This window comes from Candidatus Oscillochloris fontis (genome assembly GCF_004138135.1).
Taxonomy (GTDB): Bacteria; Chloroflexota; Chloroflexia; order Chloroflexales; family Chloroflexaceae; genus Oscillochloris; species Oscillochloris fontis.
The window spans coordinates 115,344-230,686 of sequence record NZ_RYFD01000001.1 but is presented as its reverse complement, the minus strand read 5'-3'; the positions used below and the strand labels follow the sequence as shown (position 1 = coordinate 230,686).

The following is a 115,343-nucleotide window of genomic DNA, read 5'->3' as shown; positions in this document are numbered from 1 at the left end:
GACCAATGGATCAGGTCGCACGTCGTGCTATTGCCGTTGTGGGTGTGGGGGCTGTCTTGCCCGATGCACCCAGCGCCCAGGCTTTCTGGGCCAATGTTGTTGGGAAGCGCTACAGTATCAGCGAGACTCCTGCCGACCGCTGGAGTGTCGCTGATTATTATGACCCCGACCCTAGTGCGCCCGATAAGAGTTACACCAAAATTGGGGGTTGGGTTCGTGATTTTCGCTTTGATTGGCAGCGGTTTCGTATTCCTCCTAAAGTTGCTCAGGCGATGGATCAGGGGCAGCAGTGGGCCGCGACCTGTGCCGCTGAGGCGCTGGCTGATTATGGCTACCCCGACCGACCGCTGAATACGGAGAATACCGGGGTGATTCTGGGCACGGCGATGGGGGGTGAGTTGCATTACCACACCCACCAGCGGGTTGTCTTCCCCGAATTTGCCAATATGTTGCGTGCTACGCCGATGTTCCACAGTTTGGCTCCGGCGGTGCAGGCTGAGTTGGTAGCCCAGTTCCACGCACAGATGGATCGTACCTTGCCCTCGATCACTGAGGACTCGATGCCCGGTGAGTTGCCCAATATTGTGGCTGGGCGAGTGGCCAATCTGCTCAATCTGCGTGGCCCCAACTTTATTACCGATGCGGCATGCGCCTCGACCTTTGCGGCAGTGGATGCGGCGGTGGAGTTGCTCTCCGATGGGCGTGTGGATGCGGTACTCACCGGCGGGATTGACCGCAATATGGGGCCGTCTACCTTCGTCAAGTTCTGTAAGATTGGGGCGCTCAGTGCCACTGGCACGCGCCCGTTTGGCGATGGGGCCGATGGCTTTGTGATGGGTGAGGGCGGCGCAGTCTTCCTGCTCAAGCGGCTCGAAGATGCCGAGCGCGATGGCGACCGTATCTATGCGGTGATCCGGGGCGTGGGCGCTTCGTCCGATGGTAAGGGCAAGGGCATCACTGCTCCCAACCCGGTTGGGCAGATCTTTGCAATTGAGCGTGCTTGGCGCAATGCCGGGCTTGACCCAGCGACATGTAACCTTGTCGAGGCCCACGGCACGAGTACCCGCGTGGGTGATGTGGCTGAGTTGGAGAGCCTGACCAAGGTCTTTGCGCATGCCGAGCAGGGCAGCATTGGGCTGGGTTCGGCCAAGAGCAACATTGGCCACCTGAAGGCGGGTGCGGGCGCAGCCGGGTTGCTCAAGGCGGTGATGGCGCTGCACGCGAAGGTGTTGCCGCCGACGCTGAATGCCGAGCGCCCCAATCCGAAGGCCGATTTTGCGCATAGCCCCTTCCGCCTCCAACATAACCCAGAGGCGTGGGAACGCCGTGGCAATCTGCCCCGGCGGGCGGCGGTGAGTGCCTATGGCTTCGGGGGTACCAACTTCCATCTGGTGTTGGAGGAGTATGTGCCGGGGATGATCCGCACTGAGCCGCAGCGCTATAGTGGCGTGAGTCTGCCCCAGGGTGATGGAGCCGGATCGGGGGATGGCCGGGCGGCCACGCCAGCGCCGGTGCGCGGTATCTTGGCGCTGGGGGCGGCCACCGAGGCCGCGCTGCTGGCCGAGTTGCAGTCCGTGGTGGCACGGGTGGCTACGGGTTGGACGCCGCCGCTGGCGTTGCCCGACAAGGCGATCCTGGCCCAGCCGGAGCGCTTGGTGATTGATTTTGCCGATGCGGTTGATCTGGGCGAGAAGTTGGCCAAGGCGAGCAAGGCCGCTGCGATGCACAGCCCGGCGGCGTGGCGCGCCCTGCAAGGCCAGGGTGTCTTCCGTGGTAGTGGCAAGCCCGCTGGCAAAGTGGCCTTCCTCTTCCCCGGCCAGGGCAGCCAGTACCTCAACATGGGCCGCGAGTTGGCCACGATCTCGCCCGTGGTGGCGCAGGTCTTTGCCGAGGCTGATGCGGTGATGACGCCCATCCTGGGGCGTTCGCTCACCAGTTATCTCTTTGTCGAAGGGGATGACCCGGCAGTACTCAAGAAGGCCGAGCGCGAGTTGATGCAGACGGCGATCACCCAGCCCGCCATGCTCACGCTCGATATTGCGATGATGAAGCTGCTAGAGAGCTACGGCATCCGCCCGGATATGGTGATGGGCCACTCCTTGGGTGAATATGCCGCACTGGTGAGTGCCGGCATTATGCCCTTCGCCGAGTCTCTGGAGGCTGCCGCCGCCCGTGGCGCCGAGATGACCCGCGTGAGTGTGGATGATAACGGCTGGATGGCGGCGGTGATGGCACCGCTCGATGTGATCACCCAGACTCTCGCCGAGTGTGAGGGCTATGTGGTGGCGGCGAACATCAATAGCTACGGCCAAGCCGTCATCGGCGGGGAGAGCAAGGCAGTTGAGCAAGCCATTGGCCGCTTCGTCGCCAAGGGCTACCAAGCCCTGCGCATCCCGGTGAGCCACGCCTTCCACACCCGCATCGTCGCTCCGGCGGCGGCCCCGTTGCGTAAACTGCTCAACCGGCTGCATATTGCGCCCCCGCGCCTCCCGCTGGTGGCGAATGTCACTGGTGGCATCTACCCAACCGATGTTGAGGCGATCAAGGACATCCTCGAACAGCAGATCGCCTCGCCGGTGCAGTGGGTACGCGGCCTGGAGACGCTCTACGCCGAAGGCTGCCGCGTCTTTGTCGAGTGCGGGCCGAAGCGGGCGCTCAAGGGCTTTGTTGATGATGTGCTGGGCAGTAAGCCCGATCTGGTGTCGCTCTTTACCAACCATCCCAAGAATGGCGAGTTGGCGAGTTTCAACCAGGCGTTGTGCGGCCTCTATGCGGCGGGGTTGGTGCAATCTGAAGCACCCGTCGCCCACGTTGCGCCGCCCGCCGAACTTCCCCGCGCCATCCTAGAGGAGACAACTGTGACCTCACCCAATGGAAGTGGCCCCCAGCCAAGTGCGCCACTGGCTCCGGCGGGCCTCGAAGCGCTAGGGTCGCTGCTGGCTCAGGCATTGCAGGCCGCCCAGCCCCAGGCGCAGGCGCGTGGCCCGCAGGTCTATGATCGTGATGAGGTGCCGAGCGGTTCGGTGGTCATCTCCGGCACTGGCCTGGGTCTGCCCGGCCCGGCCAAGTCGCTGATGGACCCGGAGAATGCGCTGCGGATTCTGCGTGGCGAGCAGTTTATTGATCTCATCCCCGAACGCTTCCGGGCGATGATGCTGCGCAAGAATATCATTCGCTTGGTCAAGGGCGAAGATGGCGGCGGCCAGTTTGTGGCGATTGATAACCCCGATGATGTTGTGCGCCTCGCCGGACGCGCCGGTTCTTTCGATCTGCACGCGGAGTATGGGGTGCCCGACGCGCTGATCGAGGCGCTGGATCGCACCACCCAACTGGCCATGGCCGCTGGTCTGGATGCGCTGCGTGAGGCCGGGTTGCCGCTGGTGCAGACCTACCGCCTGACCAGCAGAGGTACGCATCTGCCGGATCGCTGGATGTTGCCCGAACCGCTGCGCGATGAGACCGGCGTGATCTTTGCGTCGGCCTTCCCCGGTATGGATCGCATGGCCGATGATTTGATGCGCTACTTCACCTACGAGAGCCGTCAAACCCAGGTCGAGCAGCTTGAGAAGTTGCGCAGTGCGGTGAGTGATCCGAGCGCCTTGGGCGAGATCAACCGTATGATCGCGGCGCTGCGTGAGGATCTGGCGCGCGAACCCTACACCTTCGACCGGCGCTTCATCTTCCGCGTGCTGGCCATGGGCCACAGCCAGTTTGCTGAATATATCGGCGCACGCGGCCCGAATACCTCGGTCAATGCCGCCTGTGCCAGTACCACCCAGGCCATCGCGCTGGCCGAAGACTGGATCCGCAACGGGCGCTGCCGCCGCGTGCTGGTGATCGCCAGCGATGATGTGACCAGCGACCGGCTGATGGAGTGGGTCGGGGCGGGCTTCTTGGCTACCGGCGCTGCCGCCACCGATGATGCGGTGGCTGAGGCCGCGCTGCCCTTCGATAAGCGCCGCCACGGCACGATCCTTGGGATGGGAGCCTGCGCCCTGGTCGTCGAGAGTGAAGATGCCGTGCGCGAGCGCGGTATGCGCGGGATTGTCGAGGTGCTGGCCAGCGAGACTGCCAACAGCGCCTTCCACGGTACGCGCCTGAATGTAGACCACATCTCCCAGGTGATGGATCGGCTGATCGTCAGTGCCGAGCGGCGCTTCGGCATCAACCGCCTCGCCATCGCCCCGCAGACGGTCTTTGTCTCCCACGAGACCTTCACCCCGGCGCGTGGAGGCAGTGCCGCCGCCGAAGTAGCCGCGCTGCGCCACAACTTCGGCCCCGCCGCCGACTCGATCATTATCGCTAACACCAAGGGCTTTACCGGCCACGCCATGGGTGTGGGGGTGGAAGATGTCATCGCGGTGAAGATCCTGGAGCACGGGGTGGTGCCGCCGGTACCCAACTTCCGTGAGATTGACCCCGAACTAGGGCTGCTCAACCTCAGCCGGGGTGGGCGTTACCCGGTGCAATACGCCATCCACCTTGCGGCTGGCTTCGGGTCGCAGTTGGCGTTGACCCTGCTGCGCCGCGTGCCGGGCGGCTTGGATCGCGTCGACTCGCCCGCGCATTACCGCTTCTGGCTCGATCAGATCACCGGCTATGACCGCGCTGAGACTGAGGTGGTGCAGCGTGTATTACGGGTGAAGAGCACGAGCGCCCCCGCCCGTACTCCCGCGCCTAGCCCGTGGCGCTACGGCACCGGCCCGATGGTGCGCGCCGCCACCCCCGGTAGCCCCCAGCAGGTTGCGGATCTCCCGCAGCCGACACAGCGCAGCTACGCCGCCCCGGTTGCGCCGCCGCCCGTCGCGGTGGCTTCGGCTCCCGCCCCGGTTGCGCCGCCACCCGTTGCCGTGGCTCCGGCTCCCGCCCCGGTTGCGCCGCCACCCGTTGCCGTGGCTCCGGCTCCCGCCCCGGTTGCGCCGCCGCCCGTCGCCGTAGCTCCGGCTCCTGCCCCGGTTGCGCCGCCGCCCGCCCCAACGGTCAATCCGGTGGAGGCGCAGGTGCTGACACTTGTGGCCGAAAAGACCGGCTACCCCTCGGATATGCTCGATCTCGACCTCGACCTTGAGGCTGATTTGGGCGTGGATACGGTCAAGCAGGCCGAGACCTTCGAGGCCGTCCGGGGTGCCTTCAACATCCCGCGCCCGGAGAACTTGGCGCTACGCGACTACCCGACGCTGCGGCGGGTGATCGAGTTTGTCTACGAGTCGCGGCCCGAACTCAAGCAGGTCAGTGCGCCCGCCCCGGTCGCGCCGCCGCCCGCCCCAGTCGCCCCAGCCGCCCCGACGGTCAATCCGGTGGAGGCGCAGGTGCTGGCGCTGGTGGCCGATAAGACCGGCTACCCCTCGGATATGCTCGATCTGGATCTGGACCTTGAGGCCGATTTGGGGGTGGACACGGTCAAACAGGCCGAGACCTTCGAGGCCGTGCGGGGTGCCTTCAACATCCCGCGCCCGGAGAATCTGGCGCTGCGTGACTACCCGACGCTGCGGCGGGTGATCGAGTTTGTCTACGAGTCGCGGCCTGAACTCAAGCAGGTCAGTGCGCCCGCGCCCGTTGCGCCGCCGCCCGCCCCAGTCGCTCCAGCCGCCCCGACGGTCAATCCGGTGGAGGCGCAGGTGCTGGCGCTCGTCGCCGATAAGACCGGCTACCCCTCGGATATGCTCGATCTCGACCTCGACCTTGAGGCCGACTTGGGGGTGGACACGGTCAAACAGGCCGAGACCTTCGAGGCCGTGCGGGGTGCCTTCAACATTCCCCGCCCGGAGAACCTGGCGCTGCGTGACTACCCGACGCTGCGGCGGGTGATCGAGTTTGTCTACGAGTCCCGCCCCGATCTGAAGGCTGCGCCCGCCCCAGTAGCCGCCCCGACCCCGGTGAGTGCGCCCGCACCCACTCCGGTCGCCGCGCCTGCCCCGGTGAGTAGCCCGGCTCCGGTCTACGATGCAGTCGCCGAGCAGGTGTTGGCGCTCGTCGCCGATAAGACCGGCTACCCCACCGAGATGCTCGATCTCGATCTGGATCTAGAGGCCGACCTGGGGGTGGACACGGTCAAGCAGGCTGAAACCTTCGAGGCCGTGCGGGGTGCCTTCAACATTCCCCGCCCGGAGAATCTGGCGCTACGCGACTACCCGACCCTACGGCGGGTGATCGAGTTTGTCTACCAGTTCCGCCCCGATCTGAAGCCGAGCAGTGCGCCCGCGCCGGTCAGTGCCGCGCCGGTGAGCGCGGCCCCGGTCAGCGTAGCCCCGATAAGCCTGCCGACCCCGGTCAGTGCCGCGCCGGTGAGTACCCCGGCCCCCACCAGCGACCCGGTCGCCGAGCAGGTGTTGGCGCTCGTCGCCGACAAGACCGGCTACCCCACCGAGATGCTCGATCTCGACCTGGATTTAGAGGCCGACTTGGGGGTGGACACGGTCAAGCAGGCCGAGACCTTCGAGGCCGTGCGCGGTGCCTTCAACATCCCCCGTCCCGAAAATCTGGCGCTGCGCGACTACCCGACGCTGCGGCGGGTGATCGAGTTTGTCTATGAGTACCGCCCCGATCTGAAGCCGAGCAGTGCGCCCGCGCCGGTGATGGCTCCGGCCCCCACCAGTGACGCAGCCCCCGCCAGCGACCCGGTCGCCGCCCAAGTGTTAGCGCTGGTCGCCGACAAGACCGGCTACCCCACCGAGATGCTCGATCTCGATCTGGATCTGGAGGCCGACCTGGGCGTGGATACGGTCAAGCAGGCCGAGACCTTCGAGGCCGTGCGCGGTGCCTTCAACATCCCACGTCCCGAAAATTTGGCGCTGCGCGACTACCCGACATTGCGGCGGGTGATCGAGTTTGTCTATGAGTACCGCCCCGAACTGCGGGCGGGTGGGGCCGCACCTGCGGCGGCCAGCGCTCCGGCCCCTAGCGCCGCGCCGCTGGTCAGCAGCGCCCCGACACCCAGCGTCAGTTACGATGTTGCCGAGGCCGACCGTGCGCCCCGGCGGGTGCCCACGCCTGTGTTGCGCCCCGCACTTGAGATGTGCCAACCCACCGGCGCGCTGCTCGACAGCGGTAGCCGGGTAATCGTGATGATGGATCGCAGCGGCGTTGGCAAGGCGTTGGTGGGTCGCCTCCAGAAGCGCGGCGTTGTCGCGCTCACCTTCGAGGAGCCACCTAGCACGACCGAACTCGAAGAGCGCCTGAGCGCATGGATGGCCGAAGGGCCGATCCAGGGCATCTACTGGCTGCCCGCGCTCGATGTTGAACCCGACCTGGACGAGATGGATCTCGCCACCTTCCGCGAGGCGACTCGCGGGCGAGTGAAGAACCTCTTCCTGACCCTGCGCACGCTCTACGCGCACTTCAGCGGCCCGCAACACTTCCTCGTCTCCGCAACGCGGCTGGGTGGTCTGCACGGCTACGAAGAGGCGGGCGCGAGTGCCCCGCTGGGTGGTGGTGTGACGGGTCTCACCAAGTCGTTCAAGCGCGAACGTATCGAGTTGACGGTTAAGGCGGTGGACTTTGAGTTGAACCGCAAGACCGCCGATCCGGCGGAGGCGCTGATCGCTGAGACGCTCTATGACCCTGGGGTGATCGAGGTGGGCTACCACGAAGGGCTGCGCTTCAGCATCAACTTCCAGGAACTCCCCGCCGCCGACGGCAACCCCGGCATGGTGCTGGGGCAGGAGAGCGTCTTCGTTGTCACCGGGGCGGCGGGGGGCATCACCAACGCCATCGTCGCCGACCTCGCCGGGGCCAGCGGTGGCATCTTCTACCTGCTCGACCTGACACCGACCCCAGAGGCGAACGATCCGCAGATCGCGCAGTTCCGCAGCGACCGTGAGGCGCTCAAGCTGAGTCTGATCGAGGAGCTGAAGGCCGCCGGTGAGCGCCCGACGCCGGTGCAGATCGAGCGTCGTCTAGCCCAGATCGAGCGCAGTGATGCGGCGCTGCGGGCGATTGAGGCGGTGCAGGCGGCGGGTGGCACGGCCCACTACCGCAGCCTCAACCTGCTCGATGGCCCGGCAGTCGCCGCAGTGGTGGCCGAAGTGGCCGAACGCCACGGGCGCATTGATGTGCTGCTCCACGCGGGTGGCATCGAGATCAGTAAGAGCATGCCCTCCAAGGAGCCGCGTGAGTTCGACATGGTCTTCGACATCAAGGCTGACGGCTTCTTCAGCCTGCTCAACGCGGCCAAGGCCATCCCCATCGGCGCGACCGTCGCCTTCAGTTCGGTGGCCGGACGCTTCGGCAACAGCGGCCAACCCGACTACAGCGCGGCCAACGATCTGCTCTGCAAGATCACCAGTTCGCTGCGCCGCACCCGCCCGCAGACACGCGGCATCGTGATTGACTGGACTGCGTGGGGCGGCATCGGGATGGCCACCCGTGGCTCCATTCCCAAGATCATGGAGGCGGCGGGTATCACCATGCTGCCGCCCGAAGTTGGTATTCCCACCATCCGCCGCGAACTGACCGCTGGTGGGACACGCGGCGAGATCCTGGTGGGGATGGATCTGGGCATCCTCACCGCTGAACTGGCTCCCCAGGGTGGCCTCGATCCTGAGCGGGTCAAGGCGCTACTCGCCACCCGCGAGCCGCCCCTAGCGATGATCGGCACCCTCACCTCGGCCTGTCTCTACGGCGGGATCGAGGCCGAGACGCTGGAGAACCCGCAGCAGCAACCCTTCCTCGATGATCACCGCATCGAGGGTACCGCCGTCCTCCCCGGCGTGATGGGTACCGAAGCCTTCGCCGAGATTGCCAGCCTGCTGGCACCGGGCTACCAGATCGCCGAGATTGACCACGACCGCTTCGCTAGTCCCTTCAAGTTCTACCGCGACCAGCCGCGCACACTCTACCTGCGTGCCAGTGTGCGCCCGCAGCCCAACGGCGACCTGATCGCGCATACGGAATTGCGCTCGGTGCTCAAGCCACCCAAGGAGGGGCTACCCGAACAGATCACGCTCCACTTCAGCGCCGACGTGCTACTCAGCCGCACCCCCGTCGAGCCACCCGAACCGGCCCCGCTCTGGCCGGTCTCGGACGAGGTGCGCGTCTATACCACCGCCGACATCTATGGTGTCTACTTCCACGGCCCGGCCTACCAGGTCTTGGATCGGGTGCTGATAGACGAGGGCCGAGCGATTGGCGTGATGTCCAATGATCGCCCCCCGGCGATTGAGCCGCCCGACGCGGCCACGCTGATAGACCCGCTGCTGATCGAGTTCTGCTTCCAGACCGCCGGGATCTGGCAGGCGTCGCACGATGGCGTGCTGGCCCTACCCGCCGAGATCGATTCGGTCTCGGTCTTCCGCGCCACGCCGCCCCCCGGCGATCCGCAACTCTACGCCATTGTCACCCCGGTATCCGAAGGTCTCTTCGATGCCCAGGTGCGCGATGAAGCGGGCAACGTCTATGTCGCGATGCGTGGCTACCACACCATCGCGCTGCCCGGAACGGTGGAGTTGTAAGTAAGGCAAGGTTCGGTTCGCTGCCGAATGGCCCTCACCCCCAGCCCCTCTCCCGTGGGCTTCGCCCACAGGAGAGGGGGGCACATGGCTGGGGTATTCCGGAGCGTATCCCCCCCTCGCCTGTTCGCGCAGCGAACGGGAGAGGGGGGCTAGGGGGGTGAGGGTCATGACGCAACGGTCAAGCAGATTTGCCCCCCACACCATGCAACCTATGTTCACCTGGCTCGTCACCCAACGCAGCGCCATGCCCGCCCCCGATCACTTCTTGGCCCCCGCCGAGCAGGCCGTCTACGCCCAGTTCACGCACGCCCGACGCCAAGCCGATTGGCTCCACGGGCGCTGGACGGCCAAGCGGCTGGTGCATGCCACATGCGGGGCCGATCTACCGCTCACGGCGATTATGGTGCTGAGTGATGCTGATGGTGCGCCCTACCTTACGTCAACTGACCCCACCATCCAGCGCACCCTGGACACTATGCAGATCAGCCTGAGCCATAGTGGTGAACATGCCGCCTGTGCCTTACATCTTGGTCACACCCGGCTGGGGATTGACCTCGAACAGATCGCGCCGCGTGGAGCCGCCTTCGCCCAGAGCTACTACACCCGCGCCGAGTTGGATCTGTTGACCAGCACTCCACCCGATCTGTATGACACCCTGGCCACGGCAATCTGGAGCGCCAAAGAGGCTACGCTCAAGGTGACCCGCCACGGCTTGCGCGTGGATACGCGCAGTGTGACGTGTCTGCCTAGTCGCCCAGCCCGTAAACGGGCGGGCTATCACGGCGAAGGCCGCCTACGCGGCCTAGCATCAGCCCGCGTAGGCGGGCTTTGCAAACCTCGCCCGCCCGTTTACGGGCTGGGTCAGGGGCTTTGCACATGCCCCATGTGGAGCAGCATCACCATCAGAACCGCGCTCAGCCCCGTTGCGCTACACGGTTGGTGGCGCACCAGCAACGGCATCGTAATCACCATCGTTACCGAAGCCTGAGACGATTACCGAGGAAGGTCTATGCAAGAATATATTGACAAACTGCGCGCCCTCAAAGCCGAGGCCGCTGGGTCGGCGAAGGATGTGGAGGCGCAACATAAGCGTGGCCGCCTGACGGCCCAGGAGCGGATCGATCTGCTCTTCGATCCTGGTACGTTCAATGAGATTGATACGCTGGTGACACCCCGCTACGAGAGCTATATGGGCGGCAAGTCCTCACGCCTGGGCGATGGCGTGATCACGGGGTTCGGCATGGTGCAGGGGCGGCAGGTCTTTGCCGCTGCCCAAGATGCGACGGTGATGGGCGGCTCGCTGGGCGAGATGCACGCCAACAAGATCGTCAAGGCCATGCGGATGGCGCTCAGTTATGGCTGCCCCTTTGTCGCACTGAACGATTCGGGTGGCGCACGCATTCAGGAGGGGGTGGATAGCCTGGGTGGCTATGCGCGCATCTTCGATGCCAACTGCGAAGCCTCCGGCGTCATCCCCCAGATCTCGGTCATCCTCGGCCCCTGCGCGGGTGGCGCGGTCTATTCGCCCGGCCTCACCGACTTCATCTTCATGACCGAGAATAGCTACATGTTCATCACCGGCCCGGAGGTGGTCAAGTCGGTGATGCAGGAGAACGTCAGCCAGGAGGATCTGGGCGGTGGCCGCATCCACGCCTCGGAGAGTGGCGTGGCCCACTTCCTCGCCAGCGACGACCGCGAGTGTCTGCTGAAGGTGCGCGAGTTGCTCAGTTACCTGCCCTCGAACAACCTGAGCGATCCACCCTACATCCCCCCGCGTGACGACCCGGAGCGACGTTGCCCCGAACTGGAACAGATCGTCCCGGTAGACCCGCACAAGCCCTACGATGTGCGCCAGGTGATCAGCAGCATCGTGGATGATGGGCGCTTCTTCGAGGTTCATGAACTCTGGGCTGAGAACATGGTGGTCGGGTTTGCGCGTCTGGATGGCTTTGTAGTCGGTCTGATCGCCAACCAGCCGATGGTTCTGGCTGGCACGATTGACATCAAGGCCAGCATCAAGGCCACCCACTTCATCCGCATCTGCGACGCCTACCACATCCCGGTGATCACGCTGCAAGATGTCCCCGGCTTCCTCCCCGGCACCAGCCAGGAGTATGGCGGCATCATCCGCAACGGAGCGCGCCTGATCTACGCCTACTCCGAGGCCACCGTGCCCAAGCTGATGCTCATCCTGCGCAAGAGCTACGGCGGTGCCTACTGCGTGATGAGCAGCAAGGGGCTGCGCGGCGACCTGCTCTATGCCTGGCCAAATGCCGAACTGGCAGTTATGGGGGCGGCGGGCGCGGTCAATATCCTCTTCCGCAACGAGGTGAAGTCCGCACCCGACCCGCAGGCACGCGGGGCCGAACTGGTCTCCGAATACCAGGAGAAGTTCAACAACCCCTACGTTGCCGCCGCACGCGGCCTGATTGATGATGTGATCGAACCCCGCGATAGCCGCCGCATCCTCATTCGCGCTCTGCATGTCACGCTCAGCAAGCGGGATCGCCATATTCCGCGTAAACACGGCATCTCACCGATGTAGGCGCAAAGGTAACTGTTTCCATTTGGAGTGAAGATATAACCGTTTTTTGGCGCAAAGGCGCGAAGACGCAAAGGTTTGTAGTTAGCCATGTTGAACGGCTCTGCTGAAAGATATAGTGCATGCTGAAACTTTGCGCCTTGGCGGCTTTGCGTCAAAATCGCAACCGCTACTGTTCTATCAGAAGCGTGAACAGTTACGTTCAAGAAGGAACGCAGTATGTTCAATAAAGTGTTAGTAGCCAACCGGGGCGAAATTGCCGTCCGCGTTGTGCGCGCCTGCCGCGACATGGGCATCCGCGCCGTGGCGGTCTACGAACCCGATGACATGGGCGCACTCCATGTGCGCCTCGCCGACGAGGCCCACCCACTGCCGCGCCAGGGCGATTACCGTAACCCCGACGCTATGCTGAGTATCGCGCGCCAGATCGGGGTGGACGCGGTACATCCGGGGTACGGTATCATCTCCGAGCACCCCGGTTTTGTGCGTGCCTGCGAGGAGATCGGCATCACCGTGATCGGGCCGGGTAGCGCTGCCTTGGAGCAGGTGCGTAACAAGATTGACACGCTCGAAAAGGTACGCGCAGCGGGCATTCCCACTACCCACCCCTCGTCACGCGCCTTTAGCCCCAACGAGAGCGAGGCCATGCTCGCCGAAGCCGAGGCCATCGGCTTTCCGCTGGTGGTCAAGGCCCACGCCGGAGGCCACGGGCGCGGCACGCATCTGGTCTACAACCGCGACATGCTCATGAATGTAGTCCAGCGCTCATCCGGGGCGGCCCAAGCCTTCTATGGTGACGCGCACGTCTACTTAGAAGCGGCTATGCCCGCCTCGCGCTATATCGAAGTCCCCGTGCTGGGCGACACCCACGGTACCATCGTTCACCTCGGCGAGCGCGACGGCTCGATCCAGCGCAACACCCGTAAGGTGATCGGCGAATCGCCCGCGCCGGGGCTGAGCCAGGAGCAGCGCGAGGCGATCTGGAACTGTGCGCTCAAGGTGGCACGGCTCTTCAGCATCCACGGTGTCGCCACGGTTGAGTTTGTGGTAGACCAGGCCGGGCAGCACTACTTCACCGAGATCAAGCCGCGCATTCAGGTTGAACACCTGGCCACCGAGATGGTCACCCGCATTGATACGGTGCGCGAACAGTTGCGCATCGCCGCTGGTGAACCGCTCGGCTACACCCAGGAGCAGGTACGCTTGAGTGGGGTGGCGATCTTCTGCCGCATCAACGCCGAAGATCCCTGGCACGGCTACATGCCCAGCCCCGGCCATATTAACAGCTTCCGCCTCCCCGGCGGCCCCAATGTGCGCGTGGACACCTACGCCTACGCCGGAACCGATGTCCCCGTTCACTACGACTCGCTGCTGGCCAAACTGGCCGTCTGGGGCGCGACACGGAGTGAGTGCCTCAACCGCGTTCACCGCGCTTTGCAAGAATTTCAGATCGAAGGCGTGCGTACCAACCTGGGGCTGCTGCGGCTGATCGTCAACGACCCGGAGTTTGTGGCCGGTACCTACACCACCGACTCAAGCCAGCACCATCTGATGGAAGCGCCGCCCGCCGATGATAACCTCGCCGATCTGGCCGCTATCGCCGCCCTTGCGTTCCTCGCCCTCAATCGCGAGGCCAGCCCAGTCACTCCACCCGCCTTTACCAGTGGCTGGTATCACGATAGCCGCCGGTTGGGGGGGTGAGGGCCAATACAGCCCATCGTAAAGCCATAAATTCCTTACACCGAGGTACCCTATGCGCAAACTCCTCGTCACCATTGATGGCACCGAGTTCCATGTCCAGGTTCCCGAAACACCCGATGCCGATGGCTTCTATACCATCGTCGTGAATGAGCAACCCATGCGTGCCGCGCTCTCATCCTTAGCCGATTCCGAGGTTCTCGAATGGGCGATGGTTGATACCCATCCCTACGAACTCCAGATCGATCATGAACTGCGCTGGATTCAGTCGCGCCATGGCCGCCACAACGTCCAAGTCCGCGACCAAGACTCGCGCATCTACCACCCGCGTAGCCACGATGGGCGCATCAAGGCCCCCATCCCTGGGATAGTCGTGCGCGTCCTGGTGGACGTGGGCCAAGAGGTAGAGCTTGATCAACCCTTGCTGGTGCTGGAAGCAATGAAGATGGAGAACGAGATCCGCGCCACACGTGCCGGACGCATCGCCAGCCTCAACGCCACCCCCGGACGTGCCGTACAATTAGGAACGCTATTGGCTGAGATCGTCTGAGGATGCCTATGTCCGATCCCGCAGAGTAGGGGCGAAGCATCGCCCTCCAAGTGGTCGGGGAAGCGTGACAATATTGGGGGCGATGCTTCGCCCCTACGTTTACATCATGTCCACCCCCAATAACCTCATCGAAACGATTCTTGATCATCACAGCGGCACGCTCTACCGTGCCGCCTTGATCCTTGGGCGCGAAGCACGCGGGGCCGAACGTCTCTTGCGCCTGCTGATGACCGAACTGGTGCGCGCCGATCCAGCTAACCCACCAAGTGAACCCGATCTGCTGCGCCTCCTCTTCACCGTCGCGCAGACCCAACCGCCCCCGCGCCACACCCATCCACCCCGGTCCCGCACCGACCAACCGACACTCCACCAGAGTTTGCTGCATTTGCCCAGCGAGCAGCGCTATGCTCTGGCCCTCTACCTGCTCTTCGGCTACGATCTGGCCCATCTGGCCACGATCCTGAACATGGATGCAGCGGCCAGCCGTGCCACCCTCTTCAGCGCCATGCGCAACCTGGCCCCCAGTGCGATGCTGAGCCTCACCGAGCAGAACAGTAGCGAGACATGCCAGGAGGTGCGCATAGCCCTAGTCGATCCGGGCGGGCGACTGCGCCACACCCCCGCCATTCGGGGTCACCTCGCCACCTGTGCCGAGTGCCGCAGCTTCGACCAGACATGGGGCGCGTTGAGCCAGACCATCGAAGCCGCCCTACGCACCATCCTGCGTGAACGCGACATGCCCGCCCGCCTCGAAGCCCAGCTTATCAGCCTCGGTGCGCCACGCCAACGCCCGCAGATCCCGATCATCTTCGCGGTTCCTCCACTGATCATCCTGGTCATCATCGCCAGCCTCGTGCTCCCCGGCATGAACCGCGAGCCAGTAACGGTGATCAACCGGAACACCCGCGAGGATGTGGATGTCGCCGCACTGATCGAGACGGCGTTAGCCAACCATGCCCGCATCCCTGCGACGAGCAGCACGATCTGGTACAGCCGCTACGAGACGCTCTGGTACTTTAACGATGCCACCTACGCCCCCATCCGCGCCGAACTCTGGCTGGATCGCAGCAACCCCGCCCGTCACCGGCTCCAAATCAGCCACACCTCCGGCGGCGCACCGTATGAGTTTCAGATCGCCAACGGTATAGATCAACTCGCCTACGCGGTTGATCCACTCTACCGCCCCAGCCTATATGCCAATCTCGCAGAACATGACAACGCAGAAAGCCCCAGCCTGATCAACCAGATCGCCGATCCGAGTGACCAAGCCCGCGCCTTAGCGCAGCGCCTCAGCTACGGCATCTGGAATATTCCGCGCTTCTACCTCCAACAAGCGCAGCAGGCCGCAGATCTGCGTCTTCTTGGTCGTCAACGCGATAGCACGCACAGTGTCTACATCCTCAGTTTCCGGGGGTTCAGCCCCATAGGCTACCCCAGCCAAACCCCTGGCCGCGCCAGCGAACCCATCACCATCCTGCTGAGCCTCGACACCGAAAGCGGGCAACTGCGCAGCGCCACCGAACTGAGTAGCACCAGCGACACCACCCAGAGTAGCCGAGTCACTTGGCGCATCATCGAAGAGCGTAGCTTCAACACCAGTGAGGAAGCCGGATCGCCCTTCAACCTCGTGTTGGCCTGGAACGGGCGCGGCAGCTTCCCGGCTGCCAGCGACAACCCGCGTGCCGACCCCGCCATGCTCCTCTTCAGCCGCCGTGACCTGAGAAATCCCAGCACGCTCCTCAATCTGCGCTGGCAGATCTACCTGCCCAGCCCACTGCCCACGGGCAGCGAACGTGCCCTCCTGATCTGGCCAAGCAGTACCGCAATGCCCCAGGCGATCATCTACCTCGGCCAAGACCGCCACATCATTATCCATTTCGATGCCCCACTCACCCTCAACCCGGATGAGACCATCACCACCGACTATGCCAACATCCAACTCCAGGCCAGCCGCCCGCGCAGGTATCAGATCAATCTGAATCCTACTCTCTACACCCATCCCCCCATGGCACTCGATGTCTACGGCTTCAGCTACCCGGAGGTGATCGCCATACTCAATTCGTTTCAGCCCCTCGATCCGACCTATCTATTGGAGCATAAAAAGTTCTTTGTAGAGTGAAGGTGAAGAGGCAATATGGTATACTAGCTTTGAGATGTACACCCGACCTAGCCCGACGAGGAACACACGCATATGTGGATGACCCTGCTCCTCGCCATTGTGCGCTCAATCTTGATCTGGATCTGGCTTGCATGCAAGCCGGTTCTCGGCTGGTTCCTGATCATCATCGGGCTGATCGGCATACCCATGCCCATCGTAAATGGCCTGATCTTTTTGATGCTCGGCATCGCCCTCGTTGGGCCACGCAACCGCATCATCCGCTGGAGCCGGGTGCATCTGAAACTCTTCCTCTATCGTTGGGCCGCACTTCCCACCCCACTGATTGGCACACTTGGCAGGATCGCCCTCAATGCAGCCCGCCAAGTCTCACGCCAACATCGCCGCCTACGCTGGTGGTGGATGAGTCGCCCACGTCATCGCGCTGCCGCATAGCAGCCAGCGAGGCATTCTATGTCGCACCGCAACCTCTTCTGGCCGATCAGCCTGATCACTATCGTCGGCATGACCTTCATGCTGCTCTTGATAACTGCCAATACCCAGTTCCAATCAACCCACGTCTCCGCAGCAACCCTCTGCCCCTCTGATCCCAACGATCCCTTCTACCCCTACTGTATCCAAACCCAAACCGCCGAGGCACCAACCGCGACCTTCGACCAAAGTAAGATCATAAGCGGCTGCCCAACCCTTGGCCCCAACAATATTCCACCCTACCCGCCCTATGAGCAGTGCCTCCTCACGCGCACCGCTCTACTGCAACAGACAACCCAGAAGGGTACGGTGACGCCATCCACCCCTACAAGTACGCTCACCAAGCCCACCGGGACGATCACCGTAACCCCGACGAGGACGACAACCGCGACCAGTACCACCAGCAGTGGCAGCCAACCTACAAGCACACCAATCCAGGCACCCGTCACCAGCGCCCCTACTGCCAGCCCCACCAACAGCCCTACGCCCACCCCAGAGGGGCCACCAACCCTACACTGTATCCCTGGTGAAACGATCACCATCGAGGGCACAACAAACCCACGCACCGCACTGATCGTCACCTTTGGGGCACGTCCTGTGGGTGGTGGGTTTAGCCGCGCTGATGGCGCGTATAGTATTGCCTTACGCATTGGCCATGAGCGCCCCGGTCGCTACCCGGTGGTGGTCGAGGATCGCGCTACCCGCAAGATCGTGCAGGAGTTGGTGTGTCAGGTACCAAACCCTAGCCCCACACCAACCCCATAACACACGTGTGGGGCGCATCGCGGTGAATCCCCTAGAAAACTGTGACTGTTCACTATATCTCCTAACATCCAGGTTTTGACGCAAAGACGCCAAGGCGCAAAGTCTTCAATAGAAGTTCCAATCAAAATCTTTGCGTCTTTGCGCCTTGGCGTCAACACAAGGCTTCGGTTTAACCCAAGTGTGAACAGTTGCACGAACCTACCCAATTACGATCTTCTCCACGGTCACATGCTCTAGGTACTCCATATCCACCTCGGCCCCACTCCCCGGTTCTGTCGGCACACTGAGGGTACTGTCCGGGCTGAGCCGGAACGGATTGGTGACAATATCGCGCTTGAAGTAGCGCTCGCTGGCACTAATGTCACCCGGCAGGCTAAAGTTGGGCAGGCTGGCCAGCGCGACATTCGCCGCTCGCCCAATCCCGGTCTCCAACATCCCACCACACCAGACCGGCACACCCGCTGCTTGGGCCATGTTGTGGATCTGGCGTGCGGCGGTCAGTCCACCCACCCGGCTAGGTTTGATGTTGATCACCCCACACGCGCCCATCTCCAACGCCCAGCGCGCATGCTCCGGTGAGACAATACTCTCATCCAGACAGATCGGCGTGCGCAGTTGCGGCTGGAGCTTGGCATGATCAAAAATATCATCGTGGGCTAGGGGCTGCTCAATCAGTAGCAAATTGAAGGCGTCGAGCTGCGCCAGATGCGCCGCATCGGCCAGGGTGTAGATACTATTCGCATCAACCTGAAGCCGCAGATCGGGCCAGCGCTCGCGGATCGCCCGCGTCGGCTCGATGTCCCAACCGGGCTTAATCTTCAACTTCACGCGCTGGTAGCCCGCCGCCACATACGCACCCACCACCTCTAGCAGCGCCTCGATACTGGACTGCACCCCCACACTCACGCCGACATCCACACTACTGCGCGTCCCGCCGAGCATACTCGTCAGGCTCTGGCCGCGCAGGTGCCCAAAGAGATCCCAGGCCGCAAACTCAATCCCCGAACGCGCCATACGGTTGGCGCGCACGCGCGCAAAGGCCGCCTCCACCCCCTCCGGCCCATCCAGATCCACCTGAAGAATGAGCGGGGCCAGAATTTCGCGCAGCATCACCCAGGCGGTGGCGCTCGTCTCCTCGTTGTACCACGGGCCAATCCCCACCGGAGCCTCGCCCCACCCCTCAGCCCCCTGGGCAAACAGACGCACCAATACCGAGTGGTTCGCCTCTTCGCGCCAACCACTCGTCTCAAACGGGGCCACAAACGGCAATTCGATCCGGCGCAGTTCAATCTGCTCGATACGCATAGCTCTCCTTATATCTGTTTACTACTCCGAAATCCAGAATTTAGACGCAAAGGCGCAGAGACGCAAAGGATTTGATTGGGGTGTATCTTGCAGGCTTTGCGCCTTTGCGTCTTTGCGTCAAAACCTGGAAGCTAGGAGAAATGTGAACAGTTACGAGCCACACTAATCCACATATTGGCTGAATTGCGAAGCCAGAGTGCGCGGAATACGCCCCTGAATATGTGTCCCCTCGCCAATATACTCCTCACGATCAATCACACCCCGCCGGTGCCACAACGAGACCAGATCGTTGCGCTGGTAGGGAATCAGCACCTTGAGTGCCACCATCCCCTCCGAGAGCGCCGCAACAATACGCTCACCAAGCAGATCGAGACCCCAGCCGCGCTGTGCCGAGACCGCGATCACATCGCTGGGCAGCCCCATCTCGCGCACCAGATCCTCCACCTCACCCGACGCAACCCCCTCCAGCTTATCCACCTTGTTCAGCACCGTCAGCGTCGCCTTGCGGCTCACGCCTAGCTCCTCCAAGGTCTTCTCAACCGTCTGGGCGTGTTCCTGGGCATTCGGGTGGGTCAGATCGACCACATGCAACAACAGATCCGCTTCATTGATCTCCTCAAGTGTGGCGCGGAACGCGGCCACCAGTTGGGTCGGCAGTTTCTGAATAAACCCGACCGTATCGGTCAAAAGCACATGATGATTACCGGGCAGCGTCACCTGGCGCGTCGTCGGATCGAGCGTCGCAAAGAGCTGATCCTGGGTCAACACATCCGCCCCAGAAAGCGCATTCAGCAAGGTACTCTTGCCCGCGTTGGTGTAACCCACCAGCGCCACCACCGGCACCCCACTATTCTTGCGGCGCTGCCGATAGAGTTCGCGATGACGATGCACATCGGTCAGTTGCTCCTTCAACAACGCGATGCGCTGATCAATCAAACGCCGGTCAATCTCCAACTGGGTCTCACCCGGCCCACGCAGACCAACCACCCCACCCGCCGATGTCCCACCACCCGTACCGGCTTGGCGTTCCAAGTGCGACCACTGGCGGCGCAGACGCGGCAACATGTAGTTATACTGGGCCAACTCAACCTGCAAACGGCCCTCGTGGGTACGCGCATGCTGGGCGAAGATGTCGAGGATGAGCGCGGTGCGATCCAGCACGCCGACCTGCAACGCCTCCTCCAGATTGCGCGTCTGCGCCGGACTTAGCTCGTCATCAAAAATGACCAACCCCGCCCCGCACTGCTCGCGCAACTCAGCCACCTCACGCACCTTACCGGGGCCGATGAAATACTTGGGGAAGGGCTGGTCAATCCGCTGATAGATGTTGCCAACCACCTCCAGGCCCGCAGTATCTGCCAACAACGCCAACTCACGCAGTGAATCCTCAGCACTCCAGGCACTGTTGAAACTCTCCACCTCCGCCCCGACCAACAGGGCGCGCGTGCGTGGCGGTGTGGTTGGATGTAACCGCTTGCCATCATGGGTATGAATATCGTTTATAACCGTGTCTCCTTTGACTTTGTGTGAAATAGGGTACAACTATTCTAGCACTTATAACAGGCAGATCTCAAGGGGCGCGAGAAGGAGCGGGATCAGCCTTGGGGCGGAGGTTGATCTATAAATCGAGCAGGATGCGTAGTATTTCATCCACACGCTGCATCGTTGCCAATGAAACTCGTCCCCACGCGCTCCCCTTCAAACGATCTTTTGAAATAGATCGCAAACCATCACACAAAATCAGACTCCGACTGCTCACTCCGCCTTCGGGCGGATCAATCGGAATATGCGCTGGAATATGTCTATCTGTTCGAGTTAAAGGTAAGACGAATATCAATCCAGCAGGCCCATGATTAAACATGTCCGTTGAGACAATAAGGACAGGTCGTGTTCCAGTTTGTTCGTGCCCACGAATAGGATTAAGATCAGCTAACCAGATCTCTCCCCGCGATGGCTCACGATTCATGCCACGTCTCCTGTGCATCTAAGCCATCCAGGAGAGTCGCATCCCATGCATCACGTTCCGCAGTCTCTACCTTCTGGGTTACTGAATCGCTTTGTGCAGCAAGATAGGCCGTATTGAGTGCAACCAAAAATTGGCGACGGCGATAGTGCGTGAGGGCATCTTCAAGCACCTGCTGCATAGATGTGCCCGTCTGACGAGCCAAATCATGTAACAGATCACGCATCTCTACAGAAACACGGATGGTTGTTGTCGTCATATACCACCTCCTCAGTGCTGTAGATAAAATATCTACACAAGTATAGCACATTCTATCTGTAGGAGGCGGGATCAGCCTTGCGCCGGAGAAGATGGGGGAACTTTGGCGTAAATATCCTCAAACAGCAGTGTACACTCAATTGATGGAAGCATGATCGGGGTTTGAGCATCGGCACATTCGGTAAACAGCCACTGATGCTCAGCATAGCGGACAAAATGTTCAACATGCTGGCCATCTTGGGCAACGAGGAGATATTCTTGCAGTGAAGGAATAGTCCGATAGATTTGAGCCTTCTTCCCCCGATCATAGATTTCGGTTGAAGGCGAGAGTACTTCGATAATAACCGTAGGATTTTCTAGCGTATCTTGCGCTTCGTGGGCATATTGAATATCGCCACAGACAACCATAATATCGGGGTAGGTGTAGGTGCGAGTCGTTTCTATTTTTAGCCGCATATCGCTTGGGAAGACAGTACAGTTGCGCTGCCGAACTTGAAAATGCAGGCTGGCAACAATATTGGCCGTAATAATATTGTGGGCCGCACTTGCGCCTGCCATAGCGACAATAACACCATCAAAAAAGGTATGTTTGACCTCACTGGTACGCTCAAAGGCCAGATACTCCTCTGATGACCAGATGCGTATGGGTTGCATGGTCATGGGCTGTCTCCTGTGCGTTGAGATACTGCCAGTATAGCACCTTAGCTACGCCAACAACGCCTGCAACCTGCGCTGCAACCGCAGCGCCTCCACGGGCGAAGGGGCTGGCTCGATCCAGCGCACCAACTCCCCCACTGGCACGCTACGCCCCGCCTGGATGACCCGCCGCTGCGCCAACAGACGCGGCATCTCGCGTAGCCCCGCCACTCGCCCGCGCACCATCGCCGCCTGCCCGCGCAGCAGCGCATACCCCACCGCGAGCAGATCATAGCGCAGGATGGCGGGCAACAGATCGCGCAAGATCGGGGTTGGCAAGACGCGCACCAACACCCGCACCCGGTTGCGCCCCAGCAGCGCCTGCTTGAACGGGCTACCCTGTCCACCTGTGGCCGAGTAGACATGGCGTGCGCGTGCCCCACCCGCCAACACCGCATCCCAGCCGCGTAGCCGCGCCCGCCACGCCAGATCCACATCTTCCAAATAACTAAAGAACTCTTCGGCAAACAGGCCCACATCATCCAGCATGCGCCGCCGCAGCAACGCCAACCCGCCACTCGCGCCGAAAATGGGCTGGGGTTCCTGTGGCAATTCCGCCACGGGGAGCCCGATATGCATGTCGGTGGCCACACCATCCGCCTGGAAGCGAATCCCCGCCGAGGCCACCCGATCCGGGCGGCGGCTGAAGACGAGCGCCCCGGCTGCCGCGCCCGCCGAGGGCGACTCGCGCAGCGCCGCCCATAGCGCCGCGACACACCCCGGCTCAGCCAGCGCATCGTCGTTGATCAGCAGCAGCAGTTCACCGCGTGCCGCCCGGATGCCCGCGTTGGTACCGCCCGCAAACCCCAGGTTCGTCGGCAACGCCACCACGCGCACATCCGGCGCATAGCGCCGCGCCCACGCCCCCGCCCCATCCCGCGAGGCGTTATCCACCAACACAATCTCATCCTGCGGCCCCAATTGGGCACGCAGAGCCATCAGGCATGCCGGAAGGTAGCGCAGCCCGTTCCATGTCGGGATCACCGCAGAGATGGGGGGGCGTGTCATGTCTTGATCCCAGAGAGTGAACATCTTATACTGGTAGGGGTTATAGGAATGCAATAAGGGTCACTAACTATGAATATCCGACCAATCAGAAACGATGTAGATTATCAGAATGCTCTTAATCTCGTAGATTATTTATTCAATGCACAACCAAACACTCTTGAAGGTGATATTCTTGATATGTTGGTAACTCTGATTGAGGTCTACGAGGCACATGCATACCCAATACTTCCACCTGATCTCATTTTAGCGGAGTCAAGCACAAGTCGTGTTGAGTAAACAGTTTGTGGTATAATACGACTAAGCGGGTGGTCGAAAGATCGGTGTCATTGGCATCTTCAGCGAGTACGTTGAACCCGTCATCACTATTTCACGGGAACCTCTTTATCCCCCAATTTGCATATCCCCCATCCTCTCGATAGTCTAACGTAGCTGTTCACACTGCCCCGAACATCAAGATTTTGACGCAAAGGCGCAAAGCCTTCAATAAAACCTTTGCGTCTTCGCGCCTTTGCGTCAAGCTGTCGTTTTGCGTAGGAATGATAATCCGTTTACCCCCATCGTGAACGGTTACATTATGTGGTATGACGCCGTGCCACCGCCTTGCGCACCTGGCGCAACGCCCACTCCACCGCCCGCGCCGGAGCCTCCGCCGGGGTTGCCGCCAGCACCTGCGGGGTCGGGCGATCCATCGCGTCCAGTACCCGCGCCGCTGCGGCAATCCCGGTGACACATGCCCGCTCCAGGAAGAGCGAGGGGTGCTGGTAGCCCACCCAATCGCCACAGCACGAGATCCCCGGCCACAAACTCGCCACCCCCAGATGCTTGGGGCCGCTCGCCGCCCCAAAGCGGGTGTGGCTGGGCGGGTTGCGGCGCATCGTCTGGTGGATCAGGTGGCCGCGCAACTCCGGGTAGATGCGCTGGATGTCGTTGGCGGCCTGGGCAATCAGCGCCGCATCGGGCTGGGCCAGCACGTCGGGCGGGCCGTAGATGTGCATCTCGACCACGGTTGCCCCGGTGGCCGCGTGCCACTCGGCCACCCCACGCTGGAAGCGGTGCAGCCAGAAGTAGTTATCAATCGTCATGTCGCCACTACACACCCCCGACTCCGCCGTGGTGTTGGGTGCCCGCGAGAACCAGAGCCGCACCACGCCGGTATCCAGACATGTCGGCCAGATGAGTTGCTCCGCTGCCGGTGCGGTGGCCGGGCTGCCGGTGAGTAGCCCCTTCGCCGCCGCTGCATCGAGCGCCACGATAATCTGGGATGCCTCGCTCTCGCCCTGTTCCTCCCCACACGTCCAGCGCACCCGCCAACCCGTGGGTGTGCGCTCCAACTTAGTGGCTGCGGTATTCAGGCGTATTTCGCCTCCACGTGTCTGAATCGCCGCCGCCAACGGATCGATCACCGCCGCCGCCGAATCATCGGGCAGATACTCGAACGCCCAGGCATCGCGCCGCAGCAGGGTGTAAAAACGTAGGAAGGCCAGAAAGCCCGCCAGCGGCACCTCTTCGGGCTGCGCCGCCAAACCACTGCGCATCAGCGCGGTGATGAAGGCGCGCAGACTCGGCGGCCAGCCGTCGAACAACCCCGCCACCGTGCGCGCGCCAAAATCAATCTCCTCGCACAGCGGATCATAGGCCAGCGCCAGATAGATGCTGCCGGTCACCCGTGGCAACCCGATCAGATCGGCCAGGGTCAGCATACGCAGGAAGGTCGGGCGAAAGAGCAGCCCAATATAGTGGAACGGAGCCGGGATAAAACTGCGCCGCACCGCGCTACCCGCCTCGGCGCGCAGCACCCGACTCCCCTTCGCGTGCGCCCACTCTTCGTAGCGCGCATACGTGCGTGCCGCCGCAATCCCGTGGCGATCCAACATGGCGCGCACATTGTGGTACTGCCCCCACAGCGCATGGATACCATGCTCAGCGGGGAACTCCCAACTGCGCCCGCCCATCTCCAGCGTCTCCGTCTCGGCCCCCGCCAGCCGTCCACCCACACGCACATCCGACTCGAGCAGCAGCGGGCGCACCCCCGCCTCTGCCAGATGCAATGCCGCCGTCAGCCCCGCCAACCCGCCGCCGATCACGATCACATCTGGTTGTGCCATACATTCCCTTCAAAACAACATGCAAGATGCGCGATGCAAAATGTTCAATTTTGCATCGCGCATCTTGCAAACTCCTGGTGGGCCGCCCGGGATTCGAACCCAGAACCCGTCGGTTATGAGCCGAGTGCTCTGCCGTTGAGCTAGCGGCCCCCACCCAGAATTATACCATACTGCTACTTCTCGCCAACAACCAGCAGCATAGATCGCGTCGGCGGAATCAGAGTCGTCAACACATAGAACGCCCCCTTCACCAGCACCCGCAGCGGATGCCGCCGCACGCGCCCCGCCTCCAAGCCCACCTTCTCCCAAGGTGCTTCGTACTGGTGGCGCACCACCCGAAAGCCTGCCTGCTCCACCAACCAGGTCAGTTCACCCATCGTATAGGTGCGGCTGTGGGTGGTGTAGCGCTGCTCACCCTCCAACAACATCTGGTGGCGGAACTCCTCGCGGGTGAGCAGGCTCTGCCAGAGCAGCATGCGCAGAATCCCGCGCATCCGGCTCTTGAAGTAGAGTTCATTCGGGGTGGTGATCAGCACGCGCCCACCCGGACGCAGCACGCGCCGAAACTCGCGCAGCACCGGCAGCGGCGAGTAGACCAGATGCTCGATCACCTCGGAGAAGACCACCTGATCAAAACTATTGTCGGGGAAGGGCAATGCCTCACGCTCCAAGTGTACCTGGCGCACCTCCACCCCCAAGCGATCCCAGAGCGCCTTGCGCGTAAAGGGATCAAGATCGGCACCACTCACCCGGTAACCCGACTGCACCAGCAACTCGGTGAAGTGGCCGGGAGTCACCCCCACCTCTAACACCTGCGCCCCCGGCGCAGCCTTGATCGCCTGCAACATCGCCGCAAAACGGTGGCGATGTAACCGAAAATATGCCGCCTTACCATCCGCTTCGGCGCTCCGCGCTACCTGGGCGAAGATGGTTTGCGTCTGTGTGGTCATCGGTGTATCCTATCCTACCCAATTGTATTGGGGACAAGCCCCAAAGTACTGAAATAGGGCACGGTGGCTTCGACAAGCTCAGCCACCGCGCCGCTCCCCACCCGCCGGAGGCAGACAAGTCATTGCCACATATAGTATCATAGAGACGGAGACACCTATGCAATACCCACCCATACCGCCAATCCCCCCAACCAACCCGCGCCCCCCATGGCAGCGCCTCACCCTGCGTTGGCTGATCAGCAGCCTCGCCATCTTCGCGGCGGTCTGGATTGTTCCCGGCATTGAGTTTAGTGGCCCCGGCTGGCAGATCGGCGTGGTGGCACTCGTCTTTGGGCTGCTCAATGCCCTACTGCGCCCGCTGATCTATATGCTCACCTGCCCGTTGGTCATCCTGACCCTGGGCATGTTCGGGCTGGTCATCAACGCGGTGATGCTCGGCATGACCTCGGCGCTCGCCGATCAGCTCAACATCGCCTTCCACGTTTATGGCTTCTGGCCCGCCTTTTTTGGTGGTCTCGTCATCTCCATCGTCACCACCACGCTCAGTATGCTCGCGGGCGACACCCAGATCCAAGTGGTGCATGTGAAGGAGTAGGGGCGTAGCTGCACTGTTCCTAGCATCTAAAGTTTGACGCCAAAACGCCAAGACGCAAAGCCTTCAATATAACCTTTGCGTCTTGGCGCCTTAGCGTCAATACGAGAACTTTGTGTACCCCAAGCGTGAACATTACGTAGGTGGCGCATTATAGCGCGCCCCGCCCCAATAAGCCTATTTCGCCTTCTGCTTGGCCTTCTCCTCATCCAGCAGAACCCGCCGCAACACCTTGCCCACCATCGTCTTGGGCAACTCGGCGCGGAATTCGATCTCGCGGGGCACCTTGTAGGGCGCCAAGTGCAACTTGCAGAACTCGCGGATCTCTTCCACCGTCGGGTTTTCGCCCGGCTTCACGACCACAAACGCCTTGACGGTATCGTCGCCACGGGCCGGATTCGGCACCCCCACGACTACCGCCTCCATCACCTTGGGATGCATGAAGAGTACCTCTTCCACATCACGCGGTAGCACCTTGAAACCACTGGCGATGATCATGTCCTTCTTGCGATCCACAACATAGAAGTAGCCGTCGCTGTCCGACTTACAGATGTCGCCAGTGTGCAACCAGCCATCAGCATCCACCGTCAGCGCCGTCTCATCGGGGCGATTCCAGTAGCCCTTCATCACCTGCGGGCCACGCACGCACAACTCGCCCTGTTCCTCGCTCCCCAGTGGGATCTCTACCCCCGTCTCCAAATTAATGATTTTGGCGTCAGTGTCTGGTGCCGGGATGCCAATACTGCCCGCCTTGCGCGTGCCATAGACCGGGTTGACCAGCGCCACCGGGCTACATTCGGTCATCCCAAAGCCCTCAACGAGTCGCCCACCCGTCACCTCACCAAAGCGCTCCTGCACCTCCATCGGCAAGGGTGCTGAGCCGGAGATACACGCCTTGATGCTACGCAGATCATACTCGGCGACCTTGGGGTGGTTGATGATGCCGATATACATGGCCGGCACACCCGGAAAGAGCGTAGCGCGCTCCTTCTGCATGATCGTCATCACATTATCAATCGGGCGCGGGTTGGGCACGATGATGATCTCGGCGGCCATATAGACACTGTAGAGCATGGCCACCGTCATGCCATAGACATGAAAGAAGGGAATCGCGGCCATCATCTTCTCATGGCCGCGATGCCCACTCACCAACCATGCACCAACCTGCTGCACATTCGCCATCAGGTTGTAATGGGTCAGCATCGCCGCCTTGGGTAAGCCCGTCGTCCCTCCCGTATACTGGAAAAGTGCCACATCATGGACATCAATATTCACCTTGGGAGGTGTCGGCCCATACTGGTTCAGCAGCGTCTCAAAGAAGAAGATGTCCTGCTCAGGGTTCACATCAACCCACTCAGGTGTCTTCTTCTGGGTAATCTTCACCAACAGTTTGGAAGGAAAACCAAGGGTATCGAAGACATGCGCGACAATGACTCGCTTGACTTTGGTCTCTGGGCGAATCTCACGCAAACGCGGCCAGAAGAGGTTGAGCAGAATAATCGTCTCCGCTCCACAATCTTCAAGTTGGTGTTGCAACTCACGACTGGTGTAGGTCGGATTGACATTCACCACAATCGCACCCAGACGCATCGCAGCAAAGAAGGAAATGATATAGTGCGGCGAATTTGGTAACATCACCGCTACCCGATCACCCTTGCGCACACCGAGTTGGTAGAGCGCAGTTGCCATGCGATCTACCTGCTCATTCAGCTTGCGATACGTCACCTTGCCACCAACCGTAAAACGCCCGCCCAGCATATAACGCAGGACGAAGTTGGTCGCGATGGTTTCCGGGAATGCACGGGCGGTCTCAGCTAACACATCACTGATTGTCACACTCTGATAGCTGATTGTTTGCGGTACGCCCTTCTCATAGAATGCGAACCAGGGTTTGTCCATCCGGCACCTCCTTGTGCTGCTAGGTTGCTTCAAAATGGCTGGAGGGTTCACCCCCAGCCATCTCACTTAGACGTCATCGCGCAGCCAACCGCGCTCACGGGCAATAAACTTGATCGTTGCGTCATCCGGTGGGTAGAGTCCCGCCATCTGATACGCATAGGCAAGCAACGCTGCACCACTGATCAGGCCCACAACCAGCCCGAAGAGGAACGTAATCGCACTCACGACCTGCTTCATATCAACCTCCCAAAATCGCACATGTCCAGATTGTAAAGAGGATTGTGTCTTGGTTCCCATTGTACCATGGCTTATGCAACGTCCACCTCCGGTGGGTTCGGGGCGGCATAGCCGCCCCCGAAGATCTTTATTTGGTGTTGTTTGGCGGCTGCGCCGCCAAACAACACCAAACATTGGGGTTTAGGGCTTCAACCCCAAGAACGTTGCACATGCCCTGTTCGGGGCGGCTGCGCCGCCAAACATTGGGGTTTGGAGCTTCAGCCCCAAGAACGTTGCACATGCCCTGTTCGGGGCGGCTGCGCCGCCAAACATTGGGGTTTGGAGCTTCAACCCCAAGAACTTTACCCATACCATCCCCCCACCAAAGGCGGGATCTGGTAGAATACCTCTACGCGATACACTTCACGAAGGGGATGCTTGCAATGGATGAGCGCCAACGAATCCAGCTCACCAAAATGGCCGCCTGCGCTGGCTGAGGATCAAAGACGGGGCCGGGTGCCCTATCCGCCATCCTGAGTAAGCTGCATCTGCCCAACCATCCCCAATTGTTGGTCGGGCTAGAAAGCAGCGATGACGCTGCGGTCTATCAGATCAATGCCACAACCGCTCTCGTCCAGACACTCGACTTCTTCCCGCCAATTGTTGATGACCCCTACACCTTCGGGGCTATCGCGGCGGCGAATGCACTCAGCGATGTCTATGCGATGGGTGGGCGTCCGATCACGGCCCTCTCCGTGGCGGCCTTCCCCGATGACCTCGATCCAGAGATCGCCGCCGCGATCATCCAGGGCGGCGCCGATAAGGTGGCCGAGGCCGGAGCGGTGCTGGCCGGAGGCCATACGATTAGCGACCGTGAACCCAAGTTTGGCCTGAGTGTCACCGGCCTCGTGCATCCCCAACGCATCACCACCAAGGGTGGCGCACGCCCCGGCGATCTGCTCCTGCTCACCAAGCCCCTCGGCGTGGGCCTGATCACCACCGCACTGAAGTGGGACGAGGGGCATCCTGATGATCTCACGTCCGCTGTTGCCAGTATGCTCAAACTTAACCGTACCGCCGCCGAGCTTGCCGCCCTCGTCAACATCCACGCCGCCACCGATATTACTGGCTTTGGCCTCCTTGGTCACGCCGCCGAAATGGCTCGCGCTAGTGGCGTGGCGATGCGCTTCCGCACCGGCGATCTGCCCCTGCTCCCCGGAGCCATCAACTATGCCCGCGCCGGGATCTTCCCCGGTGGCCTCGACCGCAACCGTGATTTCCTCGCCACCGATCAGTATGTGCGCTACGCCCCCGATGTCGAGGAGGCGTACCAACTCATCCTCTGCGATCCCCAAACATCCGGCGGGTTGCTCTTCGCCCTCACCCCAGCCTGCGCAACTCAGTTGCTGCGCCACTTCGCTGATGTTGGTCAGGGTGGGTGGGTTGTCGGTGAGGTGCGCTCCGGTGCGGGGATTGAGGTGGTGGCGTAGCTCATTATCAACAGGCAAAAAAGGAGTAAGAACTATGCAACTCAATGCTGTATACGTACAGGATGGAGAGTGGATTGTTGCTTGGCTGGTGGAAATGCCACGCGTTCATACCCAAGGGCATACGATTGAGGAGGCACGTGAAAACCTACGCGATGCGCTGGAACTGATGCTTGATGTACAACGCGAGGATAGTGAACGCGAACTAGCAGGCAAGATCGTCCTCAAACGGGAAGCGCTGGCCGCATGAAACGCACTGACCTGCTTCGCCACCTAGAGCGCTACGGCTGCCTGCTCCGACGTGAGGGCGGTCGCCATAGCATCTACATTAATCCCGACAATGGGTGGCAAACCCCGATTCCTCGCCACCGCGAGATACCAGATCTCTTGGCGAAGAAGATCTGCCGCGATCTTGAAATTCCAGAACCATAAGCCGCCCCCCACCTTGACGCCAGTGCTATACTGGGAACATCAAAATACCTGCCTGTGATCGTCCCACTTTAACGATCTTCCTCCCTCATAACAGCAGCAGGAGGTACCCCCTATGATGACCGAACTCGACCCAACCCAAATGGTTGCCCCCAAGCTTGATCTCGAACGCGCCTATATCGCCCAGTATCTGCGTGGTGTCGGCTGCGATCCCGATCATATCCACGAACTGCCAGAAGCCCAACGTCACGATCTGCTCTGCGCAGCCTCGATGTTCGCTTCGACCCGTCTGGCCGAAGTGGAGGCTAAATCGCACCTGATTGACGAAATGCACGGTGGTGAACATGCGATCTAACTGTGCGTTCGCCTCTAGCAAAAGACCTCTCAGCTTCTAGTGCTGAGAGGTCTTTTGCTAGAGGGCATGGGCAAAGTTCTTGGGGCTACGCCCCAAACCTCGTTTTTTGGTGTTGCTTGGCGGCTTCGCCGCCAAGCAACACCAAGCTACAACCCCGCCACCATCTGCACGCGATTGATGATGCCCAACACGAGGTTCGGGAAGATGCCGATCACCAGCACCCCCAGCACCGACACCCCAACGGCGGTCATCATACCCACCGGGGCATGCACTGGTTCCATACTCACCGGCGCTTCGATGAACATGGCCCGCAGTAGGCGCAGGTAGTAGTAGAGGCTGATGATTGTCGTTATCAAAGCGATGATCACGAGCCACCACGCGCCTGATTGCCAACCCACCATAAAGACGTAGAACTTGGCGAAGAAGCCCGCCAACGGCGGGATGCCTGCCAACGAGAGCACGCTCACCGCTAAGAGCACCGCCAATGGCAGGTTGCGCTGCGCCAACCCGTTCAGGTCGCGCACATCATCGCCGCCCACCGCCATACCCACAATCGCCAAGCCACCGAATGCGCCGATGTTGGTCAGTGTGTAGACCACGAGGTAGTAGACGAGTGCAATCGTGCCCTGGTCGCGGTCAAACTGCTGCGGTGAGGCCCAGGCCACCAAGCCGAGCAGTACGAAGCCCGCTTGGGCAATGCTGGAGTAGGCCAGCATACGCTTGGCGTTCTGCTGAGGGAGCGCAGCCAAGTTCCCGACGATCAGAGTCAACAGCGCCAGGAAGGCCATTATGCTCGTCCAGCCACCCAGATCCTCGCCAAAGACCGCCGAACCGCTCAGGCTGGGGAAGGCCACGGTGAGCAGGCGGAAGAGCACGAGAAAGCCCGCTGCCTTCGAGGCCGTCGAGATGAAGGCCGTCACCGGCGTCGGCGCACCCTCGTACACATCCGGCGACCAGCCGTGGAAGGGGACGACCGCGATCTTGTAGCCGATCCCGGCGATCAGCATGACCATGCTTAGCGTGAGCAGGCTGTTGCCCTCACCGGCCAGTTCGGCAATCTTGCTCAATTGGGTCAGGTCGTTGGCGGTGCTGTTGCCACCTAGCGCGTTGGCAGCGAAGCCATAGGCGAGGCTCATGCCATACAACATAACCGCCGAGGACATCGCGCCAAAGAGGAAGTACTTGATCCCCGCCTCCGAGGAGCGCTTATCGCCAAAATAGCCCGCCAGAATGTAGAGCGGAATCGAGGTCATCTCCACCGCCAGGAAGATCATCACCAACTCGGTGGCCCCGGCCAGCAGACACATGCCGATGGTCGAGAAGATGATCAGCGCATAGAACTCGGCGGGATTACTCGCCGGGTGATAATCCAGACACAGCATGCTGGTCAGGAAGGCCGCCCCAATCAGGGTCAAGCGGGCAATCATGGTCAGATCATCGGTCGCAAACGAGCCGGTGATCACGCCCTGCCCCGGCCCACCCGCCTGGAGGTTGCGTAGGATGTTGGTCAGGAAGTTGCTCGGTGCATCCACCGGCAAGGTGTAGAGGTAGCCACTCTGTACCAAGGTGATCAAGAAGATCAAGCCCAACCCAATCGTCGAGAGCTGCGCCGAAGCCCGCACCCGTTCCAAGCGCGAGGCAGCGGTGTACGACCAACGCTCGAAGATGTCCGAGCCGAGGACCAGCAGTGCCAGCACGAGCAGCAGGATCTCTGGCAGGATGCGTGGAATATCAGTAATTTGGAACACGCTTCACTCCGTAGTAGTAGCTATTCACACTTCTCCTAGAACCCAGATTCTGACGCAAAGACGCAAAGGCGCAAAGTTTTTAACATAATAACGAATCACTGCCTTTGCGTCTTCGCGCCTTTGCGTCAAAAAGAGGCTCCGCTCGTGAGAAGGCAACCCGTTTACCCCATCGTGAACAGTTTGCTCAACCGTCTTAGCGACCCGCAACAATCACATCGTTCAACTGCTGGGCAATCGGGGCTACCCCCATGTTGATGATGTCGGTCAGGAAGCCGGGGAAGATGCCAACCAGGATGAGAATGCTGGCCAGAATGAGCGCCCCACTATATTCCTGCCACGTCAACTTGGGTAGGGTGAGGAACTCAGGATTCTTCACCTCATCAAAGAAGACCGAGTAGACGGCGCGCAGGATGTAGGCTCCCGTGATCGGGATGGAGACCGCCGCAATCACCGCGATCAGCGGATAGCGCTCCCACACCCCAATGAAGATCGCAAATTCAGCCCAGAAACCGGCAAAACCGGGCATGCCCATGGATGAGAGACCACCCAGAATGAACATCACCGCCGCAAACGGCATCACCCGACCCAAGCCGCCCAGTTCGGGCAATTGGCGGGTGTGGGTGCGCTCGTAGATCATACGCCCAACCACCGAGAAGAAGAGCGCGGTCATGATGCCATGGGCAAACATCTGCAATACTGCCCCCACCAGACCGATCTGCGTCCCCGATGCCAGCGCCATCATCACCAGGCCCATGTGGCTCACCGAGGAGTAGCCGATGATGAACTTGGCGTCACGCTGCGCCATAGCGATGGTGGCCCCATACACTACGTTGAGGATGGTCAGCACCGCCATAAACGGCAGCCATTCGCGTGCCCCTTCGGGCATCAGCCACATCGCCGCCCGCAGACAACCATACGCACCGAGTTTCATCAGCACCCCGGCGTGGAGCATACTCACTGCGGTCGGGGCCGCTACGTGGCCAGTCGGGCTCCAGGTGTGGAAGGGGAACATACCCGACAGCACCGCAAAGCCCAGAAAGAGCAGTGGGAAGAAGATCCGCTGGTACTCCGCCGACATGGTGATGTTGCGGGCTAGTACCATCATGTCGAAGGTGCGCAGACCACTCTGGAAGTAGATGCCCAACATTGCGATAATCGCCATCGCACTGCCAGCCATCAAGAAGAGGGTCAACTTCATCGCTCCATACTCTTTGCGTGTGCTGCCCCAGATGCCGATCAAGAGGTACATCGGCAGCACAGCCAGTTCGTAGAAGACGAAGAAGAGGAAGAGATCGAGCGAAACAAAGACCCCATAGACACCGGTGGTGAGCAGGAGCAGCCAGATCCAATACTCTTTGGCGCGCTTCTCGATGTTCCAACTCATCAGCGATCCGGTGAAGATCACCACACCATTCAGCACCAGCATGGCGAGGCTGATCCCATCCACGCCGAGCAGATAGTTGATCCCGATCTGCGGAATCCAATCGAGCCGTTCCACAAACTGGAACCCCGCCACCTGCGGATCGTAGGCGAAGAAGATCAGCAACGAGAGCACCAGCGAGATGAAGGCAAAGCCAGTACCGACAAGACGCATCAACTGTTGCTGCGTCTCTGGAATAAAGGCGATCAGCACCGACGGCACGAGCAGGCTTAGCCAGATCAGACTCAGCCAGGGAATGTCAGTTGAGATGGTTATCAGACCCATAGGTTCTCTTTTGTTTCTTCATGCGTGATGCTTGCATAGCAAGCATCACGCAGCACTCATTATGACAATGCCTGCAAGAAGACCGCCACCAACTGCGTGGCTGCCGCATTGGCTAAGTTCATGATCGGGGCCGGATAGACGCCCAACACTACCAGAAGCGCCAGGAAGGGCACCGTGCTCCACAACTCCATCGGGCGCATATCGGCAAAGCCCTGCGCGACCTCGCCTGTGGGGCCAAGGAAGATGCGCTGGTACATAATCAGCAGCGCCAGCGCGGTGATGATCAGGCCGATCACCGCCAGCCCCGTGAAGAGCGGCAGGGTCGCCCATGCGCCCCGGAAGATGAAGAACTCGCCCACAAACCCGGCCATACCGGGCAGGCCGAGATTGGCAAACATGGCCATACCCATCACCCCGGCGAAGGTGGGGGCCACCGTGCGCAGCCCACCCAGCCCGTTGAGTTCCCAACTCCCCGTGCGCTGCTGGAGCACTCCAGCGAGGTAGAAGAGTGCCCCGGTGCTCAGCCCGTGGGCCACCATCTGCATCATGGCTCCGTTAATCGCAATCGCCCGCGAGTCCTGGCTGGCGCCACCCGGCAACGCCGCCGCTGCCGCAATCGCCAGCATCACGTAGCCCATGTGGTTGATACTGGTATACCCGATGAGCCGCTTCACATCGCCACTGATGTTGGCCAATGCCCCGAAGGCACCCGCCACAATCCCCACCAGCGCCAACCCGCCCATCACCGGGGCGAAGTATTGCGCCGCATCGGGCACCAGCGGCAGCATGATGCGCAGCATTCCGTAGGCACCCATCTTGCTCATCACCGCCGAGAGCAACACCGAACCCGCCACCGGCGCTTCGCTATAGGCGTCGGGCAACCAGGTGTGGAAGGGCCAAACTGCCAGCTTGATCGCGAAGGCGACGAAGATCGCCCAGAAGGCGATGCTGGTGTAGAGCAGCGGGTAACGGCCCAGGCTATCGGCCACCCCCAGATGCTGCATATAGTTGAAGATGATCTCGCGCAGCGTGCCAGTCACACCCTCGACCGGCAAACCCTGGCCGAGCCGCCCCAGCGTAATCAGATCAAACGTCGGCAGCCCTGCGTAGCGCGTAGCCAAGTAGAGTACCTGGAAGAGCAGCAACATGCCCACCGAACCCGCCATCGTATAGATGAAGAACTTGAAGGCGGCATAGCGGCGATTCTCGCGGCCCCAGATCTGGATGAGGAAGTAGGCCGGAACCAGACTGAACTCCCAGAAGATAAAGAAGAAGAAGAAGTTCAGCGCCACAAAGTAGCCCAGCATGGCCGCCTCAAGCAGCATCAGCATAGCAAAGTGGGTCTTCACCCGCGAGGTGACACCCCACGAGGAGATCACCGCCAGCGGGGTCATCACCACGGTGAGCAGCACCATGGGCAAACTCAGCCCATCCACCCCCATGAAGTAGTCCACGCGGATGGCATCAATCCAGGGGATCTTCTCGACAAACTGAAGTGCCGCCTGACCATCAGCAGTGGCAGTGGCATTGAAGCCTGCGGCGATCACCGCAGCCAGCGCAATCGGCAGGCCCGTCCAGGCGAGTACACCCAGCTTCACGATACGATCATCAAGGCGTAGCGCTCCCGCCAACCCTACCAGAGCCATACCCAGCAATGGGGTAAGGAGCAACAGGGTCAGCCAGGGCAAACCATCGGCAGAAGGAATCAGATACGCAGGCATTGTAGGGGCGCCCCCTCGTGGGCACCCCCGTAGGGGCGCCCCGACAATACATTATTTCCCAATCACATACAGATAGAACATGGCCAACGCGAGCGTACCGGCAAAGACGTAGGCCACATAGTCCTGCGCCCGTCCCGTCTGGATCTTGCGCGTCTGGCGACCAGCCGCGTTGGTGCCATCAGCAATTGCATCGGGGCCATCATTGAGCAGCGTGTCGTCTACGATGAAGTTGACCCGACTAATGAAGAGGGTCAGATGGCCAACGCCATTGACAATCCCATCCAGAACCACGCGGTCGAGGAACGACCAGAGCAGCGCCAAGAGAGCGGTCAGCCGCCCCACGGTGGCATTGTAGAACTCATCAACCCGGTACTTCTCGTTGAGCATCGCGAAGATGGTGGGAACACGCGCATCGAGCGGATCGGTATCCTGAGCCTTCGCAAAGGCGCTGCGGTAGGAGAACCAGCCCACCGCGATCCCCAGCGAAGCGATCAGCAGCGAGAGGCCCGCCACCATCCAGTTGATACCCACACCCTCCTGGCCCCAGATGTGGCTCAACCAGTGGCCACCGGGCATGCTGAAGGGCAAGTTGAAGGCGCCAGCCGTCACGGCGAAGCTGGCCAACACCACCAACGCGGCGGTCATGGTCGGCGACTCGTGCCAGTGGATGTGGCCGTGGTCATCGTCATGGTGCTCGGCATGGCCGTGGCCGTGGTGTTGCGCCTGATGCTCCGGGTTGACGAAGACCACCGGGTGTTCACCCCGGAACTCACCGAAGAAGACCAGCCGCCACTGGCGGGTCATGTAGAAGGCGGTCAGAAAGGCAGCCACGGTCAGCACCGCATAGACAACCGGGTGACCGTGATCCATCGCGTGGGCCAGGATCTCGTCCTTGCTCCAGAAACCCGCAAAGGGCACAATCCCGGCCAGAGCCAAATAGCCCATCGTATAAGTCCAGAAGGTCCAGGGCAACTTGGTGCGCAGGCCACCCATGTTGCGAATATCCTGCGCCGTCTGCTGGGCCGCATACTCATCGTGGTGGTGCAACTTCTCAATCGCCGGGGTCGCCTCCATCGCGTGGATGACCGCACCCGAACCGAGGAAGAGCAGCGCCTTGAAGAAGGCGTGGGTGAGCAGATGGAACATCCCGGCTACCCATCCGCCGATACCAATCGCCGCGACCATAAAGCCGAGCTGGCTGAGCGTACTGTAGGCCAGAATGCGCTTGATGTCGTACTGCGCAACTGCAATCGTGGCCGCGAAGAGGGCCGTGAAGGCGCCAATAATCGCCACCACCTGCAACGCCATGCCGCCATCGGCCTCGAAGATCGGGAAGGTACGCGCCACCAAAAAGACACCCGCCGAGACCATGGTGGCGGCGTGGATGAGCGCCGAGACCGGGGTGGGGCCTTCCATCGCGTCGGGCAACCAGACATGCAGCGGGAACTGCGCCGACTTGCCAACCGTCCCAGCGAAGATGAGCAGCGAAATCAGCGTGGCGTGGGTCAAGCCCATGAAGCCGGTTTCGGTGCCGATTCGGTGTAGGAACTCCGGGTTGAAGATCTCGCCCACGGCGGTGCCGAAGGCCAGACTCCCCGCCTGGGTCCACAGATAGACCAGACCGAGCAGCATCAGCACATCACCAATGCGGGTGGTGATGAACGCCTTGATCGCGGCACGGTAGGCTTGGGGCCGCTCATAGAGGAAGCCGATCAGGAGGTATGAGCAGAGACCCATGATCTCCCAGGCCATAAAGAAGAGCAGCAGATTATCGGAGAGCACCATCAGCAACATCGCCGAAGCGAAGAGCGAGATGAAGCTGAAGAAGCGGCTCTGGCGCGCATTGGCCGCCATATAGCCAATCGAGAAGAGATGAATACAGGTGGCGGTAATCGTCACCATCGCCAACATCACCGCCACGGGGGTATCCACATAGATCCCCATGGCAAAGTTGGTCGAACCGGCTGGTGCCCAGGCAAAACGCTGCACCACCACCGGCGCGGGGAAGGTGAAGGCTGCCCCATGCTCCGCCGCCGCCTCGCCGTGGGACTCAGTCGTCGCCGCCGCCTCGCCGTGGGACTCCTCGGTCGCCACCGCCTCACCATGAGCCTCGGTCGTCGTCGTCGCCTCACCGTGGGACTCAGCGGGGTTGGCGCTCACCACAGCGACGAGCAACCCCAGTGCCATCACCACTGAGAGGCCCATCAACCCGGTAGCCGTCCAGCCACTCGCCAACTTGTTGCGGCGCAGCGGCGTGAAGGTGATCAGCGCGAAGCCGAGCAGCGGCAGCGCCGGAATCAGCCATGCGTACTGCAAAAAGAAGGACATCGTTAACCCTTCAGGCTATCCACACTATCAGCGTTGATCGTATTCCAGCTACGGTAGATGGTAATAATCATCGCCAGACCAACCGCAGCCTCGGCAGCCGCCACCGTAATCACAAAGATGACAAAGGTCGGCCCAGTGATGAAACGTGGCTCCAGGTAGCGCCAGAAGGCCACCAGATTAATATTAACCGAGTTGAGCATCAGTTCGATCCCCATCAGCACACCGATCAAGTTACGGCGTGAGAGGGCACCGAAGAGGCCAATGCAGAACAGGGCGGCGGCCACCACTAACACCGCCTCCAGCGGAATCGCACGGGTCATCGCAGGTCACCTCCGGTGAGGCTGTGGAGGGTATCCCCCCACAGATCGTTCCGACGCAGACAGGCCACGTCCACACAATTGGGATCAATCAACAGAATCAGCCGCCGCAACCGCACTATGCTCGCTCGCCTGCTGGCGCTTGCGCAATTCCAACTCTTCAGCCAAAGTCAAGACACGGCGACGACGCGAGCGTTCCTCAAAGGCAATCACAATCGCCCCAATCAACGCCACCGTCAAGAGCACACCTGCAATCTCAAAATGGAGCACAAACTCACTCACAAACCCGCGCCCCAACTCCTCAACCCCAGAGAGCACCTCCGGCGCTCCAGCGGGGCCAGTCGGCTGGGGCAAGTTCCAGATCGTCCCGGCCAGCGTTGGCACCAGTACCGCCCCAAAGAGGCCAAGCGCAATCAGTCCGCTCGTCCACCAATACGTGGTAAAGAGGCGGTCACCCTCATTGGAGCGCGTCAGCATGATAGCAAAGAGGATCAAGATCGAGATTGCCCCGACATAGACGAGCACCTGAACGACAGCGATGAACTCGGCTTCCATCAGCAGGTAGAGGGCCGCGACCCCAAAGAAGGAGGCGATCAGCCAAAGCGCCGAATGGATGACGTTGCGCATCGTCACCACCATCATTGCCGCGCCGATCACCAGCGCCGAAATCAGCCCAAAGATGATTTGTATCAGCAGATCCATCAGTTCCCCACCGGTTGTCGGGGCATAGTGATAGGGTAGGCGCAACACGCCGACCCTATCGCTACGCATTTAGGCCACATTGGTCAGGCGCTCCAGCACCTCATCATCAAGACGGGCACGCTCATCCTGGGACTGCGAGTAGACCCGCACCAGGAAGAAGTAGGCAACCAGATTCATCACCAGGGTGATCACGAAGGCCACAGCCCAGCGCATCAGCGGCGCCCAGCCCTCCACAAAGGCGAGGCCATCAGCAGCGCCCCACTTGGTCAGACCAACCCAGATCGCCGCGCTCACCACATTCACCAGGGTCAACGGAATGAGGAGCTTCCAGCCGAAGTCCATCAGTTGGTCAATCCGCAGACGCGCATACGCACCACGCACCCAGACCATCACAAAGAAGAAGAAGTAGGTCTTGGCGAGGAAGTAGAAGACCCCTAACACCCCCGCGAGCACATTGAAGAGGCCATTACCAGCCGGGTTGGCGGGCGTGATCGCCTGGGCATAGAGCCAACCCACGCCCGGCCCCTGCCAGCCACCAAAGAAGATGATCGCGGTGATGGCACACAGCAGGAAGTTGAGCACATACTGTGCTAGGTAGAAGAGACCGAACTTCATGCCGCTATACTCGGTCATATAGCCCGCGACAATCTCCGAATCGGCTTCGGGGATGTCGAAGGGAGTACGCTCACCTTCAGCGAGAGCGGCGATGAAGAAAGCGATGAAGGCCAGGAAACCCACCGGAGTAAAGACAAACCAGCCCAGACCGAAATCAGGAATACCGGGAACATCGGAGCTACTGATGAAGAGGCCCGACTGGAAAGTGATCAGATCCACAATCGAGAGGCTGCCGGTCACCAGCACAATCGCCAGCAGACTCAGCACCGCCGGGATCTCATAACTGACCATCTGGGCCACGGCACGCATGGCACCCAGGAGGGCGAACTTATTGTTACTCGCCCAGCCGGAGGCCATCAGGCCCACCGCACTGACCGACGAGATCGCAAAGAAGAAGAGCAGGCCGATATTCATATCGAACGGCACCATGCCCGGCCCCCAGGGCAGTACCGCAAACATAAACATCGTCGGCGCGACCACAATACCGGGGCCGATCAGGTGAACCCACTTATCAGCCGCATCGGGCACGATGTCCTCTTTCGTGAACATCTTCACGCCATCGGCAACCGGCTGGAAGATTCCCTCAGGGCCGACGCGGTTGGGGCCAACGCGATCTTGCATGCGCGCAATCGCCCGACGCTCAAAATAGGTCAGGAAGAGCATCTGGAACGGGACGATCATGAAAAGGATCGTGGCGATGAGCAGGTAGGCGATCAACGAGATGGCCCAACCCGGCCAGCCCAGGCCAAAGACGGTGTTGATCAGGTGATTGATAACATCGTGCATAGCGAGTCTTTACCTCGGCAGCGTGAGGAGAGTGCCTCTCGAAACCAGATAGACAGATGAAAACTACTCAGACTTCTTCTTCGCCGCGTTCGCAGCGCGGATGGCCGCCAGCTTGGCCGCCTTCTCGTCCAACGGTGCCGCCGGAGCCTCGGCTGCTGCCTTCGCCGCGTTCGCAGCGCGGATGGCCGCCAGCTTGGCCGCCTTCTCGTCCAACGGTGCAGCGGGCACCTCAGCAGCGGGGGACTCGGCTGCCTTCTTGGCCGCGTTAGCCGCCTTGATTGCCGCGAGCTTCGCCGCCTTGGCATCGGCAGGACTCAACTCAGCCGCCGGTGCCGGAGCCTCAGCCGCCGGTTCCGCGCCACCCGCCTTGGCGGCGCGCATCGCCGCGAGCTTGGCCGCCTTCTCTTCCGGCGAGAGCTTACCGGCAGGAGCCGCCGGAGCCGCAGCGACGGGGGCAGGCGGTGACGCCGCCGCTTCAGCCGCAAGCTGACGCCGCCGCGCCGCGATCTTCTCGCTCAGGTGGCCCGCAATCCCGATCACATCGGGGCGGCGCTTGATGCTGCCCTGAAGCTTCTTCATCGCCCCCTCTTTTACCTCATCCCAGAGATCGGGCGCAATCGAGGTGTAATAGGAGACCGGGCGATTGAGATCGGCCTTGCGCTGCATCAGCCCCATACGGTTATCGGTGGACAACTCATAGAAGTGATCCATCTTGATCGCATCAAACGGGCACGCCTCAGCACAGAGGCCACAACTCATACAGGCATCATATTCAATAATAAACTCAAGCGAGGCTGGTACCATTTTACCAGTATTGGGGTCTTTGGCCTGAGTGATATGAATCACCTCTGGAGGGCACGCACGTGCACACTGGTAACAGGCGGTACACAATTCCTGGCCAGTCTCATCATCATAGAGCAAGACCGGCATATTGCGATACGCCTGGGGCAGTTTCATACGCTCGTCGGGGTATTCAATCGTGAACGTGCCGTGGATCTGCGAGAAGTTGTCGTTCTTACGGAACGAGCCAACCCAATGATCCCAGACCACCTTCAAGCCCTGAAGGAGACCTTGTCCGGCGCGCAGCGTACCCCTGCGCCGATCCATCACGATAATGTTGCCACGCTGAATATCCATCTTGACCTTTACCGTGGAGGAACCTGGCTTCAGATCCGCCCCAACTAACGATCAACCTCACCCATGACGATATCAATACTCCCCAGAATGACCACCACATCGGCGACCTTATAGCCACGGCACATATCGCCGAGCGGGGTCAGATTGATGAAGGAGGGAGCGCGAACCTTATAGCGATAGGGCTTGAGACTGCCATCGCTGACCAGATAGAAGCCCAATTCACCCTTGGGGGTCTCGACCCGTGCATAGACATCACCCGCCGGGGGGCGCACATTTTGGCGCGCCTTGGGGTTAATGTGGCCACCCTGGGCATCGGGCAGTTGCGCAATCACCTGTTCAATAATCCGCTTGCTCTGGCGCATCTCTTCGATCCGCACCAGAATACGGTCATAGACATCACCGACGGCTCCGACGGGCACATCAAAATCGAAGCGGTCGTAGATACTATAGGGTTCCGCCCTGCGGATATCGTAGGGCACCCCAGAGGCACGCAGCATCGGCCCGGTGACGCTATAGGAGATCGCGACCTCCTTGGGCAGCACACCGATATTCTCCGAGCGCTGGAGCAGGATCTCATTCTCGCGCAGCAAGCGCTCCATCTCGTCCACAAAGGCCGGCATGGCGATGAGCAGATCCTTGAGGCGGGGCATAAAATCGGGCGGCAGATCGCGGGCCACGCCACCAAAGCGGAAGTAGTTGCACATCAGGCGCGCCCCGGAAGCGGACTCGAAGAGATCGAGGATCTTTTCGCGTTCGCGCATCCCGAAGGCCAACTGAGTCTGCCAGGCACCCATGTCGTTGATCAAGAAACCGAGCGCCCCGGCATGGTTGAGGATACGGGTCAGTTCAACCATGAGCACGCGCAGATACTCAGCGCGTTCGGGCACCTCAATCCCGACCAACTTCTCGACCGCCAACGCATAGGCATGGTTATTCGCCATCGAATTAAAGTAATCGAGGCGGTCGGTATAGGGCATATTCTGGAGGTAGGTATTCACCTCGGCGATCTGTTCGTGGTTACGGTGCAGGTAGCCGAACACCGGCTTCAGGTCGGTGATCGTCTCGCCATCCACCGTCACGATCATGCGGAACACGCCGTGGGTGGAGGGGTGCTGCGGCCCGATATTAATCTGGAGCTCTTCGGTCTTCAGCATAATGAATACAACATTCAGAATTCAACATGCCCAACGGGCGGCGAAGCGCCCAGCATGACATATTGGGCTGGCTATTCTTCTGCACCGATATACTTATCACCCTGCTTCGGAAAGTCCTTGCGCATCGGAAAGCCCTCGAACTCGTCCCACATATAGATGCGCCGCAGGAAGGGATGGCCAGTAAAGACAACACCATAGAGGTCATAGGCTTCACGCTCATGGAAATTGGCCCCCGGCCAATGGGGCGTGAGCGAGGCCAACTCCGGGTTCTCGCGGGGGAGACGTACTTTAAGTGCGAGGGACGGGCCACCATCGAGGTGGTAGAAACGGTAGACCACCTCCAGCAGATTATCGGTGAGGTAATCCACCACAGCAATATCGGAGAGGTAGGTATAGCCAACCTGATCGCGCAGATAGAGCGCGGCATCGAGGAGGCGGGTTGGCTCAACCAGCACATCCGTGGTCACAAACGGCCCCTTAGAACCGTGGGCAGGCGGCACAATCTGGAGCGGCGCGGCCTCAAGGACGGCCCCTGGCAGATCGCGGCCCAAGCGGGTGCGCAGTTCTTCAGCACTAAGCAGTGGCATCAGGCACCTCACTGCGCTTCAGGTCATTAGCAACAATCTCAGGAGCGACCCCACGCGCCTTGAGCGCGTTTTCGAGTTCAACCGTGGGGTCCATAATCGGGAAGCGGCGCGTAATCTCTGGATGCTCAAGCATCCCGGTCTTATGCTCTCCGCGATCTGGCGAGGTATAGGGGCTGACGAGAGGCAAACCGCCCACCGGGTCAACCAGTTTACCATCAATCTCCAAACCCTTAGCACCAAACTCAGGAATAGGGAAATCCTGCATCTGCGGGCGATCCCCACCACCATACCAGCGCACCTTGCCAAGCTTCTGGTTATCAATCTGCTCTTGGAGCGTGATCAGGGCGTGGAGGAGTGCCTCTGGGCGGGGCGGGCAACCGGGGATATAGACATCCACGGGAATGAAGAGGTCAACCCCGCGCACCACATTATAGCCATCGCGGAAGGGGCCACCCGACGTTGCGCAGGCACCCATGGAGAGCACATAGCGCGGCTCAGCCATCTGGTTATAGAGGCGCACCACCTGGGGCAACATCTTCTTGGTGACAGTCCCGGCGACAATCATGAGGTCGGCCTGACGGGGTGAAGCGCGGAAGAGTTCGGCCCCAAAGCGCGCCACATCATAGCGGCTGAGGCCGAAGGCCATCATCTCGATGGCACAGCAGGCCAAACCGAACGACATCGGCCAGACCGACGAGCGCCGCCCCCAATTGTAGAAGCGGTTGACCGTCGACATGAAGACGCCCTGCTTCTCAAGATCTAGCTGGATTTTGTTCGTGTCAGTCATAGTGCTCGCAGATCGCAGGTTCTGAATCGCCACATTTGCGCAGGGCTAGACCCACTCCAATGCACCCTTACGCCACTCATAAATCAAGCCCGCAAAGAGCATGGCCAGGAAGACCGCCGCAGCGGTGAAGCCATACAGCCCAACCTTGTGGAATGCCACGGCCCAAGGATAGAGGAAGACCACCTCAACATCGAAGATCACGAAGGCCAGGGCGTAGAGGTAGTACTGCACCTTGAACTGCACCCGGATGTCGCCAATCGCTTCCAGACCACACTCGTAGGTGGAAAGCTTGAGCGGAGCCGGTCGTTTGGGCCGCAACAAGAAGGCAAGCAGTAGAGGGATGACCGGAAAGCTCAGAGCAGCAACAAAGAATACCCCAATAAAGGCATAGTTCGCGAGCATCGCGGCGAACCTCCGTGGTCTATACGATACCTGTTTGAGTATGAAGTAGTATAGCACAGGCCGGGATGTGACGCAAAACGAGGCTTTTTCCAGGTTTCGCACTGTAATGCTGTGCAGAGGTAGTGCGTGCGGTGCATCACAATGAGATTTTGTACCACTTTAATGGTTATTTGTTAACCAAAAAATTAGGAATTAGGCCAACATCAATTTGATCTCAACCCGCCCAACCCGGATCACATCAGCATCTTGGACTTCGGTGAGTTCGCGCACCTCAAAGCCGTTGAGGTAGGTACCGTTGGTACTGTGGAGATCTTCGAGCATCCAGCCGCTCTCTTGGAGACTAAGGCGGGCATGTTCGGCGGAGAGGAAGGTGTCGTTAAGGGCCACCTCGGCTTCGGTACTGCGCCCGATGATCGTGACTGGGGCGAGGGCGAAGATCTTGCCCACGGGGATACCGGTTTGGCCGGAACTGACCACCACCAACTGGCCGAAGGGGTTGGCGACTTGGGGTGTAAGCGGCGCTCCGCTCCGCAGGTCGCGGGCAACCACGCGGAGTACCTGCCAAAGGAAGAAATAGAGCAGGAAGACGACGCTGACGCGCAGCAGGAGCAGTATGACTCCGATAGAGAGGTTGGCGATATCAAACATATGATTCTTGATTGGTAGTGAGTGGTGTTGGAGATCTGCCAACCTCACGCATCACGAAATGTCAACTCCAAGCCACCAAGAGAGACCACATCACCATCACGCAGGGCGGTTTCGGTAATCCGGGCACCATTGACGAAGGTGCCGTTGGTCGTATTCAAGTCGGTGATCCAGAAGCGGCGCGCCTTGTAGCGGAGTTGGGCGTGGTGGCGTGAGACGCGGGTATCTTCGAGAATAATATCATTGCCCAGGCCACGCCCGACGGTTGCGGTGGTGGTTTCGAGCGGGATTGGCTGCGGGCCAGCGCTGGTCTGGAGGAGGAGCAGCGCGTGTCCGCGCCGTGCCGGGGCCGCTTGGACGGCGGTGGCCGACATGACCTGGGTGCTTGAGGATGCTTGGGCATTGGCCAATTCGGCCACTACCTGGATACTGCGGCGCGGCACAGCGGCCTCTTCGGCCAGCGCTACCCGTGGATGCTCAAGCATCGTAAAACCGCGTTCCGCCGCCAGATCACTCAGGTAGGTCGCCATCTCTTGTTCAAGCTGGGTGCGTACCGGCTGGAAGGCGACAAAATCTTGCGGGTTGAGGTAGGCGCGGTAGAAACTGGGCACAATGATGCGCTTGACACTAATTGACTGCTGACTCTCCATCGCTCGTTCGAGGCGGCGGGCAATCTCGACCGGTTGCACGGGACTACGGAAGAGGCGCGCCACCGACCCCTCAACCATCTGTTCCATCAGTTGCTCAAAGCGGCTCAGTGCAGACATAGGATGCTGGCCTCCTAACTTTTTACCGCCACCTTGGGTTGCACCGCCTCACCGAGGTAGACCGGCTCAAGGGCAACGAGGTCATCATACGTCTGGTTCTGGTAGCGCTGCCAGGCCAATTCGGCGAGAAAGCCGGGGCGGCGCAGGGTTGCGGCGGGGGTGGGAAAGAGGGCGCGTTCTTCACCCAGATGGGTTTGGATCTGGGTACAGACCTGATCGTCAAGGTCGCCGCAGAAGAGGGCTCGTTCATCAATCTCGGCGCAGAGTTCGGCCAGGGTGATGTTGCGATCTGGCGTCTGGCGCTCGATCCAATCGGTGAAGCGGAAGGTTGCGCTGGCAAAGCGCTCGCGGCCCAGGCGAATGAGCGGGTAGATGGGCAGCCCCCGGCGCTGTTGTTGGTAGGCGAGGGCTTCGAGGCTACTGATGCCGATCAACGGTAGATCGGCGGCCAACGCCAGCCCCTTGGCAACACTCAGGCCGACCCGCAGGCCACTCCAACTGCCGGGGCCAAGCGCAACCGCCACCGCGCCCAGATCGGCTGGGGTGGCCCCAACATGACGTAGCAGAAGATCGAGTTGGGGCAGAAGTTGGGCAGTATGGTTACGCCCAGAGTGCCACGCCGCTTCAGCCAGCAGATCGCCGTGCTGGCAGAGGGCCAGCCCGGTAATGGTCGTAGCGGTATCAATCGCAACAAGGATCATAGAATGCGTGCCTTTACCCAAAGGTCATATCCTTAAAGCGGTCAAGCAGCGCCACATAGCGCGGGCCGTGGGGGGCCAAGCGCAGGCGGCGTTTGGTCTCGCTGAGGTGCTGCATATGGATGGCCAGATGTTCGGCGGGGAGGAGCGCCCCGGCGCGTTCCGGCCACTCGATCAAACAGACGCCATCACCAGCCCAGAGTTCATCAAGGCCAATCGTGGTGAGTTCCCCCGCCTCGGCGATCCGATAGAGATCGGCGTGGTAGATCGGCATGGTGCGGCGAGCCGATCCGGCGTGGTACTCGTTGATGAGCACAAAGCTGGGGCTGGTGACCAGATCCGGCGATTCGAGACCACGCGCCACCCCCTTGACCAGATGGGTCTTGCCGACGCCAAAATCGCCGATCAGCAGGATCAGATCGCCGGGCTGAAACTGCTCACCGAGGCGCTGGCCAATACGCTCCGTTTGGGCGGGGCTATGGCTAATAAAATCGAGTTCGTGGGCCGCTTGGGTCGCGGGCAACTTGCGCTCGCTCATAGGATACAGATCTCCTCCTGTGGCCTATTGTAGCACGGGCGGACGGGATCGGCATCCCGTAGGGGCGAAGCGTCGCCCTTCATGAAACCAGGGAAACCTGCACTACACTGACGGGCGATGCTTCGCCCCTACTTGCGCTGCTGTCCTGGCAGTTGGGGCAGTAGCGCGGTGAGCAGCGCAGTCGCAATAATCGCTTGGGTCATCCCGGCGATGCTGTCGGGGGTGCGCTGGGCGAGTGGGACGAGCATCGGGATGAGCCAACTGAGGATGAGTGGGTACCAGGGCCAGCGCGGATTCCAGCGGATGACGACCATGGCGAGCGCACTGGCGCTATAGACAACCGAGAGTGGGTAGATCAGGGTGTTGAAGAGTAGCGCGAGGCCAAACATATCGCCACGCCCATGGCGGTACCAGAAGAAGACCGCGAGTGCGCCCAGGATCATGCCGAAGGGCGGAAAGAGCAGCGGGCGATTGGGTAAGAACTGGTCGTAGTTCATGAGGCCACCGAGCCACTGCACGTAGATCTGCGGCCCAGCCAGCAGCGCCGTCCCACCCCACAACACGAGGTTGATCAGCGTGAAGGCGAGGGGCAGACGCCAGCGGCGCTGCCAGAGCGCTTCGAGCAGCAGCCAGGCGATGGGCACGATCCCAATCTGCGGTTTAAGCAGCGCCAGCGCGAGTAAGAACGCCGCACGCACATCCTGGCGTTCGTGGGCAGCACGTTCGCCCCAGAGTAGCGCCACGAGTGCGAGCAGCGTCGTCTGACCGATCCAAAGCCCCTGGGCCAAGGGCAGCCAGAGCAAGAGCCAGGGCAACCCGGTACGTAAGCTCGTCTGGCGAGTCCAACGTTCAAAGGGGATGATCGAGGCCAAAAGCAATATGGCGCTACTCAGCGGCCAGGGGAGCAGCGCCAGGGGTGTAAAGAGAAACAGGGTTGGTGGTGGGTAGGCGTACCACCCCGCATTCACCATACGGCCCGGAAAGACCGGGTGGGGGTAACTGGCATACGGGTTGGCCCCCTCTAGCCAGAGTTGGATACCGACCATCAATGAACGCCAGTCAGCGAAGATCTGTTCCACAGTGGATGTCCTCTGTACCCCTAGCTTCCCGGAAGCTTACAGCTTCCGGGAAGCTGTAGAAGCTCATACGGCCAGGGCATGTGCAAAGTCCTTGGGGCTGCGCCCCAAGCCCCATTTTTTGTGGTGTTTTGGCGGCTGCGCCGCCAAAACACCACAAAAAATTTCTGCGGGGGCGGCTGCGCCGCCCCCGCACCTCCACCGGAGGTGACTTTGCACATGCCCTGCTCATACGGCAAATTACGGTTGCACCCTACAGCTATACTGTACGATGATTAACCTAGATAGTGCAAACCAACCAAGACCAAGGGGAAGAGTATGCGCGTTCTGCTCGATCAGAAGTCATACGAAGAGATGCTCGCTCGTGATCTTCATCCACGCGACTGCTATGTACGGGGTACCGAATATCTGCACCATCTCTACATTGATGGAGTCAAGTATACCGTAGCGCGGGCGGTCTATGCTTGTTTGAAGGAGGCGCAGGCGCGCAGCGACACCGATGCGCTCTTGCACCTGACAATGCATGTGCAGGACGTTGAGAAGCTGATTCAGGAGGCGCGTAGCCGGGGTGAGAATATTGCTGCGCTCCAAGCAATAGGCGACCCTCCACCCACCGAAGACGAAGCACGCCCGCAACTGCGGAACAGCTTCACGCCCCCGCAACCGCAAACCATCGAAGATACGGGGATGAACCGCACCTTCCTCACCGAACACTTCCTGCGTATTCTCTACAACAAGGGGCGCTTAACGGGGAGCCAAATCGCCGAAGAGATGTGCCTCTTCTATGCGATTATCGAGCAGGTGATTATTGACCTGCGCAATATTGAGCAGATTGATATTATTGGTCAGCGCGGGTTTGGCGACATCAACTATGAGTATGTACTGACCCCACGCGGCATGGAGGCGGCCCAAGCAGCGCTGGGCAAGACCCAGTATGCCGGGCCATGCCCGGTGACGCTCGACCGCTGGGTCGAGTCGGTGAAGACCCAGACGGTAAAGAATGTGAAGGTGACGCGCAAGAACATCCGCGACGCCTTTGAGGGGCTGGTGATTGACGAATCGATCCTGAACATGGTCGGCCCGGCGGTCAACTCCGGCTCCTCGATGATGCTCTTCGGCTACCCTGGGAATGGCAAGACGACGATTGCTGAACGCATCACCCACCTGATGGGCGATGACATCTTCATCCCCTACACGGTCTACGCGGATGGCGCGGTGATCAAGATGTACGATGCGATTGTGCATGAGCCGCCGCGCAATGCCTGGGCGGAAGATGCCGATTATGATCGGCGCTGGGCACGGGTGAGCCGCCCGGTGGTGGTGGTGGGTGGTGAGTTGACGCTGGAGCAACTCAATCTGATCTTCAATGAGACCTCGAAGATCTATGAGGCACCCTTCCAGATGAAGGCCAACTGTGGCATCTTCCTGATTGATGACTTTGGACGCCAACAGGTGCGCGTCTTCGACCTGCTCAACCGCTGGATCGTGCCGCTGGAGAAGCGCTACGACTACCTGAACACGGTGACGGGTCAGAAGATGCAGATCCCCTTTGATCAGCTCATTATGTTCAGTACAAACCTTGATCCCAAGGATTTGGGCGATGACGCACTGCTACGGCGTATCAAGTTCAAGTTCGAGATCATTGACCCGACCGAGCGCCAGTACCGTGAGATCTGGAAGATCATGTGTAAGGTGCGCAAAGTTCCCTATGAAGAGCGCGGGGTAGACTACCTGATCAACAAGTGGTACAAGCCCGATGAGCGTCCCTTCCGCATGTGCCAGCCGCGTGACATCCTCGATCAGATGATCTCGATTGCCAAATACAACATGGAGACGCCGACGATGAATGCGGATCTGCTGGATGCGGCGTGTCTGACCTACTTCCCCAGCAAGGACAAGAAGAACTTCGGGGCCAAGGTGCGGTTGGATATGTAGTAGTGTTTGGTTGTTTTGTGGCCGCTTCGTGGCCACAAAACAACCAAATAGATCTTTGGCGACAATAGAGATCTGATCGTTCTAACAATCATAGGGTTCGACAAGCCCCTTGCTTTAAGCTATAATTCCCCGACGCTATTATTTCTGGGGACATGTGCGCGATTTTGGGCTTGGGAACCACCTACAGCAGCGTCTGTGCGTGGTGTTGCCTTGATCTCCCCTCAAGGTGGCACCGCGCTTGCGTATGCGTTATGGAAGGAAACGAAAAAGATGACAGGGGTGCTGACGCTCTATCGTTCGTCAATTGGGAAAAAGGTCATCATGGCCGTCACCGGGATCGTCCTGGTGAGTTTCTTGGTGATCCACATGTATGGCAACACCAAGATGTTCTACGGTGCAGAAGCCTTCAACGCCTACGCTGCCGGGCTGCGTGAACTGGGGCACCCCGTGTTGGGGCATGAGCATCTACTGTGGGTAATGCGAGTCGTGCTACTCGGTTCCGTTGTGGGCCACATCTGGTCGGCCATGGCCCTGACCGGGCAGAGCCAGAAGAGCGCCTATGCCAACGGTGTTGGTTCGATGAAGCGCTACGCCCAGAAGCAGCGCCGCACCGGTTATGCGGCCTATACGATGCGCTATGGTGGGATCGTAATCTTCCTCTTCATCGTCTACCACCTGTTGCACTTCACCTTTGGGATGGTTGGGTATGGGCCGGGGCGCGAGTATATTGCCGAGAAGCATGGCGAGTTTAATGCCTACAGCAATGTGGTATTGGGCTTCCAGGTCTGGCCGGTCTCGTTCTTCTACATTCTGGCCATGGGCTTTTTGGGCTTCCACCTCTTCCATGGCATCTGGAGCGCCTTCCAGACCCTGGGGCTGAATAACGAGAAGTATACTGGCATGTGGCGTGGGGTGGCGATTGTGGTGACGGCGATCATCATTCTGCCCAATATGTTCTTCCCGATTGCGGTCATGACCGGGATCGTTGGTCTGTAAGCGGTTAGTCGCATTTCACACCACGTCAACTCTGCGTAGGAGCGTAAGTGTACACACTTCTCCTAGCATCCCGATTTTGACGCAAAGACGCCAAGGCGCAAAGATTTCAATAGAGGCTTCAATCAAAACCTTTGCGTCTTTGCGCCTTGGCGTCAACACAAGGCTTCTGTTCTCCCAAGTGTGAACAGTTACGTAGGAGCTAGATGACATGAGTGATTCAAAGACGGTACCGGGGCGCATCCTGGATGGGAAGGTGCCAAGCGGGCCGATTGAGCAGCGCTGGGATACGCATCGCTTCGATATGAAGCTGGTCAATCCGGCCAACCGGCGGCGCTATACGGTGATCGTGGTTGGGTCGGGGTTGGCCGGTGGGGCCGCCGCAGCGACTCTGGGTGAGTTGGGGTACAACGTCAAGTGTTTCTTCTACCAGGATAGCGCCCGGCGTGCGCATAGCATCGCCGCTCAGGGTGGTATCAATGCGGCGAAGAACTACCGCAATGATGGCGATAGCATCTTTCGCCTCTTCTACGATACGGTCAAGGGCGGCGACTTCCGCGCCCGTGAGAGTAATGTTCACCGCTTGGCCCAGGTCTCGGTGAATATCATTGACCAGTGTGTGGCCCAGGGCGTGCCCTTTGCGCGTGAGTATGGTGGTTACCTGGATAACCGCTCCTTCGGTGGGGCGCAGGTGAGCCGCACCTTCTATGCACGTGGACAGACGGGCCAGCAGTTGCTGATCGGGGCGTACCAAGCGCTCTCGCGTCAGGTGGCGGCGGGGACAGTGAAACTCTTCCCGCGCACCGAGATGCTCGATCTGGTGGTGGTGGGTGATCGCGCACGCGGTATCATCACCCGCGACATGGTAACGGGTAAGGTGGAGCGCCACGTTGCCGATGCGGTGGTGTTGGCCACCGGCGGGTATGGTAACGTCTTCTACCTGAGCACGAACGCCAAGGGCTGTAATACTACCGCGATTTGGCGCGCACACCGCCGGGGTGCCTTCCTCGCCAACCCCTGTTATACCCAGATCCACCCCACATGCATCCCGGTGACGGGCGATCATCAGAGCAAGTTGACCCTGATGAGTGAGTCGCTGCGGAACGACGGGCGCATCTGGGTGCCGAAGAAGAAGGGTGATACGCGCACGCCGCAGAATATTCCTGAGGCTGAGCGCGACTACTACCTGGAAAATCGCTACCCCAGCTTCGGCAATCTCGTCCCGCGTGACGTGGCCTCGCGGAATGCCAAGCAGGTCTGCGATGAGGGCCGGGGCGTCGGGCCGGGGGGCTTGGGGGTCTACCTAGATTTCTCGGATGCAATTAAGCGCCTGGGTAAGAAGGTGATTGCCGAGCGCTATGGCAATCTCTTCGACATGTACAAGCAGATTACGGGCGAAGATCCGTATGAAGTGCCGATGCGCATCTATCCGGCCATCCACTACACCATGGGTGGCTTGTGGGTAGACTACAACTTGGAGAGCAACATCCCCGGCCTCTTTGTGGCTGGTGAGGCCAACTTCTCCGATCACGGGGCCAACCGGCTGGGGGCTTCGGCGCTGATGCAGGGGTTGGCTGATGGCTACTTCGTGCTGCCCTACACGCTGAGCAACTTCCTGGCCCAGATCAAGCCCGATGGTATGGGTACCGACCGGCCTGAGTTTGCCCAGGCGGAGGCAGAAGTGACCGGGCGGGTGAAGAAGTTCCTGAGCCTGAATGGCAAGCGCACCGTCGACTCGTTCCACCGCGAGTTGGGCAAGTTGCTATGGGACGAGTGTGGCATGGCGCGCAATGATGCCGGGCTGCGCAGGGCGCTGGCGCGTATCCCTGCGCTGCGCGAAGAGTTCTGGCAGAACGTGAAGGTGCTAGGAGCCAACGAGGAGATGAATCAGTCGTTGGAGAAGGCCGGGCGGGTCGCCGACTTTTTCGAGTTGGCGGAACTCCTCTGCATTGACGCCCTGAACCGTACCGAATCGTGTGGGGGCCACTTCCGCGAGGAGAGCCAGACCGAAGAGGGCGAGGCGAAGCGTGATGATGCGAACTTCTCGTATGTGGCCGCGTGGGGCTATACGGGCAACCTGGCCAAGCCGGAGTTGAACAAAGAGCCACTCACCTTCGAGTACGTCCACCCAAGCCAGCGCAGTTATAAGTAATGTTTGGGGCATGATCCCGGTGGCGCACCGGGATCATGCCGCACTACTGGGAGCCATAGCGACATGAAGCTCACCCTTAACGTCTGGCGCCAGAAGAAGAATGGCACCGGCGCGTTCAAAACCTATGAAGCCCCCCATGTCAGCCCGGACATGTCCTTTTTGGAGATGTTGGACGTGGTGAATGAGGATCTGATCCTCAAGGGCGAAGATCCGATTGCCTTCGACCATGATTGCCGCGAGGGGATCTGCGGCATGTGTTCGCTGATGATCAATGGTGTGGCGCACGGGCCAAACCAGGGCGTGACCACCTGCCAGTTGCATATGCGCAGCTTCAAGGATGGCGACACGATCACGATTGAGCCGTGGCGTGCCCAGCCCTTCGCGATCATTAAGGATCTGGCGGTGGATCGCGAGGCATTCGACCGCATCATTCAGTCGGGCGGCTTTATTAGTGTCTCGACTGGGTCGGCTCCAGATGCCAGCGCGGTGCAGGTACCCAAGCCGGCGGCGGAACTAGCGATGGATGCGGCGGCCTGTATTGGGTGTGGGGCGTGTGTGGCGGCGTGCCCGAATGCATCGGCGATGCTCTTTGTGGGCGCGAAGATCGCGCACCTGGGCTTCTTGCCGCAGGGGCAGGCCGAGCGTTCGCAGCGGGCGCTGAATATGGTGACGCAGATGGATGCCGAGGGCTTCGGAAGCTGCACCAACATCGGCGAGTGTTCGGCGGTCTGCCCGAAGCAGATCTCGCTGGACGTGATTGCGCGCATGAACCGCGATCTGATCGTGGCGTCGCTCAAGGGGTTGGAGCCGACCGGGTTGGCGGCGAAGACGCTGGAGCAGAAGAAGAAGTAGAGACGCAAGATGTTGCGGCGCGGTAGAGACGCAAGATGTTGCGGCGCGGTAGAGTAGAGACGCAAGATGTTGCGTCTCTACCGCGCCGCGCTGCGCAACACTGCCACGGTCTCTTCGGCGACGCGGCGGTAGGAGAACTGGCTGGCGCGGGCCAAGCCCTGCTCGCGCATATCGGCACTGAGGCGTGAGTCGCTCAGGAGGCGACCGAGCGCCGCCGCCCAACCCAGGACATCATCGGGGTCAACCCGCAGGGCGGCGGGGCCAACCACTTCGGGGAGGCTGCTGGCGTCGCTGACGACCACGGGTGCGCCACAGGCCATGGCCTCTAGGGGTGGCAGGCCGAAGCCTTCATAGCGCGAGGGGAAGGCGAAGGCGGCGCAGGCGCGGTAGAGCAGCGGGCCATCCTCGGTGGGGACGTTGATGCGCTGCACGGCTGATCCCAGTTCCAGATCGCGAATCGTCGCGTCAAGGTCGGGGAAGAGGCGGCGATCCCGGCCCAGCGCACGCCCGGCGATGGCGAGGGTGGCCTGCACGCCCCGCGAACGGAGTAGGGCGAAGGCGCGCAACAGGACGCCGAGGTTTTTGCGCGCATCCAAGCCGCCGACATAGTAGACGAAGGGGCCAGTGATGCCGTAGCGCTGGGCAACTTCGGCGCGGGCAGCCTCGGGATCACCGGGGCTGTACTGGTCGCCAGCGGCGAGCAACACGCTCGTCACGCGGCGGGCGGGCAGCCCCAGGCGCACAATGATGTCATCGCGGCTGGCCTGGGAGAAGGTGAGAATGTGGCTACTGCGGCGCACGGTGCGGCGGACGAGGTGCATATAGGCGCGCACGTGCGGGCCGCCGCGATACTCTGGCAGCACCAGCGGGATAATGTCGCCAACGGTGGTGACGACCGGGATGGGCGAGCGCATGGGCGGAGCAAAGTAGGGAATGAAGAGCACCGCCGAGTCACTGCGGCGTGCGAGGCGACCTGCCGCCGTCGGGAGGGCGATCTGCTCAAAGAAGAGCTTGGCGAGATTACGGTTGATGCGATCAAAGGGGGTGCGCAGCGCAAGGGCGGCAACACCGGGTGGGAGGTCTGGACCAGCAGCATCGGTCGCAGGGCGCAGGAGTAGGTAGCGATGCTGTGGGGCAACTTGGGGCAGCCAGCGCAACAGACCATGGAGGTATTGACCACTCCCGACATTGGGTTGGCCCCAGAAATTCCCGTTAATAAGCACCTGCACGTCTTTGTTTACACTCCTCATTGTGGTTTGACGGGCACACTATACCACGTTCATGGTGCGGTGCAAGTAGGGGCGAAGCATCGCCCGCCACTCTCGTTCGAGTTCCCCTGCTCTATGGCGGGCGATGCTTCGCCCCTACAATGCTAAACCCAATGTTTGGTGTGTGTTGGCGGCTTCGCCGCCAACACACACCAAAAAAAGATCTTCGGGGGCGGCTTCGCCGCCCCCGAACCCCCACCGGAGCACCCGGTAGATGGCCCGCCGGGCCGTCTCTACGTGATTATGGCATGAAAGGCGCGGTTGAATGCCTCTGGGTGTTCCAGATAGGGCGTATGGCCACATTCGGCCAGTACCAGTTCGCGGAAGGTGCCGCCCGCAGCGGCATAGCGTTCGAGAACGCGCCGGGTCTGACTCAGCATCGGTTGGGGTGGGAAGGCGGCTTCCCCCGGCCAACCCGGAACGACACCGAGTTGCCCTAGCGTTCCGATTTCAAACAGGCTGGCATCGCTCACGATCTGATCGTCGGCTCCACGTACCCACAGGATGGGCGGTTTGATCGCCGAAGCTAGGATACGTTCGACACTATCGCCCACATACTTGGGCGACAGGGCATTATTGGGGCCAAAGCGCCCCGGCGCGATGCCGGGCCAATGTTCGCTCGCCACCTTATCGCCAGGGTGGTTGTCGGGGCGCACCTTGATACTGAGCAACCCGGAGAGCAGTTCCTCCTCGCGTGCCGGGCGGAAGGGCGGCTTCCAGTAGTAGGTGTTCATAATCACGCGGGGGGCGGTCTTTGGCTCATCCTCACTCCGATCCCCCGCACCTTCGCGGCGCACAAACTCGGCACTCACCAAGCCCGCGCCTGAACCGGCATAGTCGGGCCAACAGGGGCTACCAGCTACATCCTTGGTGCCGCCAAAGCCGTAGGGCGAACCCGGTGCCGCCAGGGTGACACTGAGCAGCCGTTCGGGGGCGGCGGCCAGCAGCGCCCAGCAGACCGAGCCACCCAGCGAGTGACCGATCACGTGGAAGTGTTCCGCATCGAGTGTGTCCATCAGGCCAAGCAGATCATCTACCCAATCGCGGCAGCCGCGTGTTGCATCAATCGGCTTGAACTCGGTATCGCCATAGCCGCGCAGATCGGGGGCGATGGCGCGAAAGGTGGCGGGCAGCGCCAACATCGTCTCTTCCCAGTAGGTGGCGCAGGAGTTATTGCCGTGGATGAAGAGGACGGGAATGCCATCGTCGGGGCCACTGTTGCGCACATGGATCGCTAGGCGTGGAGTTGTGACCATCTGTGCGCTGATTCCGGGCATCAAGGGGATGCTACTCATATGGACTCCTCGGCTGGAACATACATCTGATGCAACGTCTTTTTATCCAACTTACCCGCTGCTGTCTTGGGCAAGGCCGCAGCCAGAATGATCCGTTTGGGGAGTTTGAAGCGTGCGAGGCGCGCCCCGGCATAGGCGAGGAGATCATCGGGTGTGAGCGTCATCTGGGGGCGGGCGACCACCACGGCCCAACCGACCTCGCCCCAATGCGGGTCGGGGGCGGGGATGAGCGCCACCTCGGCCACCGCTGGGTGCCCCGCCAAGACACTCTCCACCTCGGCGGGGTAGATGTTCTCGCCACCAGAGATAATGACATCCTTGAGCCGCCCGACAATCGTGTAGTAGCCCTCAGCATCGCGCAGCGCCAGATCGCCGGTGTGGAGCCAGCCATCCACGATGGTGCGCGCCGTCTCATCGGGGCGGCCCCAGTAGCCCTTGCAGACGTGTGGCCCCCGGATGAGCAGTTCGCCGACTTGGTTGGGGCCAAGCTCGTGGCCACTTGAATCGGCGATGCGCACATCCACAAAGAAGAGCGGGAAGCCGACCGCGCCTGGTTTGCGTTGCACATCGGCGGTGGGCAACCAAAAGGTGTTGGGGCCAGCCTCGGTCAGACCATAGCCGGTCTTGAAATCCAGCCCGCGCCGCCAAAACTCCTCGAAGACGGGGAGCGGACAGGGGGCACCGCCACTGATGAGTAGCTTGAGGCGCGAGAGATCGGCCTCGGCCCAGCGCGGGTGCTGCTGCATGGCAATGAACATGGTGGGCACGCCAAAGTGGATCGTCACCCCGGCATGGGCAATCAGATCGAAGACCTGATGAACCTCAAAGCCCTTGCAGACTATCGAACAGCCACCGACCAGCACGAGCGGCGCGGTAAAGACATTCAGCCCACCGGTATGGAAGAGCGGAGCGTTGAGGATCGCCACATCATCGGGCGTCAGCCCCCAACTGGCCACCGTATTGACCGCGTTGGCGGCGATACTCCCGTGGGTCAAGACGGCACCCTTGGGAATACCGGTTGTCCCGCCGGTATAACAGATCACCCAGGGGTCATCGCGGTTCAGTTCGAGCGGCTCGATCTCCGCCGGGAAGGATTGGCGCGCCAGCACCAGCCCCGGCTCCAGATCGATCCAGTGCTGCACCGACGATGGATAGACGTGCAGTTGGGCAACCACTTCAGCAAATTCGACACCATAGAGCAACACGATGGGCGTCGCATCCGTAAGGAGCGCAAGCAACTCCGCCGCAGTCAGGCGGTAGTTGAGCGGCTGCATAATCGCGCCCAGCTTGGCACACGCAAACCAGACATCTAGATAGGTCAGAGAATTGAAGGCCAGTACCGCCACTCGGTCGCCACGTGCCACGCCCAAACTGCGCAGGTAGTTTGCCGTCCGTCCGGCGCGAGCGTCCCACTCCCGATAGGTTATCGGGGCCAGATCGGCCTCTGCATCGCGCAGAGCTACCTTCTCCGGCGTTAGCAGCGCCCGACGACGCAGCCAATCACCGAGAAACATCTGCATCGGTGTACCTCCTGTTGGTCGTCTTCGCGGGGGAGGAGCGGGGTCTCGGACGGTATTATACCATTCTCGCTCTGTGGTACCATAGCTCAAGATCATAACTGTTCACACTTGGGGGAAACCGAATCCTCGTGTTGACGCAAAGGCGCAAAGACGCAAAGGTTTTGATGGAGCCTATAGTGAGAGCTTTGCGCCTTGGCGTCTTTGCGTCAACACCGGGATGCTAGGAGAAGTGTGATGAGTTGTAGAATTTTTTGCATTATGGACGGGAGCAGTTATGTCCACCATCCACGCCGCCGAGCGCGTGCGCAGTTTCGGTACCTCGATCTTTGCTGAGGTGAGTGCGTTGGCCACCCAGCACGCAGCGGTCAATCTTGGGCAGGGTTTCCCCGACTTTGCCGGGCCGGAGTGGCTGAAGGTCGCCGCAATTGAGGCGATTGATGCCGATCTCAACCAGTACGCGCCCTACCTCGGTCTGCCGCGCTTGCGTGAGGCGATAGCGGCGACGTGGCAGGCGAATGGCTGGCGTGCGGTTGATCCCCATCATGAAGTCACGATCACGAGTGGGGCAACCGAGGCGCTCTTTGCTGCTACTCAAGCCCTGATCAATCCGGGCGATGAGGTGATTATCTTTGAACCCTTCTACGACGCTTATGTGCCGGATGTGGTGATGGCCGGGGGTGTCCCGCGCTATGTACGCATGCGCCCGCCCCATGCCGACGGCCCGCAGACGTGGTATGTTGATCCCGCCGAACTAGCGGCTGCCTTCTCGCCGCGCACGCGGCTGCTCTTCCTCAATAGCCCACACAACCCGACGGGTAAGGTCTTTACGCGGGCGGAACTGGAGCAGATCGCCGCGCTCTGTATCGAACATGAGGTGCTGGTGATCGCCGACGAGGTGTATGATCAGATCATCTTTGAACCGTGCCAGCACATTCCCATCGCCACCCTGCCGGGAATGTGGGAGCGCACCTTGACGATCAACAGCACCGGCAAGACCTTCAGCCTGACCGGCTGGAAGATTGGCTATGTGGTAGCCGCGCCGGAGTTGAGCGCCGCGTTGCGTGCGGCGCACCAGTGGATCACTTTTGCGACCGCGACGCCCTTGCAGGCGGCGGTGGCGGTGGGCTTGGAGCGGGCGGCGGGGCGCGGGTATTACGAGCAGTTGCGGGTTGAATATGTCGAGCGGCGCGAGGTGTTGCGCCAGGTGTTACACGATGTCGGTTTGCCGCCATTGCCGGTTGAGGGCAGTTACTTCATGCTGGCCGACATCAGCCAGACCCCGCTCGGCAATGACCGCGACTTTTGCCGCTGGTTGACCAGTGAGGTGGGGGTGGCGGCGATCCCGCTCTCGGCCTTCTACGCCAACGATCAGGATCTGCCCTTGCTGGTTCGTTTCTGTTTTGCAAAGAAATTGGAGACCCTGCGCGCAGCGGCGGGTCGCTTGGAGGTGATGAATCACTAACCGTTCACACGTGGGGTAGACAGCATTCTCTTCTTGACGCCAAGGCGCAAAGATTTGGATCGGGGTCTAGCTTGAAGGCTTTGCGCCTTGGCGTCTTTGCGTCAAAACCTGTAGTAGGAGTAACTATTCACACTTGGGGTAAAGGAAGCTTCTGATTGACGCAAAGGCGCAAAGACGCGAAGGTTTTATTGAAGGCTTTGCGCCTCTGCGTCTTTGCGTCAAAACCGGAATGCTAGGAGAAGTGTGAACAGTTACTAGTAGGAGGGATAGTATGGAGCAGCAGTTAGAGGAACTCAAACGGCGGTTAGGCGAAGTCTTCGATCTGCAAATGGTCGGAGCGCTCTTGGGGTGGGACCAGAGCACCTATATGCCTGCGGGCGGCGCTGAGGCACGCGGGCGGCAGATGGCGACTATCGGGCGGATCGCCCACCAGAAAGCCACCGACGAGGAGATCGGGGCGTTGTTGGAGGATTTGCAGCCCTATGCGGAGAGCCTCGACGCCGACGCGGATGACGCGGCGCTGATTCGGGTGGCACGGCGTACCTACGAGCAGCAGGTGCGCATTCCTGAGGATCTGATCGGCGAGATGTTGGCGCATAGTGCGGCCAGTTACGATGCCTGGACACGCGCCCGCCCGGCGAACGATTTTGCTGCTGTGCGCCCGCTGCTGGAGCGCACACTCGATCTGAGTCGCCGGATTGCCAACTGTTTCCCTGGTTATCAGCACATCGCCGATCCGCTGATTGATATGAGCGACTATGGCATGCGTGCTGAGACAGTGCGAGCGATCTTTACCCAGTTGCGGGCGGAACTGGTGCCACTGGTGCAGGCGATTACCGCGCAGGCTCCGGCCAATGATGTCTGTCTGCACCGCCACTACCCAGCGGCGCAGCAGAAGGCATTTGGTGAGCAGATCATCCGCGCCTTTGGCTATGACTTTGAGCGCGGGCGTCAGGATCTGACCCACCACCCCTTCATGACCAAGTTCTCGTTGGGGGATGTGCGCATCACCACGCGCTACAACGAGCATGATCTGAGCGACGGCCTGTTCAGCACGCTGCACGAGTCGGGGCATGCCATGTACGAGCAGGGCATCAAGCGCACCTTCGAGGGCACCCCGTTGGCTAACGGCACCTCAGCGGGTGTCCACGAGAGCCAATCGCGGTTGTGGGAGAACCTAGTGGGGCGCTCGCGCAGTATGTGGGAGTTCTACTACCCGCAGTTGCAGGCGGCCTTCCCCGCGCAGCTTGCCGATACCCCGCTCGACACCTTCTACCGGGCGATCAACAAGGTGCAGCGCTCGCTCATCCGCACCGATTCGGATGAAGTGACCTACAACCTGCACGTGATGATTCGCTTCGATCTGGAACTGGCGTTGCTAGAGGGTAGCCTGGAGGTGAAGGATCTGCCAGAGGCGTGGAACACACGCTACCGCGAGGATCTGGGCATTACCCCGCCCAACGACAGCAACGGGGTACTTCAGGATGTCCACTGGTTTAGTGGGCCAATCGGTGGGGCATTCCAGGGCTATACGTTGGGCAACATCATGAGTGCGCAGTTCTTTGCGGCGGCCTGCGCCGCCCAGCCCACGATTGAGTCGGAGATCAGCCAGGGTGAGTTTGGGACGCTGCATGGTTGGTTGCAGCGGCAGATCTACACGCATGGCAGCAAGTTCACCACCGACGAACTGCTCCAGCGCACCACTGGCGGGCCGCTGGACATTGGCCCGTATATGGCGTACCTGCGCAAGAAGTACGGGGCGATGTATCAGATCGGGTAGGGGCGCGTCGTGATGCGCCTCCGCGTTATGTATCCGCAGATTGCGCAGATTGCGCAGATTATTCCGGTTGTTCATCGCCGAGAACGCGGAGGGGCGCGTCGTGATGCGCCTCCGCGTTATGTATCCGCAGATTGCGCAGATTACGCAGATTATTCCGGTTGTTCACCGCTGAGGACGCAGAGGAACCGGGTAGAGACGGCCCGGCGGGCCGTCTCCGTGCATTTGGCCCCCTCCCAATGCCCCCCGGACGCCGGTAGAGACGGCCCGCTGGGCCGTCTCCGTGCATTTGGGTGACACCGATGATTAACCGCCGAGGACGCGGAGGGACGCAGAGGAAGAATCCCACGGCACGCCGCCCATCGCCCACCATATGACTAGGAAGAATCATTCTGGGCAATCCGCGAATCATCAGCGGAGGGTAGTGCCTCATTGCCTACAAGACTTTGCTCAATGACTGCAAGGCTTTGCTGGCATGTCTGGATATGTGGGTGATTGGATGGAAGTCGCAACTTCAAAATGTCCAAAGCACGGCGCATCAGATCAGCAGCCGCTGCGTAGTCGCCCACCGCATAGAAGAGCATGGCCAAGTTGTTGAGGCTTTGGGCGGTAGCGGGATGGGTCGAACCGAGGGTTGTCTCATAGATCGCCAGGGCGCGTTCGGAAAGCGGGCGTGCCGCCGCATAGTCGCCCTGTGCCCGAAAGATTTCGGCGAGGTTGTTCAGGCACAGAGCAGTATGGGGATGGGTCGGACCAAGGGTCGCTTCCCAGATCGCCAGGGCACGCTCGAAGAACGGGAGCGCCGCCGCATAGTCGCCCTGCGACCGGAAGATTTCGGCGAGGTTGTTCAGGCACAGAGCAGTATGGGGATGGGCTGGGCCGAGGGTCACTTCCCAGATCGCTAGGGCACGCTCGAAGAGCGGGTACGCCGCTGCGTAGTCGCCCACCGCATAGAAGATTATGGCCAAGTTGTTGAGGCTTTGGGCGGTAGCGGGATGGGTCGAACCGAGGGTTGTCTCATAGATCGCCAGGGCGCGTTCGGAAAGCGGGCATGCCGTCGTGTGGTTCCCCATCGCCCGGAAGAGTTCGGCCAAGTTGCTGAGGCTGGCGGCCGTCTGGGGATGGGTCGGGCCAAGGGTCGCTTCCCAGATCGCTAGGGCACGCTCGTAGAATGGGAGTGCCGCTGTGTAGTCGCCCACCGCTTGCAGGATCAAAGCCAAATTGTTGAAACTGGTAGCAGTAGTGGGATGGGTCGAGCCAAAAGTCGCCTCGTGGATCACCAGGGCACGTTCGTAGAGCGGTCGCGCCGCCGCGTAGTCGCCCACTGCATAGAAGAGTCCGGCCAAATTGTTCAGACTTTCGGCGGTATCAGGATGGCTGGACTCCAGCGTCTGTTCGCGGATGGCCAAGGCACGCTTCAGCAACGGGAGCGCCGACGGGTAATCTCCTTGATCTTGTATGATCATACCAAGTGCATTCAGACTGCTCGCAAGAATTGGATTGTTTGGCCCATGTTGTTGTTCATCAATCTCTACTACTTGTTCCAAGACTTGCCGTGCCTCGTTATACGCACCGAGATCCCAAAAAAGCCCGCCAAGATTCTGTAATATATTGGCACGATCCTCTAGGTTATCCTGATCATGTAGCTCTAACAATCCAAGAGCCTGCTCAAATAGATAGCGTGCATTGTCAAAATCACCTACCAGATTAAGGCAACGTCCTGCTTCGTTGCAGAGGTGATAACCATTAGGGGTTTGTGTAGCTATGGCATGTTCAGTTACAGCGAGTATGTGATGCTGAATTTCTATTGCAGCAGTGGCATTTTGCTGCTGTATCAACATATCTGCGAGATACAAGATCAGTTTTGCCACAGCGTTGTGTGCCTCATCCATGGTGCCTACCTGCTCAACAAACCGGCGCACCAAGCGGTGCATACGCAATGTATGCACTTCAACGGACTCCAATAAGCCCAGCGCAACCAGACGCAGCAGCCCTTTCTCGGCCTGGCGCTGTACACTGCGGTCGCCTTCGGCGATCTCCAGTGCCGCGACCAGCAGATCACGCGGGATAGGTTCACCTGGAGCAAGGCAGGCGGCACGGGCCAGCATCCGGAGGGCTAGGGTATCTACCGGATTGCTAGGGGCAAGTTGGTTATAACTCAGGGCGAAGGTGCGCGCCACATGCAGATCATGGTTAGTAGTTGAGTGCGTAACATCAATCCCCTTCAGCGCGTCGTGGTTAAGCAGGTGCTGATCGCGCAGTTCGGCCAGAAAATCGGCTGGGTCACCAAAAATAGAGCTATGCTGGTAGGTCTCCAAAAAGCTCCCGGCCAAATGGAGTGCGAGCGGGAGATCGCCCAATTCTTCGGCGATCTCATTGAACACTGGGTTATCCTCGTCTACGTCGGGGCGGTGTTTGTGCAGCAGGGTGATGCTTTCATACCGACTAAGGATTCCTAGCGGAAGCACCGTTATTCCCAGGCTGCGGCTCCAGGTCGCCTTACGACTCGTCACCAGTACCCGGCACCCGCCGCTCTTTGGTCGCCATTGCGCAAGCAGCGCCTCGTCCTCGCAGTTGTCGAAGATCAGCAGGCGCGGTAGCGCTTCCTGCCACGCGGCGAATACCCGCTGCACCTGCTCGTCCATTTTGAGGTCGGCAAAACCAGGGAGATCGAGGGCCATTCCACAGGCGGCGATCTCGCCGGGAACGCCAGCAGGGTCGGCAAAGCTAAGCCAGAAGACACCGCCAACAAAGAACTGCCCGTAGCGGTGGGCAAACTCGGTGGCGAGGTTGGTCTTGCCGATACCACCTAGCCCGGTGGCAACGGCGACCTGGCCAATCGCGGCGGTCACGCCCTCCTTGAGCATCGCTGCCAGCCAGCGGAGATCATCACCGCGCCCGACAAAGTGCGGGTTGCGGCTGAAGGGCATGCGCGAGCCGAAGGGTAACGGAGCCACATCGGGGATGGTGTCGAGGGGCATGGATGCCAGGATCGCCTGGGGGTCTACGTTACGCATCTCCGCTGCCACCCACAGCCGCCCATCCGTCCGCAGCCAGAGCGTCGCCTGCCACCAGGGCTGGTCTGGCCCCAGGGCGGTACGCGCCGCCGCCAGCGCCCGGTCAATCTGGCCATCGCGGCGCACCTCGCGGATGAGCGCGGGCAACAGCACCTTGACCGTACTCATGGCCACGTTGCCTTGGAAACCGAGCACCGCCGGGATGCCAACCTGGGCCAGTGCTGGCCCCAATGCCTGAAGCGTGTCGGTGTAGCCGCGCCCGGCACTCTGGCAACTCAAGAGCGCCAGTAGCAGCGGGCGCGCCGACAGACGCGCCACGCCCTGCACCACCTCTGAGCCATCCACCTGATGGGCCGTGCCGTCCTCCTGTTCCAGCCAAAGGATCGGCTGGCGGTTACGCAACGTCCCGTGGGCGATGAGCAGCACCAACGGTGGCGCATCACCCAGGTGGCGCAGCAGATTGGCCAGTGTCGCCCGCCCCACCGCATCGGGGTGATCCGCCAGAATACGCAGTGGAATAGCACCGAGGGCAGTGCGTACCCGCGCCACCTCACCATCCACGTCCACCTCGGCCAGCTTGAAGCGTTCCAAGTCGGACGGATTGGCCACCAGCACCAACGCCCAGAGATCGGGGCGGGGCAGCAGGCGCACCGGCGTCAGATCGGAACTCGCAAGCGTGCGCACCAGGCGCACCCGCTGATGGAGCGCAAGCGGGTCGTCGCTCTGCGGATCGGCCAGCGTCTCCCACCGAATCGCATGAAGATCTGGATCAGCGGCATCAAGATGGAGCCGCAGTTGCAGATCCCCCGTGGCGGCATAGGCGCGGGCTTGGAGCCACGCCGTGCGCACCTGCGGATCGGCGAAGAGTTGCGCTGCCAGCAAACGCCCGTAGCGTGCAGAGTCATTCTGCACTGCCAGCAGAGCCTCGGTATCCAGGACGAACGAACGCTGGGATGCCAGTTGGCTCGCAGCATCACTCTGATCGCTGCGCACATCCATATCCACCCAGCGGGTACCATCGGTATGCCTGCGGATCGTCAGGGTGAGCGTAGTAAGTGGCATAGCCCCCTCGTTCGATCAGAGCACGGATCTGTGCGTATGATAGCATAGGCTTACCCCGGTTATTCACCGCCGAGGAGGCGGAGGGACGCAGAGAAAGAACCGTAGGGGCGCATCGTGATGCGCCCCCGCGTTATGTATCCGCAGATTGCGCAGATTATTCCGGCTGTTCACCGCAGAGAACACAGAGGTACGCAGAGGATGTACACTTTGGTCTCCCCTCTGCGTACCTCTGTGTTCTCTGCGGTAGAAGAATATGACCCCGATTTTTAACCGCCGAGGGGCGCGGAGGTGCGCAGAGGAAGAAAACGTAGGGGCGCGTCGTGATGCGCCCCCGCCCGTGTGCCCCACCCTACCCATGGGCGCACCGCGACGCGCCCCTACCCGATAACCACCTCTTCATAGGTACCCACACCAACCCGTTGAACAGCCGCTTGAACAGCATCAAGATGTATCTGTATCTTAGGCCAAGATGTGGAGCAAAGCACCAAAATCGCGATGCGACGGGTACTCAGGTTTTGTTGGTATCGGAGATTCTGATCGGTTGTAATAAGCAGGTCAATACCAACTAATTCAGCTTGTGCGAGAAGTTGACCATTGGTAAGTTCCGCCCATCCACGTTCATAGGTTGTGGTAACTATGTGAGTGCCGAGGTATCTTCGAAGCGGGACAGGCGTGCCTTGATCAAAGAGAATGTTCATGCTGCTGCCCGTATACTCAACACCGCAACTTCGTAGTCGAGTACTGCTTCCACATCAACCCGTTGGACACCGGGGAACCATTCAAGAAATTGGTTTATGGTTGCGCCATCGCGCAGGTTCTCAAACAACGCTGCAACCGGAACTCGTGTTCCCCGAAAGACCCATGCGCCACTTACAATATCAGGGTGTGATTCGACGGCTGCAAGATGTCTCCATGCTTCTTTCATCGAATGCCTCCTTATGATTTAAATCTATTGTAGCATGTCACCCCCATACAACCCCCGCGCCCGCGCATACACCGCCTCCCAGGTCATCGTCTCGGCGACTCGCGCCCGCCCGATGGCCCCGAAGCTGCGCGCAAGTTCCCGATCTTTCAGCAGGCGCTCGATGCTCCCCGCCAGGGCTGCCACATCCCCAAACGGGACGAGTAGCCCATCTACGCCGTGGCGGATGACCGCCGGGACGCCGCCAGCATTGGCTCCAATCACCGGCACGCCGTAGCACCACGCCTCTAGGTAGGCGATGCCGAAGCTGTCGGTGCGCGAGGGCTGGGCGTAGATGTCGGCGGCGGCTAGCGCGTCGTGACGCACCGCATCGCTCACATAGCCCAGCACGCGGGTCTGGCGGCGTTCGGCTTCAGAAAGGCTGGCATAGAAGGTCTCGAAGTGCCCCAAGAGCGGCCCACACTGCACCCACGTCACCTGGATACCCGCCGCCCACAAGCGCCGCATAGCCTCCAACACATGTACCGTCCCCTTATCGTAGGCGGCGGCTCCCAGGCTCAGCACGATAGGCCCGCTGATAGCGTGGGTCTGGCGGAAACGCGCCGCATCGCCCCCGGCCAACTCCGCCGGTGTCACCCCGGCACCGACCGTATGCACGCGGGCCGGTTGTAGGCCGCGTGCGAGCAGAAAATCGCGTTCGAGATCGGTCATGGTGGCCACGGCATCACACTGGCGCAGCAGATCGATCTGGTGCGGCATGCTGTAGTAGCGCACAATCTGCGGGTTGCCCGGTTCGCCCAGATGCACAAAGGGGGTACAGATGTGGCGAATCCGGCGCTGTTTGGCCCACTGCGCCACGGGCAGGATGGCAAAATCGAGCGTAATGTTGGTGGTATGGACTACCGCCACATCGGCCAGATCGGGGTTGGTGGCGAGGTAGTTCTGGAGCGCGGGCAGGCGTGGGGTGAGCGTGGCCATCCGTCGCAGCAGCGGGATGCTCGGACGCCCAGTGCGGCCCAGTTCCAGCATGAGGCGGCGTAGCACCGGGTAGATGATCGCCGGGCCAGGGGCGCGCTGCACCGGGAAGCGCAACACCCGCACCCCACCCAGATCCTCCTCGCGCTCAGTCATCTGGCGCTTGCCGGTGGCCCAAAAATGTTCGAGGTCGAACGCATCGGTCGAGAGTACCGTCACCCGATGGCCCTCACGCGCCAACCGCGCCCCGATCTCAATAAAGTAGCGTGCCGCACCGCTGGCCTGGTGGTAGAGTTGGACAACATGGAGGATGTGCATAGCGTATTCCACATGTGAACAGTTACACTGCCCGCTGCATTTGACGTGGCCCTAGCCCCTACTACCCCCCAATCTGCGACATCCCCCGCAAGGTTGGGCGCACCCCATCGGGCAAGCCGTGGCCCCATGGCTTTGCGCTGACAGCGTCGCGGATGATCTGGGCCAACTCGGCTTGGCTCGCGCCACCCCGCACCGCCGCCCGCAGATCAACCTCATCATCGCGCAGCAGGCAGAGGTGCAAGCGACCTTCGGCAGTCAGACGCATGCGGTTACAGGTGGCACAGAAGGGATCGGTAACCGCACTAATAAACCCAATCTGGCCCGCTGCACCAGGGATACGATAGCAACGTGCGGGATCGTGGGGGTCGTGGCTGAGCAGTTCGAGCGGGCCGAAGTGGGACTCAACCCGCGTGATCAACTCGGCGCTACTGATCACCCCCGCATCGGCCAGACCAGCCACCCCGGTGAGCGGCATCACCTCGATAAAGCGCAGTTCCCAGGGGTAGGTCTGCGTCAGGGCGGCGAGTTGCACCACCTCATCATCATTCATACCGCGCACCACCACCGCATTCAGCTTGATCGGATGCAAGCCCGCAGCGTCAGCGGCACGCACCCCCGCCCAAACTTCATCAAGGCTCCCGCCACCGGTCATGCGGCGGAATTTGTGCGGATCGAGGCTGTCAATACTCATATTGACCCGATCCAGCCCTGCTTGACGCAGCGGTAGTGCCAACTCGTCCAACCGCAGCGCATTGGTGGTCATGGCGATCTGTTCGATCCCAGGAATAGCCTTGATCGCTCGCACCAGATCAACCAAGCCAGGGCGCAGCAGTGGCTCCCCGCCGGTGAGGCGAATCTTACGCAAGCCCACCGCAGCGGCGGCCTGGAGTACGCATATGAGTTCGGCGTTGGTGAGCAGTTCGGGGCGAGGAACAAACTGCATGCCCACAGTGGGCATGCAGTAGACACACCGCATATTACAGCGGTCGGTCAGTGATACTCGGAGGTAATCAATCCGCCGACCATAGCTATCATGGGCGGGTTCACCCAGCGTTGGGTGATCGGGCATGCTGGCACTCCTCTAGGATTGTGCACTCCCTGCGTACTTCATGATCGAAATACGACCAGCGACCTGACGCGCCACTTCGCGGAAGACCTCGGCGTAGGCATCGGGGGCATCACTAATCACAGCGGGATGGCCGCTATCGCCACCGGCACGCACCGCCATCCCCAGCGGGATCTGGCCCAGAAGTGGCACATTCAGTTGGGTTGCCACCCGCTGCGCCCCACCCGAACCGAAGATGTCGTAGCGCGTACCCGTGTCGGGGGCAAGGAAGTAGGCCATGTTCTCGACCACCCCAATCAGGGGCACATTCACCTTCTTGAACATCTCCATCGCCTTGATCACATCAATCGTCGCCACCGTCTGCGGGGTGGTGACAATCACCGCGCCGGTGAGTGGCAGGCTCTGGGCCAAGGTGAGCGCAATATCACCCGTACCGGGGGGCATATCAATAATCAGGTAATCCAACGGTGCCCAGGCCACTTGGTAGAGGAACTGGCGCAACAACTGGCTCACCATTGGCCCGCGCCAGATCACCGGCTGGTTCTCGTCAATCAAAAACCCAACCGAGATCGTCTTGATGCCATAGCCCTCTAGGGGCAACATCACCGCTTGGCCATTCTCATCGCTTACCGCGTTAGGCTGGCCTGTAATCCCCAACATCAGCGGCAGGCTGGGGCCAAAGACATCCGCATCGAGCAGGCCAACACTCGCCCCTTCTTGGGCCAGTGCGACCGCCAAGTTGGCCGCCACGGTACTCTTGCCCACCCCGCCCTTCCCGGCGGCCACGGCGATGACATTCGCCACCCCAGGAATCACGGCCTGCTCCGGAATACCGGCATGCTGGCGTACATTGGCACTAAACTCGACCTTGACCTCCGTCACACCGGGGATGGCGAGTACTGCCGCCTCAACCTCACTACGAATCTGGCCCTTGAGTGGGCAGGCGGGGGTCGTGAGCTCTACCGTAAAGCTGACGACACTACCATCAACCTGCACATTCTTTATCATCCGCCGCGAGACGAGATCGCCGCCGAGCTCCGGTTCTTGCACACGGCTCAACGCGGCAAGTACCTGCTGCTCGCTGATCTGCTGGCCCATGGTTACTCCTCGATCACAAAAAATGACAAAAGGCCGGGGAGCGATTACTCACCCGGAGCCTCTACCTACTGCATTCTATTATAGCAGGTTTGGTTTCTCTGTGGCGTCTGGGGAGGCTTCGCCACCAGGGCATGTGCAAAGTTCTTGGGGCTACGCCCCAAACCCCATTTTTGGTATGTTTTGGCGGCTTCGCCGCCAAAACATACCAAAAAATATCTTCGGGGGCGGCTGCGCCGCCCCCGAACCCCCACCGGAGGTGACATGACCCATACCCCGAATAGGCCCATGCTATACTGATAGCATAGTTACCCCCACACCCAAAGGAGGTTCCTATGCCCACACCCTTTCCTGGTATGGACCCTTGGTTGGAGCATCCGATCATCTGGCCGGATGTGCATAACAGTCTGATTGTTGCTTTGCGAGATGCAATTGCCCCACCACTACGGCCACGCTACTATGTCTCCATTGAGGAACGCACCTACCTGATCGAGCCGAGCGATCTGGTCTTTACGGGGCGGGCGGATGTGGCAGTGGTGGGGCCGGGGTATGCGCAGGCGCTTCAGTATGCGGCCAAGGCTGAAACAAGTGGGATGGTCGAGATGTCCGATCTGATGCGCGAGACCTACTTGGAGGTGCGTGCTTCGGCGACCGGGAATGTGGTGACGATGCTGTAACTGCTCTCACCGACCAACAAGCGCCCTGGTGAGGGGCGCAAGCAGTATCTGCGCAAGCGCGATGCGGTGGTGAGTTCGCTGACGCATCTGGTGGAGGTGGATCTTTTGCGGGCGGGTGAGCCGATGCCCATGTCGGGCTGGAATGACCGCAGCGACTATCGGATCTTGATCAGTCGGGGCAATAAGCGCCCCCGCTCGCTGCTCTTACCCTTTAGTGTGCGCCAGCCAATCCCGACCTTCCACCTGCCGCTGTTGCCCAACGATACCGAGCCGCTGGTAGATCTGGGGCCGCTTCTGCACGCGCTGTATGATCGTAGCGGCTACGATCTGCGCCTCGACTACAAACGCCCCCCCGAACCGCCCCTGGACGAAGCCGATACGGCATGGGCCGAGGAGATTCTGCGTGCGGTGTGACTTTCCGATTTTGACGCCAAGACGCCAAGGCGCAAAGCCTACAACAAAACCTTTGCGTCTTGGCGTCAACCTGATTACCCCCATCGTGACTTAATACAACCCCTGCAACTCCGGGTTGCGCCGCAGCCGCACCAGGATGTTGCGCTTGATCGCATACACCTCGCTGATGTCGCTAAAGAGATCGCCGCGCTCGGCAAAGATATCGCCCGGCTTCATTCCCAACAGGAACGAGCTACGCACAATCACCCGCTCGGCCTCATTCTGCAACAACCCGTCAATCAACTTCCAAAACTCCACCCGGCTGACCCGCTCGGTAGCCTCTTCATCGGCGTGCGAGAACTTCTGGTTGTTCCAGTTGATGCTCTCTTCGGGCAGAATATCGGCGTAGGATTGGGCACGGGCACTATCAATCACCACACAACTGGCGCAGCGGCGCAGGTAGTTGAGCAGCGCAGCCAGCGTCGGGAAGGAGCCGAAACGCTCGGCGGGAATGGCACGCCAGAAGCGCGTGAAGGCCGCACTCACAAAGAAATCGCTGGTCTCGCCACTCACCGTAAAGGCTCCCGTGCGGCGTACCCAATGTTCGACCAACTGGAAGTAGTGCTGGTAGACCTGCTCCCAAGCATCTTCGTTGCGCTCGACCAAGGCGCGGCGGAAGAGCTCATAGGCAAAGCGCGGATCGTACTCCTGGTGATCGTAGAAGAGCCGACTCTCGACCGCACAATGGCGCATCAGGGCACCAAGATCCATCCGGCTGAGGTCGTCCCCGTTGCTGCGGCGGGTGCCGCTCGGCACGGCGGTAATGGGGGCTACACTCATCATCTGCGTCATATCGGGCCTCCTACTGGTGTGGATGTGTCGGCTACGTCTTGCTTCTGCTACAACCAGCCTACTCCGCACGACCCGCTTTTTAGAGGTTCATTACCTGCCGAAGACCTGACGAAATGAGGAGGTTCCGGTTATGCCGTTATCTGCTATCATGGGACTGTAGGGGCGAAGCATCGCCCTCCAACCAAGTTCGTATTCCCCAAACTACATGGAGGGCGATGCTTCGCCCCTACGAGATCACCTATGCCAACCTCCTCTGCACCGCTTGCGGATCTGGCTAGCTATCTTCCGGCGTTTATTCTGCGCCGGATGAACCATGATGTGGCACTCACGATGGCGCCAACCCTAGAACACTTCCCCGCTGCGGCGCTCTTTGCTGATCTCACTGGCTTTACTGCACTTACCGAACAACTCAGCCTCCATAACCCGGCTGGTACTGAAGAACTGACCCAGATCCTCGACCTCTACTTCGGCCATCTGGTGCGTGTGGTAACCGCCCACGGTGGGGATGTGATGAAGTTTGCGGGTGATGGCTTGCTGGCGCTCTGGTATGGCGAGGAGGATCTGGCCCAACTAACCCAACGGGCCGTGCAGTGTGGCCTCGCCGTGCAGATGATGATGTCGCCGGAGATGTGGGGCAGTTTTGAGACCCCCACTACCCCGCTCAAAATCCGCGTGGGGGTCGGGGCTGGTCAGGTGACGACAATGCACGTCGGGGGCATCTTTGGGCGCTGGGAGTTATTGGTAACGGGCGAGCCTATCCGTCAGACCGGGTTAGCGGAGAGCCAGGCCCAGCCGGGGGATGTGGTGATTGCCGCTGAGGCGTGGCCACTGGTGGCCGAGAGTTGTATGGGCGTAGCGCTGCCCACCGGTGGGGTGCGGCTGGTTTCGCTCACCGATTATTTGCCCATGCGCGGGCTGGATGTGCCCGTGCTGCGTATGGATATGGCCGACTCATTGCGCTTCTATTTGCCCAAGGCGATCTTGGCGCGCATGGATGCCGGACAGACGGCATGGTTGGCCGAGCAGCGCCGGGTGACGGTGCTCTTTATCAATCTGCCCGATCTGCAAGCCGAAACGCCGCTGCCCAAAGCGCAGGCGATGATGCGCAGTATTCAATCTATGCTCTACCGCTACGAGGGGAGTATTAGCCGCTTGGGCACCGATGCCAAAGGGCCAACCTTGGTAGCAGCACTCGGTCTGCCGCCCTTCTCGCACGAGGACGACCCGGAGCGCGGGGCACGGGCAGCGCTGGATATTCATACTGCGCTGGCCGAACAGGGCTTCCGTTGTGCGATAGGCATTACGACGGGCCAAGCCCTATGTGGGGCGGTGGGCGGCGAGGCGCGCCGCGAATATACGATGATGGGTTCGATGGTAAACCGTTCGGCACGGCTCATGCAGGCGGCGGCGCATCTCGATCCAAATAATGGCGTGGCCATCTTGTGTGATACCGCCACCATGACTGCGGCACGCCACGTCCTACGCTTTGAACGCCTCGCCCCCCTACGGCTCAAGGGAGTCAGCGAGCCGATGGTAGTCTATCGCCCACTGGCATTGGCGCTCCCCGCTATGGTGCGCGAGCCACTACAACATATGGGAACGCTGATCGGACGCAACCGCGAACTGGCCATAATAGATGGATTCCTGAACAATCTGGCGCTCCATGGACGGCGAGCGACCCTGATTCTTGAAGGTGATGAAGGCATCGGCAAGACCCGTCTCCTGCATACGCTTGAACATGCCGCACGCCAAGCGGGGGTCGAGGCCATGATCGGAATCGGGCGCTCGGTAGATGCCGCCCCCTATGGGGCATGGCGGTCAGTCTTTAGTAGCCTCTTGCTCAATGATGCCGCGCAATGGCCCGCCGATCTCTTGGGGGAAGATCTGATGCCCCTAGCACCGCTGCTGCGGGCGGTATTGCATGTTGATCTCCCGGAAACCACGATCACCGCGCAGATGAGTGGCCAAGTACGCGCCGATAATACCCGCGATCTGCTGGTGCGGCTGTTGGATCGCGCCACCCAACGCAACCCGTTAGTCATTATGATCGAGGATGCACAATGGCTCGATACCAGTTCGTGGGCGCTCTTGGCGGTAGTAGCCGAACGGGTTGAGCGCTTGTTATTGGCGATAGCGATCCGCCCGCTCTCCGATCCGCCCGCCGAATATCAGCGGTTAGCCTACCTGCCCGATACACGCCGCATTCATCTGAGTGGGCTAGAGCCATCGCAGATTCATGATCTGCTGGCGCAACGACTAGGGGTAGATCGGGTACCCACCGCAATCTGGCACCTGATTGCGGATCGCTCCCAGGGGAACCCCTTCTTTAGTGAAGAACTACTACACGCCCTACGCCAAAACGGCCTGATTACTGTAGTTGGGCGCGAGTGTCAGATAATGGCACGCGCCGGTGATCCGATCCAGATCCTCAACGCAGTGCCCTTACCCAGTACCATTGAGGGTTTGATCATCAGCCGCATTGACCGACTCAGCCCGGCGCAACAACTCACACTCAAGGTGGCGAGTGTGATCGGGCGTTCGTTTGCACTCTCGACGCTCAGCGCCATCCATCCGGTCGAGAACGATCCCAACCACTTGGTTGAGCAACTCTTCACCTTGCAACAAGCGGGTCTGGTGTTGATCGAGGAATTCGATCCCGAACTAGTCTACAGCTTCCGCCACGCCGTCGTAGCCGAAGTGGCCTACAACCTCATGAGTTTCCGTCAGCGGCGGCAACTCCACCGTACAATAGCGGAGTATTACGAGGCTGATGGTGACGCGGCACAACTCGCCTACCATTGGCGTCAAGCCGATGAGCCAGATCGGGCAATGGGCTACCTAGCACGGGCGGGCGAGCAGGCGCTCACGGCGGGAGCCTACCAGGAAGCGAGCAATTTTCTACGTGAGGCAATTCAGATCAGCGGCGGCGGTGCCAATGCCGCCGGTTCCCCCGATCTGATCACACGGGTACGCTGGGAACGCCAACTAGCCGAGGCGTACCACGGCTTAGGCCGCTTGAACGAGAGCCGCGATCTGCTCGAACGTGCCGAGGAGCATCTGAGCCGCCTCTTGCCGGTGCATCTGCGGCGCACCATGATGGGGCTGAGTTGGTTGTTGGTGCGCCAAGGAGTGCGCACCATCTTGCCCCTACCTGCGCCGCGCCGCGAACCAGATTCGGAGCTACTGCGCGAAGCGGCGCGAACCTCCATGCTGCTCGCCCAACTCAGCTACTACAACAGCCAACTCCCCGAAGCCATCCGCGCCGCCCTGCGCAGCCTCAGCCTCGCCGAACGCAGCGGTGAGACCCCGGAGTTAGCGGCGGCCTATGCCTCGGCCCACCTCGCCACCGGCATTATCGCGCCCCTCGCCCGCCGGTACCAGCAGCGCGCCTTAGATCTCGCCCACCAGATCAATCACCTGCCCACCTATGCCTGGGTGTACGAGGCCCAAGGGATCGCCGCGATGGATCGCGCCGATTGGCGCCGCGCAAGTGCGGCGCTCAACCTCGCACTGGTGGTAGCCGAACATCTGGGCGATCAACGCCGCCGCGCCGAGTGTCATGGGATGCTGGCACTCGCGGATCTGCTTCAGGGCAACCTCCATGCCGCCCAAGAGCGCTATGCCGAACTCTATGCGGCAGCACAAGCCCGTGGCGACCTGCAAGTGTGTGCCTGGGGGCTGATCGGGCAGGCTGAGTGCCTGATCCAACAGGATGCTGATCCCCAAGCGCTGGCCTTACTAGAAGTAGCAAATGGCCTGTTGGCCGAGAATCTGGGCAGTACCCGCGCTGAAGAGATCTGGGCCTATGGTTTGCATGCCAAACTCGCGTGGCGCAGCGGCAATACTCCTCTCGCGCAAACCTTGGCCGATACCGCTGATGATCTGGTCGGTGAACATCCCCCGGTCGCGATCTATGCACTGGGAGGCTATGTCGCACTTGCCGAGGTCTTGCTAGAACTCTGGGCGACCAAGCGCCAACCACGGCGGCTGCGCCGCATCACCCGGATGCTAGGCCAACTGGCACGTATCTTCCCGATGGTACGCCCGGCAGTGCTGATGTGGCGTGGGCGCGCTGCGTGGCTACGCGGACAGCAACAACGGGCACGCCGTTATTGGCAGCGCGCCGCCAACCTCGCTGCACAGATGGGGATGCCCTCCCCCCTGGCGCGGAGATTCACTGCCTTGGCCCAGACCCAACCCGTAGGGGCGACCCATTTGGCCACCCATGAATAGGGAGACTCTGCGATGTTCGCTGGGCCAAATGCTGCGCCCCTACGCTGCACATGCCCTATCGCACCCAGAAGACCAGGGCATGTGCAAAGTCACCTCCGGTGGGGGTGCGGGAGCGGCTGCGCTGCCCCCGCAGAATTTTTTGTGGTGTTTTGGCGGCTTCGCCGCCAAAACACCACAAAAAATGGGGCTTGGGGTGCAGCCCCAAGGACTTTGCACATGCCCTGCCCTGCCCAGAGTACTAGTTGCCGTAGCCTCTGCGGCGTGATACCATTACTACTGTGTGGTCTCTGATGCCAGATACTAGGTGACCTAGTATCAACCATCAACTGTCCTTAGGTTATCCGCACTATACAAAGGAGTATCCCTATGTTCGGCTTCGGTAACAAGAAGAAGGAAGAGGAAGAGCGGGAAAAAGCAGAAGATGCGTTGATGGCGCAGATGCAAGAGCAGATCGCGCAGCAGACCAAAACAATCCAGCAACTTCAGGCCCAGTTGATTGAGGCCAAAAATAACGCCGCTGTCAGCGCACAGGCGAATACGGCACTTACGGCGGCCCAGGCGCAACTGAAACAACTCCAGACGGAGATGGAGAAGATGAAGTCTAAACCCGACGCTGCGAGCGGAAGAGCGGCGGGTGGCGCGGTAGCACCTGCGGGCGGGAAATCAGCCGGAACGGCTGGGTCGGTGGGCGTGAGCCGGGTTGGCCCGACGGCGGGTGCTGCAAGCGGTGCCAAGCCGGCTGGCCCCGCCGCTGGGGCTGCGGGCGGTGCCAAGCCAGGCGCTATGGGCGACCACGAGAGTAAAGCTGCCCTCGAAGATCCGCATGTGTTGGCGGTTGGTCGCACAGCCTATGTGCGCAAGGAGGGCGGGAAGAACCTGCGCTTGCGTAGCGCGGCGGGCTTGCAAACCACCGTCATTGATAGCTTATCGCCCGGAACCTCGATGACCCTTCTCGCTGGGCCAGTTGATAACGACGGCTACCCCTGGTGGCATATTCGCGCCAGCGATGGCCGTGAGGGGTGGGTGGCAGGTACCGAGTTGGTAACTCAGCCTGAATAGAGTCTCCAAGCTTCCGGGAAGCTTGAAGCTTCCCGGAAGTTCAAAAAAAACGAGGGCCACTTGGTATGAGCATCCAGACCACACCATTGCAGCCCTTACAGCGCTCGGAAGGCCAACGCCGCTTCGCCATCATCTTCGGCATTATCCTCATCTATGTCGCTGCTGCAAGCAGCAGCCGGATGTTGGTGCAGTTACCGCAGAATATTGCCGGAATCTGGCCACCAAGTGGCCTCGCACTGGCCAGTCTATTGCTGATTGACCAGCGTGGACGCCCCACGCTCTTGGCAGGAATCTTCACCGCGGTATTCTTCACCAACCTGATAACCGGCATGGCGCTGGTGCCCAGCCTCGGTTTTGCGTTTGCCAATACCGCCGAATCGGCCTTGGCGAGTAGCCTGCTCATCCGTTACGTTGGCTTGCCGATCACCCTGGGTAGCATCCGTGAAGTGATTGGGCTGCTCGGTTGGGCGGTGATCGGTACCAATGCGCTTACGGGCCTGATTGGGGCTGGAGTTGCCACCTATGCCTTTGCCATACCCTTTTGGCCCACCTGGTTCAACTGGGTCGCCGCAGATGGGCTGGGGATGCTCTTGGTGGGTGGAGCCATTCTCAGTTGGAGTACCGATATACGCAAGCGAACCTTCGCGATCTTAGGTCGTGAGATCGAGTTTGGCCTGCTCTGTCTGATCAGCCTGACTATCGGCATCTCCACTTTCAGCACCCTACCCACTGCGATCAACTACCCCTACCTGCTCATCCCGCCCGTGATCTGGGCCGCAACCCGCTTTGGTGTTCATGGAACCACCCTGATTGGCCTCATGATGACAACGGTCGTGCTGTGGATTACCGTGATGGGACAGGGGTTCTTTAGTTCTCCGATGGAGCCACTCAGTACCCACTTGCTTGCGGCCCAAACCTTCTTTGCCGTGCTGATCACCTCAGGATTATTGTTGGCCGCGAGCCAACACGAACGTGTCGTAGCCCCAGATCAATCTGGAGCAGATGAATACTAAGCTGCGCTTGGCGCTGCGCCGTACCCAGGCGCTGTATGAGATTACTAATGCGACAATCTGCATTGATGATCTGGATGAAGCCCTGGAAAAAGCGGTAAATTTGGCTGCGAATGCGATACCGGCGCATCGCGTCTTGCTACTGATCGTTCATCAAGATCAACACCAGATCATCCACCTACACATTGGGGGCACTGGGGCATTGCACGCCGCCGAGACGATCAGCTATGATCGGCTCAAGGATAGTCTGATCGGTTGGGCGATTGAACAACGCCGTCCCGCGATCTCCCCCAAGGGCTACCGCGATCCGCGTGAGAGTCCCGCCGCCCAAGCGTGGCGCACCGAGGCGCAGTGTGGCGCAATCATGGTTATCCCGTTTACGCCTTCGGAGTCTATTGTGGGCGTGTTGGCAGCGGTTAACCGCCCCGATGAATCCGATTTTAGCCCCCAGGATGTTGATCTGTTAGAGACGTTGTCGAACCAGATTGCGAGTGCCTATGCGCGAGCGCGGCTCACACACGATCTGCAACGGGCAAACCAGGCGAAGAGCGCTTTTTTGGCCAGTATGTCCCACGAGTTGCGTACACCACTCAATGCCATCCTTGGCTTTACCGGCACGCTCCTGATGAAACTGCCGGGGCCACTGACTGAGGCGCAGGAGCGCCAACTGAGTACGATTAAACGTAGCGCCCAGCACCTTCTGACCCTGATTAACGATATTCTCGATCTGGCCCGCATCGAATCGGGGCGAGTTGAACTGCGCCTTAAAACGGTGGTGGCGCAAGAGGTGCTGGATGATGTGATTGCTGAACTGCGTCCCTTGGCCGAACAACGGGGTTTGATGGTGCAGATGACCACCCCCGATCAACTCATCCCTATCAATACTGATCTGCGTATTTTGCGTCAGATATTGATCAATCTGATTAATAATGCGATCAAGTTCACCGATGCAGGTGAGGTGCATATAACCATACACCGTGAAGGGCCGAGCCTCCTGTTTGCGGTACGCGATACCGGAATCGGCATTAGACCTGAAGACCAAGTGCGCCTCTTTGCTGAGTTTGGGCGCATTGATTCAGCCGAGGTACGTACCCGTGAGGGGACAGGACTGGGGTTGCGTCTGGCGCACCGTTTGGCGGAGACCTTGGGAGGCACGATTACGCTTCAGAGTGAGTATGGGGTGGGGAGTACCTTTACGTTGTGTCTGCCACACCACTAACTGAATGGTATAATGCAGCAATCGGTGGCGTATTGGAGTACAACAACCATCTAAGGGGAATATGCGCATGAATCTGGGTCATCGTGTCTGGTCAGTTCCAACACTGATCGCCACTGGTGTTATTATTGCCGACCAGGTCAGTAAAGTGTGGGTCGTACAGGCGCTCGGCCCAGCAACGATGACCCGCTTTATTCCAGTGGTTGGTGATGCAGCGCGGATTGCTTATTCACAAAATACTGGGGTAGCATTTAGTCTTTTTCAGGATGTGCCACAGTTTCTTACTTTTACTTCATTGTTAATCATTGCTGCTGCGATCTATTTTTACCGTACCCAGTTACCCAACCAGAGCTTCTTTGTCCAGTTGATCATGGGTTTGATCATGGGTGGGGCGTTTGGTAACTTAATAGATCGAGTACGTATCGGGTACGTGGTTGATTTTATTCAGATCGGCTGGTTTCCAATCTTCAATCTAGCTGATTGTGCAATCTCCGTGGGTGCATTCCTGCTGATTATTCAGTTTATTCGCGAAGAACTTGCGCAACAGGGCGATGATCGGACAATGGTTTTGCAGTGAAAGGTTCGATTTCACCACCAGTTTTGCCGCTCCGCTGGGCCATTCCGTTGGTACTGGCGCTCTTCGTGATCGTGTGTGATCAACTGACCAAGATGATGATCGTAGCGACCTTAGGGCCAGAACCGTTTACGCGCCGGATCACGCTCGGCCCCTCCTGGCTCAATCTGGTCTATTCGCAGAATACAGGGGTGGCGTTTGGCCTCTTTCGGCAGATTCCGCTCTTCTTCCTCTTCACCTCCATCGTCATTACTCTAGCTGCGCTCTATGCCTACCACGCCTACTTGCCCAATCAGGTGCCCTGGGTGCAGTTGGCTATGGGCCTGATTTTGGGTGGGGCCGTGGGCAATATTATTGACCGCGTGCGGTTGGGGTGGGTGGTGGATTTTATGAGCGTTGGTTGGTGGCCGGTCTTTAATGTGGCCGATAGCGCAATTGTGCTGGGGGTGCTTGCCCTGACCGGGTACCTGATCATTGTTGGTGAGCCACCCGCTTCGCCCATGCCCCCCCGCGATGATGGCTTGCTCCAAGATCTGCTCAGCCATGATGTGGATTGAGGTGGCTCCCCGTGTCTGAGTTGCATACCTACTCGTTGCTGGTAGAAGCCCCGGCGGTTGGCGAACGCCTCGACCGCTTTGTGGCCCAAGCACTGCCCAACCTCTCGCGCTCGTTTGTGCAACACCTCATCGTAGATGGTCATGTGGTGGTGAATGCGCAGCCGGTGCGCTCTAGTTACCCGCTGCGCCATGGCGATCAGGTGACGGTGACGGTACCACCCGCCCAGCCCATCGCGCTACTACCCGAAGCCATCCCACTACATGTGGTGTATGAAGATGCCGATCTCGTGGTGGTCGAGAAACCCGCCGGGATGGTGGTGCATCCGGCACCTGGCCACCCCAACGGCACGTTGGTGAATGCGCTGCTGGCGCGCTACCCCACCATGGAGGTCGGAGGCGACCTGCGCCCAGGGATTGTGCATCGCCTTGATGCGGGTACCTCCGGCTTGTTGGTGGTGGCACGCCACGACCAAGCGTTGCGCCATCTGACCACGCTGCAACACGCACGCCAGATGCGCAAGATCTATCTCGCGGTGGCAGAGGGCCGCTTTAAGCAAGCCGAGGGGCTGATTGATGCGCCGGTTGGTCGGCATCCCCACGACCGCCTGCGCATGGCGGTAACGCCCACTGGCCGCGAGGCACGTACCCACTACCGGGTGTGTGAGGAATTCGGTAACTATACGCTGCTGGAGTTGCGCCTCGAAACCGGGCGCACGCATCAGATCCGGGTTCATCTGCAACACCTGGGCCGCCCGATTATCGGCGATCCGCTCTATGGTGCCCGCAAGGGTCGCCCCACCTTCGGCCTCGAACGCCAATTTCTGCACGCCCACTTGCTCGGCTTCAATCTCTTGGATGGTAGTTGGCGTGAGTTCGCCTCGCCCCTCCCCGAAGATCTTCAGGCGGTGTTGGTGAAGTTGCGGGCTATAAGGACGGCGTAGCAGCGCATGGGCAAAATTCTTGGGGCTACGCCCCCGAACCCCCACCGGAGGTGACTTTGTACATGCCCTATGCGGCGTAGCCGAACCCCCAGCATCGCTACTGTGCTACAATGCAGGTATTGTTGACATCCTACAAGGTGCGTACCTTGTCTTACGTAATCAACGAGGAGCGTATGCGGAAGAAGATTAGCATTATCGGTGCAGGGTTTGTTGGCTCGACGACGGCCCATTGGGTAGCAGCTAAGGAGTTGGGCGATATTGTGCTGCTGGATGTTGTTGAGGGTGTGCCGCAGGGCAAGGGTCTCGACCTCTATGAGGCGGCACCGATTGAGGGCTATGATGTGCGGGTACTCGGCACCAACGACTATGCCGATACCGCGAACTCGGACGTGATTGTGGTCACGTCGGGCGCACCGCGTAAGCCCGGTATGAGCCGCGAAGATCTGATTAAGGTGAATGCCAACATCACTCGCGATTGTATCTCCAAGGCGGCACCGCTCTCGCCCAATGCGGTCATCATTATGGTGAATAATCCGCTCGATGCGATGACCTATGTCGCCGCTGAGGCGAGTGGCTTCCCCAAGGAGCGCGTGATTGGCCAAGCTGGGGTGCTCGATAGCGCCCGCTACCGCACCTTCATCGCCATGGAGGCCGGGGTCTCGGTTGAGGATATCCAGGCCATGCTGATGGGTGGCCACGGCGATGAGATGGTGCCGCTGCCACGCTTCTCGACCATCGGCGGTATCCCGGTGAGCGAGTTCATCCCCGCCGACAAGCTGGAGGCGATTGTGGACCGCGCTCGCAAGGGCGGCGGCGAAATCGTCAACCTGCTCAAGACGGGGAGCGCCTACTATGCCCCAGCAGCGGCAACCGCCCAGATGGTTGAGGCGGTGATCAAGGACAAGAAGCGCGTGGTACCAGTAGCGGCCTACCTGAGTGGCCAGTATGGGCTGGACGATATCTACTTCGGCGTGCCGGTCATCCTGGGTGCCGGTGGCGTTGAGAAGATTATCGAACTACAGCTCAACGACGAGGAGAAGGCGCTGGTGCAGAAGTCGGCGGATGCGGTTCGCTCGACGTTGGAGACCTTGAAGAGCCTGTAGATACGCAGCTTCCGGGAAGCTAGGCTAATCTGGAATTTGGAGGGGGGTGTTACGATCTGGCACCCCTCCCCCTTGTGCGAGGTGTGTGAGTGAAAGCAAGCACAACGACAGCAACATCAACTTCCAACGCGCCGAGCACCAGTTCCGACCGCTGGAAATTACTCGGCGGTGAGCGATTCTATACCCTCGCACGTTGGGTGACGATTCTGCTCCTCATGGGGGTGACCCTCTTTATCACCCAAACCCCCATCTGGCCACTGAGTTTGCAGAGCCAGCCCCTCGTGGTCATCCTGTGGGCCTATACCATCTTCAGTTTGCTGGCGACGGTGGCGCTCTTTGTCCCTAATGTGGCGCAACTGCTCAGTTTTGCCTATCTGATTGATATTGGCTTTATCTCGCTTATGGCCTTCTTTGGCGGGGATGATCATGCGATCTTCTTTCCGCTCTACCTGCTGCCGCTGATCAATGCGGCAATCCGCCAACCGGCGATCATCGGCCTCGTCTCTGGGATTGCGGCGGCGCTCTTCTACTCCATGGCCTTTGTCGGCTGGCGCTATTTGATCAGCGAGAGTTCGGTACAGAATATTGAGTTTGTGGCCTTGGCGCTGCGTAGCCTGACCTTGAGTCTCTTGCCATGGATGACGAGTGCGCTCGCTGAGCGTTGGAGTGAGAATAATCGCCAGAGTGTGCTTGAAGCCCAACATCAATCCGAACAGGCGTTGATCCAGGCCCGCGCCTACCGCGACCAGATGCGCTCGCTCTATGAGGTGGCCTACGCCCTCTCCACCACGATGGACTACCGCAATGTGCTCGAGTCGGCGTTGCGCGAGAGTCGCCGCTTGGTGCCCTATACGTGTGGCTTTGTCTTGCTCTCCTCCGGCGAAGAGAACGAGCTCTATGTCGCCGCGAGTCAGTCACTTGGAGTTGCCGATCAGGCACGTAAAATGACGGTTGCGCAGGGGGGCTTGGCTGAGGTGTTGCGCTCTGGGGATTCTAAGATGGTTGCCATTGCTGACCAACCAGATCTGCAACTCTTTGAGGCATTGCGGGCGTGCCGTTCGGCCTGTATCATCCCCTTGCAAGCGGCGATGCGCACCTATGGCCTGATGGTGGTTGGAACAGATCGCGCCGCCGCCTTTACCGGCGAGCAGAACGATATGCTCACCGCACTGGCGCGCTATGCGATCATCGCCCTGCATAATGCCCAACTCATCTTCGATCTGAAGGAGGAGCGCACCAAACTACTCTCCAAGGAAGAAGAGGTGCGCCATCAACTCGCCCGCGACCTGCACGATGGCCCGGCGCAGTCTATCGCCGCGATCACGATGAATATTGAGTTTATCAAGAAGCTGCTTGATCGTGATCCCAAGCGCGTGGTTGATGAGTTGGATAAGCTTAGTGCGCTGGCCAAACGTACCACCTACGAAGTCCGTACCATGCTCTTTGAACTGCGCCCGTTGGTGCTTGAGACCCAGGGGCTGAAGGTGACGCTCGAACAGTATTTAGAGCGCTTCAAGGGCAATAATGCCGGTACCGAGATTATTCTTGAGGCTGAGCAGATCGCTGGGGTCACCCTGGATACGAAGACCGAAGGCACGCTCTTCAATATTATCCAGGAAGCGGTCAACAATGCCCTCAAGCACGCCAAGGCCAAGCATATCTGGGTACGGCTGCACCGTAATGGGAAGATGCTGCATGCGGTGGTGCAGGACGATGGCGCGGGCTTTGATAAGGCGGCGGTGCTGCGTTCTTACGAGAAGCGCGGCTCCTTCGGCCTGCTCAACATTGATGAACGGGCGCGCCTCGTCGGTGGCCAAGCCGAGATGGAATCGGCGCTAGGTAAGGGTACCAAAGTGACGATCATCGTCCCGATTGAATAGGGAGCAGCGTGGAGAACCCCTATCTCATCCCCCAACGTGTACGCGCCGCGCTACGGGCACTCGATCTGCGCCCCACCCGTGGCATGGGCCAGAACTTCTTGATTGACCCGCTGGCACTTGATGCGATTGTGCAGGCCGCCGAACTCACCCCGGATGATCTGGTGGTTGAGGTTGGCCCCGGCTTGGGCGTGCTGACCTGGGAGTTGGTGCGCGTGGCCCACCAGGTCGTGGCGGTGGAGTTGGATCGCCGCCTCGCCGCCCGGCTGCACGAGGAGTTCCCCACCGCGCCACTGCGGATCATCCAGGCCGATGTGTTGCGTACTCCGCCCGCCACCATCCTGGATGATCTGGTGCCCCCCTACAAGCTCGTGGCCAATCTGCCCTACGCGATCACCGCGCCGGTGTTGCGCCACTTTCTGGAGGGCCAACCCGCCCCCGATCTGATCGTGGTGCTGGTTCAGTGGGAAGTGGCCGAGCGCATCTGTGCCCAACCGGGCGATCTGAGTGTGCTGGCCCACGCCGTCCAGATCTATACCGAGCCAGAGATCATCGCCCGCGTCCCCGCCAGCAGCTTCCACCCCGCCCCAGCAGTGGACTCGGCCATCCTGCGGATGCGCCGCCGCCCCCAACTTGCCGTCGCGGTGGATGATGTAGCCGCGCTCTTCCGCATCATCAAGGCCGGGTTTCTCCAGCCGCGCAAGCAGTTGGGCAACGCCCTCCCCGGTGGGTTGGCGGCTATCGGTGGCGGCATGCCCCGCGATGTGGTCGTGGCCGTGCTGCATCAGGTGGGGATTGATCCGATGCGGCGCGCCGAAACGCTCACCCTCGCCGAGTGGGCGGCGATCTACCAAGCTCTCCCGCATTGAAAGGAACACCCCATGAACTGTTGGCACTGTGATCGCCCCGCCCATGGCACCTGCATCTTCTGTGGGCGTGCCGTCTGCCGCGAACATGCCCAGGAGATGCCGCATATTGTCGCGCTCTACCAGGATACCAAGGGGGTTCACAAGGCGGTGGTGACGGCCAAAGCGCTCTTTTGTGGAGTGTGTGAGCCGCGTGAAGATCCGGTAGAGATGCCAGAGCTGAAATAGCTAATCTCGCAATACCACGTTTCTTCTGCTCTACTGCCTACTCTCTTTTATATACGCCTGCTGGATCGCATCCAGCACCTCCTTCAACTCGAAGGGCTTGCGCAACACCCCCACCGCCCCGGCCCGCCGCGCCTCCTCGATCAGGTTGGGGAGCGCCTGCCCCGTGAAGAGCAACACCCGCACCTGGGGGTTGTAGTCGCGCAATTGCCGTAACAACTCAATCCCATTCATTCCCGGCATGGCCAGATCACTCAACACCAGATCAAAGTTGCGTACCTTGTAGGCATCGAACGCACTCAGCGCATTGTTGTAGATGGTCACGCTGTGCCCGATCCGCTCCAACAAGACCTGGAGCGACTGCGCGATGCGCAGATCATCATCAACGACAAGCAGATTGAGGTTGGGAACCTCGACCACCGGCGGCGCGTCGGGTAGGTCGGCGGCATTGGCGGTGATCGGCAGACGCATGATCATCGTCGTACCTTCGCCGGGGTTGCTCTCCACCTCCAATGTCCCACCGTGGCTCTGCACAATTCCATACGAGACCGCCAGCCCCAGCCCGGTACCGGGAGTGGCGCTGCCCCCTAGCGCACCCTTGGTGGTCACAAATGGCTCGAAGATCTTGTCGCGGATGGCATCGGGAATACCGCAGCCAGTGTCGGAGATCGTCAGAGTGATCCGCTGCGCATCGCTACTCATCCGCACCGTCAGCGTTCCGCCATCAGGCTTCATCGCGTCGCGGGCGTTGGTGAGGAAGTTGAGTACCACCTGCGAGATCTGCCCCGGATCACAAATCGTGAGCGGCACCGGGTCAATCTCCTGCACAAGCTTGATCTGGTGTTTGCGGAGTTCAATCTCCATCAGCGTGACGGTACCGCGCACCGCATCGGAGAGATCGGCCATCTCGCGGCGCGGCTCACCCCGGCGTGCAAAGGTAAGTAGGCTACCAGTGATGCTCTTACCGCGCTTACAGGTATCCACCACCACCTTGAGCGACTCATTCTTGGTCGTGTCATCGGGGCTTGAGAGACCAAGTTGGGCGTAGCCCAGCATCCCGCCGAGCAGGTTGTTAAACTCGTGGGCAATGCCCGCCGCAAAGGTGCCTAGCGCAGCCAGTTTAGAGGATTGAATCAGCTCGGCCTGCGACTCCTGCACGCGGCGGAAGAGTTGCGCATTCTGGATCACCATCGCCGCTTGACGTGCGAAAGTCATCAGAATGCGCTGCTCACCATCCAAGAGGCTCCGCGCTTCGGGGAAGGTGAGGCAGATCGCCCCCATGACCCGTTGTTCTTCAACCAGCGGAATACAGACCAGCGCATTCCAGTAGACATTTTGGGTTAGCGCGGGGAGCGGTGCCAAAGTCTGGGTATACTGATCGGTGAACATCATCACCCGTTGGCGTGCCAACACCACCTCATAGCTCTGCGGAAAGGGAACGGGGATTGCGACATCACGCTCCATCGGCACCGGCAGGTTATGGGCCGCCACCAGAACCGGGCGTTGCAGATCATCAATCAGCACCACCCAACCGTTAGAGGCATTCATCAACACCGCGAGGCGGTGGCAGAGCAGTTCGAGCATAACCGGCACATCGCGGGTGCTGATCAGAGCCATCATGAGGCTCTGGAGATGTTCAAGCTTGGTATTGAGATCGGAAGACTTGGCACTCAACGCCTGCATATCGCTGGTATAGTTGAGCATTTTGCCCTGGTTGGCCAGCGCAATCTGAAAGACCACCACCGGCACAATACCGAGCATAAAGGCAAAGCCGCTGATCTCCCAGAGCGTCGCCATCAGGCCACCGAGCGGAGCCAGCATCAAGACATGCCAACGCACCTCATCGCTACGAATGCGTAACACCGCGTGGGGGTCTTTGCCAGCAGCAAAGATCGCAAAGCCGCCCTCAGCCGCAAGTTCCAGCGCATAGATGGTCGCACCAGTAAAGAGGAGTGCCAGCAGTGAGGTGATGGTGGTGTAGGGTAGACGGCCCACCCCTACCGAAAAGAAGGCGCTTCCCAGGTGGAGCAGGGCAATCCCACTGCTGATCAGGATGCCGATCATACGCACGGCGATTATCGCGCTGATCTGCCACCAGGCCCGCTCGCGGGCGATGCCAGCGCTAATGGTGCCAATCAGCACCACTGCGAGCATAAGTGGCCAGCCCAGTGCTGTCACCCCGGCAATCAGCAGCGCCATCGAGATCGCGAGACTGCGCCCCTGCTTGACATCGAAGGCGAGCAGATCGGCCCCCATGAGCATCCCAGCGAAGATCAGGGTGGAGAGAATATCAATCAGGTGGATGCCAGCACGGGGATAGATCAATGCGGTGATGAGCGTGGTGATCAGTGCCGTAGACCAAAGACCGATCAGGTAGGCTTGAGCGCGTTGGGGCAGGGCGGGAAATTCGATCAAGATACGTTTTTCAAATCCTACCTGCGGTAGACTACCACTCGCCACAGCCTACCTCCTTAGGTATCCTCTATCTGGCGCACGGTGCTACGCTTGCGCAAACGCTGAGGCTTAGTTGGGGCTGGGGTGATGAGAGCATCCAGTGCGGCATTGATCTGACTATACTCATCGGCGTTTCCACAAACATACTGATCGATCTGGAGACTATGGCGTTGACGCAGCGCCAATGGAGCAATCTGGCGCACATCTTCTTCACTCACCCGGTCGCGGAAATCGGCGGCTGCGCGCGCGCGAGCAGCCTCCAGCAACGCGATTTCGGCGCGCTGCGAGGGCACCTTGAGGGTCTGCACGAGGTTCATCGCCAACTCTTCGAGGTGCGGTGGGATCTCCACATGGGGCAGAATCTCACGCGCAGCCTCCACCTCCTCAGCCAGAGCGCTCGTCTGGGCAGCGTAGGCCAGCCGGAAGGCCGAAGGATCAGTGCGGAAGAGCCGCGTGCGCCGGTACGCCTCCAGCCGCGCCTGGGGGTCTTCTAACGGCATCACCCAGACCCGCAGCCCAAAGCGGTCGAGGATCTGTGGACGCAACGGCCCCTCTTCGGGGTTCATCGAACCCACCAGGAAGAACTGGCTGGGGAAGAGGCGCGTCATGGGGCCACGCCGCACCAACGTGCGCCCCTGGGCCGCCGCATCAAGGATCGCCTTTACCACGGCAGGATCGAGCAGGTTGATCTCGTCCACATAGAGCAGGTTGCGATGCGCCAACGCCAACACACCCTCGTCGAGGATGACCCGCTGCTGCTCAATCGCCACCCGCTCATTGATGCCGCCGACGACATCTTCTAGCCGCGCATTGAGCGGTAACTCAATCAGCCGCATCGGCTCGTAACTAGTATGGGTTGTGCCTTCGGCATCCGCCCACTGCTGCTCACGGCGCGGCATAATGTCGAGCAAACCGCGCACCGACGTTGTCTTGCCCACTCCGTATGGCCCACTGATCAGTACCCCACCAATCTGTGGGTTGATCAACCCCAGGATGAGTGCAGTCTTCAATTCTGGCTGACCAACCAAGGCCAGCAGCGGGAAGGGCAGGACTTCATCCATAGGTTACAGCATCTCTATCTCATACCCACCAATCGGTGCATCTGGACGAGTACGTTCGATAAAGCGGATCACCGCCTCTAGCTGGCCATGGGCATAGCTCTGGTCGGTACTCACACAGGCGATGCCCAACTCGGCGCTCTGCCAGATGTCGTGATCGCCCACTTCGGCAATCGAGACATTAAACTCGTTGCGTACCCGTGCCAAGAGCGATTTGACCACCTGGCGCTTCTCTTTGAGCGAATGGGCGGCGAAGATATGCAGGGTGAGTGTGCAAACCCCAATAACCATAGGTGTAGAAGAAGAGGTTAATTCAGATTGCCTAATCCTACTGACGGCGGCAAAATAGCTAATTCACTCATCAGTTCACTGCCCAAACTCCGCAGTCGGGCGATCAACTCCATCTCCAACCAGCGCTGCTTCTGTACATACGAAACCTGACACCGATCAGCGAGGTAGTAGGCCAGAGCTTCAGGAGCCACGGGCAGATCTTCGGCCTCGACCGGTGCGCCCGATGCCACCGAGACGGCCTGCCAATAGCGCCGATAGACAGCGCGGAGTTCTCTAGCCGCTACATCCACCTGCGCGCCACTCTCTTCTGCGAGCGGCATCACCATTCCCACCATATAGGGGGCACGTTGGATAATGTATTGGAGGTGGAAGCGCTGCATACCAATCGCATTGATCAGATAGCGTCCATCCTCCAAGCGGACATGTGCATTGATCTGAGCAATTGTACCGATACTCGCCGTCTCGGCGGGAAGCGCCAACGGGCGATCTTCACTGACCTCATCTCCCGCACGTAGATAGACGACCCCAAAGGGTACATCTTCCACAATGCACTTCCCAATCATCGTGCGGTAACGCTCTTCAAAGATGTGCAGATTGAGCGTGCTACCAGGGAAGAGAACCGTCCCTAGTGGAAAGAGCGGGAGTTGCTGGATCATAGTTTTGTGGCTACTCCTCGTGCCATGTGCAGGTGATGACGCTCGCTTCGGCTGGCCCGAAGTGTAAATCAATCATAAAATTGACCTCAGGGCTGGTAAAGAGTTGCATGGCTGTCGAATGATCGAAGGGACAGGGTAAGCCCTCGATCATCAACAGCAGATGGCCAACCCGCAGTTCAAGCAATTCGGGGCGCAGATCGACGCCACTCGATCCAATCGCAGCTAACAGCGTACCCCAATCGGGCATGTTCCGCATACATGCCGCACGCACCGCCGTTGATTGGGCCACCACATCACACACTTTGCGCGCCACCTCTTCGTTGGGCGCACCGCGCACCGTCACCTCAATCACCTTACCGCCGGTAGAGGCATCACGCACAATCTGTTGCGCCAGATCATTGCAGAGATGGTTGAGCGCCTCCTGCCATGCCGCAAACTCACGCGAGGTGGCATCGGTGATCATCGGCCCTTCGGCGGCACCATTGGCCAGGATCATGACCGTATCGTTGGGGCTACAATCACCATCCAGGTTGAGCCGATTGAAGCTGTGGTTGACACTCTGATTGAGCGATTGGGCCAATAGACGCTGGTCAATCGAAACATCGGTGGTCATCAGACAGAGCATCGTGCCCAGGCGCGGATGGATCATGCGCGTGCCTTTGGCCATGCCCGCGAGGGTAACCCGATGACCCTCAGCGAGTTGCACCCGGTAGACCCGCTCCTTGGGCCGAACATCGGTAGTGAGAATAGCCACGGCGGCACGCCGCCCGCCTCCACTATCCAACTCGCTCACCGCACGCCGAATACCATCGCGCATCTTGACCATCGGCAGCGGCAGCCCAATGATCCCGGTAGACATGAGCATGACGCCATCACGCTGGATCTCCAACTCATCGGCAAGCAGCTTGGCACACTCGACCGCGTCCGTCAACCCCGACTGCCCCGTCCCAGCATTGGCATGCCCGGAGTTGATCATGACCGCCCGAATCGCCTCACGATTACGCGAGAGGATCGCCTGACTCAGATAGACCGGCGCAGCCCGCGTGACACTGCTGGTAAACATGGCTGCCACCTTACACGGGTGGAGCGAGTAGACAAGTGCAAGGTCGCGGGCCTTGCTGCCATCCTTCAGTCCACAGGAGACACCTGTGGCTCGAAAGCCGTGCGGGCTTGAGATATGGCCGTCTTCAAAAATGGTATAGCTCATTGTGGTTGCAGATTGCAGATGCTCACTCCTTGGTTGGGTGTACCAAACAGCGACCATCTCCCATCACCAGATGCGGCACACAAAGCCTTTGAGATACTCACTCTCCGGAAAGGTCAAGAGTATGGGATGATCGGGCGACTGAGCGAGTCGCTCGATAATCTGGGCATCACGACGGGCATCAACCGATGCACCAAAGACAATCTTCTGGAACAGATCGGTCGAGACGAGGCCGGAACAACTGAAGGTGGCGAGGATACCACCCGGACGGAGCAGTTGCATAGCCAGCAGGTTAATATCCTTATAGCCACGCGCCGCACGATCAATATGGGCTTGGCTATGCGCAAACTTGGGTGGATCAAGGATGATCACATCAAAGCGGCGCTGTTGCTCGCGGTAGGTACGCAACACCTTAAAGACATCACCCTCGACAAACTCGGCGGGGGTTTCAAGCTCGTTGAGCACCAGATGTTGGCGTGCGAGATCGAGTGCGGCGGGGCTGGTATCAATCAGGGTGAGGTGGTTCGCACCAGCACGGGCGGCATAGAGCGAGAAGCCACCACTGTAGGTGAAGCAGTCGAGCACCTCGGCTCCGGCACAATACGCGGCGACATGCGCCCGGTTGAGCGCCTGATCGAGGTAGGAGCCAGTCTTCTGGCCAGTTTGCAGATCAACCAGAAAACGGGGCGGATCAACACCAATCGGGCGCAACACGAGTTGGTTGGGTGGCGCTTGGCCCCACAACACCCCTTCGGCGGGTGGCAAGCCCTCCTTCTCGCGCATCTCGACATCACTGCGCTCGAAGATCCCCAGCGGGTTGAGCAGTTCGACCAGCGAACGCACCAGTGCCTCGCGACGTAACTCCATCCCCTGGGTAAGAATCTGCACACTCAGGTAGTGCCCGTAGCGATCAACAATCAGGCCGGGCAAGCCATCCGCCTCGCTAAAGACGAGGCGGCACGCACACTCCGGGTCGTTCAGCAGATGACGCCGCCCCGCCAGAGCGCGGGCGACCCGATCATGGAGCCACTCGGCATCCAGATCGCGGTTGGGGTCCCACGTACAGAGCCGCACACGGATCTGCGAACGGCCACTCCACAACCCACGCGCTAACCAATCGCCCGATGCGGCAAGGACATCAACCGGCTCACCATCCAGTGGATCACCGCGCACAGCCGCAATTGCCCCCGAGAAGATCCAGGGATGGTGTTGAATGACGGGCCGTTCTTTGCCGGGACGCAGGGTGATGGTTGCCATAAGCCGTTCTCGCTCGCCTATGAAGAAACACTGTAACACAGCGTTGTAGTAGGGTCAAGCATAGAATCTATCTATACACAGGGTATGTGCAAAGTCACCTCCGGTGGGGGTTCGGGGTCGGCTGCGCCGCCCCCGCAGAATTTTTTTGTGGTGTTTTGGCGGCTTCGCCGCCAAAACACCACAAAAAATGGGGCTTGGGGTGCAGCCCCAACAACTTTGCCCATGCTTTGATCCATTATACCCACTATGGCAACCCTACGACATCGCCGTCCACCTGCACTAAGCCATCACGTACCAAGCCCTGCACCAAATCGCGCAGCCACGCCTCATCATCGGCGCGGTAGTCGGGTTTGAGGAGTGGCCCCAGGTGGCTCAGGCTCAAGTGGGGATGCTGGCGGAGGGCGTCAATGATCCGCCCGCGCAGCCAGCGCCGTGAACCGTGGTACGCCTCGCGTTTGCCCTCGGCCACCCGGCGCAGCGGGCGTGGCAGGCTGGGGCTGCCCGTTGCCGCAGCGGCACAACACACGCGCTGGATGGGGCAGCGCCCACATGCCGGGGTGGTGGCGCTACAGATCAAAGCCCCTAGCTCCATCAACGCCTGGTTCCAGGCCCAGCCCTGGCCATTGGGGAGCAGCGCCGCACTCAGATCGAGCAACGCACGGTCATGGGGTGGTGGATCGTTACTGTCGGGGCCGACCAGCGCCCGCCGCAAGACGCGGCGGATGTTGGTGTCCATAAAGACCACATCCTGCTCAAAGGCAAAACAGGCGATAGCTCCAGCGGTGTAGGGGCCAACCCCCGGTAAGCCGCGTAGCGCCTCCACGCTCTGCGGGAACTCCCCGCCATACTGCGTCTGCACCACCTGGACCGCCCGTTGCAGATTGACCGCCCGCCGGTTGTAGCCCAGCCCCGCCCAGGAGCGGATCACCTCCGCAGTGGGGGCGCTCGCCAGCGCGGCCACGTTGGGAAAGGCGGCCAAGAAGGCGTGATATTTGGGCAGCACCCGATCCACCTGGGTCTGCTGGAGCATCACCTCGGCGACGAGGATCGGGTAGGGATCGCGGCTGCGCCGCCAGGGCAGATCGCGGGCGTGTTGGGCAAACCAGGCCAGAAGGAGATTGGCGAGCATGGAACTAGTTACACTTCCCCTAGCATCCAGGTTTTGACGCAAAGACGCCAAGGCGCAAAGCCTTCAAGATATGCTCCAATCAAAATCTTTGCGTCAAGAGGTGCTTCAATCCCCCGACTTGGCCGTGCTCTGGTTCTCGCGGCGCGCCTCGATTACATCGGGGATGCGGTTGAGCTTGTCGAGCAGCGTCGAGAGCTGGCTAATAGACTGGATCGTGCATGTGACATGCAACACCGCCCGCCCGACCCGCCGCGTGCTACCCTGCTCAACCCGCTCGATATTCACCCCCGCATCGGCGATCACCATCGAGACATCGCGCCACAAACCGACCCGATCCCACGACTCGACCCGTACCGGCACCGAGTAGCCACGCGGTTGCTGACCACCCCAGGTGACATCAATCAGCCGCGCCCGGTCACGTTCATTGACGATGGTACGACAATCGGCGCGATGTACCGTAACCCCACGCCCACGGGTGACGTAGCCAACAATCGGCTCGCCGACCACCGGGCTACAACACTTAGCCAGCCGGTTATGCACTGCACCCACGCCAATCACCTGGATGCCACTCGATGAAATGGGAGCGGGAGCGTGGTGAGTCGTAGCGAGTTCGAGGTGGGAAGGCTCTTCGGGGTGCGATTCGACCTGTAGGGCGAGGGCTTTTTGGGCCACCGTGCGGGCTGAAATGTCACCCGCACCAATCAGGGCAAAGAGATCATCAACCGAGCGTGCGTTGGTCTGCTCTACCAGTTGCTCAAAACTGACCGTACTCAGCCCCAGGCGCTTCAACTCCTTCTCGATCATATCGCGCCCACCAGCGATATTCTCCTCACGTTCCGCACGCCGGAAGAAGCGCTTGATATGATCACGGGCACCGAGCGTCTTCACAAACCCCAGCCAATCGCGGCTCGGCCCACGCCCGGCCTTGGTCGTCATCACCTCGACAATCTCGCCATTACGCAAGTGGTAGTCGAGCGGGACGATCCGCCCATTTACTTTGGCCCCAATACACTTATTACCAACTTCGGAGTGGATGCGGTAGGCAAAGTCTACAGGGGTGGAGCCTTCGGGGAGATCAATAATCTTGCCTTTGGGGGTGAAGATGTAGACCTGTTCTTCGAGTTCGGTCTTGAAGCTCTCAACAAACTCACGCGCATCGGTCAGTTCAATCCGCCAGGAGATAAGCTCACGCAGCCACTTGATCTTCGCCTCATAGTTCTGGTCGCTGCTGCGGGTAAAACCCTCTTTATAGCGCCAGTGAGCCGCGATACCATGCTCGGCAATATGGTGCATCTCCTCGGTACGGATCTGAACCTCACAGGGAGTGCCACCTGGAACCAGAACAGTGGTGTGGAGTGACTGGTAGGAACTCTCTTTAGGAACCGCGATATAGTCATCAAACTCGGAGAGTACGGGGGTCCAGAGCATATGCACGACCCCTAGGACGCGGTAACAGATGCCAACCGCCCGTTCTGGATCGCGCTCTTGGATAATCACCCGTACCGCAAGTTGGTCATAGATCCGTTCGAGGGGCAAGCCCTTGCGATCCATCTTGCGCCAGATCGAGTAGATATGTTTGGGTCGCCCGGAGACCTGAGCGGAGATACCCTCTTTATCGAGGGCTTCATTCAGGCGTTTGATCACGCGCTGGATGATGCGCTCACGAGCCTCTTTCCGCAGGGTCAACCCCTGGGCGATCTCCTGGTAACGCTCGGCATTCATGGCCTTAAAGGCCAGATCCTCCAACTCAGACTTCACCTGCCACATTCCCAAACGGTGGGCGAGCGGGGCATAGATGTCGAGTGTCTCACGGGCGACGCGCTTCTGCTTATGGGGCGGCGTTGCGCCAAGGGTACGCATATTATGCAGGCGGTCGGCGAGCTTAATCAGGATCACACGCGGATCATCAGCCGTCGCGATAATCAGCTTGCGGTAGGAACCGGCCTGAAGTTCCTCTTTGGTCTTATTTTCGAGGCCCGACAGTTTGGTAACGCCATCCACCAAGTGCGCAATACAGCCATTAAACTGGCTGCGCACCAGATCGAGTTGCACCCCGGTATCCTCAACCACATCATGCAGTAGCGCAGCGGCGATAGATTCAGCATCTAGGCGCAGTTCAAGCAAGATCGAAGCCACCGCGACCGGGTGATCAATATAGGCTTCACCACTCTGGCGATACTGCCCGGCGTGGGCAATCAGCGCCAAAGCGTAGGCGCGCCGGATCAGATCCGCATCGCCACTCGGAAGATACTGGTGCATCTGACCAATGATCGCCTCGACCGTCGGTGACGTGAGTGCAGCCACATAGGTACGGCGTACACCATCTGCCGTCGCATCAGGATTCTCTTTTTCGCGCAGATGTTGGGCGAAGGTCTCGATAATCGGATGCTGGAGCAGGGGGCTGAGGGAGATGATCGGCTCGGTATCGGGCGGGCGGCGTGATGAAGACGCGGGGGATGAAGGGGCCGGATGCCCAGGAAAACGAGGAAGATCCTCATAGCCGCTCATCGCAGCGGTAGCAGTCGAGTCGTCCATTGCCATGTCCTCAGCTGAAGTGGTCGATCTAGCGGGGAAGGCAGGTGGCGGACGGGGGAGCAATTGCCACCTGACACCCATCGCGAGTGTAAATACACATGGCCTGAGAAGCAAAAGGGCTGGCGTTGAACGCCAGTCCGCGCCACTCGTGTGGTCATCCGCGACCATCGCGTATGTGGTTCTTGTGGTGGTATGTAGGATAGCACCCCCCAAAATCCTTGTCAAGGAAAGGAGAACCCAACGCTTTGTGTAGTCTCACAAACAAAACCCAAGATTATGTTATGATGTAGGCATCGGCACTGCGGGGAAGCATACTATCTACACGTATCCGCATACTCCGCACTGAGAGTACTGCTCTAAGGAAGCACGCCCATGATTCAAAAGGAAGATCTGGTCATCCGGGTGGCTGGCGAGTCGGGTGACGGAAGCAGCGCGACGGGCGAAATGCTCGCGCAGGCCGCCGCACGGTCGGGGTTGCAAGTCTTCACCTTTCGTACCACCCCGGCGGAGATCAAGGGTGGCCCGGTGATGTTCCAGGTACGCGCCTCGAACAACCCGGTTCGCACGATGGGGGATGATGTTGATGTCCTCTTTGCCTTTAATCAAGAGGCGTGGCGGCTGCATCACCAAGCATTGGCCGCGAAATCGGTCCTTTTGTACGATCCTGATGAGTGTACACCCCCTGAGAACTACACCGGAATTGCCTATGCGGTGCCGATTGGGAAGATCGCCAATGAGGCGGGCAATCGGCGCGGCAAGAACGTGGTGGCACTGGGTGTTGTGGCGGGTATGTTCGGCCTGGGATTGAATAAGCTCGAAGATATTGTGCATGCCAAACTGGGCAAGAAGGCCGAGTTTCTCGAATCCAACCTGGCCGCACTGCGCGCCGGTATCGCCTATGCGAAGAGTATCGAGCGCACCGATGCACTCTGGATCGAGTCCGAGGGTGAACGCCACCGTTATGTGATGACCGGCAGCCAAGCGATTGTCGCCGGGGCTATGCATGCCGGGATCGAGTTCTTCGGTGGCTATCCGATTACCCCCGCTTCCGAGATCATGGAGGGGGTGGCCAGCGCGATGATGCAGACCGGTGGTGCCTACCTTCAGGCTGAAGATGAGATCGCCTCGGTGATGGCCTGTATCGGGGCTTCCTATGCGGGCCGCAAGGCGATGACCGCCACCTCCGGGCCGGGGTTGGCGCTGATGAGTGAGGCGCTTGGCTTCGCGAGTATGACCGAGATCCCGCTGGTGGTGGTGGATGCGCAGCGCGGCGGGCCTTCAACCGGCCTCCCCACCAAAACCGAGCAGTCCGATCTGAATATCTCGGTCTATGGTGGCCACGGCGATTCGCCCCGGATTGTGCTCGCTCCGGCATCGGTGGAGGAGTGTTTCCAACTCACCGTCGCGGGGGTCAATCTGGCCGAGGAGTATCAGTCGCCGGTGCTCGTGCTCTCCGACTACTCGCTCTCCTACCGTACCGAGACAGTAGACCCCTTCGATCTCTCCCAGTACCCCCAAGTCAACCGCCTGCGCCCAGAGGGCGATCTGGAGCCGAAGCAGTACAAGCGCTTTGCCAAGACGGATAACTACATCTCGCCGATGGCTGCGCCGGGGATGCTGAACGCCAACTATACCGCCACCGGCTTGGAGCACAACGAGTTTGGTAGCCCGGCCTCAACCCCAGAGGCCCACACGACGATGAGCAAGAAGCGCTGGGAGAAGTTGGCCCCGCTCAAGGCCAGCCGCGCCTATGTGCAGCGTTTCGGCAGCCCCAAGGCCAAGGTGGGGATCATCTGCTGGGGTACCACCGCCGGTGCCTGCCGGGGTGCGCTGCGGGTTGCCCATAAGGCTGGTCACGATCTAGCCGTGCTGCAACTCCAGATGGTCTGGCCGCTGCCGGTTGATGCCATCCGCGAGTTTACGCAGGATGTCGAGATCGTGCTGGTACCGGAAGTCAATTACCAGGGCCAACTAGCTAAACTCATCCAGGCTGAACTGTGTATCCCGGTTGAGAGCTATACCCAGTATAACTCGTTGCCCTTTGCCCGCAATACTATTTTGCGCAAGGTGTACGAGTTGATGGGAGTTGAAGAGCCGGTACTCCACTAAGTTGCTATGTTGCCGGTGCGCGCTGCGTGGATCGGCAATACGGAGATATGGTTACTGCTATGACTGCTATCCTCGATCCCAATGTGATCGTGCGCAAGCCCGCTGATTACAAGACCGATATTAAGCCGATCTGGTGCCCCGGCTGTGGTGACTACGCGGTGTTGGCTGCGATTCAGCAGTCACTCGCGGCACTTCAGATCGATCCCAAGGATCTGGCGATTGCCTCCGGCATTGGCTGTAGCTCGCGCCTGCCGGTCTTCCTGCGCTCCTATGGCCTGCACACCGTCCACGGGCGCGCCCTGCCGGCGGCCCAGGGCATCAAGTTGGCACGCCCCGACCTGACGGTGCTGGCGGTCGGTGGTGATGGCGATTTCTTTAGCATCGGCGCGGGCCACCTGCCGCACGCCTTCCGCCGCGACATCAATATCACCTGTATCGTGATGGATAACGAGATCTATGGCCTCACCAAGGGCCAGACTTCGCCCACCACGCCCTATGGCCATATCACCAAGTCTACGCCTATGGGCAACCAAGCTCAGCCGATGCGCCCGTTGGGCTTGGCGATCTCCAGTGGAGCCTCGTTCGTCGCACGCGGCTTCTCTAGCAACCCCAAGCAACTCGCCGAGTTGATCCGCAAGGGGATGGAGCATCAGGGCTTCAGTTTTATCCACGTCCTCAGCCCGTGTGTGAGCTATTTCGATACCTACCAGATCTTTAAGGATCAGGTCTACCAGATCCCCGACGACCACAATCCGCAGGATAGAGTCGCCGCGATGCGCTACGCCCTAGAGACCGAGCGCATGCCGCTGGGCCTCTTCTATCAGGGGCAACCAACCTCCATGCCGATGCCCTCCGGGGCGAAGCCGTTTGATACGCAGGCACATCTGGAACGCTACCTCGCGTAGCTTCGTAGCCCGCAAACCTTACCGACGAGACGGCCCGCATGGGCCGTCTCTTATGTAGTCATTCACCATGTCATCTCTTTGCCCAATATGACAAATTTTTCATATCTCGGAGTGGTCTTAGTACGTATGCAAGACTTTATAGCGCAAAAATCTAGTACCACTGGGCTATAGTGGTACCCTCATAAAAGACGTATAACAATTATGGCGGCGAAGATGACAAAATGTTTAAGAACATCCTCCACTACACCCCAGCCCTAGTCCTCTAGGAGATGCACATGCAAGGCTCCCATCGTCCACAGTCGATTCTACGGATCACCACCCTCAGCAGCCTGATCTTCGGTCTCATCCTCACACTACTTCCCAGCTTTACCAACTCTTCCAATATCGTCTCGGCTGCATCCGCTTGTCCTACCAACCAGTCCCATCTCGTTACCTTCCAAGGTGGTCGCTGGTTCCTCTCTGGGGTCAATGTACCCTGGCAGAGTGGTGGTTATGGTGCCGATTTCGGCACGGTTGAGGAGTGGGGACAGCATACCTACTCAACTGAAAGGACGCGCCAGATGTTTGCGGCCCTCCAGGCCAACGGCATCAACACGGTGCGTTGGTGGGTCTTCGCAGATGGCCGTGGTGCCCCTGAATTCGCCTCTACCTCAGGTGGAGCGGTGACGGGCCTCGATGCCAATACATTACCCAGTATGGCCGATGCAATTAAATTGGCCCAGGAATACAATATTCGGATCGTCTTTAATCTGTGGAGCTTCGATATGCTCCTGCCCGACTCCAACGGCTATACCCGTGGAGAGCATGCGAGTGGGCATACCGACCTGATCGTTAATGCGACGAAGCGCGCCTCGTTCATCAATAAGGCGCTACTGCCGATGTTGGCCTACCCGGTACCCGGCACCAGCTATACCATCGGGACACATCCCAATGTCATGGGTTGGGATATCTTCAATGAGCCGGAGTTTGGTATCAGCGACTTGGGCGCAGTTGATCCCCAGATCAGCTCACCCGTCACTCTGGCCCAGATGCAGCGTTTCATCGCCGAGATCTCCGGCGCGATCCATCGCAATTCCAACCAGTTGACCACGGTGGGCAGTGCGGCGATGCGTTGGAATAGTGATGTCTCACTTGGTGCCACCGGCAATGTCTGGAAGGATTCGGCGCTCACCCCCTATGATGCCAAGGGCTACCTGGACTTCTATCAGATCCATTACTATGGCTGGATGAATGGTGATGGAGTCTATTGGAGCTATTCGCCAACCCTGATTGATTGGGCCACCGCAGGCTTCGATAAGCCGACGGTGATCGGAGAGTTCCCGGCCAATGCGGGCGATACGGGGTATAACCCGGCGGGCCTGCTAGAGAAGTTGCATAGCAACTGCTATGGCGGAGCTTGGGCCTGGAGCTACGAGAATGTGGATGACGCAGGTGGTTGGAATGATATTGCCACCGCCTTCAAAGCCTTCAACACGACCTACGCTCGTGAGGTGAATATCACTACGGGTGGCAGTACGCCGACGACCACTCCGGTGCCGCCAACCGCTACCCCGGTATCGCCGACGACCACCGCCGTGCCGCCGACGACCACCCCGGTGCCACCAACCGCCACTCCGGTGCCACCAACCGCTACTCCGGTGCCTGCAACATCCTCGGTTATCTACGCCGATAGCCTCGCAACCGGATGGGCCAACTGGTCGTGGGATAGCTCAGTCAATCTGCGTTCTACCGCCAAGAAGAAGGTTGGTACACACTCCATCTCCGTCACCTACAAACGTGCATGGGCCGGGTTCTACGTACACACCGATCAGGCGCTAAGTACCCAGGGCTATACCAAGGTGCGCTTCTGGGCACATGGTGCCGGAGGTAAGCAGAAACTTAACCTCTGGGTGCGCAGTGCTGATGGAACGACCAGCGCAACGTTCGCCTTGCCAACGCTGACCAACAGTTGGGTACAGATCGAGGTTCCGCTGAGCCAGTTGGGCAACCCAGCCAACCTGAGTGATCTGGTGATCCAGGATGCTGCGGGGCGAGTACAGTCGGTCTTCTACATCGATCAGATCGAGTTGGTACCGTAACTCTTTAGTGGGGCGGCTTGGCGGCTTGGCCGCCAAAAAACAACAAAAACCCGCGTATGGGGCGCAGCTCCATACGCGGGGGGGCGGGGGCCGCAGGCTCCCGGAAAAACCCCACGGGTTGGGGTGGTGGTTGGCGGCTGAGCCGCCAACCACCACCCCAACCCGTTCTTGACATCCTTTTGTTGACTCGGCTACAATCCGCACGGTATTGCCTCGTACCAAAATCATGAAAGCGACCGTACCATGAAAGTTCCTTTGAGTTGGTTGCGTGAATTTGTTGCGATCACCATGCCGGTGGAGGAGTTGGCTCAGCGCCTCACCCTGAGTGGCATGGAGGTGGTTGATATTCGCTCCATTGGTCTGGAGGGCAGCGAACTGCCCTGGGACCCGGAGAAGATCGTGGTGGGCAACATCCTTGAGGTGAAGCCGCATCCCAATGCCGAGCGCCTAGTGCTGGCCGATGTGGATTATGGGGCTGCCGAGCCGCATACGGTTGTCACCGGGGCACCCAACCTCTTCCCCTACCGGGGCCAGGGGCCGCTCAGCCATCCGCTCAAGGCGGTCTATGCCAAAGAGGGTTCGCGGCTCTATGATGGCCACGCTGAGGGCTGGGTGATCACGACCCTCAAGGGCCGCCCGGTGCGCGGGGTGATGAGTGACGCCATGCTCTGCTCCGAGAAGGAGTTGGGGATCTCCGAGGAGCATGATGGGATCATCATCCTCGAAGATGATGCGCCGGTGGGTGTGCCGTTGCGCGATTTCTTGGGTGAGGTGGTGCTCGAACTCGACTTCACCCCCAACTATGCGCGCTGTCTCTCGATTGTGGGTATGGCCCGCGAGGTGGCGGCGATCACCGGGGCTGAACTGACCCTGCCCGATCCGCAGGTGGTGGCTGTGGGTGCGCCGCTGGAGGGCCGCGCTGGGGTGGAGATTGTCGAGCCTGCGCTCTGCCCGCGTTTCACCTTGGGCCTGATCGAGGGGGTACAGGTTGGCCCTTCGCCCCAGTGGATGCAGCGCCGCTTGACCTATGCCGGCATGCGCCCGATCAGCAATATCGTGGACATCTCTAATTATGTCATGCTGGAGTGGGGCCAACCGACCCACGCCTTCGACTATGCCAAGGTGCAGAGCGGTCAGTTGATTGTGCGCAGCGCCCAACCCGGTGAGCACCTGCTGACCCTGGATGGTAAGGAGCGTTCGCTGACCCCAGGGGCCGAGAGTGGCCTGAGCCATACCCCGCTGATGGTGTGTGATGCCAGTGGCCCGCTGGCGGTGGCGGGGGTGATGGGTGGCGAGAGTAGTGAGGTGAGTGAGAGTACGTCCGCCGTGCTGCTAGAAGCCGCGATCTGGGAACCCGTACAGATCCGTAAGACGGCGCGCGGCCTCAAGTTGCCCAGTGAGGCTTCGCGGCGTTTTGAGCGCGGCGTGGACTACAACCTGCCGCTGCTGGCCCTCCGCCGCGCCCTTGAACTGATGCGCCTCTACGCGGGTGGTACAGTGGCCCAGGGCTTTGTGGATGCCTACCCGCGCCCCTGGCAGACGATCAGCCTCGATCTGGCCCCCACCGAGGTGGCACGTATCGTCGGGATTCATCTCACCGCCCGCGAGATCGCCGACATCCTCATGCGTCTTGGGTTCACTTGCGAACTCTATGGTGGCAGTGGCCTGGGTGACTTCGCTACTTATGTGCATGAGCCAACCGTGCGCGTGACGGTGCCCTCGTTCCGCTTGGATGTCGAGATCCTGGCCGATCTCTGCGAGGAGGTGGCGCGGATCTATGGCTATGACCGCATCCCTGAGATGCGGCTGGCTGATGCGTTGCCGATCTCCGAGGATCATAAGGAATTGCGCCTCGAACATAAGGTGCGCGATGTGATGGTTGGGTGTGGCCTAGATGAACTGATCACCCACTCGCTGATTGCGATGCCGCTGGTGACCAACGTGCAGCCTGGTGCGGCTCAGGCCGAGCAGTATGTGAAGTTGGCTAACCCCAACACCCCCGAACGCACCTACATGCGTCGTTCGCTGCTACCCTCGTTGGGCGAGGCGCTGAGCAACAACCTGCGTGAGCGCGAGCGGGTGGCGGTCTTTGAGGTGGGTCGAGTCTATCTGAAGCCGGAGCAGATGGGCGAAGCAGAGGGTTGGCTCCCCGCCGAACCGCGCCGCCTGGGCATTGCCCTGGCTGGCCCGCGTGAGGCGGAGGGCTGGCAGGCCACGCAGCGTGAGCCGATGGGCTTCTACGACCTCAAGGGGGTGGTGGAGGTGTTGGTGGAGCGGCTGGGCCTGAGCGAGCGGGTGCGCTACGCGCCACTGACGGATGATGAGCGTTTCCATCCGGGCCGTTCAGCCGTACTCGTGTTGGAGACCAAGGCCGACAAGAAGAGTAAGACCTCCGCAAGCACGCAGGTGGTGGGCGTGTTGGGTGAACTGCACCCGGCGGTACGCGAGCGCTTGGAGATCAGCCTGACCCGCGCCGCCATGGCCGAGATCGAGTTGGATGTGCTCTTTGCGGCTAGCGACAAAGCCCACTTCAGTTCGATCTCGCGCTTCCCGGCGATTGTGCAGGATCTCTCGATCACCGCCCCGGTCGAGGTTGCCGAAGCCACCGTTGCGGCACTCATCCGGCGCGGTGCAGGCGATCTGCTCGAATCACTCACCCTCTTCGATGTCTACAGCGGGCCACAGGTGGGCGAGGGCAAGCGCAGCCTCACCTACCACCTCGCCTTCCGCGCCAGCGACCGCACCCTCACCGACGATGCGTTGGTGAAGGTGCGCAAGAAGATTATCGGTGGCTTGGAGCGTGAGATCGGGGCGACGATTCGCGGGTAGGGTAGCGACGCAATATCTTGCGTCGGGTAGGTAGAGATGCAAGATGTTGCGTCGGGTAGGTAGAGACGCAATATCTTGCGTCTCTACATCTCCGGGTGTGGAGACGCAATATCTTGCGTCTCTACGGTGGCCCATCGCGCAACCATGGCGGCCCGCCGCCCCCCTGCTGGGTGCCACGTGGGTTGGCGACGCTGGGTGCGGTGGCCTGGAGCGAACGGATATAGCGCACCAGCGCCGTGATCTCCACACTCGTCAGCCGGTCGCCAAAGGCGGGCATGCCCGTATTGGCGCGGTGCCCCCCTTCGATGATCGTCTGCTCAATCGCAGCATCATCTTTGCGGCTGAGGAACTGCTGACTGTTGATCGCTGGCCCAACCCCGCCCGATCCGTTCTCGCCGTGACAGGTGGTGCAGGTGGTGGTGAAGAGCCGCTCGCCCAGCGCCAAGACTGCCTCGGCGTCACCGAGATCGATCTGTTCAATCGTGGGGGCGCTCAGCGCAATTCCGGCAGCTTCGACCTGATCCCAGTGCCGCAGGAACTCAGCAAGCGCACTGATCTCCTCTGGTTGCAGCGCCTTGTTCCACGCCGCCATCATCGTTCCCGGCACGCCCTCAGTGATGGTGCGCGTGATCGTTGCTGCGTCCTGGCTGCGTAGCTCTGGGGTGTTCAGCGCCACCGCGAGGCTGCTTCCCTCTCCCGTCGCCCCGTGGCAAGTGGTACAGTTCTGGGCATACAGGTTCAGCCCGTTGGCCCAGATACTGCCTTCTGGCCCCAGCGCACTGATCGCCGCGATCTGCTCGGCGGCCACTTCGGGTGCCGCCAGACTGACCGGGATCATCCCCTGTTGCGCGGCCAGCTCGCGCACCTGCGGCCACTCGCCATAGCGCAACAGCGCCACCAACTGGTCAATCTCATAGGTGGTGAGCATGCCACCCTCATCCACATGCCAGCCGGTCATCGCGGTAGCATAGCGCCCGCGTGCTATCGTCTTGAAGAGCGTGTCGTAATCCATGCCGCGCACCCCCTCATTATCGAGCGGCGGCGTGGCCCCAATCCCCTCACCCGTCGCCCCGTGGCAGGTGGCGCAATATTGCACATAGACCACCGAGGCATCGGTGATCGCCACCTGGCGCAGATCGGCCTGCGCGGTCTGCATACGTTGTTCTTCACGCGCCGTATAGATCGCCAGCGCGGTTATGAGTACCAGCAGCGCGGTAAAACCGGCAATAAGCGGGTAGCGCATCGCATATTTCCCCTCTTAGACATACAACAACTGCTCTGGCGCAATCTGATCACGCGGAATCGCCTTCGCGGTATCCACCACCAACACCCCGTCGCGCACAGAGATCGGGTAGGTATCGAGCGGACGCGGCGCGGGCGGGTTCTGCACATCGCCCTGGAGGTCGAAGTGCGAACCGTGGCACGGGCAGGCAAACTGGTTCTGGCTGGCCTCCCAACTCACCGCACAGCCCAGATGGGTGCAGCGCCGCGAAACGGCCAGGAAGCCGCCATCGCTGGTACGCGCCAGAAAGAAGCGCCCATCGGGGAACTCCGTGACCGAAGCGGGGGGGAAACTATCAGCCAGCCCCGCCTCGACTAGCCCGCCAAACTCGCCCTCCACCCGGCGCGGGCCGAGGAACTGGAGCGTCATGCCACCCATCTGGAGCAGGCCGAGCAAGCCCACGGCACTCATCCCCAAGGTAAGAAAGTCGCGGCGGGACATGGTTGTATCGTGTGTCATAGAAATTCTCCCCTACCATGGCCAGATCAAAGCCATATTCTCGCCCCGGAACCAGATCCCCACGGCGGTTAACACCAACAACGCCACCCACACAAAGCTGAAGAGCCCCACTAGCGCCTCACTGTGGCGGGCGCGCAGGCCACTGCGCAACCCGGCATAGATCGCCGCCAACCCGGCCAGCGTCAGTAGCAGCGGGAGCAACCCGTTCGAGACCAGCGTCGGTAACGGGGCGAGCAGGGTCGGCAGATCGAGCCAATACTCATCCACGAGCACCAGCAGCGGGGTGAAGAGCACGGCCCAGAGAGCGCCGATCAACCCGGCCAGACGCCCGGTTGGCGAACGGAAATAGATCCCCTCATCGGCGGCATCACGATCCCAGAGTGGCAGCACCGCTAACCCCAGCCCACCGATCAGACTCACGAGCAGCGCTGCCAGCGGGTGCATGTGCAGCAACAACTCCTGCACCCCCAGGAAGTACCAGGCGGCCTTAGCCGGATTGGGTGGATGCGCAGGGTTGGCCAGGTCTTCAAGCGGGGCCGGCACCAGCATCGCAAAGATGACGAGGCCCGCGAGCGTGATCAGCGCCACCCCCAGTTCAATATGCACCAGATGCGGAATGGTGGTGAGGCGCGGCGCAGGCGTAGATTCGGCGGGCAACGTGACGCCACCATCCTTACGCACACGCCAGAAGTGGTACGAGAGGCCAAAGATCAGCACCACTGGCAACAGTGCCACATGCAGGGCGTAGAAGTTGCGCAACGCCGGTTGGGCCACCTCTGGCCCGCCCAGGAGGAAGTCGCTAATCGGCTGGCCGAGCAGCGGCACATAGGTAAGCAACCCCGTACCAACCGTAATCGCCCAGAAGGCCAGTTGATCCCAGGGCAACAGGTAGCCGGTAAAGTTGAAGACCAACACCAGCAGCAACAGGCCAAGCCCCACCAGCCAATTCATGCGCCGTTCAGCCCGGAAGCCCCCGGCGGCAAAGACGCGCACCAAGTGGAGTACTGCCGTGATCACCAGCAGATTACCGGCCCAGTGGTGAATGGCGCGCAGCAGCGACCCGAAGGGCACCACCGTCTCCAATGCCTGCACCGAGCTATAGGCGCGCTCAACACTCGCGTCGTAGCGGAACATGAGCAGCACCCCACTCACCACCAACACCATGGTGAGCAGCGCCGAGATCCCCCCCAACCCCCAGGTACGCGGAAAGCGCAGCGCCCCCGCCGAGACACGCGGCGGATGTAGGTGTAAGATGAGACTATTCGCCACCGCCCGCATGCGATGACGATCCTCCGGCGGCGGGCCATTCCGGTAGAGAAGGCGGGAAAACCAAGCCATAGTGATCGCTCCTGCGGTATGGTGAGGGTAGAGACACAAGATTTTGTGTCTCATGGCGAGACACAAGATTTTGTGTCTCATGGCGAGACACAAGATTTTGTGTCTCATGGCGAGACACAAGATTTTGTGTCTCTATCACCATACCAACCAATGTTGGAGATCTTGTGGAGAGATCTTGGAGGCTATGGGCGAAAAATCTCACCCACAGGGGTGTAACTTTCTGGTTACTGTGTGCATTATATTAGTTGGTAATGATTCATAGTCCCCTGCGATATATACCGTTTATGAGCATGGTGCATTGGCACAAGGAGTACCCCTATGGCCCGCGTTGTCATCATTGGAGCCGGCTTCGCCGGCCATACCGCGGCGCTCTACCTCAACGCAAAACTAGGTAAAGAACACCAAGTCACGGTCGTCAACCGCTACGACTACTTCGGCTTCGTCCCTTCGTGGGTCTGGGTTGGTGTAGGCCGTATGCACCCCAAACACACCACCATCCCGCTCAAGTCGGTCTATGACAAGCGTGGGATCGGGTTTGTTCACGGTTCCGTCACCGAAATCCATCCCGACGAAAACTACGTCAGCGTCAGCCGCCAGGGGCGCGGAGGGATCGAGCGGCTCGACTATGATTACCTGCTGATCGCCACCGGCCCCAAGCTTAACTTCGAGGCCACGCCGGGGCTAGGGCCACACGGTGGCTACAGCACCTCGATCTGTACCCTCGATCACACCCTGGAGGCACGGGAATCCTACCTAGAGCATGTGCGCCGCATGCAGAAGGGTGAGCGCTTCCGCTTTGTGATCGGTACCGGCCACCCCGCTGCGACCTGCCAGGGTGCGGCGTTGGAGTATATCGCCAACATCCATAAGGATCTGGTCAAGCGCAAACTGCGCGACCGTGCCGATCTGGTCTATCTCTCCAATGAGCCAGAACTGGGCGACTTTGGTGTGGGTGGGCTGTATGGGCGCTTCCGGGGCCGTATGATGACCAGCGAAGAGTTTATCAGCGCAGTCTACAAGCACTACGGCATCACCTCATTCGTCCAGCGCGGTGTCCACAAGGTAGACGCGAAGAAGATCTACTGGGAAGATTATGATGGCAAGTATGGCGAGACGAGCTACGACTTCTCGATGCTCATCCCGCAGTTTACCGGCCAGCCGATGAAGTATATCGGACGCAACGGTGAGGATGTCTCCGAGAAGGTGGTGATGCCCAACGGCCTGATCAAGGTGGATGCGATCTACGGGCTAGACTACGAGACGCTCTGCAAGCGCCCGGAGGCGTGGCCCGCCACCTACCAGAACCCTAGCTATGCCAACATCTTCGCGGCGGGCATCTCCTTCGCCCCGCCGGGGCCAATCTCCAAACCCCACATCACCCCCAATGGCACCTCGATCAGTGCGGCACCGCCGCGCACCGGCATGATCGCCGGGGTGATCGGGCGGCTCACCGCCCTCAACATCGCCGATCTGATCAACGGTGGCACGCTACAGCACCGCGAACGCATGACCGAGATGTTCGCCGCATGTGTGGCCTCCATGGGCGACTCGCTCTGGGACGGTGAGGCGGCCGCGATCTTTATGTATCCGGTTGTCCCCGACTATAACCACTACCCCAATAGCAAGGGCCGTGACCCCAATATCACCCACATGGAGATGGGGACGAGTGGTGCGTGGATGAAGCGTATGGTTCACGAGACCTTTATGCACAAGTTCCGGGGCCGTCCGGGCTGGCAGATTATTCCCGAATAGGAGGTACGACGATGCAGATCACCGATAAGGATCGCTTCTGGATGAACTTTAAGCCCTACCAGTTGTGGCGCTTTATTGTCTTGAATATCAAGATTTTGAAGGCAATCAGCCACAGTAAGCGGGCGTAGAGTCTGTTTTGTAGTCGTTGTGGCGGCTTCGCCGCCACAACGACTACATCCCCAACAACCGTTCCACCTCTTGGGTTATCACCGCCTCCGACATCGCCCCGTGATGCACCGCACGTACTACCCCTTGGCGATCAATAAAGAAACTCGCTGGCAGACCGTTGGCACGGTAGGCGGTATGCACGCGCCCATCATCCAACAGGGGCGCGAAACTCAAGCCACGTACCCGGAAGAAGTCGCTCACATCCGCCGGTTGGGCGTTGGCGGTTACCGCGAGTACCGTAAATCCTTGTGGCTGGTAGGTGGCGTAGGCCGCCTGAATCGCTGGCATCTCGGCGCGGCATGGTGGGCACCACGTGGCCCAGAAATTGACCAACACCACCTGGCCGCGCAGATCGGCGAGGTTGATCGTGCGGCCATCCGGTGTGCTCAGGCTGAAGGTGGGGGCGAGTTTACCCACCTCTGGCGCGACCTCCGCCGTCACATTCGCGACACTCGTGTTGGCGGCGGGGCGCACCATGAGTGCCGTTACCAGCCCGACTACCCCAAAAATGACGAGCGCCGGAAGCATCCATACCGGCAGTTTTTGCGACCCGCGCTTCACAGAGCGACCACGGTTGGGGCGACGATCAGAGGAGTGTGAGGGCTGCATATGACCACCTTGGGTTCAAAACATATTCTGGCTGCCTCTTAGATGCGTCTCTGTGACCATGGGTTACGATCTTCCCATACTTGGTTGTCTCGTGATAACCCGTCTATCATAGACGTTAACCCGCTTGCTTGTTGCTATCACCTAGAATATTGGTATCATGGTGCGAGTTTGTGGCTGCACATAGGGAAGACATGTATGGCTAAGATCAATTCAAGCCCCCATAGTGCCCGTGACCTCCACATGCCCGAATTCCGCGAATGTCCATCCTCCCAGAGCGGAAAGGTTGATGTGGGTGCGCGATTGCGTACTCTGCGTGAAGGGCGGCAACTCTCCATCCGGGCGCTCGCTGAAGCGAGTGGCCTGGCAGTCAATACGCTCAGCCTGATCGAAAATGGTAAGACCTCACCAAGTGTTAGCACGCTCCAGCAGGTAGCGGTTGCCCTTAGTGTACCGATTACCTCGTTCTTTGAACCCGATAGCCCGCGCAGTCGGGTCGTCTTTATGCCCGCGAACCAACGAACCGCAACCGGTCTACCCCATGGGATTCTCAGCGATCTAGGGGCGGGATTAGCCCAGCGTAGTATCGAACCCCTGTTGATCACGCTTGATCCTGGTGCTGGCAGCGGTTCCCAATCCATTGTCCATCCGGGCCAGGAGTTTGTCTTCTGCCTTGAGGGGCGGATTCAATATACGGTTGATGGCCAGATCTACCAGTTGGGGCCAGGTGATAGCCTGATTTTTGAATCGACCCTCCCCCATGGCTGGGAGAATATCGAATCAACTCCCGCGCAAGCTTTATTGGTGCTCTGTCCGTAACCACGTAGGGGCGAAGCATCGCCCACGCGCCCAAATCAGTGTTCCCCAGTCTATAGTGGAGGGCGATGCTTCGCCCCTACGCGATGATCGGTTACATTATGATGCTTGATATGCTCCACCGGCGGCTGATCTTCTGGTTCGGCCTACTTGGATTACTCTTAGCGCTTGTGGGGGTTGGGCGCACCCAAGCGCAAGATCCCGCCGCCCATGCGGTGCTCTTCTTCTCGCCCACCTGTCCGCACTGCCATATTGTGATGGAGCAAGTGCTCCCTCCGCTTCAGGAGCGCTATGGCCAGCAACTCCAGATCATAATGATTGATGTGAGCCAGGATGCTGGTCAGGCGCTCTATCAGGAGGCCGTGCGTGCCTTTGCGATCAGCCAGGATCGCTTGGGGGTGCCCGCACTTGTCTTTGGGAATGAGGTTCTGGTGGGGAGTGGCGAGATCCCTAGCCGCTTGCCCGGCCTGATCGTCGAGACGCTGGCTGCTGGGGGCAATACATGGCCCGCTATCCCCGGCCTCGAAGTATGGATTCAGAACCAAACCAGCACCACCACCCCACCTGAAGTCCAGAGTCCCTTCAAGCGCGATCCGCTCGGTAACAGTCTGGCCGTCACGATGTTGCTGGTCATGATCGGTTCGGTGGTCGCGGTGCTCGTGCGCGCCAAACCACCCTTCAAGCCGACTCTAGCCCCCTGGCGGGTGCAGGCCATCCCCATTCTGGCGCTCGTCGGCATTGCCGTCGCGGGCTACCTCGCCTTTGTTGAGCTCAGCGGCTCCGCTGCGGTGTGTGGCCCGGTCGGCGACTGTAACACGGTGCAACAAAGCCCATATGCGCGGCTCTTCGGTATCCTCCCCATCGGGGTGCTAGGGGTGGTTGGCTATGTCGCCATCCTGAGCGCCTGGGCGTTGCGCAACCAACCGCAGCCGCTGGGTGCTCAGGCCACCAAGGCCATCCCGATCATGGCCTTCTTAGGCACGATCTTCTCGATCTACCTGACCTACCTGGAACCCTTTGTGATCGGGGCCACCTGTATGTGGTGCGTTACCTCCGCTGCGATCATCACCGCGCTGCTCTGGATCTCGCTGCCCGAAACGGCTCCCCAGGTGCAGCGCGGTAAGCGGCGCACAGCGTAACGGTTTACCCACATGTGGTAAGATAGACGCAGATGATTTCTACGGGCGAAGCATTTGCCGCGCAGATGCTTCGCCTACTCGTGTAAGGCACACAACTCTTTATGAAGCGTACCGACATTCGTAATATCGCCATCATTGCCCACGTTGACCACGGGAAGACGACGCTGGTGGATGCGATGCTCAAGCAGAGCCACATCTTCCGCGATAACCAGTCGGTTGAGAATCGGGTGATGGATAGCAATGCGCTCGAACGTGAGCGGGGCATTACCATCCTCTCGAAGACGACCGCCGTCATCTACCACGGAGTGAAGATCAACATTATTGATACCCCCGGTCACGCCGATTTCGGCGGTGAGGTGGAGCGGGTAATGAATATGGTTGATGGGGTGCTCCTGCTGATTGATGCGGTGGATGGCCCCATGCCGCAGACCAAGTTTGTGTTGCGCAAGGCGCTCCAGGCTGGCCACCGGGCGATTGTGGTGGTGAATAAGATTGATCGCCCGCAGTCGCGGCCTAACCATGTGGTGAATGAGGCGTTCGATCTCTTTGTGGATCTAGGCGCGAATGATGAGCAGGCCGAGTTTTCCACTATCTACACCAATGGACTGCTCGGCCACGCCGGGCGTTCGCCGCTGAAGATGCACAACTCGCTCGAACCGCTCTTCGAGGCTATTCTCGACCGCATCCCGCCGCCCGAAGTGGATGCTGATGCCCCAGCACAGTTCCTCGTTACCACGAGTTCCTACGACGACTACAAGGGTAAGATTGTCACCGGGCGGCTCTACCGGGGTAACATCTCCAAGGGCCAAGCGCTGGTGCGGATTGACCGTGAGGGGCAGATCCGCCCCGCCAAGATTACCCAACTCTTCACCTATAACGGCCTGCACCGCCAGGAGGTTGAGACGGCCAGCGCGGGCGACATCATCGCGATTGCCGGGATTGCCGACGCCAACATCGGCGAGACGATTGCTGACGCCAGCAATCCCGAAGCCCTGCCGACGATCAAGGTCGAAGAACCCACCGTGCGCATGACCTTCGGGGTCAACACCAGCCCGCTGGCTGGTCGCGAAGGCACCCACGTCACCTCGCGCAAGCTACGCGAGCGGCTCTTCCAGGAGACCGAGCGCGACGTAGCGTTGAAGGTGGAAGAGACCGACAGCGCCGATGTCTTTGTGGTGGCCGGGCGTGGCGAGTTGCACCTCGGCATTCTGATCGAGAACATGCGCCGCGAAGGCTACGAGTTCCAGGTCTCCAAGCCAGAAGTCATCTTCCACGAAGGTGAGAATGGCGAGAAGTTGGAGCCGACCGAGTTGGTGGAGATTGAAGTTGGTGCCGACTACCAGGGCGTGGTCGTAGAACTCTTAGGGCGGCGCAATGGCCTGATGCGCGACATGCAGGTGCGCGATGATGGCAGCGTCCACTATGTCTACGTTGTGCCCACCCGTGGCCTACTCGGCTTCCGCCAGCAATTCCTCTCCGCCACCCGTGGCCAGGGCATCCTGAACAGCCTCTTCTACGCCTACGAACCCTTCACTGGTCAGCTAGACACCCGCGAGAATGGCTCGCTGATCGCCTCGGATAGCGGCGTCGCCACCACCTACGGCATGCATCAGGTACAGGATCGCGGCACCTACTTCATCACCCCCGGCCAGGATGTGTACGAGGGCATGGTGGTTGGCCAGCACATCCGCGACGTAGATCTGGAGATCAACGTTTGCAAGGACAAGCACCTGACCAACATGCGCAACAACAAAGGTTCCGAGTCGATCCGCTTGGACACCCCGCGTCAACTCTCGCTTGACGACGCGATTGAGTACATCAGCGACGACGAGTTGGTGGAAGTGACGCCCAAGGGTTGGCGCATCCGCAAGAAGTCGTTGAACGCAGAAGATCGCCGCCGCGAGAAGAAGCGCCGCGATCTCGGTATGGCGTAGGGGCGATTTTTAACCACAGAGGACGCAGAGGGGCGCAGAGGAAAAATAGCAGAGTACATCCCCTCTGCGTACCTCTGTGTCCTCTGCGGTAGATCAAATTGATGTGTGGAGTTTGGGGCGCGTCACGACGCGCCCCTACTGCTGTTGTTGCTGCTGCTGCTGCTCTAACTCCGCCTCTACCTCCGCAATAGTCGGAGCGGGCACCGGGGGCAACAGATCGGTATCGGGAATGTTGAGGACTTCGGTCGGCAACACCTTTACCCCCACCTCTAGGGTACTCTCGGCGCGCCCACGATGAACGCCCTTGGTCGGCGGCACATCGGCATAATCGCGGCCCACCGCGACCCGAATGTGGCGATCGCGCGCCAACAGATTGTTGGTGGGATCAAAGCCGATCCAGCCCAACCCCGGCAACAACGCCTCGACCCAGGCGTGAGTCGCATCGCGCTCAGAACGGTCGTGATCCTCGGCACGGTGGAAGAGGTAGCCGCTCACATAGCGACACGGGATACCCAACGGGCGCACCAGAGCGATCATAATATGCGCGAAGTCCTGGCAGACCCCCTTGCGGTTGGCGAGGGCGAGATCAATCGGCGAATCCACGCTGGTGGTTTGGGGCGCATAGGCGAAGGTGCGATACATCCGCCCAGCAATCTCAAAGAGCAGCGAGAGCGGATCATCCCGGCGGCGCACATCGAGTTGCTCGGCCAGTGCCTGGAGCAGTGGCGAGGGGTGCGCGAAGTGGCTAGGAGCCAGGAAATCCCAAACATCCTGCTCGGCGACCAGATCATCAAGCAGGTTCCAGGCTTCGGGGCTGAGGCTGCGCGGTATGCGCGGCGGCTTCGTAAAGGACACAATCGCCTCGGCAGTGATTGTCAACTGACGATGCTGACCAGGAATATCGAAGTGCTGCACCGCATTTCCATAGGTATCCTGGTAGTGATGGATGATAGCATTGGGACTAGTGGTGAGTTGAAATTTGAGACAACGCTGAAAGCCCTCACTGAGAGGGCGCATGCGTGCCTCGGTCAAACTCTCACTGATCGGAGCACTATAGCGGAAGCGCGTCTTGTGCAGGATGGAATAGTACATATGAAGAGAGGTTTGAGCGGCTTTCCCCCCAATACCCTCCTAACTCATGAAGTAAGCGCAGTATCCACCGGATAGGAGATGTATGCCTGGTAGATCGCGCCATGGATGGCACCGCATTGGCGCTGGATACCATCCAGGTAACTGTGCATACTTTCAGCGATGATCTCATCAACCTGGCCGTAGTCCATGGCGGCGCGCAGACGACCAGCGAGGCGTTCGGCGCGGCCCGCACTGCGGGTGCCGGTAGCCTGGGCAATCGCCTGCATCGAACGTTGAATACGGTCAGCGGCGAAACGCACTGAGCGCGGGCCTTCGGCATTCAGCAAGAGAAACTCGGCCACGCTCTCAGGCTGTACATCAGCAGTATACACCTTACAGTACGCCTCGAATGCA

The 115,343-nt window shown here is 60.2% G+C and carries 88 protein-coding genes, 1 tRNA gene and 1 pseudogene (1 of these 90 only partly in view); 39 read left to right on the top strand and 51 right to left on the bottom strand.

Going from position 1 to position 115,343, the window contains the following annotated elements; genetic code table 11:
• Positions 1 to 5: 5 nt before the first annotated feature.
• The 8 genes from EKD03_RS00930 to EKD03_RS00895 all read left to right on the top strand — a co-directional run bounded on the left by EKD03_RS00930 (position 6) and on the right by EKD03_RS00895 (position 17,591).
• Positions 6 to 9,449, top strand: a complete 9,444-nt coding sequence (locus tag EKD03_RS00930) for a type I polyketide synthase (protein ID WP_129626348.1) — start codon at positions 6 to 8, stop codon at positions 9,447 to 9,449.
• A 211-nt stretch (positions 9,450 to 9,660) separates the two neighbouring features.
• Positions 9,661 to 10,437: a 4'-phosphopantetheinyl transferase family protein gene (locus EKD03_RS00925; protein ID WP_161569143.1), complete on the top strand. Its 777-nt coding sequence runs from the start codon at positions 9,661 to 9,663 to the stop codon at positions 10,435 to 10,437.
• 21 nt (positions 10,438 to 10,458) lie between these two features.
• On the top strand, positions 10,459 to 11,994 hold the full coding sequence (locus EKD03_RS00920) for an acyl-CoA carboxylase subunit beta (protein WP_129626343.1): 1,536 nt from the start codon (positions 10,459 to 10,461) through the stop codon (positions 11,992 to 11,994).
• A gap of 216 nt (positions 11,995 to 12,210) precedes the next feature.
• The gene (locus EKD03_RS00915; protein ID WP_129626341.1) at positions 12,211 to 13,692 is read left to right on the top strand and encodes an acetyl-CoA carboxylase biotin carboxylase subunit; all 1,482 of its coding nucleotides are present in this window, start codon (positions 12,211 to 12,213) and stop codon (positions 13,690 to 13,692) included.
• A 52-nt stretch (positions 13,693 to 13,744) separates the two neighbouring features.
• Entirely contained in the window at positions 13,745 to 14,239 is a 495-nt protein-coding gene (locus EKD03_RS00910) for an acyl-CoA carboxylase biotin carboxyl carrier protein subunit (RefSeq protein ID WP_129626339.1), read from the top strand.
• A gap of 106 nt (positions 14,240 to 14,345) precedes the next feature.
• Complete coding sequence (locus tag EKD03_RS00905; protein ID WP_129626337.1) at positions 14,346 to 16,358, top strand: sigma-70 RNA polymerase sigma factor region 4 domain-containing protein; 2,013 nt, start codon at positions 14,346 to 14,348, stop codon at positions 16,356 to 16,358.
• A gap of 72 nt (positions 16,359 to 16,430) precedes the next feature.
• On the top strand, positions 16,431 to 16,790 hold the full coding sequence (locus EKD03_RS00900) for a hypothetical protein (protein ID WP_129626335.1): 360 nt from the start codon (positions 16,431 to 16,433) through the stop codon (positions 16,788 to 16,790).
• A gap of 18 nt (positions 16,791 to 16,808) precedes the next feature.
• Positions 16,809 to 17,591, top strand: coding sequence for a hypothetical protein (locus tag EKD03_RS00895; RefSeq protein WP_129626332.1), 783 nt, complete (start codon positions 16,809 to 16,811; stop codon positions 17,589 to 17,591).
• A gap of 198 nt (positions 17,592 to 17,789) precedes the next feature.
• Here EKD03_RS00895 and menC read toward each other — a convergent pair whose 3' ends face one another.
• From menC to EKD03_RS00850, 9 genes are all read right to left on the bottom strand, one after another.
• Positions 17,790 to 18,896 (bottom strand): o-succinylbenzoate synthase, encoded by a 1,107-nt coding sequence (gene menC, locus EKD03_RS00890; RefSeq protein WP_129626330.1) that lies wholly within the window; start codon positions 18,894 to 18,896, stop codon positions 17,790 to 17,792.
• A gap of 162 nt (positions 18,897 to 19,058) precedes the next feature.
• The gene (hflX, locus tag EKD03_RS00885; protein ID WP_274542388.1) at positions 19,059 to 20,330 is read right to left on the bottom strand and encodes a GTPase HflX; all 1,272 of its coding nucleotides are present in this window, start codon (positions 20,328 to 20,330) and stop codon (positions 19,059 to 19,061) included.
• A gap of 184 nt (positions 20,331 to 20,514) precedes the next feature.
• On the bottom strand, positions 20,515 to 20,862 hold the full coding sequence (locus EKD03_RS00880) for a type II toxin-antitoxin system PemK/MazF family toxin (protein ID WP_129626328.1): 348 nt from the start codon (positions 20,860 to 20,862) through the stop codon (positions 20,515 to 20,517).
• Positions 20,852 to 21,118, bottom strand: coding sequence for a ribbon-helix-helix protein, CopG family (locus EKD03_RS00875; RefSeq protein WP_129626326.1), 267 nt, complete (start codon positions 21,116 to 21,118; stop codon positions 20,852 to 20,854). Before EKD03_RS00875 ends, EKD03_RS00880 begins: the two co-directional genes overlap by 11 nt.
• Positions 21,119 to 21,189: 71 nt before the next feature.
• Positions 21,190 to 21,777, bottom strand: a complete 588-nt coding sequence (locus tag EKD03_RS00870; protein ID WP_129626324.1) for a Uma2 family endonuclease — start codon at positions 21,775 to 21,777, stop codon at positions 21,190 to 21,192.
• A 45-nt stretch (positions 21,778 to 21,822) separates the two neighbouring features.
• The gene (locus EKD03_RS00865) at positions 21,823 to 22,821 is read right to left on the bottom strand and encodes a glycosyltransferase family 2 protein (RefSeq protein ID WP_174842786.1); all 999 of its coding nucleotides are present in this window, start codon (positions 22,819 to 22,821) and stop codon (positions 21,823 to 21,825) included.
• Positions 22,822 to 23,393: 572 nt separating this feature from the next.
• A complete protein-coding gene (locus EKD03_RS00860; protein ID WP_129626322.1) occupies positions 23,394 to 24,926 on the bottom strand; it encodes an FAD-dependent oxidoreductase in 1,533 nt (510 codons plus the stop codon).
• A 75-nt stretch (positions 24,927 to 25,001) separates the two neighbouring features.
• Positions 25,002 to 25,076 (bottom strand) — tRNA-Ile (locus tag EKD03_RS00855).
• Between the two features lie 23 nt (positions 25,077 to 25,099).
• Positions 25,100 to 25,876 carry a class I SAM-dependent methyltransferase gene (locus EKD03_RS00850; protein ID WP_129626320.1) on the bottom strand — a complete coding sequence of 259 codons (777 nt, stop codon included), beginning with the start codon at positions 25,874 to 25,876 and terminating at the stop codon, positions 25,100 to 25,102.
• A 157-nt stretch (positions 25,877 to 26,033) separates the two neighbouring features.
• On the opposite strand from EKD03_RS00850, the gene EKD03_RS00845 reads away from it, so the two are divergent.
• The gene (locus tag EKD03_RS00845; protein WP_129626318.1) at positions 26,034 to 26,471 is read left to right on the top strand and encodes a phage holin family protein; all 438 of its coding nucleotides are present in this window, start codon (positions 26,034 to 26,036) and stop codon (positions 26,469 to 26,471) included.
• Positions 26,472 to 26,645: 174 nt separating this feature from the next.
• On the opposite strand, the gene EKD03_RS00840 is transcribed toward EKD03_RS00845, so the two are convergent.
• Together EKD03_RS00840 and EKD03_RS00835 are read right to left on the bottom strand one after the other, a co-directional pair.
• A complete protein-coding gene (locus tag EKD03_RS00840) occupies positions 26,646 to 28,367 on the bottom strand; it encodes a long-chain-fatty-acid--CoA ligase (protein ID WP_129626308.1) in 1,722 nt (573 codons plus the stop codon).
• Between the two features lie 66 nt (positions 28,368 to 28,433).
• On the bottom strand, positions 28,434 to 28,604 hold the full coding sequence (locus EKD03_RS00835; RefSeq protein WP_006563484.1) for a hypothetical protein: 171 nt from the start codon (positions 28,602 to 28,604) through the stop codon (positions 28,434 to 28,436).
• A 422-nt stretch (positions 28,605 to 29,026) separates the two neighbouring features.
• Between EKD03_RS00835 and selD the strand changes: the two genes are divergently transcribed.
• From selD to EKD03_RS00810, 4 genes are all read left to right on the top strand, one after another.
• Complete coding sequence (gene selD / locus EKD03_RS00825; protein ID WP_129626304.1) at positions 29,027 to 30,073, top strand: selenide, water dikinase SelD; 1,047 nt, start codon at positions 29,027 to 29,029, stop codon at positions 30,071 to 30,073.
• 34 nt (positions 30,074 to 30,107) lie between these two features.
• Entirely contained in the window at positions 30,108 to 30,320 is a 213-nt protein-coding gene (locus tag EKD03_RS00820) for a type II toxin-antitoxin system HicB family antitoxin (RefSeq protein ID WP_129626302.1), read from the top strand.
• A complete protein-coding gene (locus EKD03_RS00815) occupies positions 30,317 to 30,502 on the top strand; it encodes a type II toxin-antitoxin system HicA family toxin (protein WP_129626300.1) in 186 nt (61 codons plus the stop codon). Before EKD03_RS00820 ends, EKD03_RS00815 begins: the two co-directional genes overlap by 4 nt.
• 112 nt (positions 30,503 to 30,614) lie before the next feature.
• Positions 30,615 to 30,854 (top strand): hypothetical protein, encoded by a 240-nt coding sequence (locus tag EKD03_RS00810; RefSeq protein ID WP_129626298.1) that lies wholly within the window; start codon positions 30,615 to 30,617, stop codon positions 30,852 to 30,854.
• A gap of 146 nt (positions 30,855 to 31,000) precedes the next feature.
• On the opposite strand, the gene EKD03_RS00805 is transcribed toward EKD03_RS00810, so the two are convergent.
• From EKD03_RS00805 to EKD03_RS00725, 17 genes are all read right to left on the bottom strand, one after another.
• A complete protein-coding gene (locus EKD03_RS00805) occupies positions 31,001 to 32,602 on the bottom strand; it encodes an NADH-quinone oxidoreductase subunit N (protein ID WP_129626296.1) in 1,602 nt (533 codons plus the stop codon).
• Positions 32,603 to 32,795: 193 nt separating this feature from the next.
• Positions 32,796 to 34,307: a complex I subunit 4 family protein gene (locus tag EKD03_RS00800; protein ID WP_129626294.1), complete on the bottom strand. Its 1,512-nt coding sequence runs from the start codon at positions 34,305 to 34,307 to the stop codon at positions 32,796 to 32,798.
• Between the two features lie 59 nt (positions 34,308 to 34,366).
• Positions 34,367 to 36,028, bottom strand: a complete 1,662-nt coding sequence (locus EKD03_RS00795; protein ID WP_129626292.1) for a complex I subunit 4 family protein — start codon at positions 36,026 to 36,028, stop codon at positions 34,367 to 34,369.
• A gap of 51 nt (positions 36,029 to 36,079) precedes the next feature.
• Positions 36,080 to 38,356, bottom strand: coding sequence for an NADH-quinone oxidoreductase subunit L (gene nuoL / locus EKD03_RS00790; protein WP_129626290.1), 2,277 nt, complete (start codon positions 38,354 to 38,356; stop codon positions 36,080 to 36,082).
• Between the two features lie 2 nt (positions 38,357 to 38,358).
• Positions 38,359 to 38,676: an NADH-quinone oxidoreductase subunit NuoK gene (gene nuoK, locus EKD03_RS00785; RefSeq protein ID WP_129626288.1), complete on the bottom strand. Its 318-nt coding sequence runs from the start codon at positions 38,674 to 38,676 to the stop codon at positions 38,359 to 38,361.
• Between the two features lie 84 nt (positions 38,677 to 38,760).
• The gene (locus tag EKD03_RS00780) at positions 38,761 to 39,444 is read right to left on the bottom strand and encodes an NADH-quinone oxidoreductase subunit J family protein (protein WP_238613256.1); all 684 of its coding nucleotides are present in this window, start codon (positions 39,442 to 39,444) and stop codon (positions 38,761 to 38,763) included.
• Positions 39,445 to 40,776 (bottom strand): NADH-quinone oxidoreductase subunit NuoH, encoded by a 1,332-nt coding sequence (gene nuoH / locus EKD03_RS00775; RefSeq protein ID WP_129626286.1) that lies wholly within the window; start codon positions 40,774 to 40,776, stop codon positions 39,445 to 39,447.
• Between the two features lie 63 nt (positions 40,777 to 40,839).
• Positions 40,840 to 41,913, bottom strand: a complete 1,074-nt coding sequence (locus EKD03_RS00770) for a 4Fe-4S binding protein (protein WP_129626283.1) — start codon at positions 41,911 to 41,913, stop codon at positions 40,840 to 40,842.
• 44 nt (positions 41,914 to 41,957) lie between these two features.
• Complete coding sequence (locus EKD03_RS00765) at positions 41,958 to 43,067, bottom strand: NADH-quinone oxidoreductase subunit D (RefSeq protein ID WP_129626281.1); 1,110 nt, start codon at positions 43,065 to 43,067, stop codon at positions 41,958 to 41,960.
• A gap of 71 nt (positions 43,068 to 43,138) precedes the next feature.
• The gene (locus EKD03_RS00760) at positions 43,139 to 43,654 is read right to left on the bottom strand and encodes an NADH-quinone oxidoreductase subunit C (RefSeq protein ID WP_129626279.1); all 516 of its coding nucleotides are present in this window, start codon (positions 43,652 to 43,654) and stop codon (positions 43,139 to 43,141) included.
• Complete coding sequence (locus EKD03_RS00755) at positions 43,641 to 44,441, bottom strand: NADH-quinone oxidoreductase subunit B (protein WP_129626277.1); 801 nt, start codon at positions 44,439 to 44,441, stop codon at positions 43,641 to 43,643. The genes EKD03_RS00760 and EKD03_RS00755 overlap by 14 nt, the downstream gene beginning before the upstream one ends.
• A 45-nt stretch (positions 44,442 to 44,486) precedes the next feature.
• Complete coding sequence (locus EKD03_RS00750; protein WP_129626275.1) at positions 44,487 to 44,843, bottom strand: NADH-quinone oxidoreductase subunit A; 357 nt, start codon at positions 44,841 to 44,843, stop codon at positions 44,487 to 44,489.
• 192 nt (positions 44,844 to 45,035) lie between these two features.
• Complete coding sequence (locus EKD03_RS00745) at positions 45,036 to 45,491, bottom strand: FHA domain-containing protein (RefSeq protein ID WP_129626273.1); 456 nt, start codon at positions 45,489 to 45,491, stop codon at positions 45,036 to 45,038.
• A gap of 44 nt (positions 45,492 to 45,535) precedes the next feature.
• Positions 45,536 to 46,255, bottom strand: a complete 720-nt coding sequence (locus EKD03_RS00740; protein WP_129626271.1) for an FhaA domain-containing protein — start codon at positions 46,253 to 46,255, stop codon at positions 45,536 to 45,538.
• Between the two features lie 14 nt (positions 46,256 to 46,269).
• Positions 46,270 to 46,956, bottom strand: a complete 687-nt coding sequence (gene tsaB / locus EKD03_RS00735; protein WP_129626269.1) for a tRNA (adenosine(37)-N6)-threonylcarbamoyltransferase complex dimerization subunit type 1 TsaB — start codon at positions 46,954 to 46,956, stop codon at positions 46,270 to 46,272.
• Between the two features lie 13 nt (positions 46,957 to 46,969).
• Positions 46,970 to 47,491: a tRNA (adenosine(37)-N6)-threonylcarbamoyltransferase complex ATPase subunit type 1 TsaE gene (tsaE, locus tag EKD03_RS00730; RefSeq protein ID WP_129626267.1), complete on the bottom strand. Its 522-nt coding sequence runs from the start codon at positions 47,489 to 47,491 to the stop codon at positions 46,970 to 46,972.
• Positions 47,492 to 47,619: 128 nt separating this feature from the next.
• Complete coding sequence (locus EKD03_RS00725) at positions 47,620 to 48,570, bottom strand: glycosyltransferase 87 family protein (RefSeq protein ID WP_129626265.1); 951 nt, start codon at positions 48,568 to 48,570, stop codon at positions 47,620 to 47,622.
• A 315-nt stretch (positions 48,571 to 48,885) separates the two neighbouring features.
• Between EKD03_RS00725 and EKD03_RS00720 the strand changes: the two genes are divergently transcribed.
• The 4 genes from EKD03_RS00720 to EKD03_RS00705 all read left to right on the top strand — a co-directional run bounded on the left by EKD03_RS00720 (position 48,886) and on the right by EKD03_RS00705 (position 54,499).
• The gene (locus EKD03_RS00720; protein ID WP_129626263.1) at positions 48,886 to 50,502 is read left to right on the top strand and encodes an ATP-binding protein; all 1,617 of its coding nucleotides are present in this window, start codon (positions 48,886 to 48,888) and stop codon (positions 50,500 to 50,502) included.
• A gap of 270 nt (positions 50,503 to 50,772) precedes the next feature.
• On the top strand, positions 50,773 to 51,498 hold the full coding sequence (locus EKD03_RS00715) for a succinate dehydrogenase cytochrome b subunit (protein WP_129626262.1): 726 nt from the start codon (positions 50,773 to 50,775) through the stop codon (positions 51,496 to 51,498).
• Positions 51,499 to 51,706: 208 nt separating this feature from the next.
• Entirely contained in the window at positions 51,707 to 53,647 is a 1,941-nt protein-coding gene (locus EKD03_RS00710; RefSeq protein ID WP_129626261.1) for a fumarate reductase/succinate dehydrogenase flavoprotein subunit, read from the top strand.
• Positions 53,648 to 53,710: 63 nt separating this feature from the next.
• Positions 53,711 to 54,499, top strand: coding sequence for a succinate dehydrogenase/fumarate reductase iron-sulfur subunit (locus tag EKD03_RS00705; RefSeq protein WP_129626259.1), 789 nt, complete (start codon positions 53,711 to 53,713; stop codon positions 54,497 to 54,499).
• A 77-nt stretch (positions 54,500 to 54,576) separates the two neighbouring features.
• On the opposite strand, the gene EKD03_RS00700 is transcribed toward EKD03_RS00705, so the two are convergent.
• The 3 genes from EKD03_RS00700 to EKD03_RS00690 all read right to left on the bottom strand — a co-directional run bounded on the left by EKD03_RS00700 (position 54,577) and on the right by EKD03_RS00690 (position 58,582).
• Entirely contained in the window at positions 54,577 to 55,728 is a 1,152-nt protein-coding gene (locus tag EKD03_RS00700) for a glycosyltransferase family 4 protein (protein ID WP_129626257.1), read from the bottom strand.
• 272 nt (positions 55,729 to 56,000) lie between these two features.
• Positions 56,001 to 57,062, bottom strand: coding sequence for an alpha/beta hydrolase (locus EKD03_RS00695; protein ID WP_129626255.1), 1,062 nt, complete (start codon positions 57,060 to 57,062; stop codon positions 56,001 to 56,003).
• Positions 57,059 to 58,582: an acyl-CoA synthetase gene (locus tag EKD03_RS00690; protein ID WP_129626253.1), complete on the bottom strand. Its 1,524-nt coding sequence runs from the start codon at positions 58,580 to 58,582 to the stop codon at positions 57,059 to 57,061. The genes EKD03_RS00695 and EKD03_RS00690 overlap by 4 nt, the downstream gene beginning before the upstream one ends.
• A gap of 274 nt (positions 58,583 to 58,856) precedes the next feature.
• On the opposite strand from EKD03_RS00690, the gene EKD03_RS00685 reads away from it, so the two are divergent.
• On the top strand, positions 58,857 to 60,044 hold the full coding sequence (locus EKD03_RS00685) for a methionine aminotransferase (protein ID WP_129626251.1): 1,188 nt from the start codon (positions 58,857 to 58,859) through the stop codon (positions 60,042 to 60,044).
• Positions 60,045 to 60,315: 271 nt separating this feature from the next.
• Positions 60,316 to 61,824, top strand: a complete 1,509-nt coding sequence (locus tag EKD03_RS00680; protein ID WP_129626249.1) for a carboxypeptidase M32 — start codon at positions 60,316 to 60,318, stop codon at positions 61,822 to 61,824.
• 374 nt (positions 61,825 to 62,198) lie between these two features.
• Here the strand turns inward: EKD03_RS00680 and fxsT are convergent, their stop codons facing one another.
• The 5 genes from fxsT to EKD03_RS00650 form a co-directional block, all read right to left on the bottom strand.
• On the bottom strand, positions 62,199 to 65,900 hold the full coding sequence (fxsT, locus tag EKD03_RS00675) for an FxSxx-COOH system tetratricopeptide repeat protein (protein ID WP_129626247.1): 3,702 nt from the start codon (positions 65,898 to 65,900) through the stop codon (positions 62,199 to 62,201).
• 694 nt (positions 65,901 to 66,594) lie between these two features.
• A complete protein-coding gene (locus tag EKD03_RS00665) occupies positions 66,595 to 66,825 on the bottom strand; it encodes a DUF433 domain-containing protein (RefSeq protein WP_129626243.1) in 231 nt (76 codons plus the stop codon).
• 24 nt (positions 66,826 to 66,849) lie between these two features.
• Positions 66,850 to 68,115, bottom strand: a complete 1,266-nt coding sequence (locus EKD03_RS00660) for a glycosyltransferase family 4 protein (protein WP_129626241.1) — start codon at positions 68,113 to 68,115, stop codon at positions 66,850 to 66,852.
• A gap of 61 nt (positions 68,116 to 68,176) precedes the next feature.
• Positions 68,177 to 69,184, bottom strand: a complete 1,008-nt coding sequence (moaA, locus tag EKD03_RS00655) for a GTP 3',8-cyclase MoaA (protein ID WP_129626239.1) — start codon at positions 69,182 to 69,184, stop codon at positions 68,177 to 68,179.
• A gap of 12 nt (positions 69,185 to 69,196) precedes the next feature.
• Positions 69,197 to 70,279, bottom strand: coding sequence for an Mrp/NBP35 family ATP-binding protein (locus EKD03_RS00650; RefSeq protein ID WP_129626237.1), 1,083 nt, complete (start codon positions 70,277 to 70,279; stop codon positions 69,197 to 69,199).
• Positions 70,280 to 70,611: 332 nt separating this feature from the next.
• Here EKD03_RS00650 and EKD03_RS00645 point away from each other — a divergent pair.
• A pseudogene (locus tag EKD03_RS00645) lies at positions 70,612 to 71,367 on the top strand (DUF4058 family protein).
• Between the two features lie 90 nt (positions 71,368 to 71,457).
• Here the strand turns inward: EKD03_RS00645 and EKD03_RS00640 are convergent.
• Entirely contained in the window at positions 71,458 to 72,198 is a 741-nt protein-coding gene (locus EKD03_RS00640; RefSeq protein ID WP_129626235.1) for a sigma-70 family RNA polymerase sigma factor, read from the bottom strand.
• A 240-nt stretch (positions 72,199 to 72,438) separates the two neighbouring features.
• On the opposite strand from EKD03_RS00640, the gene EKD03_RS00635 reads away from it, so the two are divergent.
• The 11 genes from EKD03_RS00635 (at position 72,439) to EKD03_RS00585 (ending at position 85,862) form a co-directional block, all read left to right on the top strand.
• The gene (locus EKD03_RS00635) at positions 72,439 to 76,431 is read left to right on the top strand and encodes an AAA family ATPase (protein ID WP_129626233.1); all 3,993 of its coding nucleotides are present in this window, start codon (positions 72,439 to 72,441) and stop codon (positions 76,429 to 76,431) included.
• A gap of 366 nt (positions 76,432 to 76,797) precedes the next feature.
• Complete coding sequence (locus tag EKD03_RS00630) at positions 76,798 to 77,490, top strand: SH3 domain-containing protein (protein WP_129626231.1); 693 nt, start codon at positions 76,798 to 76,800, stop codon at positions 77,488 to 77,490.
• Positions 77,491 to 77,555: 65 nt separating this feature from the next.
• The gene (locus tag EKD03_RS00625) at positions 77,556 to 78,503 is read left to right on the top strand and encodes an MASE1 domain-containing protein (RefSeq protein ID WP_129626229.1); all 948 of its coding nucleotides are present in this window, start codon (positions 77,556 to 77,558) and stop codon (positions 78,501 to 78,503) included.
• Entirely contained in the window at positions 78,493 to 79,719 is a 1,227-nt protein-coding gene (locus EKD03_RS00620) for a GAF domain-containing sensor histidine kinase (protein WP_129626227.1), read from the top strand. The genes EKD03_RS00625 and EKD03_RS00620 overlap by 11 nt, the downstream gene beginning before the upstream one ends.
• A gap of 61 nt (positions 79,720 to 79,780) precedes the next feature.
• The gene (gene lspA, locus EKD03_RS00615) at positions 79,781 to 80,293 is read left to right on the top strand and encodes a signal peptidase II (RefSeq protein ID WP_238613254.1); all 513 of its coding nucleotides are present in this window, start codon (positions 79,781 to 79,783) and stop codon (positions 80,291 to 80,293) included.
• A complete protein-coding gene (gene lspA / locus EKD03_RS00610) occupies positions 80,290 to 80,847 on the top strand; it encodes a signal peptidase II (RefSeq protein ID WP_238613248.1) in 558 nt (185 codons plus the stop codon). Before lspA (EKD03_RS00615) ends, lspA (EKD03_RS00610) begins: the two co-directional genes overlap by 4 nt.
• An 11-nt stretch (positions 80,848 to 80,858) precedes the next feature.
• On the top strand, positions 80,859 to 81,788 hold the full coding sequence (locus EKD03_RS00605) for an RluA family pseudouridine synthase (RefSeq protein WP_238613246.1): 930 nt from the start codon (positions 80,859 to 80,861) through the stop codon (positions 81,786 to 81,788).
• Between the two features lie 173 nt (positions 81,789 to 81,961).
• Complete coding sequence (mdh, locus tag EKD03_RS00600) at positions 81,962 to 82,891, top strand: malate dehydrogenase (protein WP_129626225.1); 930 nt, start codon at positions 81,962 to 81,964, stop codon at positions 82,889 to 82,891.
• A gap of 89 nt (positions 82,892 to 82,980) precedes the next feature.
• Positions 82,981 to 84,771 carry a GAF domain-containing sensor histidine kinase gene (locus EKD03_RS00595; protein WP_129626223.1) on the top strand — a complete coding sequence of 597 codons (1,791 nt, stop codon included), beginning with the start codon at positions 82,981 to 82,983 and terminating at the stop codon, positions 84,769 to 84,771.
• Between the two features lie 8 nt (positions 84,772 to 84,779).
• Positions 84,780 to 85,637 carry a 16S rRNA (adenine(1518)-N(6)/adenine(1519)-N(6))-dimethyltransferase RsmA gene (gene rsmA / locus EKD03_RS00590; protein ID WP_129626221.1) on the top strand — a complete coding sequence of 286 codons (858 nt, stop codon included), beginning with the start codon at positions 84,780 to 84,782 and terminating at the stop codon, positions 85,635 to 85,637.
• Positions 85,638 to 85,649: 12 nt separating this feature from the next.
• The gene (locus tag EKD03_RS00585; RefSeq protein WP_129626219.1) at positions 85,650 to 85,862 is read left to right on the top strand and encodes a hypothetical protein; all 213 of its coding nucleotides are present in this window, start codon (positions 85,650 to 85,652) and stop codon (positions 85,860 to 85,862) included.
• A 30-nt stretch (positions 85,863 to 85,892) separates the two neighbouring features.
• Here the strand turns inward: EKD03_RS00585 and EKD03_RS00580 are convergent, their stop codons facing one another.
• The 8 genes from EKD03_RS00580 to EKD03_RS00545 form a co-directional block, all read right to left on the bottom strand.
• The gene (locus tag EKD03_RS00580) at positions 85,893 to 88,319 is read right to left on the bottom strand and encodes an ATP-binding protein (RefSeq protein ID WP_129626217.1); all 2,427 of its coding nucleotides are present in this window, start codon (positions 88,317 to 88,319) and stop codon (positions 85,893 to 85,895) included.
• 11 nt (positions 88,320 to 88,330) lie between these two features.
• Positions 88,331 to 89,374: a magnesium chelatase ATPase subunit I gene (locus EKD03_RS00575; RefSeq protein WP_129626215.1), complete on the bottom strand. Its 1,044-nt coding sequence runs from the start codon at positions 89,372 to 89,374 to the stop codon at positions 88,331 to 88,333.
• Between the two features lie 3 nt (positions 89,375 to 89,377).
• A complete protein-coding gene (locus EKD03_RS00570) occupies positions 89,378 to 89,662 on the bottom strand; it encodes a DUF503 domain-containing protein (protein ID WP_006563541.1) in 285 nt (94 codons plus the stop codon).
• A 17-nt stretch (positions 89,663 to 89,679) separates the two neighbouring features.
• Positions 89,680 to 90,318, bottom strand: coding sequence for an LON peptidase substrate-binding domain-containing protein (locus EKD03_RS00565; RefSeq protein WP_129626213.1), 639 nt, complete (start codon positions 90,316 to 90,318; stop codon positions 89,680 to 89,682).
• A 10-nt stretch (positions 90,319 to 90,328) separates the two neighbouring features.
• Entirely contained in the window at positions 90,329 to 91,525 is a 1,197-nt protein-coding gene (gene argJ, locus EKD03_RS00560) for a bifunctional glutamate N-acetyltransferase/amino-acid acetyltransferase ArgJ (protein WP_129626211.1), read from the bottom strand.
• Between the two features lie 63 nt (positions 91,526 to 91,588).
• Entirely contained in the window at positions 91,589 to 92,779 is a 1,191-nt protein-coding gene (locus EKD03_RS00555; RefSeq protein ID WP_129626209.1) for a class I SAM-dependent rRNA methyltransferase, read from the bottom strand.
• Positions 92,780 to 93,023: 244 nt separating this feature from the next.
• A complete protein-coding gene (locus EKD03_RS00550) occupies positions 93,024 to 93,908 on the bottom strand; it encodes an HhH-GPD family protein (RefSeq protein WP_129626207.1) in 885 nt (294 codons plus the stop codon).
• A 105-nt stretch (positions 93,909 to 94,013) separates the two neighbouring features.
• Positions 94,014 to 96,443 carry a RelA/SpoT family protein gene (locus tag EKD03_RS00545; protein WP_129626205.1) on the bottom strand — a complete coding sequence of 810 codons (2,430 nt, stop codon included), beginning with the start codon at positions 96,441 to 96,443 and terminating at the stop codon, positions 94,014 to 94,016.
• Between the two features lie 372 nt (positions 96,444 to 96,815).
• Here EKD03_RS00545 and EKD03_RS00540 point away from each other — a divergent pair, with 372 nt between their 5' ends.
• The 4 genes from EKD03_RS00540 to pheT all read left to right on the top strand — a co-directional run bounded on the left by EKD03_RS00540 (position 96,816) and on the right by pheT (position 104,364).
• Positions 96,816 to 98,552 (top strand): 2-oxoacid:acceptor oxidoreductase subunit alpha, encoded by a 1,737-nt coding sequence (locus EKD03_RS00540; RefSeq protein ID WP_129626203.1) that lies wholly within the window; start codon positions 96,816 to 96,818, stop codon positions 98,550 to 98,552.
• A 59-nt stretch (positions 98,553 to 98,611) separates the two neighbouring features.
• The gene (locus EKD03_RS00535) at positions 98,612 to 99,457 is read left to right on the top strand and encodes a 2-oxoacid:ferredoxin oxidoreductase subunit beta (protein WP_129626201.1); all 846 of its coding nucleotides are present in this window, start codon (positions 98,612 to 98,614) and stop codon (positions 99,455 to 99,457) included.
• 275 nt (positions 99,458 to 99,732) lie between these two features.
• On the top strand, positions 99,733 to 101,535 hold the full coding sequence (locus EKD03_RS18655; RefSeq protein WP_194085933.1) for a glycoside hydrolase 5 family protein: 1,803 nt from the start codon (positions 99,733 to 99,735) through the stop codon (positions 101,533 to 101,535).
• Between the two features lie 243 nt (positions 101,536 to 101,778).
• Positions 101,779 to 104,364 (top strand): phenylalanine--tRNA ligase subunit beta, encoded by a 2,586-nt coding sequence (gene pheT / locus EKD03_RS00520; RefSeq protein ID WP_129626199.1) that lies wholly within the window; start codon positions 101,779 to 101,781, stop codon positions 104,362 to 104,364.
• 121 nt (positions 104,365 to 104,485) lie between these two features.
• Here pheT and EKD03_RS00515 read toward each other — a convergent pair whose 3' ends face one another.
• From EKD03_RS00515 to EKD03_RS00505, 3 genes are read right to left on the bottom strand one after another with little or no spacing between them, the layout of a single operon-like run.
• A complete protein-coding gene (locus tag EKD03_RS00515; protein WP_129626197.1) occupies positions 104,486 to 105,607 on the bottom strand; it encodes a c-type cytochrome in 1,122 nt (373 codons plus the stop codon).
• Positions 105,608 to 105,622: 15 nt separating this feature from the next.
• Positions 105,623 to 106,105 (bottom strand): QcrA and Rieske domain-containing protein, encoded by a 483-nt coding sequence (locus EKD03_RS00510; protein WP_129626195.1) that lies wholly within the window; start codon positions 106,103 to 106,105, stop codon positions 105,623 to 105,625.
• A gap of 12 nt (positions 106,106 to 106,117) precedes the next feature.
• Positions 106,118 to 107,443: a cytochrome b N-terminal domain-containing protein gene (locus EKD03_RS00505; RefSeq protein WP_161569142.1), complete on the bottom strand. Its 1,326-nt coding sequence runs from the start codon at positions 107,441 to 107,443 to the stop codon at positions 106,118 to 106,120.
• 318 nt (positions 107,444 to 107,761) lie between these two features.
• Here EKD03_RS00505 and EKD03_RS00500 point away from each other — a divergent pair, with 318 nt between their 5' ends.
• Positions 107,762 to 109,195, top strand: coding sequence for an NAD(P)/FAD-dependent oxidoreductase (locus EKD03_RS00500; RefSeq protein WP_129626191.1), 1,434 nt, complete (start codon positions 107,762 to 107,764; stop codon positions 109,193 to 109,195).
• A gap of 171 nt (positions 109,196 to 109,366) precedes the next feature.
• Here the strand turns inward: EKD03_RS00500 and EKD03_RS00495 are convergent, their stop codons facing one another.
• Positions 109,367 to 109,972, bottom strand: a complete 606-nt coding sequence (locus EKD03_RS00495; protein WP_129626189.1) for a TlpA family protein disulfide reductase — start codon at positions 109,970 to 109,972, stop codon at positions 109,367 to 109,369.
• Positions 109,973 to 110,167: 195 nt separating this feature from the next.
• Between EKD03_RS00495 and EKD03_RS00490 the strand changes: the two genes are divergently transcribed.
• From EKD03_RS00490 to typA, 3 genes are all read left to right on the top strand, one after another.
• Complete coding sequence (locus EKD03_RS00490) at positions 110,168 to 110,788, top strand: cupin domain-containing protein (protein ID WP_129626187.1); 621 nt, start codon at positions 110,168 to 110,170, stop codon at positions 110,786 to 110,788.
• 65 nt (positions 110,789 to 110,853) lie between these two features.
• Positions 110,854 to 111,924, top strand: a complete 1,071-nt coding sequence (locus EKD03_RS00485) for a vitamin K epoxide reductase family protein (RefSeq protein WP_238613245.1) — start codon at positions 110,854 to 110,856, stop codon at positions 111,922 to 111,924.
• Between the two features lie 101 nt (positions 111,925 to 112,025).
• Entirely contained in the window at positions 112,026 to 113,858 is a 1,833-nt protein-coding gene (typA, locus tag EKD03_RS00480) for a translational GTPase TypA (RefSeq protein WP_129626185.1), read from the top strand.
• Between the two features lie 135 nt (positions 113,859 to 113,993).
• On the opposite strand, the gene EKD03_RS00475 is transcribed toward typA, so the two are convergent.
• Together EKD03_RS00475 and EKD03_RS00470 are read right to left on the bottom strand one after the other, a co-directional pair.
• Complete coding sequence (locus tag EKD03_RS00475) at positions 113,994 to 114,950, bottom strand: transglutaminase family protein (protein ID WP_129626183.1); 957 nt, start codon at positions 114,948 to 114,950, stop codon at positions 113,994 to 113,996.
• A 44-nt stretch (positions 114,951 to 114,994) separates the two neighbouring features.
• Positions 114,995 to 115,343, bottom strand: the 3' end of a protein-coding gene (locus EKD03_RS00470; protein ID WP_129626181.1) for an alpha-E domain-containing protein. 614 nt of this gene lie beyond the right edge of the window; the window shows 349 of its 963 coding nt (coding positions 615-963); its start codon lies beyond the right edge, outside the window; the stop codon is at positions 114,995 to 114,997.

Coding starts and splice junctions, on each gene's coding strand:
- EKD03_RS00870 (WP_129626324.1), bottom strand. CDS start 21,777: ATGACCATGCAACCCATACGCATCTGGTCATCAGAGGAGTATCTGGCC.
- EKD03_RS00575 (WP_129626215.1), bottom strand. CDS start 89,374: ATGGATGAAGTCCTGCCCTTCCCGCTGCTGGCCTTGGTTGGTCAGCCA.
- EKD03_RS00920 (WP_129626343.1), top strand. CDS start 10,459: ATGCAAGAATATATTGACAAACTGCGCGCCCTCAAAGCCGAGGCCGCT.
- EKD03_RS00900 (WP_129626335.1), top strand. CDS start 16,431: ATGTGGATGACCCTGCTCCTCGCCATTGTGCGCTCAATCTTGATCTGG.
- EKD03_RS00635 (WP_129626233.1), top strand. CDS start 72,439: ATGCCAACCTCCTCTGCACCGCTTGCGGATCTGGCTAGCTATCTTCCG.
- moaA (WP_129626239.1), bottom strand. CDS start 69,184: ATGCCCGATCACCCAACGCTGGGTGAACCCGCCCATGATAGCTATGGT.
- EKD03_RS00925 (WP_161569143.1), top strand. CDS start 9,661: ATGTTCACCTGGCTCGTCACCCAACGCAGCGCCATGCCCGCCCCCGAT.
- EKD03_RS00555 (WP_129626209.1), bottom strand. CDS start 92,779: ATGGCAACCATCACCCTGCGTCCCGGCAAAGAACGGCCCGTCATTCAA.
- EKD03_RS00550 (WP_129626207.1), bottom strand. CDS start 93,908: ATGCTCGCCAATCTCCTTCTGGCCTGGTTTGCCCAACACGCCCGCGAT.
- EKD03_RS00495 (WP_129626189.1), bottom strand. CDS start 109,972: ATGCAGCCCTCACACTCCTCTGATCGTCGCCCCAACCGTGGTCGCTCT.
- lspA (WP_238613254.1), top strand. CDS start 79,781: ATGCGCATGAATCTGGGTCATCGTGTCTGGTCAGTTCCAACACTGATC.
- EKD03_RS00770 (WP_129626283.1), bottom strand. CDS start 41,913: ATGGATATTCAGCGTGGCAACATTATCGTGATGGATCGGCGCAGGGGT.
- EKD03_RS00585 (WP_129626219.1), top strand. CDS start 85,650: ATGAACTGTTGGCACTGTGATCGCCCCGCCCATGGCACCTGCATCTTC.
- EKD03_RS00510 (WP_129626195.1), bottom strand. CDS start 106,105: ATGACACACGATACAACCATGTCCCGCCGCGACTTTCTTACCTTGGGG.
- EKD03_RS00630 (WP_129626231.1), top strand. CDS start 76,798: ATGTTCGGCTTCGGTAACAAGAAGAAGGAAGAGGAAGAGCGGGAAAAA.
- EKD03_RS00800 (WP_129626294.1), bottom strand. CDS start 34,307: ATGGGTCTGATAACCATCTCAACTGACATTCCCTGGCTGAGTCTGATC.
- EKD03_RS00690 (WP_129626253.1), bottom strand. CDS start 58,582: ATGCAGATGTTTCTCGGTGATTGGCTGCGTCGTCGGGCGCTGCTAACG.
- EKD03_RS00485 (WP_238613245.1), top strand. CDS start 110,854: ATGCTTCGCCCCTACGCGATGATCGGTTACATTATGATGCTTGATATG.
- EKD03_RS00750 (WP_129626275.1), bottom strand. CDS start 44,843: ATGCTCGCGAACTATGCCTTTATTGGGGTATTCTTTGTTGCTGCTCTG.
- EKD03_RS00765 (WP_129626281.1), bottom strand. CDS start 43,067: ATGCTGAAGACCGAAGAGCTCCAGATTAATATCGGGCCGCAGCACCCC.
- EKD03_RS00860 (WP_129626322.1), bottom strand. CDS start 24,926: ATGGCACAACCAGATGTGATCGTGATCGGCGGCGGGTTGGCGGGGCTG.
- EKD03_RS00850 (WP_129626320.1), bottom strand. CDS start 25,876: ATGACCACACAGACGCAAACCATCTTCGCCCAGGTAGCGCGGAGCGCC.
- EKD03_RS00930 (WP_129626348.1), top strand. CDS start 6: ATGGATCAGGTCGCACGTCGTGCTATTGCCGTTGTGGGTGTGGGGGCT.
- EKD03_RS00720 (WP_129626263.1), top strand. CDS start 48,886: ATGCGCGTTCTGCTCGATCAGAAGTCATACGAAGAGATGCTCGCTCGT.
- menC (WP_129626330.1), bottom strand. CDS start 18,896: ATGCGTATCGAGCAGATTGAACTGCGCCGGATCGAATTGCCGTTTGTG.
- EKD03_RS00685 (WP_129626251.1), top strand. CDS start 58,857: ATGTCCACCATCCACGCCGCCGAGCGCGTGCGCAGTTTCGGTACCTCG.
- EKD03_RS00915 (WP_129626341.1), top strand. CDS start 12,211: ATGTTCAATAAAGTGTTAGTAGCCAACCGGGGCGAAATTGCCGTCCGC.
- EKD03_RS00650 (WP_129626237.1), bottom strand. CDS start 70,279: ATGGGCCAGCAGATCAGCGAGCAGCAGGTACTTGCCGCGTTGAGCCGT.
- EKD03_RS00905 (WP_129626337.1), top strand. CDS start 14,346: ATGTCCACCCCCAATAACCTCATCGAAACGATTCTTGATCATCACAGC.
- EKD03_RS00625 (WP_129626229.1), top strand. CDS start 77,556: ATGAGCATCCAGACCACACCATTGCAGCCCTTACAGCGCTCGGAAGGC.
- tsaB (WP_129626269.1), bottom strand. CDS start 46,956: ATGATCCTTGTTGCGATTGATACCGCTACGACCATTACCGGGCTGGCC.
- EKD03_RS00620 (WP_129626227.1), top strand. CDS start 78,493: ATGAATACTAAGCTGCGCTTGGCGCTGCGCCGTACCCAGGCGCTGTAT.
- EKD03_RS00865 (WP_174842786.1), bottom strand. CDS start 22,821: ATGACACGCCCCCCCATCTCTGCGGTGATCCCGACATGGAACGGGCTG.
- EKD03_RS00780 (WP_238613256.1), bottom strand. CDS start 39,444: ATGCGTAGCGATAGGGTCGGCGTGTTGCGCCTACCCTATCACTATGCC.
- EKD03_RS00475 (WP_129626183.1), bottom strand. CDS start 114,950: ATGTACTATTCCATCCTGCACAAGACGCGCTTCCGCTATAGTGCTCCG.
- tsaE (WP_129626267.1), bottom strand. CDS start 47,491: ATGAGCGAGCGCAAGTTGCCCGCGACCCAAGCGGCCCACGAACTCGAT.
- EKD03_RS00540 (WP_129626203.1), top strand. CDS start 96,816: ATGATTCAAAAGGAAGATCTGGTCATCCGGGTGGCTGGCGAGTCGGGT.
- argJ (WP_129626211.1), bottom strand. CDS start 91,525: ATGAGCTATACCATTTTTGAAGACGGCCATATCTCAAGCCCGCACGGC.
- EKD03_RS00840 (WP_129626308.1), bottom strand. CDS start 28,367: ATGGACAAACCCTGGTTCGCATTCTATGAGAAGGGCGTACCGCAAACA.
- typA (WP_129626185.1), top strand. CDS start 112,026: ATGAAGCGTACCGACATTCGTAATATCGCCATCATTGCCCACGTTGAC.
- EKD03_RS00565 (WP_129626213.1), bottom strand. CDS start 90,318: ATGATCCAGCAACTCCCGCTCTTTCCACTAGGGACGGTTCTCTTCCCT.
- EKD03_RS00710 (WP_129626261.1), top strand. CDS start 51,707: ATGAGTGATTCAAAGACGGTACCGGGGCGCATCCTGGATGGGAAGGTG.
- EKD03_RS00740 (WP_129626271.1), bottom strand. CDS start 46,255: ATGTCTGCACTGAGCCGCTTTGAGCAACTGATGGAACAGATGGTTGAG.
- EKD03_RS00815 (WP_129626300.1), top strand. CDS start 30,317: ATGAAACGCACTGACCTGCTTCGCCACCTAGAGCGCTACGGCTGCCTG.
- nuoH (WP_129626286.1), bottom strand. CDS start 40,776: ATGCACGATGTTATCAATCACCTGATCAACACCGTCTTTGGCCTGGGC.
- EKD03_RS00680 (WP_129626249.1), top strand. CDS start 60,316: ATGGAGCAGCAGTTAGAGGAACTCAAACGGCGGTTAGGCGAAGTCTTC.
- EKD03_RS00820 (WP_129626302.1), top strand. CDS start 30,108: ATGCAACTCAATGCTGTATACGTACAGGATGGAGAGTGGATTGTTGCT.
- EKD03_RS00810 (WP_129626298.1), top strand. CDS start 30,615: ATGATGACCGAACTCGACCCAACCCAAATGGTTGCCCCCAAGCTTGAT.
- EKD03_RS00910 (WP_129626339.1), top strand. CDS start 13,745: ATGCGCAAACTCCTCGTCACCATTGATGGCACCGAGTTCCATGTCCAG.
- EKD03_RS00845 (WP_129626318.1), top strand. CDS start 26,034: ATGCAATACCCACCCATACCGCCAATCCCCCCAACCAACCCGCGCCCC.
- EKD03_RS00895 (WP_129626332.1), top strand. CDS start 16,809: ATGTCGCACCGCAACCTCTTCTGGCCGATCAGCCTGATCACTATCGTC.
- EKD03_RS00505 (WP_161569142.1), bottom strand. CDS start 107,443: ATGGCTTGGTTTTCCCGCCTTCTCTACCGGAATGGCCCGCCGCCGGAG.
- EKD03_RS00795 (WP_129626292.1), bottom strand. CDS start 36,028: ATGCCTGCGTATCTGATTCCTTCTGCCGATGGTTTGCCCTGGCTGACC.
- EKD03_RS00715 (WP_129626262.1), top strand. CDS start 50,773: ATGACAGGGGTGCTGACGCTCTATCGTTCGTCAATTGGGAAAAAGGTC.
- EKD03_RS00835 (WP_006563484.1), bottom strand. CDS start 28,604: ATGAAGCAGGTCGTGAGTGCGATTACGTTCCTCTTCGGGCTGGTTGTG.
- EKD03_RS00640 (WP_129626235.1), bottom strand. CDS start 72,198: ATGACGCAGATGATGAGTGTAGCCCCCATTACCGCCGTGCCGAGCGGC.
- nuoK (WP_129626288.1), bottom strand. CDS start 38,676: ATGACCCGTGCGATTCCGCTGGAGGCGGTGTTAGTGGTGGCCGCCGCC.
- EKD03_RS00875 (WP_129626326.1), bottom strand. CDS start 21,118: ATGACGACAACAACCATCCGTGTTTCTGTAGAGATGCGTGATCTGTTA.
- EKD03_RS00500 (WP_129626191.1), top strand. CDS start 107,762: ATGGCCCGCGTTGTCATCATTGGAGCCGGCTTCGCCGGCCATACCGCG.
- EKD03_RS00515 (WP_129626197.1), bottom strand. CDS start 105,607: ATGCGCTACCCGCTTATTGCCGGTTTTACCGCGCTGCTGGTACTCATA.
- EKD03_RS18655 (WP_194085933.1), top strand. CDS start 99,733: ATGCAAGGCTCCCATCGTCCACAGTCGATTCTACGGATCACCACCCTC.
- EKD03_RS00760 (WP_129626279.1), bottom strand. CDS start 43,654: ATGCCACTGCTTAGTGCTGAAGAACTGCGCACCCGCTTGGGCCGCGAT.
- EKD03_RS00755 (WP_129626277.1), bottom strand. CDS start 44,441: ATGACTGACACGAACAAAATCCAGCTAGATCTTGAGAAGCAGGGCGTC.
- EKD03_RS00665 (WP_129626243.1), bottom strand. CDS start 66,825: ATGAAAGAAGCATGGAGACATCTTGCAGCCGTCGAATCACACCCTGAT.
- pheT (WP_129626199.1), top strand. CDS start 101,779: ATGAAAGTTCCTTTGAGTTGGTTGCGTGAATTTGTTGCGATCACCATG.
- EKD03_RS00745 (WP_129626273.1), bottom strand. CDS start 45,491: ATGTTTGATATCGCCAACCTCTCTATCGGAGTCATACTGCTCCTGCTG.
- EKD03_RS00545 (WP_129626205.1), bottom strand. CDS start 96,443: ATGGACGACTCGACTGCTACCGCTGCGATGAGCGGCTATGAGGATCTT.
- nuoL (WP_129626290.1), bottom strand. CDS start 38,356: ATGTCCTTCTTTTTGCAGTACGCATGGCTGATTCCGGCGCTGCCGCTG.
- mdh (WP_129626225.1), top strand. CDS start 81,962: ATGCGGAAGAAGATTAGCATTATCGGTGCAGGGTTTGTTGGCTCGACG.
- EKD03_RS00880 (WP_129626328.1), bottom strand. CDS start 20,862: ATGAATCGTGAGCCATCGCGGGGAGAGATCTGGTTAGCTGATCTTAAT.
- fxsT (WP_129626247.1), bottom strand. CDS start 65,900: ATGCCACTTACTACGCTCACCCTGACGATCCGCAGGCATACCGATGGT.
- EKD03_RS00570 (WP_006563541.1), bottom strand. CDS start 89,662: ATGGTTATTGGGGTTTGCACACTCACCCTGCATATCTTCGCCGCCCAT.
- EKD03_RS00705 (WP_129626259.1), top strand. CDS start 53,711: ATGAAGCTCACCCTTAACGTCTGGCGCCAGAAGAAGAATGGCACCGGC.
- EKD03_RS00535 (WP_129626201.1), top strand. CDS start 98,612: ATGACTGCTATCCTCGATCCCAATGTGATCGTGCGCAAGCCCGCTGAT.
- EKD03_RS00660 (WP_129626241.1), bottom strand. CDS start 68,115: ATGCACATCCTCCATGTTGTCCAACTCTACCACCAGGCCAGCGGTGCG.
- EKD03_RS00490 (WP_129626187.1), top strand. CDS start 110,168: ATGGCTAAGATCAATTCAAGCCCCCATAGTGCCCGTGACCTCCACATG.
- EKD03_RS00695 (WP_129626255.1), bottom strand. CDS start 57,062: ATGAGTAGCATCCCCTTGATGCCCGGAATCAGCGCACAGATGGTCACA.